This is a genomic window from Dickeya sp. MK7 (genome assembly GCF_000406305.1).
Classification (GTDB): domain Bacteria; phylum Pseudomonadota; class Gammaproteobacteria; order Enterobacterales; family Enterobacteriaceae; genus Dickeya; species Dickeya fangzhongdai.
In genome coordinates this window covers 3443374-3557407 of record NZ_CM001984.1, presented here as the reverse complement: position 1 = coordinate 3557407, position 114034 = coordinate 3443374, and the positions used below count along the sequence as shown (strand labels likewise).

Below are 114034 nucleotides of genomic sequence, written 5' to 3'. Positions count from 1 at the left end.
GGCGGCGGACGACCACCAGCCGCCGTTAGTGCGTGGCCGTCGCGTGAAGCTGAAATACGCCCATGCCGGGGGATACAATCCGCCGATCGTAGTGATCCACGGCAATCAGGTCAAAGATCTGCCTGATTCCTACAAGCGCTACCTGATGAACTACTACCGGCGCTCGCTGGATGTCATGGGAACGCCGATTCGTATTCAGTTCAAGGAAGGGGAAAACCCGTTCGCCGACAAACGCAACACGCTGACGCCGAATCAGCTGCGCAAGCGTAAACGCCTGATGCAGCACCTCAAGAAAGGCAAGTAAGCATAGCGGTGTAAACCCGCTGTTATATCGGGGCAGGAGCGATTCTGCCCCGTTTTTCATGTGTGATCCGGAGAAGGGCGATGGACGCTTATTGTCCCGAGTGTCAGCAGCCGATGGTGTGGCGCGGCAATGAACAGTACCGTTGTGAGGCTTGCCAGCGAGATTTGCTGCGTTTGGCGCTGTGTCCGCAATGCGAACAGCCGTTGCAGGTATTGCGCGCCTGTGGGACGGAAAGTTATCTGTGCGCCGACGGCCACGGGCTGATTTCACGTTCCCGCGTGGTCATTCGTTACCAGCCTAAGAGCCTATTGGGATAGGCTCTAAGTAGCCGTCAGGAGGTTTGATCGTCGTCCAGACCATTGCGCCACAAGGCTTCCAGCTCTGATGGCGCGCTCTGCTCGGGGATCAGCAATACCCAGTCCGTTTGGCGGGTATCCGGCGTATTGCAGTAGTGAATATGGATACGGTAGTAGAACTGATCTCCGCGGCCGGGAGAGTCTGGCTGACCGGGTTGCTGCGCGGCCGGCAGAACGTCACGCAGCATGGCGCAGAGTTTCTCCTTCTTGGCGGCGGGGACTTCGGCCAGCGCGAAGCGGCGCAGGCCGGCCAGTCTGGGGATCCAGGCGAAACCGCCCTCGCGCGCCAGTTCAATAATCACATCATCCGTCAAATCGGGCAGGTTATTCCTGTTCGTGCTCATTAAGAATTCCCGTGTCGACCCCGACCTGATGCCAGGCACGCAGCACAGCGTCGGCTACCGCTTCATTAAAGCGCTTTTTGGCGTGTTCCACGGTAAATCTGGCAAAGATGGAGAAATCCGCATTTTGCGGCAGCGCTTTGTCGCACAGGGCGTCGTACCAGATACGCCCGGTTTTTTCCCAGGAGTAGCCGCCCAGCGCCATAGCCGCCAGATAGAAGGCACGGTTGGGAATTCCGGAGTTCAGGTGTACGCCGCCGTTGTCCTCGCGGGTATTGACGAAATCCCGCATATGGGCAGGTTGTGGGTCGGTGCCCAGCAACAGGTCGTCATAGGCGGTGCCGGGACGCGCCATGGAACGCAGGCCCTTACCATCGATGCCGTCGGCCAGCAGTCCTTCACCAATAATCCAGTCCGCCTGCTGTACCTTCTGATTGCGGTAGTACTGTTTGACCATAGAGCCAAACACGTCCGCGAGTGATTCGTTAAGCGCGCCGGACTGGCGGAAGTACAGCAGGTTGCTTTCACTTTCCACCACGCCATGCGACAGCTCATGGGCGATCACATCCAGCGCGATAGTGAAACGATTGAAGATTTTGCCGTCGCCGTCGCCAAACACCATCTGCTGCCCGTTCCAGAACGCATTCTGGTAATCCTTGCCGTAGTGGACGCTGCCGATCAGCTGCAATCCTTTGTTGTCCAAAGAGTTACGACCGAAGATTTTCCAGAAGAAGTCATAGGTAATGCCCAGATAGGTATAGGCTTCATCAACAGTGATATCGCCATTTCCCGGCTGACCTTCCGTCCGTACTCGTTTGCCGGGCAATGTCTGCTGGTGCTCTGCGTCGTAGATATTGCGCTGTATCTTGCCGGCAGGGTGTTCCTCATGTTCATCGGGGTGGATGACTGGGGCCACCATCAGTGACTGCACGTGCATCAGAGTTTGTTGCGCGCAACGACGTTCCTCATCCGATCCATTGTTGATAATGCGATGCAGAATATAGGGCGGAATGATGTTACGGGCGGATTGCATACTTCATCTCCTTATGCCTTGCAGTATGGTTTGCAACATATTATCAACACTGATCTATCACAGTTATGACACGATAAGTATAGCCTAATCACTAAATATTTTTCGTCTGGCGTCTGACGCGCGGTTTAGTAGATTCTTTTTTGATTTCAGTGATCTGACTCTCTACCCAGCCATCCTGCAGCCGAGTTTTCAAGATATCGCCCCTGATGGCCTGAGCGGTGTGTTTCATGACTTTGCCATCCGGGGCGGTGGTGACGCTGTAGCCGCGGGCCAGCGTTGCCAGTGGGCTGACGGCTTCGAGATGGGAACAGGCTTCGCCAAATCGTTGTTTATGCTGATTAAGTTGCTTTTCCAGCGCGGATTGCATGCGGTAGCGCAACTGTTGTACCTGCTGCTGCGCACGGTGCAGGCGGGGTTGCGGCTGGTGCTGCCGTAGCCGCAGGACAACACGTTCCTGACGGCGAGTCTGTTGACGCAGTTGCAACTGGATGGCTTCGTCCAGACGCTGGCGCAGGCGAAGCAATTGTGTCTGCTGGCGGGCCAGACGCAGTTGCGGATGTTGCTGATGCAGCCGATGCTGCAACCTGACGAATTGCTGCTGACGTTGCGCCAGATAGTAGTCCATCGCCATTTCCAGCCGCTGGCGCTGAGACTGAATCTGCCGCAGCAACTCCAGTTGGTTACGGCTGACCAGTTCCGCTGCCGCAGAAGGCGTCGGCGCGCGCAGATCCGCCACGAAGTCGGCGATGGTCACATCGGTTTCGTGACCGACTGCGCTGACAATCGGGATGCGGCTGGCAAAAATAGCTCGCGCCACCCGCTCATCGTTGAAGCTCCACAGGTCTTCCAGCGATCCGCCGCCGCGGCCGACGATCAGCACATCGCATTCCTGACGCAGGTTGGCTAGCTCAATGGCCCGCACAATTTGAACCGGCGCATCCACGCCCTGCACCGCCGTCGGGTAGACAACCACCGGCAGCGAAGGGTCGCGCCGTTGCAGAATATGCAGGATATCGTGCAGCGCCGCGCCGCTGGCGGAGGTAATGACACCAACCTGACGCGCCGGTTTGGGCAGCAATTGCTTGTACTGTTGATCGAATAGCCCTTCCGCCGACAGGCGCTGTTTCAACTGCTCGAATTGCTGTTGCAGCAGGCCGTCGCCTGCCGGGTGCATGCTTTCAGCCAGCAACTGGTAGTCGCCGCGCGGTTCGTACAGCGTGATGGTGGCGCGAATCAGCACCTGCTGCCCGTTTTGCGGTCGGAAGGTGACTCGCCGATTGCTGGTGCGAAACATGGCGCAACGCACCTGAGCGCGCTCGTCTTTCAGCGTAAAGTACCAGTGACCGGAGGAGGGCTGGGAGAAATTGGATATTTCACCGGAGAGCCAGACCTGGCCCATTTCACCTTCCAGCAACTGTTTTACCGTCTGATTCAGGCGGCTGACGGTAAATATGGCGGATGACGGCAATGAGGACATTGTGACCCGGATCAAATAGTAAAACAGAGAGTTAATCCATCAATACTACCGGTCAGTGGGCGGTTCGCAAGCATTTTTATAAAAAAATACTGGAGGCAATCGATTTCGCCCTGTATAATGCCGCGGCAATATTTTATCTAATTCCCATCCCATTTCCGGTGAGATATTGCCATGTTACGTATCGCTAAAGAAGCTCTGACCTTCGATGATGTTCTCCTCGTTCCAGCCCATTCCACGGTTCTGCCCAACACGGCCGATCTGAGCACGCAACTGACTCAGCGCATCCGTCTGAACATTCCCATGCTGTCCGCCGCAATGGATACCGTGACCGAGTCCGGGCTGGCTATTGCGCTGGCGCAGGAAGGCGGCATCGGTTTTATTCACAAGAACATGCCGATTGAGCGCCAGGCGGAAGAAGTCAGCCGCGTGAAGCGCCATGAAAGCGGCGTGGTGGTCGATCCGCAGACCGTAACCCCGGAAACCACGCTGCGTCAGGTGAAAGAACTCACTGAACGCAATGGTTTCGCCGGTTATCCGGTGGTAACGAAAGGCAATGAGCTGGTCGGTATCATCACCGGTCGTGACGTGCGTTTCGTCACCGATCTGGACCGCCCGGTCAGCGCGGTCATGACCCCGAAAGAACGTCTGGTGACGGTAAAAGAGGGCGAAGCCCGCGAGGTGGTGCTGCAGAAAATGCACGAGCGCCGCATCGAAAAAGCGCTGGTGGTGGATGCGCAATTCCGTCTGGTCGGGATGATCACGGTAAAAGATTTCCAGAAAGCTGAACGTAAGCCGAACGCCTGTAAAGACGAACACGGTCGTCTGCGCGTGGGCGCAGCAGTTGGCGCCGGCGCCGGTAACGAAGAGCGTATCGACGCGCTGGTCGCCGCCGGTGTGGACGTGTTGTTGATCGACTCCTCGCACGGTCACTCCGAAGGCGTGTTGCAGCGTATCCGCGAAACCCGCGCCAAATACCCGGAGCTGCAGATCATCGGCGGTAACGTGGCGACGGGCGCCGGCGCACGCGCGCTGGCCGAAGCCGGCGTGAGCGCGGTGAAAGTGGGTATCGGCCCCGGCTCCATCTGTACGACCCGTATCGTGACCGGCGTGGGCGTACCGCAGATTACCGCGATTGCCGATGCGGTTGACGCGCTGGAAGGCACCGGCATTCCGGTGATTGCCGACGGCGGTATCCGTTTCTCCGGCGACATCGCCAAAGCCATCGCCGCCGGCGCCGCCTGCGTGATGGTCGGTTCCATGCTGGCCGGCACCGAAGAATCGCCGGGCGAGATCGAACTGTATCAGGGCCGCGCGTTTAAATCTTACCGCGGCATGGGCTCTCTGGGCGCGATGTCCAAAGGCTCGTCCGACCGTTACTTCCAGTCTGACAATGCTGCCGACAAACTGGTGCCGGAAGGTATCGAAGGCCGCGTGGCTTATAAAGGCCGCCTGAAAGAGATCGTACATCAGCAGATGGGCGGCCTGCGCTCCTGCATGGGTCTGACCGGTTGCCCGACCATCGACGCGCTGCGCACCAAAGCCGAATTTGTGCGCATCAGCGGCGCCGGTATTCAGGAAAGTCACGTTCATGATGTGACCATCACCAAAGAGTCGCCGAACTATCGCATGGGCTAAGCGCGTTACCGGCTGATTTAATGTTACGAACCCGGTAAACTTGCCGGGTTCAATTTTTCTTTCGCTCCGTAGTGGAATACGCCTCTCATGACAGAAAACATTCATCAACATCGCATTCTTATTCTGGATTTCGGTTCGCAATACACGCAACTGGTGGCACGTCGCGTGCGTGAGCTGGGCGTATACTGCGAACTGTGGGCATGGGATGTCACCGAAGCGCAGATTCGCGAGTTCAACCCGAATGGCATCATCCTTTCCGGCGGCCCGGAAAGCACCACCGAGTTCAATAGCCCGCGCGCGCCGGAATATGTTTTCCAGGCAGGCGTGCCGGTACTGGGCGTATGCTACGGCATGCAGACTATGGCGATGCAACTGGGCGGCAAGGTCGAAGGCTCCAGTGAGCGTGAGTTCGGTTATGCACAGGTGGAAGTCAAGACCAACAGCGCGCTGATCCGCGACATTCAGGATGCCGTCAGCGCCAGCGGCGCGCCGTTGCTGGATGTGTGGATGAGCCACGGCGACAAAGTCACCGCCATCCCGGCTGACTTCGTGACCGTTGCCAGCACCGACACCTGCCCGTATGCCATCATGGCTAACGAAGAAAAACGTTTTTACGGCGTGCAGTTCCACCCGGAAGTGACCCACACCCGTCAGGGCCAGCGTATGCTGGAGCGTTTTGTGCGCGACATCTGCCAGTGTGAGGCGCTGTGGACCCCGGCAAAAATCATCGACGACGCAGTTGAACGCATCCGCGTGCAGGTGGGTAAAGACAAGGTGATTCTCGGCCTGTCCGGCGGTGTCGATTCCTCGGTGACCGCATTGCTGTTGCACCGCGCCATCGGCGATCGCCTGACCTGCGTGTTCGTAGACAACGGTCTGCTGCGCCTGAACGAAGCCGAGCAGGTGATGGAGATGTTCGGCGATCAGTTCGGCCTGAACATTGTCCATGTGCCGGCGGAAGAGCGTTTCCTGTCCGCACTGGCGGGCATTGACGACCCGGAAGCCAAACGCAAAACCATCGGCCGCGTATTTGTGGACGTGTTCGACGAAGAAGCGGGTAAGCTGACCGACGTGAAATGGCTGGCGCAAGGCACCATCTATCCGGACGTGATCGAGTCCGCCGCTTCCGCCACCGGCAAAGCGCACGTCATCAAATCGCACCACAACGTCGGCGGTTTGCCGGACGACATGGCGCTGGGGCTGGTTGAGCCGCTGAAAGAGCTGTTCAAAGACGAAGTGCGCAAGATTGGTCTGGAACTGGGCCTGCCGTACAACATGCTGTACCGTCATCCGTTCCCGGGGCCGGGTTTGGGCGTGCGCGTACTGGGCGAAGTGAAGAAAGAGTACTGCGATCTGCTGCGCCGTGCTGACGCTATCTTCATCGAAGAGCTGCACAAAGCGGACCTGTACGACAAAGTCAGCCAGGCATTCACCGTGTTCCTGCCGGTGCGTTCCGTCGGCGTAATGGGCGACGGCCGCAAATACGACTGGGTCGTTTCACTGCGCGCGGTTGAAACCATCGACTTTATGACCGCGCACTGGGCGCACCTGCCGTACGAATTCCTCGGCCGCGTCTCCAACCGCATCATCAACGAAGTCGACGGGATTTCAAGGGTCGTCTATGACGTGTCCGGCAAGCCGCCAGCTACGATCGAGTGGGAATGATCCAAGTTTCTTCAGAAACTATCGCCAACTATCGAAAAATCACCACAACAGTTTGATTCTTCATTAAATTGATTGCGGTGACTATCGGTGGCTACCGCCAGTCAGCAGAACCGGCTGGCGGTAGAGGCGACGGTAAGCCAAAAGACCCGGATTAACACCCTGCCGTTGATGATTGATTCTGTTTCGGTCGTGACGGTAAACATTCCCTCCCGAAGTTAGGCGTGATGCTCTCCGACGCCGCACTGCGTACTCTCAAGCCCAAAGCCAGGCCGTAAAGGTTTCCGACCGGAACGGCATGTATGTCATGGTATCGACTGCCGGTACCGCCACCCCCTGACAAGCGAGCCGTCCATTTCCTCTTGTGACATAGCATTGCGTTGACCTGGCGGTTTTAGTCTGGGCTTTGCTTTATTCCCCTATGCCATTTGACCGTCTGGCGTCCATCACACGATGCAAGTGAGTTTCTATCCAGTCGGTAAGAACCGACACTTGCTCTGCGGCCTCTGAACCTAGAGGCGTCAGGCTGTACTCGACATGAGGCGGCACGACTGGATAGGAAACACGGTGGATGAATCCATCCATCTCCAGGCATTGCAATGTTTGCGCCAGCATTTTCTCACTCACTTTGGGTGAACGCCGTCGCAGCTCACTAAAGCGCAGTGTGCTACCGCGTAAAGCCAGTAGGATGAGTACCCCCCACAGACTCGTCATGTGCTTCAGTACTTCTCTTGAAGGGCAATCCACGGTCTGCAATTCGCCTCGACGGACTTGCTCTGATAATGAAGGTTGCAGGCCATCGGTCTGAAAAACTGGCAAATCACTCATATACTTACCTTTTTGTATGTACTTTCTAAAAGTTAGTTAGGAATATACACTTGCGCCTCAGTCAAAACAACCACACAGGAACGCATCATGATTCTGGTTACCGGCGCCTCCGGCCATCTTGGTCAACGGGTGCTTCATCATCTTAGTGAAACACTTGCCATTCCGATCTCCGGCATCGTTGCCGCCGGTCGTGTTGCTACGGTCACGGACGATTTCCAGCAAATCACCGGAATCGCACCGCAAACTTTCAGCGACTGGCTGAATGCTAATCAAACCTGGTTGGAGGAGATCTGACATGAAAGCAGTTGTTTCTAATGCAGCACGTGGACTTGATGGCTTGCGTATTGTGGAAATGGACGATCCGGGATTGCCAGGCTCGGGTGAAATCCGGGTCCGTATCCACGCCAGTTCGCTCAATTACCATGACCTCGGTGTCGTCAGTGGTCATATGCCGGTAGCGGATAACCGTATTCCCATGTCTGATGGGGCAGGTATCGTGGAGGCTGTCGGAGACGGCGTGACTGAATTTGCCGTGGGTGACCACGTGGTTTCAACGTTTTTCCCCCAATGGCTGGATGGAGTGCCCACCGTCGCAGGTTTTGCGACAACGCCGGGAGATGGTGTCGATGGCTTTGCGCGTGAATACGTCGTCATGCCAGCCACCGCTTTTACCCGCGCTCCTCTGGGTTACAGTCATGTTGAAGCGGCGACGCTGACCACCGCAGGCCTGACTGCCTGGCGTGCTCTGGTGGTTAATGGTCAGATCAAGGCTGGCGACAGCGTCCTCGTCATGGGTACGGGGGGCGTTTCAATCTTCGCGTTGCAGTTTGCCAAGGCGCTGGGCGCCACGGTCATTGCAACGTCGTCGTCCGATGAAAAGCTGGCCCGTGTGCAGCAGTTGGGAGCTGATCATCTGATCAACTACCGCAAAGACCCCGAGTGGGGGACGAGCGTACAGGCCATCACCAATGGGCGAGGCGTTGATCACGTTATTGAAGTTGGCGGTGCCGGAACCTTAACGCAATCCATCCAGGCTGGGCGCGTCGGTGGGCATATTGCCTTGATTGGCGTGTTGAGCGGCACTAACGGCGTGGTGCCGACTGCCGAGTTGCTGATTCGTCAGCAACGCCTGCAAGGGCTCATCGTTGGCAACCGTCAGCATCAACAGGATCTTGTGCGGGCGATTGACGTGATTGGCGTCAAGCCTGTCATCGATCGTACTTTCCCGCTGGCAAATATTGCCGATGCCTTCCGTTTGCAGCAGGCAGGCGGTCACTTTGGCAAGATTGTCCTTGAAATCTGATGGGCGTTACTACAGTGAAACATTCGTTGATGAAAAAAATGATCATCGCCATGTCGTTTGCCAGCCTGTTCAGTGGGGTAGCGCAAGCCGGTGAACCGCCGGCGTCGACAGTGTCTCCGTCAGTGAAAGCAAGTCAATCCGCTAGCAACAGGCAGCGCGTGATCGATTATATGCATGCCTTGTTTGTCGAGCGGGATCTGGGGAAGATTGAAACGTTCTGGGGTAAGGAAATGATCCAGCATAATCCCACGATGATTTAAGCTTGGTGTAGAGTCAGAGATTGATAAACTCACGCTTTTCCATCAATGAGTCAACTTTATGGCTACCTTGTTTTCAGCAGAATCCTTGCGGGGTATTACCAACTTTGTTATCGCGGCACAGTCCCGTAGTTTTACTGAAGCCGCCGAACACTTGGGCATTACCAAATCTGCGGTAGGAAAAAGCATCGCCCGGCTTGAAGAAAGACTAGGTACCCAGCTCTTTCACCGCTCCACGCGCAAGCTGAGCCTGACGAGTGATGGAGAGGCTTATCTGAAAAGTTGCCTGTCGGCGCTGGATATTCTGGACTCGGCTGAACACGCGCTGTGCAGAAAGCAGGAAGTGCCTGCCGGCTCGGTGCGTATAGACATGCCGGCCTCATTTGGTCGAAATCTGATGATGCCGGTGCTGCTGGATGTTCTGGCCCGCTATCCTGCTCTGCGACTCATTCTTACTTTTAACGATCGGCTGATTGACCCGGTGGAGGAGGGGATTGACCTGATTCTGCGTCTGGGCGAACTGCAAAGTACCGATGAGCTGATTGCTCGGCGTCTCAGCAGACAGCGGCTCATTCTGTGCGCCGCGCCGGCCTACCTTGAACGCTACGGGGAACCTGCCGATGTGGAGTCCCTGAAAAAGCACAGCTGCATTATGGGATATCGGCGGGGCGCGCCGCTTGCCTGGCGTTTCAGGACTGAAGACCAGCGGGAAATTCGTTTCGTGTCAGCCACGGCCCATGAGATCAGCGACGGGGATGCGAAACTTCAGGCTTGCCTGGCTGGCGCAGGAATAGCTCAGTTCCCGGAGGCTATGGTTATCCGGTATCTTGAGCAGAGCCTTCTCGTGCCTCTCCTGGCTGAATACACTCCCGAGCCCGTCGAACTGAACATCGTCTGGCCCAGAACAAAACACCTTTTCCCCAAGATACGGCTTATCGTCGATGAGCTACTTAAAAAAGCCGAAGACGGACACTTCGGACCGTTAAGGTAGAATTCATATCTACACTCAGGCGATTTTTGGGATGTTTATCACCTTTACATAAACTTTTACTCTGTCATTTCCGTTGCTGCCTGCACCGATACGCAGGTTTACCGGTATGTCACCCCGCGTGTCGGTACAGGCAGTTTTTTCTGAACAGGATATTTGTTATGCCATTAGCTCTTCTGGCTCTGGCGATAGGTGCATTCGGTATCGGAACCACTGAATTCATTATTGCCGGCCTTCTCCCCGTTATAGCCAAAGAATTTAGCGTCAGCATTCCCGTTGCCGGCAACCTGGCAACCGCCTATGCGTTGGGCGTGTTTGTTTTCGCCCCGGCACTGATTGTTCTGGGAGCCAAAGTACCGCGAAAAGCCATGCTCGTTTTTCTGATGCTGCTGTTTGTAGCGGGTAACCTCATCACCGCTTTTGCCCCTTCCATGAGCATGGCGATTCTGGGCAGGATCATCACCTCCATGACGCACGGCGCCTTCTTTGGTATTGGCTCAATTATCGCCGCAGACATGGTTGCTCCCTCTAAACGCGTCAGGGCAATCGCATTCATGTTTATGGGACTGACGCTGGCTAACCTGATAGGCGTACCAGCCGGGACGTGGATTGGGCAGCACATTTCGTGGCGCGACTCTTTTATGGTTATCGCTGTTATCGGGGCCATAACGGCTATCAGCGTGGTTACGCTTATTCCGCATCAGCCCCGGCCGGAAAACCAGAATTTTGCCCAGGAGTTTTATGCATTTCGTAACGTCAACGTACTGCTGGCAATGGGGATCACCATTTTCGGACCGGGGGCTTTTTTCACCTCCGTAACCTACATCGCGCCGATGATGACCGAGCTGGCTGGATACCGTGAAAGCAGCCTGGCCTGGCTGATGCTGCTCTTCGGTTTGGGGCTGTTTGTCGGCAACCAACTGGGCGGGCGATATGCCGATCGCGCCTTAATGCCCATGCTTTACGTGACGCTGGCGGCGCAGGCGGTGGTGCTGGCGATTTTTACTTTCAGCGTTCACAGCCAGATAATCTCTGCTGTCTGTATTTTTCTGATGGCGGCTTTTGGGTTCGCGACCGTTTCGCCTATCCAGAAACTGGTCATGGATAAAGCCAGGGCAGCCGGTGCGCCGACTCTCGCATCTGCCGTCAATATTGGGCTTTTCAACCTCGGGAACGCCGTTGGCGCATGGCTTGGCGGAGCCGTCATCGCCGCCGGCTTTGGCTTGCAGTCACCGAACTGGGCCGGTGCCGTACTGTCTGCCATCGCGCTTATCCTTGCCGTTTTATCCGGCCTGACGGATAAAACAGGCCATACTGCCGAGCAGTGCTGAAGACGCCGCCGCAGAGGTTGTGATCACCGGGAAAGCCATTGCGAAAGCAATGGCTTTCCCGCAGAACCCTGACATCGAATCCTCAATGGGATAATGCTGAGGCAGGCGCGATGACGCGGAGCGAAAGTCTCTTCTGAAAACCACCGCCGGAATCGCCACTCTGGCGCGCGCTGAAGAATATTGGCGCACATTGCATATCACCTGGCGCGGACTGCGAGTGTTCTGGCGCGTATTACGAGAGAGAATGTCCTCAGAGTTTGCCGGCTGACACGTGGCCGCCTGGCATGCATCACACTATGAGGAATTCATCATGCTCGACATCGATAAAACCAAACCCGTTATGGTAACCGGCGCAACGGGCTATGTCGCCGGCTGGCTCGTCAAGCGCCTGCTGGAAGAAGGCATCACCGTTCACGCCGCCGTGCGAGACCCGAACGATGTCCGGAAGATCGGGCATCTGAATGATATGGCGGCAGGCAAACCCGGTACGCTTCGCTTCTTCAAGGCGGATTTGCTTGAACCGGGGTCGTATGCGGAAGCCATGAAGGGGTGCGGTATCGTGTTTCATACCGCGTCCCCGTTTAAGCTCGATATTCGCAATCCCCAGAAAGAGCTGGTTGATCCGGCCCGGCTTGGGACGCGAAACGTGCTGGAAACCGTCAACAAGGTCGAGTCAGTCAGACGTGTTGTTCTGACCAGCAGCTGCGCGGCGATTTACGGCGATAATGCCGATATCGAGAATACGCCGAATCACATTCTGACGGAGGAGATCTGGAATACCAGTTCGTCGCTGGAACATGTTCCCTATTCTTATTCCAAGACCGTCGCAGAGCGTGACGCCTGGGATATCACCACAAAACAGTTGCGCTGGGATTTGGTTGTCATCAATCCAAGCCTGGTTATCGGCCCGGGGACCAATCCGTATGGCACCTCGGAGAGTTTCAATGTGGTGCGACAGTTGGGGAACGGGCGAATGAAAGCCGGTATTCCCGATATCGGCTGTGGCGTGGTCGATGTGCGGGACCTGGCCGAAGCCCACCTGCGGGCGGCTTACCTGCCTGGCGCCAGAGGGCGGTTCATCATTTCCGGGCACAATACCTCGCTTCCGGAGATTGCCCGCGCGCTGCTGCCGAAATACCAGGCTTACCCCATTCCGCGCCGCATTCTGCCCAAATGGCTGGTCTGGCTGGTCGCCCCGCTGGCCGACAAGAGCACCACGCGTAAGTTCGTGTCCCGCAACGTTGGATATTCATGGCAGGCGGATACCAATAAGAGCGTTCGCGAGCTTATGATGGTTTACCGGCCGCTGCAAATATCAATTCAGGATATGTTTCAGCAGATGATCGATAGCAACCAGATTCCTGGGTATTAAGTGTCCGTTGTTTGGGGAGAGCAGAGATGAAACGCGCCACGCACTTTTACGTTCAGCCCGGCTGGCGATTGCTGATGTGTGATATGGGATTTAATCCCGATCATGTGCTGCGCTTGGCCGGCCTTCCGGCGGACTTGCTTTCCCGTAAGGAGGCAAGCATCACCGCCGCACAATATTTTCAGTTGTGGCAAGCCCTTGAGGATTCGGCCGGGGCGGTTGCGTTGCCGCTCAAGGTTGGGCAGGCGATTTCCGTCGAAGCCTTCGATCCTCCGATTTTCGCGAGCCTGTGCAGCCCCAATCTCAATGTTGCCATGCAACGCATCTCTTCGTTCAAGAGACTTGTCGGTCCTTTGATCCTGACGGTCGATGTCGGCCCCGTACAGACATCCGTAACACTGGAGTGCTACGGGAACGAGGGGCAGATTCCGAAAAGTCTGGCGCTCGGCGAGCTGGTCTTCATCACGCAATTGGTCAGGCTGGGCACGCGTCATCGGGTGGTTCCGCGAGAGGTGATTCTGCCGGCTATTCCTGAGCGCCTTGATGACTATGTCGATTATTTTGGTGTATTGCCGCGCAAAGGGGCGGCGATCCGCGTCTCTTTTTCGCATCAGGATGGCGTCCGGCCGTTTCTTACCGAGAACGAGCCGATGTGGAAGCATTTCGAACCCGGCTTACGCAAGCGGTTGTCGTCTCTGGACGCGATGGCGACGATGCGCGACCGCGTCAAGGCGATGCTGCTTGAAAGTTTGCCTGCCGGAGAGTACTCGATCGAAGTCGTGGCAAAACGTCTGGCGATGAGTCGGCGCTCGTTGCAGCGGCAACTGAGCGAAGAATCGACCAGCTTCACCGAAGTTCTGAACCTCACCCGCCAGCAACTGGCGCAACACTACCTCGGTCACCTTAGTATTTCGCAAGGCGAAATTGCCTTTCTGCTCGGGTTTCGGGATGCCAACTCGTTTATCCGAGCCTTCAAGGTGTGGACTGGCGTGACCCCAGGGGAGTACCGGTATCGCGTGGCCGCTGATGCGGTAAAGACAACCTGATGCCTGTTCCAATACAGCGGCGGTAGCGAGATAGACTCTTTTTTCACGGCTGGCGTCGGATGGTGATCGTGAACCGGTTCGCCCCTGTAGCCAGATCGTCTTATTTCATTCACAGGAGATTTATCATCAAGTCGGTATGCCATCCTCATGACATGCGTATTCCCCTGACGGCTCTGATTGAGGGATGTACCCGCTGGGTGCCGGACGAAGGGGAGGAGGTTACCGGAATTCCGGGGCTCAGTTTCTACCGGAGCCTGCGGCCGACCGTGCCGCACGCCGGCATGTACGAAGCCAATCTTTCCATTGTGGTTCAGGGCCGCAAGCAAGTCGTGTTGGGTCAGGAGCCTTATGAGTACGATGCGTCCCACTTCCTGATTAACTCGCTTGAGCTTCCGGTGGTAGCTAGAGTGATTGAAGCCAGTCCGGAACAGCCCTATTTATCGTTGCTGCTGAATATTGATTTGGTCGTTGTGCGTCAGTTAATGGTGGATATGAACCTGCCGCTCGCGCTGACCCATTCTCCCGCGAAGGCAATAGGACTCGGCGCGACGTTTTTTGAACTGCTGGATGCGGTTTTACGGTTGGCGCGTCTTATCGATCGTCCAGACGATATTCCTGTGCTTTCCGGGCAGATTCAACGCGAGATCCTGTATCGGCTGTTAATTTCAGAACAAGGCCCGCGCCTTCGTCAGATGGCCTTTGCAGACAGTCATGGTTTCCAGATTGGGCAATCTATAGCCTGGCTCAAACACCATTTTCGGGAACCGTTTCGCATAGAACAACTGGCCTCGGCGGCGGGGATGGCCGTTTCTACATTGCACCACCATTTCCGTGCAACGGTCGGTATGACGCCTCTCCAGTATCAAAAACATCTTCGATTGCAGGAAGCACGGAGACTGATGCTGATTGAGGGAGCGGATGCCGGTACGGCGGCGATCCACGTGGGTTATGAAAGCCAGTCGCAATTTACGAGGGAGTACCGCCGTATGTTCGGCAATTCCCCCATGCAGGATATCAAGTCCCTGCGCCGATGACGCAATACCGATATTTTCCCGCCGCCAGAGGATCAGGCAAAAAACAGGCAGGATCGCGTTAACGGATTTGCGGGCGTTCTTTTAAAAATACAGGACATAGATGCAGCCGGGGATCTTACCGTCCCGCATCGTTCATCGGCGCATGGGCACGCAGGCGCTCGACGAAATCCGGGTTCGCCAGCACCATCTGTCCGTAGGATTCCATATCCTTCAGCAGCGCCTCATTGCCTTGATCCATGATATGCAGGTACGCCAGTCCTAGCTGGTTGAGCTCAGTGACCAGATAGCGATACCCGGCGGGTTGACCTTGTGGCGGAGCCTTTTGACGTCGCCATTCGTATCGGAGAGCAAAAGGATTCGAACCTGATTGCTCGCCAGCTCGCGAGTCTGCCGGCTTACCTGTATGCCTCGCCCCGCTATCTGGCGGCGTCCGGCGAGCCGTCGCATCCGCATGAGCTCGGGCGGCATGAATGTCTGGGGTTTCCGAAAAATGGCCTGTGGAATTTGAATCATCCCGCAACGGCGGAAAATGCCGAAGTGACGGTAAGCGGGAGATTTGTGCTCAATAACGTCGGCATGATCCGGCGTCTTGCCGTATTTGGTCAGGGGATTGTGCTGTTGCCGGAGGAAGTGGTCGCCGAGGATGTGGCTATGGGACAACTGCAACGCATATTGCCGCAATGGCAGGGGGCGCCGGTATCCGTCTATGCGCTGACCGAAACACGGCTGTTGCCGGCGAAAACGCAGCGTTTCATTGAATTCCTGCGGGAACGGCTGGGAACGGGCTCAGCCAAAAAATCCAGATAATGAAGCGAAATACCGCGACCTGATGCTGATTCCTGCCCGGTTGCACATCAACGGCAACCGGGATTACATCGCTTCTGACGGGGTTCGACGGCTTTATCGCGCAGCCGCGTCGCCCCGATTTAAGACTGTCAGAAATAGATTATTTCTCACTCAGGCTGGGGATGAGGACGTTCGGATTGACATCCTCAGTGTAATCCACCCCGTCAATATTAAAACCAAACAGCCGCAGAAATTCCTCTTTATAACCGGCAAAGTCGGTGACCTGATAAAGATTATCGGCAGTCACATTGTGCCAGTGTTGGTTGACGTAAGCCTGAATGTCCGTGGCCAGTTCTTTATAGTCGGTACGCAGGCGGCCTTCGGCGTCAATAATGGGGGAGGCGCTATACAGCGAATCGCTGAAAAGCCCGTAAATCTGTTCGATGCATCCCTCATGCGTTCCCTTTTCTTTCATCACTTTGAAAAGTAACGACAAGTAAAGCGGCATGATGGGGATCGCCGAGCTGGCCTGGGTGACGACGGCCTTCAGTACGGATACGTAGGCATCCCCACTGATATCAGCTAATGTTTCTCGGATATTTAATACTTTTTTATCCAGGTCTTTTTTAGCGGCGCCGATTGAACCATTCCAGTAGATGGCATGCGTGATGTCCGCGCCAAGATAAGTAAACGCCGTTGTTTTGGCGCCATGAGCCAATACGCCGGCTTCGTTGAGCGCGCTTATCCACATTTGCCAGTCTTCGCCCCCCATCACCGCTACCGTATTCTCGATCTCTTCTGCGGTTGCCGCTTCGAGCGCGAATTCTTTCACCAGTTCTTTGTCGGTATCAATGCCCGGTAAACGAACGTCGGCTCCGATCGGTTTTAACACGGATGAATAGACCTGACCGGTTTTGGGGTGGGTACGTCTGGGCGCGGCGAGGCTGTAAATCACCAAATCGACCTGGCCGAGGTCACGTTTAATGGTGTCGATGGTTAACGTTTTTATCTCATCGGAAAACGCATCGCCGTTGATGCTTTTGGCATAAAGCCCTTTCTCGTGGGCAAACTTTTCAAACGCAGCGGTGTTATACCACCCTGCGGTTCCCGGTTTACTCTCGCTTCCCGGGCGTTCAAATGCGATGCCGAGGGTGTCCGCACCGGCGCCAAATGCGGCGGTGATGCGCGCCGCCAGGCCATATCCGGTAGAGGCGCCGATAATCAGCACCTTTTTGGGGCCATTCGCGACGAGATTATTGGCGGTGACATAATCGATTTGCTGTTTGACGTTGGCTTCACATCCAGCTGGATGGGCGGTAATGCAGATGAAACCTTTAATCCGTGGTTTGATAACCATAGATATTCTCCTGAGTAATTTAGATATTGTCTTATCACTAAAAAAGAAACCGACAGTCGCCATGCTTACAGCATGGCGATAAACAGGGGTTCTTTATTTTGGTATGGGCATAACCGGTTGATTTGGAAACAAGCGCCTCGCGCTGAATCATGTCTGTCGTGGCGGCGCTGAAACCATCGGTCAGGAATATTTTGCGCGCGGCTTCCAGAACGTGCCGCGCTTTAGGACGACGCTCGCCGTGATTGGCCCGTGTATCAACGCCATGTAGATTGGCTGCATCGGTTTGCATACTGGGGGTTTCCATTCTGCCCTCTCAGAGCGTTGAACACGGATAATTGACCACGGACAGTTGAACATGACTAGCTGAACACGGAATTTCCGGATCGTACCGTACCGTTTAGTTCGATTCAATGCGTGCAGCGCTATAGCGATACGACTGGGGCGAGGCAATCGTAAAGGAAAGGGGAATTATTTTTTATAAATCAGACTACTGCCGGATATCGCTCCGGTTGCTACAGGAGCAATACCGCTGCGTGAATCGCGGTGGCGGCGGTAAGCCGCTTGGGAAAACTGCCGCTTGTATTTCCTGTCGCCCGTTCTGCTTCGGCTGTTGCGGTTGTGGTTAGACAGCGCGGCGCGATAGGCTTAATCTGCTTTAATTCCCCCGCGTTTCATGGAGAAACCCCATCAATGCACTACCTCAAAGTCGTGGGCTTCGTTTTTATCGGCGTGTTGATCCTGTCGTTTGGACAAAGCCTGGCGCAGGCCACGTGGGGCACAGAACGAGTATCCGGAAAAAACATCTGGGCGTCGCGGCGCGATTCGGCCGGCGTGGCGCCGGATCCGGCGGCTTTACGCGATACCGCGATCGTACAGGTTTATACCGCGCCCACCTACGGCTGGCGCGGGCTGGTGGCGGTTCACCCCTGGATCATCGTCAAACAAGCCGGGGAAACCCGCTACCAGCGTTATGAGGTGATCGGCTGGGGCGGCGATGATGTGATCCGCCGTAACTATACCGTCCCTGACGGATTCTGGTTTGGTTCAACGCCGCGGTTGCTGGTTGAACATCGCGGGGCAAGCGCGGCAGAGATGATCCCGAAGATAGAGGCGGCGATCAAAAGTTACCCCTGGCCGCATACCTATCACGCCTGGCCCGGCCCCAACAGCAATACCTTTATGGCGCATATCGGCCGGGAAGTGCCGGAACTGAAGCTGGATCTGCCAGCCAACGCCATCGGTAAGGATTTTCGGGCGTTAACGCATCCGGTTGGGTTGCCGCCCTCGGGAAGAGGCGTGCAGGTGTCGTTGCTGGGCGTACTGGGCCTGACGCTGGGCGTGGAGGAGGGCGTTGAAGTCAACATTCTGGGGGCCAACCTGGGGGTGGATTTCAACCCGCCGGCGCTGCGTTTGCCGTTTATCGGCCGCCTGGGGTATGACAATACCAAAACGCACGAAGGGTGACCGTCATGCCTGACCCAGAATGTATCCACCGACAATATGTGGATACATTCGCGTTCAGCTCCGATTCGGCATACGTATCAGGACGCTTTTTTAGGGGTACTGAACCAGCGTCCCCCCAACCATTTCAATGATTTTGTTACGGTCATCCTTACCCGACGACGTATAGTAGCGGTCAGCAAACCAGCGCTGCTTACCTGTGCCATGCGCAAACTCCTGTGTGACTTCCGCATCGTTTTTCATGACCCCATTGATGACGATGCCCAAGCTGACGCAAATACCATCGGGCACCTGACTGCCAGCGCGGGGGGGTAATCCATGAGTACGATAAATGATCCGGCAATTTGCGAGGCCGTTGGGGTTAAATTGCGACACGCTGACGCCAGTAGCGGCTCCCCGATTAACCAGTCTTTGTAGCACCGCTTCATACCCTGCGTGCCACATGTTGACGTTATGGGATATTGGGGTCAGATAGGTGGCGTGGTTGCTTTGCCCGCCGCATTCGCCATTGACCAAATGGCCCTGAATCCAAATTGAATTGTCCGGCGCGGGGTTTGCAGGCATCCAGCCATTCAGACCGGAGGGATTGTTCCAGTCCGGGGGGACTAAACTGGCCTGATTGACATAAATCAGTTGCCCCCAGGTTCCATAGTGATTAATGACGGGGCCAAACTGGTAACTATGTACGCCGCCGCCCAGATTGCTACCAAACGCCTGGCCTGATTGATCCGCCCAGCCGTTGATATTGCCATTATCCATCACATTATCAGCATCACCGGTATACCAGCCATTGATTGGCATTGTTTACTCCATAACACCTAAGGTGTGAATTGTGGATTGGAGATGTGACTCTATCGGCGAACGGGGGAAGAAACCTGGGCGGGATGATGGACAATAGCGCGGTATTTATTTTCTGCGCCTTATTATTACCCGATGGCGTCATACCGACTTCACGTGGGTTCTAGCCAATAAAAAATCACTTTTAATGAATAACTAAGCGTTGGCTTATAGATCTGGATCATCTTTTCCCACAGGCAACGCGATTATGTTGGTCATTCCGCCTCGTCGGACGTGATGTAAATCGGGGCGGAAAACCACAGAATTCAATCGCCAAAGGGAGGGAACATGCTGGATCATTTGAGTATTCCGGTGTCGGATCTGCGTCGTAGCCGGCGGTTTTATGAACAGGCGTTAAAGCCATTAGGGTATGAGCAGGTCAAAGACATGAAATTCGCCGTTAGTTTCGGCGTGTTGATGGGGTACGGCCAGTCTTCCGATCCTGGCGGTGAATTCTGGATTTTTCAGGGCGAGGTAGCGTCGCGTCCGCCGGTGCATTTTGCCTTCAGCGCAGAATCAAGAGCGGAGGTGGATGCGTTTTTCGCCGCGGCGGTGGCGGCGGGCGGCGAGGATAACGGCCAGCCCGGCGTGCGGGCCAAATACCATCCTGATTACTACGCCGCCTTTGTGCGCGACCCGGACGGTTACAACATCGAAGCGGTGTATCACCGGGCGCCGTAACGGGTAGATGGCCTGCCGCAGGCAGGCTACCCCACTCAAAACCGTGGCGGGAAAGGGAAGACGTTCTCTTTTCCCAAAAGCGGATTTCCCAAAAACGAATTCCCCAAAAACGAAAGATCAGGCGCGGTCGATGTGGATGCCAAAGCCGCTGCGGTCGGGCTGGATGTCCGGTTTCAGCGTTAATGCCGGGATAGCGTAGTCGCCGGCATTCTGTTGCCGAAACCGTATTGGTTCGTCGCGCCACAGCATATCCAGACGCTGTTTCAACGCATCGCAGGTTTGCGCGTAGCGCGCGTCATCCATCCGGCTGGTGTGGTAGACCACAAACGGCGGCATCACCTCAAAGCCAGGGTAATACAACACGCCGTGCTGGATGGGAAACAGCAAATCGTCGATCGGCCCATTGATGCCGCGCGGACCGTAGTGCGATTCCCAGCCGCCGGTGGTGACCAACAACATGGCGCGCTTGCCTCGCATTGACCCCTCCCCGTAGCGATCCCCCCAGTGTGTTGCCGAATGCTCCCCGACGCCATAGGCAAAACCGTAGGCGTATACCCGGTCGATCCAGCCTTTGAGAATCGCGGGCATGGTGAACCACCACAGCGGGAACTGCAGAATGACGGTATCGGCCCAACGCAGTTTGTCCTGCTCGCGGGCGATATCCGGCGACTGTGTGCCCTGAGTAAATGCCCGCTGTGAATCCAGCGACGGGTGGAACGGGGCCTCCGCCTGCCGGTCGGTGTTGTCGAAGGCATCCAGCGTGGTTTTCCACTGCATGGCGTACAGATCGGATACCTGAACCTGATGACCGGCGCTTTCCAGATGGCTGACGACCACATTTTTCAGCGAGCCGTTGAGCGAGCGAGGTTCGGGGTGGGCATAAACCAGTAAAACTTTCATCACATCGTCTCCTTGTTGACAGGAGCACAGCATAGGAGGCGGTCTGTTATAGTTGAAATGAATGTTCGTTATATCAGGCATAGTCATGAACAATATCAGAAGACTGGATCTGAACCTGCTGCTGACGCTGGACGCATTGCTGGCGGAGCATCACGTTACCCGCGCGGCGCGGCGGCTGAACCTGTCGCAGCCGTCGGTGAGCGTACAACTGGCCCGGCTGCGGGAGATTTTCGACGATCCCCTGCTGTTGCCCGGACCCAGAGGCATGAAGCCGACCGCCAGAGCCGATGAGTTGCGGGAGCCGTTGCGACAGGCGCTGGAATCGCTTGAGCACGCCATTGCGCCTTCCGCGGCTTTCGACCCGGCAACCGGCGATAATACGTGGCGGGTGTCCGCCTTCGATTATGGCGAGTCGACCATTGTGCTGCCGGCGCTGAGCCAGTTACGCCGTGAGGCGCCGCATACCCGGCTGGCGATTCTGGAAACGCCGCCGTCCGCCATGTTGCGGCTAATGGAACAAGGCGACATCGATCTGACGCTGCACACCAGCGACATGGCGCCGTCGGGAATGCGCCGCCGGATACTGTTCCAGGAACACTATGTACTGGCCGGTAGGGTCGGGCACCCGCATTTGGCCCATCCGCTGACGCTGGACCAGTTCAGCCGGCTTGAGCACGTGATGGTATCGCCGGACGGCGGCGGTTTTCACGGCGCAACGGATGGGGCGCTGGCGGCGATGGGGCTGGCGCGTAAGGTGGTGCTGTCGGTGCCGCATTTCCTGTTTATGATGTCGGTGCTGGCGACCACCGATCTGGTGGCGATGCTGCCGTCCCGGCTACTGCGCGACCAGCCCGGCCTGCAGGTTGCCGCGGCGCCGATCGAGATTCCGGGGTTTGAGATGGCGATGTACTGGCATGAGCGCTGGCACCGCGATCGCGCGCATCAATGGCTGCGGGGGCTGATCGCCCAGGCGGTGGCGTGAGCACCCGCTCCGGGGTAGCCCGCCGGCATAAGGCTAAGGGGATGACGGCGCCGATTTTTGCCGGACAAGATGATTAAGCTGGCTGATGCCCGCCGCCGCGAACAGCGCTACGGCGCCGCAAACGATCGCCATCGATACGGCATGGCTGGACGCCTGCAAGGCGCTGGTCAGCAGCGGGCCGATAATTTGCCCGACGCCGTAGGTAAGGGTGACCAGCCCGAGCATATTGATGCTGTGCGGCGCATGCAGCCTGCGCGCCAGCGGCATCACCAGCGATGTGGTGCCCATGAAGGTGGCGCCAAAGCCGAGGCCGCTGATGATCAGCAGCAGCGGGGAGTCGCTAAACAGCGTCAGCAGTACGCATCCGCCCTGAACCAGCAAATTGGCGGACAGACAAGGCAAGGTGCCCCAGCGGCGGGCCGCCCACAGCCAGAAAAAACAGCCGGGAACGACCGACAGCCCGACCAGCGACCATAAATGCGCCGCGAGCAGCGACGCGCCCTGCGTTTTCACCATCAGCGGCAGATAAGTCGCCACAATGATGTAGCCAAACCCCGCCAGTCCGTACAGCGTCGCCAGTTGCCACCAGCTCATCGCCTGGTCGGCAGGCGGCGGCGCGGTGTGCCGGGCGGCGCTGTCCGCCTGACGGGGATAGAGCAGCCACAGCAGCAACAATAGCGCGACGGACAACAGACCGGCGCCCCACCATAACCCGCTGGCGGTCAACCCTTGTTTCAGGCCGATAATCACATATTCGTTGCCGAGCAGAATGCCGACGCCGACCCCGGCATACAGCGAGGCGATCACCCGGCTGTCGTGCGTGTGTTGCAAAACCAGCATCGAGCCGAAGATCATCGCCGCCGCGCTGGCGACGCCGGCCAGAAAGCGAATCACCACCGCCAGCATCACCGGCAGGTCGAGCGCCATGGCGAAAATCAACACGCCGGTGGCCGCCGCGCCGATGAACAGCATCAACGCCGGATGGGATGTCCGCCCCAGACGGCTGAACGAAAACAGCAGACTGCCGAACAGGTAGCCTGCGTAGTTGGCGCTGGCGATATAGGAAAGCTGGCTGAAGGTGAACCGGTTTTCACCGATCATTACCGGCAGCAAAGCGGTAAACAGGAAGCGACCAATGCCCATGCCCAGCGTCAGTATGGTCATGCCGAACAGCGCGGCTTTCAGCCGTTGTCCGGCGCTCATGTGCGGTGTGGTATCCATCAGGTAGCGGCAGTGAAGGGTGGTAAATGAAAGGTAAATGCAATGTTGCCTAAAGGCAAACAAAAGTGCAGAAAGGGCGTACCTGCCCGGGGACTCAAATTTGATTTATTCAGCGATGCCCAGTTTGCGTTCAATTACCCTGGATAGCATGACGATAAAAGTAATGAAAACCAGATAAACCAACGCAGCAAATAAATAGGCATCGAAAAACTCAAAATTCGTCGAGGCCACCTCCTGAATGCGGGAGAAAAATTCAGTGTACTGGATAAGGAAAGCAATAGAGCTGTCTTTAATATTGTTAATTACCTGATTAGTCAGCGCAGGTACAGAGGTAATGAAAACCTGAGGTAGTATAATTAATCGGAAAATCTGCCACCGGCTAAACCCCTGCACGATGGCTGCCTCAGTCTCATATTTTCTCAGTGAATTGTAAGCTGTTGTCATATAGGACGCATTATAGGCTCCGATGTTAAGTGTAAAGCCTGTTACTGCCACAACGAAAGACGACAGGTGGATGCCTGTCTGTGGTAAACCATAATAAATGACAAATAAAATAAGAATTAATGGTGTGCCGATGAAAAAATCCATATATATTTTCGTCATACGTTTAACTGTAGATTGATTACTGATGCTTAGGGAAAAAATGACAATGCCCCAGAGAAGACCCGAGAAGGAAACAATAATAGCAAGTTTACATGTTTCAACGATCCCGTCAAAAACCAGCGGAAGTTGTTCCATCAGTTCAGTATAGAAATTAACCCATCCATCGGACATATTATTGCTCTCCAAAAAAATAATGAATGTCCGGATCGGCATCAAGGGATGAGAGCTCATCAAAAGACCCTTCTGCACGGATCCTACCGTAATTTAGGAAAGTAACTCTGTCACAAAGTTGTTTAGCAAGACGTATGTCATGAGTGACACATAGTATTGTCACTTTTTGCTCATTAAGCTGCTTAATGAGCGAACCCACTTCACGGGTCATCAGCGGGTCAAGGGCTGACGTAGGCTCATCGAACACAATCACTTCAGGGTCCGTTACCAGAGCACGAATAAGTGCGACACGCTGCTGTTGCCCACCAGAGAGCTGTGAAGGATATTTCATGCTGTGTGCAGTCATATCCAGCCTTTCCAGCTCGTATAAAGCTTTATCTCTGGCATCGTTATGGGGAATGTTAAATACCTTACGAAGAGCCAGAGTAATGTTATCCATAACATTCAGATGGCGGTATAATGCGTAATTCTGGAAAACAAAACCAACTTTTTTCCTGAATTCAAGGGTGTTGAATTTTCTATCATTAACATCTTTGCCATGAAAGAATATATTGCCTGTATCTGGGGTTTCAAGTTGAGCCAGACAACGCAGTAGTGTCGTCTTGCCGCAGCCAGACGGGCCCATGACTATTTTTACCTCTCCGTACTTAATCTTTAAGTTGATGTTGTCTAAAACCTTTTTATTGTTGAATTCTTTACTTACTTCACTTAATTCTATCAATGCCATACATTTTCACCTTCACTCTATTTAATTCATCACTTGTCATTTTGAATTTCATTTCAATCAGCCTGGCTGCAACAAGAGATAATTTGTAAATGAGAAAGTAAAATACTCCTGCAATGGTATAAATTACCAGGCCGTTCATGGTGACAGCGGTCAGGGTCATTGCCTGTTTTGTAATTTCAGATATACCCACGGTATAGGCAAAAGGTGTGGCTTTCAATACAGATGAAAATTCGTTTAATATCCCAGGGACAGCAAAACGGAGCATTTGAGGGAACTCTATGTTGCTTAAGATCTGTAGCTTACTTAAACCAGCCGCTTTAGCAGCTGTAATTTCTGATGGCTCTACCAATTGAAGCGCGCCGCGGAACACTTCCGCAAGATAACCGCCGCTGATTAATCCAATACTAAGATTCATTGCGAACAATGGGGAAATGCTCAGGCCTGTTGCCGGAAGACCAAAATAGACGAGAAAAACGGCTATTAAAACTGGAACTCCACGAAAAATGAAAACCAGGAAATCCAGAGTTTTCTTCATTGATGGAAAAGCCAGTCGCCGTAAAACGGCGACTGTCAATCCGGTAATCAATGCTGAGGTAAAACACGTAAATGTAACGATGAGCGTGTTTACGATACCCTCAAGCAAAAAATAACATGCATTTATTATATCTTGCGATGACATGTGCTGTTATTTCATCCATTTATCTACGATGCCAGATATTTTTTCCTCGCCTTGCTCATTAAGCCAGGCGTTAAAATCATCCCGCACCGGCGAACCTTTCTTAAAAGCAAACCCAAGATGATCAACACCTTTAAATACATAGCGGCTTTCAATAGGCATTTTTTGTTTATTCTTATAGTTAAAGTAAACCGGATCCTCTATGAATGCCAGGTCTATATTTCCATTTTTCAAATCGGCAATGGTTTCATTATAAGAGGGGTAAAGCTTTACTTTGCTTAATGAGTAATATCCTTTGGGTTCAAGAGTGGTTTTTATTAGGTCAGCATAAGCCATTCCCCGGGGGAACCCTATTGAATATTTTTTTAACTCATTCAGATCGCTCAGATCTATTTTACGATTCGCCAGACTGACCAGATTAAAGGAGTTAACATAATATGGAGATGAAAAATCCATTACTTTCTTACGTTTGTCCGTTATGGATATTCCTGAAAATGCTACATCTGCCTGACCGCTAGCTACCGCGCCAAGCATCCCATCCCATGAGTACTCTGTTATTTTTAGCTCGCATTTCCTTTCCTGACAGTAAGAAGAGAAAATCTCCAGATCAATCCCTTCCAATTTCCCGTCAGTAGTTTTGGATAGCATCGGTGGCGAGGCAGGGGACACGGCGACATTAAGTGTCTTTCCATTAACGGGATTGGCTGCGACAACAGTAAATGAGGTTATTCCTAAAATCATCACTAAAAGAAATTTTTTTAATAACATACAGGGCTCCTGGATTTAATCGGGGATACATAAATTTTTGAATTAACTGTAATAAGAAAAGTATGACCACTATTGCCGCCGTAAAAGGTTATAAGCAGCATTTCATCCAGAGGAAGGGGCGTCGCCAACATACCGGACTCCAGTATGTGCTCCGTTTAATCTTAATATTATCTTATATGATAAAATGATAAATATCTCAGTGTCGTGAATGTCAGAGATGCGATTATCACCTTACCAAACTACCAAGTGTTCAATATAAACAACGTTCTCTGTTTGTGCAAATTTTGTTCGTGCTTAGACTCAGGTGACAGGCTTTATGATATGCGGTGCGGGCAGGTATTTCAGCGGTCTGTTGTTTTGTACCACGTTTAATCCAGCAACAGTATGATTGAAGGAGCCTGGCTAACCATAGTACTACACATACGCTTATTCTAATTGTGACGAAAATATATTCTGATAATGGTTTTATTGTTTTTAACAAGAAGAAAAATCTTAATTAGATAGATGTATTTTCTTATATTATGTGCGATACAGCAGTAAATAAACTCCCTGAAGCGTTGGCGGTTTTTTATCAACAGCCGCAGTTGTTGTTGCCTTGCCACCGTGCCGATGAACAGCATCAATGCCGGATTAGATGAGGTTTGCCCCAGACGGCTGAATAAAAAACAGCAGACTGTCAGACAGGTAGCCTGCGTGGTTGGCGCTGGCGATGCTGGCAATATAGGAGGCTGGCTGAAGGTGAATTGACGTTCGCTAATCATCACCGGCAACAGGGCGGTAAGCAGAAAACAGCTAATGCTCGTGCCCGGGACAGCCTGTGTCGTCATGACGTGAATTGTCGGGATTTCCCGGTTTTTCCTGGCTTCACGCCGACAGATAACGATGCGATGGAGATATTATGAATTTTATTATCATTATCATTCTGGTGAAAATATCGTGAAGTGAGTCGGTAGTAATATTCCAATTTTTAAATTTGTGCATTATCACTAATAAATGGTCTGAGTGAAAAACATAGTGATGTATTGTGAATACAACGCATTAAATGTAAGTCGATTCGTTAATCATCTTTGGTGGAAATATAGGTTATCACTGCCCATAATCTCTTTTTTAAATTGTGAGCGTTGTAATTAATAGCGTGTTCCCATAAATAACATTCGTTGACATCTATGATTTCGTAAACTACCATCCCCGGCGAATTATAGTTTTTCATGTTTCATTCTTTTATTTCAATAAAAGGAATTATCAGTTGAAAAACTTTTATGATAGTAAGAATATTCAGTTCTGGGATGAGCTGGCCCGAATTCATTCCGGGCAATCCGATTATGATGTTGGCAATTATGACCCGTGGCGATATCAGCTAAAAGATATCGAACTGTCTGAGTTAGGCGATTTACATAATAAAAAAGTACTTCATCTGCAATGTCATATTGGCTTGGATAGCTTTGCCCTTGAAATAATGGGAGCGGACGTTACCGCAATTGATTATTCAGTTGAAGCCATTGAAACCGCCAATGCAATAAAACTTAAATTTGGTCTTAAATCGAATTTTTATTGCGCCAGTGTTTATGATGTTTCTGAGCTGAAGCTGGGCGAATTCGATCTGGTTTTTACCTCTTACGGTGTTCTGGTCTGGCTTCAGCACCTGAATTTGTGGGCGAAAACTATCGCTTCACACCTGAAACCCGGCGGCGAATTACTGCTGATTGACGAGCATCCTGTCGCAAAAATGTTCAGTAATCCTCATCAGGATAATGCACCGCTTGATGGCAATGCCTTATTCTCTCCTGTTCAGTCCGGTGCGCCGGTAAAAGCAAATTATAAATACTCTTATGCCAATGACCATCGCCAGATAGAGAATCAGGAACAATATGTCTGGTTTCATAGCCTGTCTGAAATTATCACCAGTCTGACCAACGAAAGCCTGTGTATAACGGCTTTTCGGGAGTTCGATAAAGGTTTCTATAAAGCATTTTCTCAACTATCGCAGCATGAAGACGGCTGGTGGCGCTTCAATAATGGGCTTTCAGCTATTCCATTGACGTTTTTATTGCGGGCAAAAAAGCATTAGAAAAAAGGGATGGTTATGCAAGAGCTAATTTTAGCAGTAAATCTTCCGGTACTGGCGGATGGAACAGTAACTTACGATGGCAATGTGGTGCTGGCGACCCGCGACAAGGTGATTACCGCCATTGCGGAGGAGCGGGTTTCAAGGAAAAAGTATGATGGTCGGGTAACCTGTGCCGTCCGGGAAATTCTGCAACGTAATAAACTGGCGCTGAGTGATATTTCCGCTATCTCCGTTGTGAGCTTTGGGCAGCCGATGAATGGCGCGCACGAGCTTGACGGCAAACTTAAACAGGAGATCGACGCGTTATTTCCGGGGTTTGATAACATTCACGCCGTGACGTCGCATCATTCGGCTCATGCGTTAAGCGCGGTCAGCCAGACGGATGTCAAACGCGCCTTGATCGTGGTGGCCGACCATACGGGGAATCTTATTGGCGAAAGAGCCGATGCGGTGGTGCTGGAAAATAATGCGGCGGAGCAAGTCAGCTATTATTTGTACGAGAATAATGATTTGACCCTCCTCGCTCAGGATAATGCGCAACCTTGCGATCAGGGATATGGCCGGTTTTATGGCGATATTACCTGTTATCTGGGGTTTGACAGTTATCGTGAATCGGGCAAAACCATGGGACTGGCCTCTTTCGGCAATCCGGCGGTATTTTCAAACTATTCGCCGTTTATTGAAACGCCGGCCGGAGAAATATCCGCGCTGAAAGATGAACGCTATGCCGATGATTGCACCAAGGATCTGAAAGCATGGTTTAAAAAGCAGGGTATGGATATTCCGGAGCGGCGCCGTAAAGGAGAAGTTATTCGTCCGTTTGATATGCATCTGGCGGCCTGGGCGCAGGATCAGCTGCAAAAATCGATTATTCGGCGGGCGAAGGCGCTGATTGAGCAATACCACATCGATACGTTGTGCGTCGCGGGCGGCGTAGCCATGAACTCCGTGATGAACCGTAAACTGGAAGAGGAATTGGGCATTACGGTTTACGTACCGCCTTCTCCGGGCGATGCCGGCCTGGCGCTGGGCGCCGCCGCGGAATATTTCTGGAAGAAAGATCACCGGGTTCCGCAATTTGAGAGTTCCCCTTATCTGGGGCCGGTTTATTCTGAAGAGGATATTGCCGGCAGCCTGCGCGCCTGTGAAGACGAATTTCGCATTCAACGTGTCAGTGAGCCGGAATATCAGGCCGCTCGTCTGATTGCGGAAGGAAAAATTATCGGCTGGTTCCAGGATCGCAGTGAATACGGGCCACGAGCGCTGGGTAACCGCAGTATTCTTGCTTCGCCTTCCAATAGCTGGACGAAGGAAATTCTCAACAGTCAGATAAAATTGCGCGAGTGGTTCCGACCTTATGCGCCCGTGGTGCTGGAAGAAGCCGCCGATAAGTATTTTGATATGCTGTCGCCGGTCCCTTATATGATGAAAGTCGCGCCGGTGAAAACCCAGGCCAAAGTCGATATGCCCGCCTGTATTCATGTCGACGGCACGGCCAGATTGCAGACCGTCTCCGCTGAATCCAATAAAAAGTTCTACCAGCTGATTAAGGCGTTGGGGAACCTGACCGGCGTGCCTGTGGTGCTCAATACCAGTTTTAATCTGGCCGGAATGCCGATCGTTGAATCGCCGGACGATGCTATTGACTGTTTCAGGCATGCCGTTGGTATGGATGCCTTGTTTATCGGCAATTATCTGCTGGAAAAGAAACAGAACCATTAATGCAAGGATTTGAGCGACTATCTTATGTTGACGAATAATAACGTTGTCAATTTGCTGCTAATCGGGTTCGGGCCTCACGCCAAAAGAATATATTATCCGCTGCTGGAGGCATCCTGTGATGACCCTGGATTAAACTTATGCGCCGCGGTGGATTTTATTTCAGCAAAGCGGGGAATAGAGGCGTATCTTGCGGGCAAACGGCTACAGCCGGAAATCCTTTATTTTAATGACAGCGATAACAGCCAGACTGAATTAGGCGCCGATGCCAGAAAACGTCTGGATGACGTGGTGAGAAAATACGCGATTAATGGCGTGATCATCGCCACCGAACCGCTGGCCCATACGCCGTATGCCCGCTGGGCGCTGGAGTCCGGGTTGTCTGTTCTGATGGATAAACCGATTTCATCTTATGAAGGCATTTCCACCTCAATTGAGAAATCGATAAAGATTGCCGAAGATTATCATGCGCTGAATGCCCTGTATCAAAAACAGCGGCGTGATAATTCCTGTCAGGTGTTTTCTCTCATGGCGCAGCGGCGCTATCAGACGTCGTTTAATCTGATCAAGCGTTATATTGCCGAGTGCTTTGCGCAGACCCATTGTCCGGTAACCAATGTGCAGACCTTTCATTCGGACGGTCAGTGGCGTATGCCGACGGAAATGGTGGAACAGCATTATCATCCTTACAATCAGGGTTATGGAAAATGCTCGCACAGCGGTTATCACTATTTCGATATTGTGCCTTTTGTCCTGGAAGCCGGATTTGGCGAAGGCAAACAGTTCGATAATATTGACGTCTTCTCGATGGCGATCCGGCCGGATGATGTGCTCAGTCAACTAGAGCTCGATGATTATCGTGCGCTGTTTGGGCAACGTCGTTTCGACGAATCCAACCATTATGATGAAAAACAGTTGGGGCTGTTGCTGGGAACATTTGGCGAAGTGGATTGCAGCAGCAATATCTGTTTTAAATGCGGCGACAGGACGCTGACCGCGGCGTCCATTAACCTGTGTCATAACGGCTATTCGCAGCGAAACTGGGTAACGGCGGCGGGAAGAGATCTCTATAAAGGTAATGGCCGCGTTTCTCATGAGTCGCATATCTTTCAGCAAGGGCCGTTCCAGTCGATTCACTTTCATTCCTATAAGTCGGATGAGTTGCCCGACGATGCGTCGGACGAGCGGCATCGTGTCGGCACGAAAGAGCATCTGGAAATCTATATTTTCCGCAATGACAAAATGCTTGGCGGAAAACATGTCGAAGTGTTCGATATCGACGACATTATTGCGATGGAAGGCGGACGAAAAGGATTGAAGGGAAAATCCAAAGCCAAGGCGTTTTATGAATTTATTGCCGGCATGCGGGGCGAGATTGCGGCGGGCGATATGGTGTCTGATTTCAGTAAACATGAGGTGGGCGCGATGCTGACGTCGGCGATTTACCAGTCGATCAGCCATCGTTACCATCGGCTGAATCCGTTGATTAATCGTCGTTTCAAAAGCCGGGCCGCGGTTCTGCGGGCAGAAGCGCTCGTACCGTGATGGGGCTGAAAAAAGAGAGTCGTGGGTTGAAAAAAGAGCGTGTTGGGTTGAAGAAAGAGTGTGTTGGTTTGAAGAAAAAGAGTATGGGGCGGGTTGCCGGCCTGTTTCCGTTAGTGATTGCCGCGCCGCTGGGGCTGGATATCTGCCTCCCCGGCGTGCCGCTGATATCCCATGAACTGGGCAGCATGCCGGGGATGACGCAATGGATTATCAGCGGATTTGTGCTGTGTTTGAGCCTCAGTCAGCTTTTCTTCGGGCCGCTGGTCGACCGCCTCGGCGCGCAATGCGTTTTGTTGTGCGGCAGTCTGGTTTACGCGCTGAGCGCGATCGGCGTGTATTTTACCGACACGATCGCCTGGTTCATCGCGCTGCGGCTGGTGCAGGGATGCGGGGCTGGCGCGATGGCGGTTGCCGCGTCGGCCAGCGTGCCGCTGCGCTTTCAGGGTGCGGTCATCGGGAAGGTATTTAGCCTGCTTAACGGCGTGATAAGCCTGGTCCCGGTGCTGGCGCCGGTGATAGGTGGACTGCTGATCGTACACTACGGCTGGCGTTCCAGTTTTTATGCGCTGGGCGCTTTCGCGCTGCTGTGCGGTGTACTGGTGCTGTGGAAACCGCTGCCGGCTGCGTGCGGCAGGGCGCGTGATGGCGCACTGTCCCCGACACCGTCGTTAAGCGTTTTCTCCGGCTATCTGGCTGTTTTTCGGCACCCCGAGTTTCGGTTGGGGTGTTTTGCCGCCAGCTTCGGTTTTGCCACGCAACTGATTTTCTTTTCCAGTTCACCCATCGTACTGATCGACACGCTGCATATCCCGGTGGATCAATTTGGATACTATTTTGCCGTCAACGCTCTGGCTATCACCGGCGGAAGCCTGCTGACCGCCCGGTTGCTGGGGCGAGTGAAAGAGACGGTGATTCTGTATGGCGGCGCAGTGCTGATGTTACTGGCCATGAGCGGCTTTATTCTGACGATCCATGTGCTGACCGTGTCGGTCTGGCCTTATCTTCTTTCAGCCACGCTGGGTAGCCTGGGGTTCGCCGTACTGATTGCGACCGGGGCGGCGGTGGCGCTGTCTCCGTTCACGTCGCTGGCCGGGCAGGCCTCCGCGCTGATGGCGGCGATACAGATGTCGTTCTCTTCGCTGGTTGCCTGGGCCGTGATGAACAGCTGGCGCGACGATTGGTCGCCGATGATTGCCGCCTATTTTCTGTTGGCCGTAGCGCTGCTGCTGCAACTGCAGGCTTACCGGATGACGCGTGTCAGACGGCATCAATCGGAGCCGGCGGCGCTCGAAAAACCGTCCCCGAATTCGAATTGATCCCCGCTGGAGTGATGTCCGGCATGGGGGCGATATCTGGCAGCGGGATGATATAGGGAATTGGAGTGAGGTATGACTTGCCGTTTCGATGAGGTTATCGATTTTTCGCATTCTCATTTATTGAAATGGGAATACCCTTCTCCGTATCTGCCGCACCCCGCCTCACGGCCGCCGCTGCCTTTGTGGATTGCGGATATGGATTTTAGGTGCCCGGATGAAGTGCAACAGGCGCTGCACGACGCCATCAACCAGGGCGTTTTTGGCTATACGCGAGCCAGCGAAACCCTGTTTGACGCCATTATCCAATGGCAGTTGCATCATCATGGCTGGCGAATTCATGAAGACTGGATCGTGCAGAGTCCGGGGGTGGTGAACAGCCTGAGCATGATTGTGCAGACGTTTACCCAGCCGGGTGAGGGGGTGTTGATCCAGCCGCCGGTTTACGGGCCGTTTTATCACAGCGTAACGATGAACGACCGCCAGGTGGTGACGGCTCCGCTCACCGAAACGGCATCAGGGTATACGCTGGATCTTGATGCCTTTGAACAGGCGATCACGCCGACGACGCGGTTGTTTTTTTTATGTAATCCGCACAACCCGACCGGGCATGTCTGGAGCCGGGACGAGCTGCTGGCGATGGGCAACATCTGCCGGCGTCATGGCGTGATGGTCGTTTCCGATGAAATTCATCAGGATTTGATCATTAACCCCGCGAAACGGCATCAGCCGTTTGCCGGCATTAACGACGAATTCGCCGACCACAGCATTACCTGCACATCGCCGAGTAAAACCTTCAATCTGGCGGGATTGCACACCTCCAATCTGTTCATTCCCAATAAGACGATACGCGACGCGCTGAAACGAACCTATGCGCGCTGTTCATTGTATATCCCCAATATGCTGGGGCTGACGGCCTGCGAAGCGGCTTACCGTCATGGCGGGCCGTGGTTATCCGCGTTGCTGGACTATTTGCGCGATAACCGGGCGTTGTTGCAGGCGAACCTTGGCCCGGACTCACCGGTCCGGCTGTTCGACGCCGATGCGCTCTATCTTGGCTGGCTGGATTTTCGGGAAAGCGGCATTGCGCCGGCCGATTTACCGGCGACTTTGCTGAACCAGGCCGGGCTGTGGCTGGATGATGGCGCGAAGTTCGGCGCGGCGTACGCCGGGTTTGCCCGGATTAATTTTGCCTGTCGACGCGCCCTGCTGCATTCCGCACTGGCGAAATTAGCCGATATGTTTACGGCGAGGGGGAAAACAGGAGGGCTGGTGTAGCGCGGCGCGGCATGGCGTCTTTTTTCCGCCATTGACCTTTTTAGCCAATGCTTCCAATAATGGCGTTCGTTGACTCGGGGTGCCGCGTTCCTGTCATGGAAAACGGCTGAGATATACCCGTATTACCTGATCTGGATTATGCCAGCGTAGGGAAGTCACGGTATCCCGCCGGTACCGCCTTCTTTCACGCCGGTTGGGAGGTTTATGAACGCTCGACCTGTACTTTTCCCTGCCGCGTCCGTCGCGGATTCCCTTGATGCTTTCCGTTTGCGCGCGCCGCTGGTGCACTGCCTCACCAATGAGGTGGTGCAGGGGTTTACCGCTAATGTGCTGCTGGCGCTGGGCGCCTCGCCCGCGATGGTGGTGGACGCGGGCGAGGCGGCGCAGTTTGGCGCGCTGGCTGATGGGTTACTCATTAATCTGGGTACGCTTGAAGCCGACCGCGCGCAGGCGATGCGCGCGGCGGTCGCGAGCGCCATCGAGGTCGGCACGCCGTGGGTGCTGGACCCGGTAGCGGTGGGCGGCCTGCGTTTTCGCACCGAGTTTGCTTTTGAACTGTTGGCGATGAAGCCGGCGGCGATCCGCGGCAACGCCTCCGAAGTCATGGCGCTGGCCGGCGAACGTTCGGCCGGGCGCGGGGTGGACAGCGGCAACGATGTGCTGGCGGCGCTGCCTTCAGCCGTTACGCTGGCGCGCCGCTGGGCCACCTGCGTGGCGGTAACCGGCGAAGTGGATTACGTGACCGACGGCGAGCGAGTGCTGGCGGTACCCGGCGGCGATCCGCTGATGACGCGGGTGGTCGGCACCGGGTGCGCGCTGTCGGCGGTGGTGGCCGGTTTCTGCGCGCTGGAGGGCGACCGGCTCAGTCATATCGCCGCCGCCTGTGCGGTGATGTCGCACTGCGGGCAACAGGCCGCGGCACAGGCGCACGGGCCGGGGAGTTTCATCCCCGCGTTTCTGGATGCGCTGTATACCCTGAACCGGGAGGCGCCGGCATGAAACGTATCAACGCGTTGACTATCGCCGGCACCGACCCGAGCGGCGGCGCCGGTATTCAGGCCGACCTGAAAACGTTCTCGGCGCTGGGCGCCTACGGCACCAGCGTGATTACCGCGTTGGTGGCGCAGAATACGCGCGGCGTACAGTCGGTCTATCGCATTGAACCGGCGTTTGTCGCCGCCCAGCTGGATTCGGTACTGAGCGATATCCGTATCGATAGCGCCAAAATCGGCATGCTGGCGCAGACGGATATCGTGGAAGCGGTGGCGGACCGGCTGCAGCGCTACCCGGTGCCGTATGTGGTGCTGGACACGGTGATGCTGGCGAAAAGCGGCGATCCGCTGCTGGCGCCGGAAGCGGTGGCGGCGGTGCGCCAGCTGCTGCTGCCGCGGGTGTCGCTGATTACCCCCAATCTGCCGGAGGCGGCGGCGCTGTTGCAGTGCGCGCCCGCCGACGATGAGCGGGGCATGCGACGGCAGGGGGACGCGCTGCTGGCGATGGGATGTCAGGCGGTGCTGATAAAAGGCGGTCACCTGAGCGACAGCGAAAGCCCGGACTGGCTGTTCATGCCGGATGCGGAGCCGGTGCGGCTGAGCGCGCCGCGCGTCAACACCCGGCATACGCACGGCACCGGCTGCACGCTGTCGGCGGCGCTGGCGGCGTTGCGCCCGCGTTATGACAACTGGCCGGATACCCTGTCCGCCGCGCGGGCGTATCTGCAAGGCGCGCTGGAACAGGCGGATTCGCTGGAGGTCGGCCACGGCATCGGCCCGGTACACCATTTTCATCGCTGGTGGTGACGCATTTATTGATTGTCGGCGGTGGAAAAGGCCGTCGGCAATGGCCGCATCGCATCCAGGATCCACGCCTGACAGCGTGATTGCCGCAACAGCCAATGCGCATCGACTGAAAAGAGCATGTTATTGCAGCCAGATAAAAATGTATGGCCGTAAGCACCGCCTTATTCTGAAAACAGCGGCAGAATATTAAGGGGGGTGGGGGTATTACGATATTCCTGTGTCGCCGTTTTTTTTGATGTAAGCCGTGAATCGCCAACGCCTTGTCGTTGGCGGTTGAGATATTTTTTCTTTCTGATTAACATGAAAAGTAATCGATTACTTTTCGTGGGAAACCTAATGGCGAAGGCCGGGAAATGTGTTTCGGCCGGCAGGAGTAATTGAGACATTGATAACAACAAAACAAGGAACATCTATCTGGAGAGTCTTATGTATCTGAAGCGATTTTTACGTTTATCACTTTTTATCTCGTTGTTTACCCTCAATGCGTTGCCATTACTTGCCAGAGCGAACCTTGAAGCGGGAAAAGGGAATGTGCCCATCGCGCTGCAAATGTACACCCTGCGTAATGTCGGCTCGTTGGAAGAACAGTTCGCAATGGCTAATAAGGCGGGATTTAATGCCGTCGAGTTGGTCGGCGACCATAATGTGTCATCTGACGAGATGAAAACGCTGCTTGAGAAATATAACCTGAAGGCGATATCGGCGCATGTTCAGCTCACGAGTTTGCGGCAGGACAGTCAAGGCGTGGTCGCGTTTAACAATGCTATCGGTAATCGTGTCTTGATTGTTCCCTGGATTGAACCGGCTGACCGGCCGGACAGCGCGCAGGCATGGAAAAATATGGCGCAGGAGCTGGATAATCTGGCGCGCTATCTTAAAAAGCAGGGGATGACGCTGGGCTACCATAACCATGATTTTGAGATGAAAAAGTACAATGGCAAAACGGCGCTGGAAATTCTTTTTGATCATGCCCCCAATCTGGCGATCGAACTGGATATGGCCTGGGTGACGCGAGGCGGTCAGGACCCGGCGCGTCTGCTGAAAAAATATAAAGGGCGGGTGTTTGCCGTTCATGCCAAGGACCACGCACCGATTGGCATTCGTAATGATGAAATGAATTTTGCGCCGGCCGGGGAAGGTATTCTGACCTGGGATGAAATATTCCCGGCGGCAGAAAAAGCGGGCAAAGTCTGGTTTATCGTTGAACACGATGCCCCCAAAGATCCCTATTCGATTATCACCACCGCCAGGAAATTTCTGCTAAAGCATGTCAATCCCTAAGATGACATGATCTTTTTTTGAGTAGCTACAGACAACCTATTATGAGGTTGTCTGTACCACAGTCCGCGTTAATCAAAGAGAGCGTTATTGTTTTTCAGACCATCTGCCGGTCAGCGTGTAACGCATAATATCCTAACCGGATGCCCGGGAAATAAATTGCCAGTCCAGGATTCTTTTTTCAGGAAGGCTGTCAGGCTCATTGATTTTTTGCAGCAGTAATTTTACGGCCTGCCGGCCAATTTCCTGTGAAGGCTGCTGGACGGTGCTTAATTGCGGCGAAGTAATATAGCTTAATTCGGTACCGTCAAAACCGATCACGGCGATATCTTTCGCCACCTGCAATCCCGCGTCTTCAATCGCTTTTAACGCCCCGGCCGCCAGTGTGTCTGATACGGCAAATACCGCATCCGGTCGTATTTCCTCATCAAGCAACGATAGCATGGCTTTTTTTCCCGCTTCGTAACTGAGTTCACTGGCATAAATAACCGAAGCGTAATGAAGGGCGCGCTCGGCAATCATTTCCCGATAGCCCTGTTCCCGCAGTTGGGCATATTTATAATTCAGGTCGTGATTGATCATGGCAATACGCTGGCGGTTATTGTTTAGCAGATGCTCAAGCACAAAACGGGAGGCCAGCCGGTCATCAATTCCGACGCTGGAAACCGCCGCCGCATCGGCGTATTCGGCACACTGCACCCAGGGCGCGTCGCCTATCATCGTGGTCAGTTCCGGCAAACGGGATAACGCGTCCATGGTAATGACTCCATCCACCATTTTCCCGGACAATAATGACAGGCTGGATTTTGCCCGCGCGGTATCCGAGCCGGAATTACATAACAGGATGCGGTATCCGTTTTGCTCCGCTTCGGATTCAATGCCTTTTACCACATCGGCACAGAATGGATTGGCGATATTGGAAACCATGACCAGCAGCATATGACTTTTCGCGGTGCGTAATTGTCTGGCGAGTAAATTGGGCTGGTAATTGCTTTGTTGGATGGCGTTCAGTACACGTTCACGGTTTTGGGGCTTAACGGAGTCCTGATTATTCAGCACCCGCGATACGGTTGCCACGGAAACGCCGGCAAGTCGTGCGATTTTTTGAATCGACATAATGGGAAAACATTCCTGAACATGAGCTCTGCGCACAGGCTATCACAGTTTGTTTTCTCGAAAAAATCGATAGTCCGGCCGATATCCGCCGGACTATCGGGGATTATGCCGGTATGGCGATCCAGCGTTGTTCCTGATGGCTGCGCACTATCGCATCAATGATGAACATAATCGTGGCGCCGTCGTGGAACGTCGCGAAGTCGCAGGGATCGACCTGCGGCTGCTTGCCGTCCCGCAGATAGGTATAAAAGCGCAGCATCATGTTTTTAAACGCATCGGGCCAGCCTTCAATGTGGCCGCCGGGAAAATGGGCCTGGCTGGACACATCCGCATTCATCAATCCCGGATCATCGCACAGTAACTGATTGGGGCGGTCACGCTGCCCGATCCACAGATTTTGCGGCAGTTCCTGATCCCAGGCCAGCGAGGCCCGCCCGCCGTTAACTTCAAAGTGAAGGCGGTTTTTTCTGCCGGCGCTCACCTGAGATACCGTCAGGCTGCCGCGGCTGCCGTCATCAAAACGCAGCAGGATGGCGGCGAAGTCTTCGGTAGTTACGGGCTTGTCTTCATATTCCGCCGCCGCTGCGTCGGGGCCGCCGAAGGTGGCTGCCGCATGGCGGCTGGCCTTGCGCGTAGGGTAGACGGTGGAGAGGTCCGCCATCACTTCGACGATTTTGCGGCCGGTGACGAACTGTATGGTATCGCACCAGTGGGAGCCGATGTCGGCGACGGTGCGGGACAGACCGCCTTTGGCGGCATCGACGCGCCAGTTATAGTCGGTTTCGTAGAGCATCCAGTCCTGCAGGTAGCCGCCGTGTACGGCAAACAGGCGGCCCAGCGTCTCCTGGCGGATCATGCTGGCCGCCTGCTGCACCATCGCGAAGTGGCGGTAAACAAAGCTGACCCCATGAACGATGCCTTTTTCCTGCGCCAGCGCAACCAATTCGCGGGCTTCCTTGCTGGTCATACATAGCGGTTTTTCGGAAAAGATATGTTTACCCGCCAGCATCGCCTGGCGATTGATGGCGGCGTGCAGGTAATTGGGCGTGCAGTTGTGCACCACCTCCAGACCGGGATGATTCAGCAGCGCGTCAACGTCGCCATAGGCGTGGGGGATAGCTAACTGACGGGCCTTTTCCTGCGCCAGTTCAAGGGTGCTGTCGCATAACGCGACCACATTGACAAACCCCAAACGCCGGATAGCTTCGATATGCGCAGGCCCGATGAAACCTGAACCGATAATGCCGACATTGATCATGACGCGTCTTCTCCTTTCAGTCCCAGCATGTTCCTGATGGCCTGGCGATCGCTGGTGGTGGCCGCAAAGTCATCAAACGCTTTTCCGGCCACCGGGATGATGTGGCGACGGATGAATTCAGCGCCTTCCCGCGCGCCGGTTTCCGCCTCTTTCAGGCAACATTCCCATTCCAGAACCGCCCAGCCCGGATAGTCATATTGCGCCAGCTTGCTGAAAATGGACTTGAAATCGATCTGGCCGTCTCCCGGCGAGCGGAAGCGCCCGGCGCGTTCTGTCCAGGGCTGATAGCCGCCATAGACGCCGCTTTTGCCGCTGGGGGTAAACTCGGCGTCTTTCACATGAAAGGCCCGGATTCTGTCGTGGTAAATATCGATAAAGGCGAGGTAATCCATGTGCTGTAACAGCATATGGCTGGGGTCGTACAGCACGTGGCACCGTGGGTGGTTATCGACCGCAGCGAGAAAACGCTCAAAGCTGATGCCGTCGTGCAGGTCTTCCGACGGGTGTAATTCGTAACAGACGTCGATACCGTGGTGATCAAACACATCCAGAATAGGGCGCCAGCGCCGGGCCAGCTCGTCAAACGCTTCCTGGATTAACGCCTCCTGGCGCGGCGGCCACGGGTAGAAATAGGGCCAGGCCAGGGCGCCGGAGAAGGTGGCATGGGCGCGCAATCCCAATTTTTCCGACGCCGCGGCGGCGTTTTTTAATGCGTTGACCGCCCATTGTTGCCGCTCCGTGTGGTGGTGGCGAACCGCCGGCGGGGCAAAGTCGTTAAAAGCGTGGTGGTAAGCCGGGTGTACGGCAATCAGCTGGCCTTCGAGATGGGTGGAGAGCTCGCTAATGACCAGCCCGTGTTCAGCCAGACGTCCGGCGACGTCATCGCAATAGGTCTGGCTGTGCGCGGCCGTTTCCAGATCAAAGATGTGCGGATGGTTACAGGGGATCTGGAGCGCCTTGAAACCGAGGCCGGCCGCCCAGCCGGCCAGCCCTTCCAGTGAGTTAAAGGGCGCCTGTTCCCCAATATACTGCGCGAGAAATAACCCCGGCCCTTTTATTGTTTGCATGCTGCCTCCCGATGTAATGGCTTAACGGTTGTCTTGCTCTTGATATTTAAAGGAAAGAAGGAAAATAAACGCGATGACGGCGGCCATAACGGCCGGGATCCACCAGAAGGTGACCCAGTTGTGTACGTCGGGCGGCGTGGTTTGGCCGAGCAGCCGGTTATACAGCGCGCCGGAGATTTGCGAGCCGAGCAACATGCCAATGCCGTAGGTAAACATGACAATCAGGCTTTGCGCCTGACCTTTGACCTTTTCGCCGGCAACGCGGTCGGTATAGATAAAACCGATGACAAAGAAAAAGTCGTAGCAAACGCCATGCAGCAGGATGCCGAGATACAACAGCCCGCGTCCTGTCTCGCTGACGCCAAGGGCAAACAGCGCATAGCGGAGGAACCACGCCAGCATACCGATCAGCAGCATGTATTTGATGCCCAGGCGGCGGAACAGCAGCGGGATAATCAACATGAAAAAGATTTCCGACATCTGGCCGAACGACATCGCCGTACTGACGTCTTTAATGCCGAGATCCGCGAGGAATGACGCGGTGTAGGCGTAGTAAGTGCCCAGCGGAATGGAAATCAGCGTGGCGCAGACAGCAAAAATCAGAAAATGGCTTTTCTTCAGCAAAGCGAAGGCGTCGGCGCAGAACAGATCGCGCAACGCCAGCGGCTGGCCTTTGGCCGGCGCCGGCGTATGGGGTAAGGTCAGGCTATAAACGGCCAGCATGACAGAGCACGCCGCGGCAAGCTGGAAAATCATCACGCTGGCGGCAATACCGGTAACGCCAATCAGGATCCCGGCGACAATCCAGCCTATCGTGCCGAACACCCGGACCACCGGAAAGGTTTTTTCCGCCTGCGCCAGACTGTGGAAGGCGATGTTGTTGGTCAGCGCCAGCGTCGGCATGTAGCACAACGTGTAGGCGAACAACAATGCAATCAGCTGTGCGCCGTTTTCACTGGTCAGCGCCTGCGGAACACACCACAGGATCGCCGCGCCGGCCAGGTGCATTACCGCCATCACTTTCTGCGAAGGGAAAAAGCGGTCAACCAGCATGCCAAGCACAAAAGGGGACAGGATGGAGGCGATAGGCCCGGCTGAGAAAGCGTCGCCAATCAATGAAGACATGTTGTGCTGTGTCATCACCAGCCCCAGCGTGACCGACCAGCTTCCCCAGATAAAAAATTGCATAAACATCATGAATGACAGCCGGGGAACGAGCAGTTTATGCGGTGATGTTTTTAATTCGGTACTCATCATTGAAGAAGCCATATTCTCCCGCCTTTTAAAAGTAATCGATTACAAAATATCTTCAGGTAGAAAGTAATCGATTACTTTAATGAACTCTCTGAGTACGTTTTGGAAATGCGAGATTTATCACAGGAAACTATGGCTGGCAAACCCGTGACGGCGACGAAGGTGTGCCGGCGATCGAAAATATACGGTATCAGGACGGGCAGGCAGCAGCATTCAGCGTCTATCAAACCGGGCATGGCGCGACCGACGCCGCTTGTCTTCTCCGGGCCGCGCCAGCCGGGTGGGTCAGTCCAGCGTAAAATGCGCCCGAAACTGCGCCAGCGCCTCTGCGTCATCCCCCTGCGCCGATGCTTCCAGCGCTATCGGCCCGCGGTAATCCACCTCATTCAGCGTTCTGGCAATGTGGCGGTAATTGATCTCTCCGGTTCCCGGTTGGTGACGGCCCGGCACATCAGCCACCTGAATTTCCCCGATAAAGGGGTGACAGCGGCGAATCAGCTCGGTGAGATTGCCTTCGCCAATTTGTGCGTGGTAGAGGTCGAGATTCATCTTTAGGTAAGGGCTATTGACGGCGGAAACCAGCGCGAACGTTTCACTGGCTTTGGCAAACGGTGTTCCCGGATGGTCAACCTCCACATTGAGGTTTTCCAGCGTAAAGACGCGGCCGTATTGTTCGCCCAGACGGGCAATTTCATGCAGCGCGGCGGCGGCGTTTAACCACATCGAGCCGGTGAGGTTTTCGACCGGCGTCACCGGCAGCCCACTGGCATCCAGCGCGCTGCCGGTGAGATTAAGGTTCAGGCAATCCAGCTTGTCGGCCGCGATCAGCGACGCCCGCGCGGTCTTTAATAGCATGCGGATCCCCTCGCTATCGGTGAGGTTTCCGGCCAGAAAGCCGGACATGGAGGTAAAGCGGGCGCCGGTTGCGGCCAGTGCGTCGATATCCTTGTGTTCCCAGCTCCACATTTCAACACCGAAGCCCAACGCGTGAATATGCCTGACGCGTTCGATGAACGGGCGTTGCGGAAAAACCATTTCGGCACAGACGGAGAGTTGATTTTTCATGTTGTTGCGTGACCTCACGGTGGCGTTGCGTATGCCATGCGCGCTATAGGGGCGTGTATCCGCGAGCGCTTGCTCCTCGCAGACGCCATTGCGCGGATAAATTGGCGAATGGGTAAAAATATTGCATAGACAGTCCGCCCATGACCCGGTAATTTTGTGATCTACGTCAGATTATTGCCTGCGGCAGGGCTAGCGATCACCGGATTTTGGGGTGATGTTTTTTCTGAACGATCGTTTTTCTCTGAATGGTTACTTTTTTCTGAATGGTCGTTTTTCTCTGAGTGAGATTGTTGAGGAGATACTCATGGCGGGTTCAGCGCGCGCGGTCATGATTGCCAAAGGGCTGCAGACCATACTCAATTGCGGCCTGTTGGTGCTGGCGGTGATTCTGGTTGTCTTTCTGGGCAAGGAAACCTGGCATCTGGCTACGGTACTGCTGGTCAGCAATGAGAAAGAGTCGTCCTACATGCTGATCGAAAGCCTGGTGATTTATTTTCTCTATTTCGAGTTTCTGGCGCTGATCGTGAAGTATTTCCTGTCCGGCTATCACTTCCCGCTGCGCTATTTTATCTACATCGGCATTACCGCCATCGTGCGGCTGATCATCGTCGATCATAAAAACCCGGCGGATACCTTCACCTACGCCGGGGCGATTCTGATACTGGTGATCACGCTCTATCTGGTCAACAGCCCGCGCCTGAAGCGGGAATAACCAGAAAAGAAAAAGCCAGCTCAAGGGAGATTGAGCTGGCCAAGGAGGTGGTTCCTAGTAGCATAACTACGCTTATTTTTCGTTTTGTATTTTCTCAGCGCTGCAATAGTAACCAGTTAGCTAGGCCATTGATGTGATCTGATTCTAAAAAATGTCACAATTGGCACCATACTGTCACTTTTTTGTTATTTTGCGTGCGGATTGCGGGTGCTGGTACCCGGCAGATTTCGCAGCAGCAACGCGTATTCCAGCGCGATGTCGTCCGGCACCGGCAGATACACCGTATGGCCGTCGCCCGGCGCGACATCGATCGGCTGGCCTTTCGTGTTGAACAGGGTTTCGATGGTGAACTGGACGTTGCCGCCCGGCGTCATCATTTCCACGCTGTCGCCGCGGGAGAACTTGTTCTTGACCGCCACTTCCGCCAGCCCGTCGCGCCGCTCGCCGGTAAACTCCCCGACAAACTGCTGCTGGTCCGACACCGAGTAACCGTAGTCGTAATTCTGGTAATCCTCGTGGACGTGACGGCGCAGGAAGCCTTCGGTGTAACCGCGGTGCGCCAGCCCTTCCAGCGTTTGCAGCAGCGTCGGGTCGAACGGCTTGCCCGCTGCGGCATCGTCAATGGCGCGGCGATACACCTGCGCGGTGCGGGCGCAATAGTAGAACGATTTGGTGCGGCCTTCGATTTTCAGCGAGGCGACCTGCATGTTGGTCAGGCGTTCCACGTGCTGAATGGCGCGCAGGTCGCGCGAGTTCATGATGTAGGTGCCGTGTTCGTCTTCAAACGCGCTCATGTATTCGCCCGGACGCTGCTTCTCTTCCAGCATGAATACCTTGTCGGTGGGCGCGCCGATGCCCAGCGTCGGTTCCACCTGGACGGCGTCGAGCTGCGTGACGGCAATCGGCTCGTGGATATGCACGATGTTGCCCACCGTGTCTTCTTTACCTTCCTGCACGTTGTATTCCCAGCGGCAGGCGTTGGTGCAGGTGCCCTGATTCGGGTCACGCTTATTGATATAACCGGACAGCAGGCAGCGGCCGGAATAGGCCATGCACAGTGCGCCGTGGACGAAGATTTCCAGTTCCATTTCCGGCACCTGGGCGCGGATTTCCTCAATTTCTTCCAGCGACAGCTCGCGCGACAGAATCACCCGGCTCAACCCCATCTGCTGCCAGAATTTCACCGTCGCCCAGTTTACCGCGTTGGCTTGTACCGACAGGTGGATCGGCATCTGCGGGAAGTTTTCCCGCACCAGCATGATCAAGCCCGGGTCGGACATGATCAGCGCATCCGGGTTCATTTCGACAACCGGTTGCAGATCGCGCAGGAAGGTTTTCAGCTTGGCGTTATGGGGCGCGATGTTAACCACCACGTAGAATTTTTTGCCCAGCGCATGGGCTTCGCTGATGGCTTGCGCCAGCGTCTGGTGGTTGAATTCGTTGTTGCGCACGCGCAGGCTGTAGCGGGGCTGGCCGGCATAAATCGCATCAGCGCCATAGGCAAAGGCGTAACGCATATTTTTCAGCGTACCGGCCGGAGAGAGTAATTCCGGTTTGAACATGGTGTTTTCTCAAGTCTGATCACAGGTCAGGCTGTTCCCGGGCGGGAACAGTAAAGGCGGCAGATTCTAACGCCAACGGCGGGAAAAATCAGTAGTCAGCTTACAAAAAGTAAGCCTATTGACGTGCCGGGCTGTCGACGGCCGGACAACAGTCCGGCCGTTTACGGCGTCAGGCGGTACGGATACCGGCGGAGGGGCCTGCCAGCTCGCGCTGGTGCGGGCGTTCAAAGTCCACCAGCGGCCCTTTCGCGATGATAGCGGTGGGGTTGAGCCAACGGATACTGTAGTAACCGGCTTTGATGTGATCCAGCTTGACCGTTTCTTTGACCCCCGGCCACTGATACAGCTCGCGCAGGTAACCAGAGAGGTGCGGGTAATCCTCCAGACGGCGGATGTTGCATTTGAACGCGCCGTGGTAAGCGGCGTCGAAACGCACCAGCGTCACGAATAGCCGCCAGTCGGCTTCGGTCAGCGTGTCGCCCGCCAGATAGCGGTGGTGGGCCAGGTGGGCTTCTACCGTATCCAGCGAGGCAAACAGGTTGGTTACCGCCTGGTCGTAATGCGCCTGGGTTTTGGCGAAACCGGTTTTGTACACGCCGTTGTTGATGTTGTCGTAAATCAGGCTGTTCCAGCGGTCGATTTCCGGTTGCAGCGCTGCCGGGTAAAAGTCCAGCCGGTTGCCGGTCAGGTCATTGAAGGCGTGGTTGAGCAGGCGAATGATTTCCGACGATTCATTATTCACGATGCGGCCTTCTTTGCGGTCCCACAGCACCGGCACCGAGACTTTGCCGGTGTAGTGCGCATCGCTGGCGGTGTAGAGCTGGTGCAGATAACGCACCGGCGCCACTGTGTCGCCGGCATCCTGCGGGGTGCTGAATTCCCAACCCTGTTCGCCGATGCAGGGGGCCGCCACCGACAGCTGAATCACGTCCTGCAGGGCTTTCAGGTTACGGTAGATCAGCGTGCGGGATGCCCACGGACAAAGGTACGAGACGAACAGTTGATATCGCCCGGCTTCCGGCGCCAGCGACGTTGCACGAAACATCGTTTCCTGACGGTGAAATGCGCCGCCTTTGATTTCTTCGGCGGCTACCTCGCCATCGACCCACTTGCCATTCACTAATCCCGACATGCTTACCCTCATCATGATTATTATGTTCAATGATTATGCTAGCAGCCAAACGCCAGGAGAAAATTGCAAATTTTTAACCGAGTCGGACAGTTTCTTTGACGGCTTGCCCGTATGTGCGGGCGGGGCCGCCTACATTTCCTGGCTGGCGGCCGCTTCCCAGCGGTAACCGATACCGTATACCGTGTGGATGAACGACGTTTCCTGATCAAACATTTCCAGCTTGCGGCGCAGGTTCTTGATGTGGCTGTCGATGGTGCGGTCGGTCACTACCCGGTAGTCGTCGTACAAATGGTCGAGCAATTGTTCGCGCGAAAAGACCCGTCCCGGCTCGGCGGAGAGGGTTTTCAGCAGCCGAAATTCGGCGGGCGTCAACTCCAGATGGCGGCCGAGGTAGCTGGCCTGATAACGGTTTTGGTCGATCAGCAGTGCGGGCAGCGCATCGCCCGGCAGCGGCTCATGTTGCCAGCGGCAGCGGCGCAGCAGGGTTTTCACCCGGGCGACCACTTCGCGCGGGCTGTAGGGTTTGCAGATGTAATCGTCGGCGCCGATTTCCAGCCCCAGCAGCCGGTCGATTTCATCGGTACGGGCGGTCACCATGATGATCGGCACGTTGGAAAAACCGCGGATGGCGCGGCAGAGCGTCAGGCCGTCGCGGCCCGGCAGCATCAAATCCAGCAGAATGAGCTGGCAGTGATGTTCCCGCACCCAGGGTTCAACCTCTTCGCCCTGCGTCAGCCAGTGGGTACGGTAACCCGCCGACTGCAGGTAATCCACCAGCAACTGGGCCAGTTTGGGCTCATCTTCAACGATCAGCACCGGCAGGTTTTCATCACCAGCCGCTGCAGGAGACGATGCTGTCATGTCGGTTACCTGCCTGTATCAGGATAGGTGCAACGGAAGCTCGACGGTGATTTGCACGCCGCCGAGCGCTGAATGATCAGCATACAGGCGTCCATCGTGCGCCTCAACGATATTGGCGCAAATCGACAACCCCAGACCCGAGCCGCCGCTGGCGCGGTTACGCGAGCTTTCCGCGCGGTAGAAGCGTTCGAAGATCAGCGCCAGCTGTTCATCGCTGATGCCGGGGGCGCTGTCGCGCCAGTGGATAATCAGCCGTTGCTGGCGCAGTTCGGTTTCCACTTCCAACTGGCCCTCGTTGTCAGTATAACGCAGGCTGTTTTCCATCAGGTTGTTGAACAGCTGGTTCAGACGATCTGGGTCGCCAAACACCACGGCTTCGGGGTGAAGGCGGGTGGTCAGCCGGATGCCTTTTTGCTGAAAACGCTCCCTGAACGCTGCCACCGACACCTGCAACAGGGCGCTGGCGTTGACGGCGGCCTTGCGATAAGCCAGCGCGCCCAGATCGGACAGCGACAGCTGATGCAGGTCGTCCACCAGCTTGGTCAGCAACGCGACCTCCGACTGTAGCGAGCCGAACGCCGCGGTGTCCGGCCGGCGCACGCCGTCCTGCAACGCTTCCAGTTCGCCGCGCAACACCGCCAGCGGGGTACGCAGTTCGTGCGAGATATCCGCCATAAACGCGCGGCGCGACTGCTCGTTTTTCTCCAGCGCCGAGGCCAATTGGTTAAAATCCTGCGCCAGACGCCCCAGTTCGTCGCGTCCGTTGGCGGAAACCCGGGTGCCGAAATCCCCGACCGCCAACTGGTGGATGCCGCTGACCAGCCGTTTGACCGGCGCCAGCAGGCCGCGCGACATCATCCAGGTCACCACCGCGGCCAGCAGGGTGGTGAAGGCGACAATCAGCCAACTGGTACGCTGTTGCTGGCGGTCGAAGCTGATATCGGCGCTACGGGTCAGCCCTTCCACCGGCGCGGCCACCAGCCAGCCGACGGTCTGTTTTTTCACGGTCAGCGGCTGCCAACTGCTGCCGGCGGGCATCGGGATCGGCGGGCCGATCAGCCGGCGGCGGTTCTCATCCATGATCCAAAACCGGGTGCGCCAGCCCTGCATCGCTTCGTCGTTGTTCTGTTCCATCGAGCGCAGCATGGGGAAAATGCCGCGCTCGTTGTTGTGCAGAAAATCCCAATTGCCGTACTGCTGGTATTGCTCTTCCAGCCAGCCGCGAATTTGCACCACCCGCTGCTCGTTGCCGTGGCGGATATAGTCGATAAACCCTTTCTCGAAACTGAGCCGGACGCCAAAGTGCATGATCACCAGCACCAGCATGCAGGTGGAGAAAATCGCCAGAAATAGTCTGGCGGTAATGCCGAATCTCATCATTCACCTCATGAAGAACGCGTCAGCGTCGCCTGTTGAACGGTATCGGGCGGCACCCGGTTGAAAATCAGCGCCGGGAACGCCATCACCACCACCATGCAGAGATAGGTGTAAAGGAAAACGGTGTGGGTTTCCGGCGCGCCGCTCACCAGATGCTGGTTGGCGAAAATGCCCAGCAACAGGCCGGCGATGGTCACCCCCATACTGGTGGATAACTGCATCGACATCGACAACAGGCTGTTGCCGCCGCTGGCCAGGGAGTCCGGCAGGTCCTTGAGCGTCAGGGTATTCATGGTGGAAAAGCGAATACCGTTCACCATGCCCACCAACAGCAGCACCACCGGCATCATCCAGTACCAGCTCATCAGCGCCACCAGCGCAAACAGCAGGGTGGCCAGCGCCAGCGTCAGGGTGGAGGCGATCAGTACCGCGCGGTAGCCGAACCGGTTAACGATAATCACCACCAGCCGTTTCATCCCCATGTTACCCAGCACCAGCGGAATCATCATCATGCCGGCGTGAAACGGCGTGTATCCCAGCCCGATTTGCAGAAACACCGGGGTCATGAACGGCAGCATGCCGCTGCCGATGCGCGCCAGCCAGCCGCCGAACAGCCCGATGGTAAAGCTGCGGGTGTCGAACAGACGCAGGTTGAACAGCGACTGCTCATTGTTTCTGGCGTGCAGCCAATACCCCAGCAGCGCCAGCAGGCCGGTCAGCACCAGCGCGCTCAGCGCCGGCGTCGACAAACCGAGGCTTTTCTGGCCATCCAGCGCCAGCGTCAGGGCGCCCATGGCGATGACCAGACAGACAAAGCCGCGCAGGTCGAAACGGCGCGGCGGCATGGTGAAATTGGGCATCAGCCACCAGGTGGCGAGGGCGCCGACCAGTCCCACCGGAATATTGATCAGGAAAATCCAGTGCCAGCTGGCGTACTGCACCAGAAAGCCGCCGAGCGTCGGTCCCATCAGCGGGCCGATCTGCCCCGGCAGCGTGACGAAGGTCATCGCCGCCATGTACTGATCGCGCGGCACCAGCTTCATCACCGTCAGCCGGCCGATCGGCACCATCATCGCGCCGCCGACGCCCTGAAGCACGCGGGAAAACAGCAGTTCGTTCAGGGTGGTGGAGCGAGCGCACAGCAGCGAGCCGAGGCTGAACAGCACGATGGCGGAAAAGAAGACGTTCCGCACGCCTAGCCGGTCCGCCAGCCAGCCGCTGGCAGGCAGCATCATCGCCACCGTCAGCACATAGGCCACGATCACGGCATGCATGCGCAGCGGGCTTTCATTGAGGCTGACAGCCATGGAGGGCAGGGCGGTGTTGACGATGGTGGTGTCCAGCGCTTGCATAAAAAAGCCGAAGGCCACAATCCACAATTGCCAGCGAACGGAGGCGGGCTGATTGGTCATGCTTGGTGTTACTCCCGGGAATATCCTGTCCCTTGCAGGCGCCGGGGCGAACCCCGGCGAATTGTTACAGGTACGGCTAGCGCGGCATCAGGCCGACGGTTCGGTATGCGCGGTCGCGTCAGGGCGTTCGCGGCGACGCCATTGCAGGCGATCAAAGAACAGGTACACCACCGGCGTGGTGTACAGCGTCAGCAACTGGCTCATCACCAGCCCGCCGACGATGGTGATGCCGAGCGGCTGGCGCAGCTCCGAACCGTCGCCGCTGCTCAGTACCAGCGGCAGCGCGCCGAACAGCGCCGCCATCGTGGTCATCATGATCGGGCGGAAACGCAACATGCAGGCGCGGAAAATCGCCTCGCGCGCCGGCAGTTTTCCTTCACGCTGCGCCACCAGCGCAAAGTCCACCATCATGATGGCGTTTTTCTTCACGATGCCGATCAACAGCAGAATGCCAATCAGCGCGATCAGGCTGAACGGTTTGTCAAACAGCTCCAGAGCCAGCAGCGCGCCGACCCCGGCGGACGGCAGCGTCGAGAGAATGGTTAGCGGGTGGGCGACATTCTCGTACAGTATCCCCAGCACGATATACACCGTCAGGATCGCCGCGATGATCAGCACCACCTGCGAATGTTGCGACTGCTGGAACGCCAGCGCGGTACCGGCAAACTGGCCCCGCACGGTGGGCGGCACCCCCAGCGCGGTCATGGTGCGCTCGATGGCGGTGGTGGCGTCCGACAGGCTGGCGCCTTCCGGCAGGTTGAAGGAGAGGGTGGCGGCGGCCGACAGCCCCTGATGGTTGACCGCCAGCGGCGCGTTGGCCGGCTGCCAGCGGGCGAAGAACGACAGCGGTATCGGCTTGCCGTCGTTGTTGATTACAAACATCTTATCCAGCGAACTCGGGTCCTGGGTGTAGGCTGAATCCACCTCCATCACCACCTTGTACTGGTTCATCGGCTGGTAGATGGTGGAGATCTGGCGCTGACCGAAGGCGTTGTTCAGCAGCGTGTTGACGCTGGAGACGTTGATGCCGAGGCGCGCCATGGCGTCGCGATCGTACACCATCATCAGCTCGGCGCCCTTGTCCTGTTGGTCGGAACTGACGTCCGCCAGTTGCGGCAGCTTGCTCAGGGCATCGCGGATTTTCGGCTCCCAGGTTCTCAGCACCGACAGGTCATCCGACAGCAGCGAGAACTGGTAACCGGCGTTGGACTCGCGCCCGCCGATGCGTACGTCCTGCACCGCCATCAGGTACAGGTTGGCGCCCGGCTCTTTCGCCAGGTTGGCGCGCAGCCGGGTTATCACCTGCTGGGCGCTGACGTCACGCTGGGCCAGCGGCTTCAGGCTGATGAACATCGAGCCGCTGTTGGTACGCATGCCGCCGGTGAAACCGGTGACGTTATCCACCGCCGGGTCGGCGCGCACGATGGTCATGAAATCCTGCAGTTTGCGCTTCATCGCCTGGAAGGAGATGCTCTGGTCGGCCTGAATAAACCCCATCAACCGGCCGGTGTCCTGCTCGGGGAAGAAGGTTTTGGGAATGCTGATGTACAACCAGACGCTCAGGCCGATAGTGCCCAGCAGCACCATCATCACCCAGCGCGAGTGGTTCAGCACCCAGCGCAGGCTGCGGCCGTAACCTTGTTGCAGCCCGAGCAGGAGCCGGTTGAAGCCGCGGGTGCGCGGCTGGCTGCGGGGCGCGTGATGGCGCAGCAGCCGGGCGCACATCATCGGCGTCAGGGTGATGGACACCAGCAATGAAATCAGGATCGCCACCGACAGCGTAATCGAGAACTCGCGGAACAATCGCCCCGGCAGGCCATCCATGAACAGCAGCGGAATAAACACCGCGATCAGCGACAGGCTCATCGACACCACGGTGAAGCCGACCTCCCGCACCCCTTGCAATGAGGCTTGCAGCGGTTTCATGCCCGCTTCGATATGGCGGGAAATGTTCTCCAGCACCACGATGGCGTCATCCACCACGAAACCGGTGGCGACGGTCAACGCCATCAGCGACAGGTTGTTAAGGCTGAAACCGCACAGGTACATGGCGGAGAAGGTGCCGATCAGCGACACCGGTACGGCGATGGCCGGAATCAGCGTGGCGCGCCCGGAGCGCAGGAACAGAAACACCACCAGAATCACCAGCGACACGGCGATAGTCAACGAGCGCTCGACATCGCGCAGCGAGGCGCGAATGGTGGGCGAGCGGTCCTGCGCGACATTCAGGGTGATTGACGCGGGCAGCAGGGCTTGCAGTTCCGGCATCGAAGCGCGGATGGCATCGACGGTGGAAATGATATTGGCGTCCGGCGCCCGGCGGATCATCACCAGAATGGCGGGTTTGGCGTTGGTCATCCCGGCGTTGAGCACGTTCTGCACCGAATCTTTCACTGTCGCCACGTCGCTCAGGCGCACCGGCGCGCCATTGTTGTAGTGGACGATCAGCGAGCGATAGGAGTCGGCGGTTTTCAGCTCGTCGTTGGTCTGAATCTGATAGTGAGTGCTGCCGCTGTCGACGCTGCCGAGCGGCTGGCGCACGTTGGACTGGGCGATCGACTGGCGCACGGCGTCCAGCGACACGCCCTGATTGAACAGCGCTTGTGGGTTGAGCGCCACCCGCACCGCCGGCAACGAGCTGCCGCCGATGGTGACGTCGCCGACGCCGTCGATCTGCGAGACGCGCTGGGCAATCTGGGTGGAGGCGTAGTCGTACAACTGGCCGGGACCATAGGTGTCCGATGTCAGCGTCATGATCATGATCGGCGCATCGGACGGGTTCACTTTACGGTAGTAAGGACGGCTCGGCATGCTGCTCGGCAACAGGCTTTGGGCGGCGTTGATCGCCGCCTGCACGTCGCGGGCCGCGCCGTTGATGTCGCGCTCCAGCGCAAACTGCAGGATGATGCGGGTATTGCCCAGCGAACTCATCGACGTCATTTCATTGACGCCGGCGATGCGGCCCAGCGAGCGCTCCAGCGGCGTCGCCACCGACGACGCCATGGTTTCCGGCGATGCGCCGGGCAGGGTGGCGGTGACCGAAATCACCGGATAATCCACCTGCGGCAGCGGCGACACCGGCAGCAACTGATAGCCGAGCAGGCCGCACAGCGCTATCGCCAGCGCCAGCAACGTGGTGGCGACCGGACGATGGATAAACAGCGCGAAGAACTTCACTGTGCTTCCCCTTCCTGCGGCTGGCGGCGACGCAGACGATGCGCCAGGCGGTCAAACAGCAGGTAAATCACCGGCGTGGTAAACAGCGTCAGCACCTGGCTCATCACCAGCCCGCCGACCATACAGATGCCGAGTGGGCGGCGCAGCTCCGCGCCTACGCCGGTACTGAACATCAGCGGTACGGCGCTGAGCAGCGCCGCCATCGTCGTCATCAGGATCGGGCGAAAACGCAGCAGACAAGCCTGATAAATGGCCTGATACGGCGTCATGCCCTGTTCGCGTTCAGCGGCCAGCGCAAAATCGATCATCATGATGGCGTTCTTCTTCACGATGCCGATCAGCAAAATGATGCCGATGATGGCGATGATGTTCAGATCGCTGCCTGCGATCATCAGCGCCAGCAGCGCGCCGACCCCGGCGGTCGGCAGGGTGGAGAGGATGGTGACCGGGTGGATAAAACTTTCATACAGCACGCCCAGCACGATATACATCGCCACGACCGCGGCCACCACCAGCCAGATGGTGCTGGTCAGCGCCGACTGGAACGCCAGCGTGCTGCCCTGAAAGCGGGTAATGATGTCGCTGGGCAACTGCATCTGCTGCTGCGTTTCCTGGATGACTTTCACCGCATCCCCCAGCGCGTAGCCGGGCGCCACGTTGAACGAAATGGTGGTGGAGGGGAACTGATCGATGTGGTTGATCGACAGCGGCCCCTGACGCTCTTCTACCGAGGCGATGCTACTGAGCGGCACCACGCCGCCGCTACTGTTGATCAGCCGGATATCGTCCAGCGCCGCCAGTCCGTTGCTGCTGTCGTGATGCTGTTCCAGCACCACCCGGTACTGATTGGACTGGGTATAAATGGTGGAGATCAGCCGCTGGCCGAAGGCGTTGTACAGCGCGCTGTCCACCTGCGACATGGTGATGCCGAGGCGGCTGGCGCTGTCGCGGTTGACCTTGAGGTAGGCCACCGCGCCGCTGTCCTGCCAGTCGCTGCTGACATCCTGCAACTGCGGCAGTTTCTGTAGCTCGGCGGTCAGCTTCGGCACCCAGGTGCTGAGTTCATCCAGCGACATGGTTTGCAGGGTGAACTGATACTGGGTGCGGCTGACCTGGGTATCGATGGTCAGGTCCTGCACCGGTTGCAGATAAAGCTGAACGCCGGGCAGGGCGGACATTTGTTGTTGCAGTCGTTCAATCACGCCCTGAATACGGTCGCTGCGTTCCTCCAGCGGTTTCAGGTTGATCTGCAATCTGCCGCTGTTGAGCGACGGGTTGGTGCCGTCGACGCCGATAAACGACGAGACGCTTTCCACCGCCGGGTCCTTCATGATCAGCGCGGTGACCTGCTGCTGTTTGTCCACCATGCCGGTGAACGAGATGGTTTGCGACGCCTGGACGGTACCCTGAATGATGCCGTTGTCCTGTATCGGGAAAAAGCCTTTGGGGATCACGATATACAGCAGAATGGTCAGCACCAACGTGCTCAGCGCGACGCCGAGGGTAATCCACGGATGACTGAGCACCCGCGTCAGGCCGCGGCCGTATAGCGCGATCACGCCATCAAAGAAGCGCTCGCTGGCGCGGGTAAAACGGTTCTGCCGGCTCAGCGACTGGTGGCTGAGCAGGCGAGCGCACATCATGGGCGTCAGCGTCAGCGACACCACGGCGGAGATCAGGATCGACACCGCCAGCGTAACGGCGAATTCGCGGAACAGACGGCCGATGATATCGCCCATGAACAGCAGCGGGATCAGCACCGCGATCAGCGAAAAGGTCAGCGAGATAATGGTAAAGCCGATTTCCCCCGCGCCTTTCAGCGCCGCCTGCAGCGGTTTTTCGCCTTTCTCGATATAGCGGGCGATGTTCTCGATCACCACGATGGCGTCATCCACCACAAAGCCGGTGGCGATGGTCAGCGCCATCAGCGTCAGGTTGTTGATCGAGAAGCCGAGAAAATACATGGCGGCGAAGGTACCCACCAGCGACAGCGGCACCGCGATGCTGGGGATCAGCGTCGCCACCGCGTTACGCAGAAACAGGTAAATCACCATCACCACCAGCGCGATAGCCAGAATCAGCTCAAACTGCACATCGTCTACCGACGCGCGGATGGTGGTGGTGCGGTCGGTGAGCAGAGCGACGTCCACCGATTTGGGCAAACTGGCTTTCAGCGTCGGCAACAGGCTGCGGATATGGTCGGCGGTGGCGATCACATTGGCCCCCGGCTGACGCTGAATGTTGAGGACAATCGCCTGATTCTGGTTGGCCCATGCCGCCAGATGGGTGTTTTCCGCCGCCTGTTCTACCGTGGCGACATCCTGTAGCCGCACCGGCGCGTTGTTTTTCCAGGCAATGATCAACTGGCGGTAGTCGTCGAGCGAACGCATCTGGTCGTTGGCGGATAGCGTGACCGCGCGCGCCGGGCCGTCAAAACTGCCTTTGGGGGTGTTGACGTTGGCGGCGGTGATGGCGGTGCGTACCGTTTCGCTGCTCAACCCATAGGCGGCGAGCGCGCCCGGATTGAGTTTGACCCGCACCGACGGCCGTTGTCCGCCGGCCAGAGTAACCAGCCCGACGCCTTCCACCTGAGCAATCTTCTGCGCGATGCGCGTTTCGATCATGTCCTGCACCTGCGTCAGCGGCAGGGCGGTGGAGGTGACCGCCAGCGTCATGATCGGCGGATCCGCCGGGTTGACTTTGCTGTAGGTGGGCGGGAAAGGCAGATCGCTGGGCAGCAGATTGGTGGCGGCGTTAATGGCCGCCTGCACATCCTGTTCCGCTACGTCCAGCGGCAGCGAAAGCTGGAACTGCAGCGTGATCACCGATGAACCGCCGGAGCTTTGGCTCGACATCTGCTTGAGGCCGGACATGCTGCCGAACTGATGTTCCAGCGGCGCTGTGACCGCCGAGGTCATCACGTCCGGACTGGCGCCGGGGTACAACGTCACCACCTGAATCGTCGGGTAGTCCACTTCCGGCAGCGCCGAAACCGGCAATGCGCGATAGCCGACGATCCCGGCCAGCAGGATAGCGATCATCAGCAGCGTGGTGGCGATCGGCCGGAGAATAAACAGGCGCGACGGCCCGCCGCCGTCAAGCGGCGCGGCGTCCTGTAACGGCGTCTCCTGCATCAGGATTTCTCCGCTTTATGCTGACGTTTTTCCGTGCCGGCGGTGGATTTGGCATCCGCCGTCGCGGGCGCCAGCACTTCAACGCGCGCGCCTTCGGTCAGGCGATCGATCCCGTCGGTGACCACCCGTTCGCCGGCGTTCAACCCGGTCGAAACCACGGTTTGCTGGCCGTACTGAATACCGGTGGTGACGAGGTGTTTGCTGACCTGATCCTGGTCGTTCAGTACCCAGACAAAGCGCCCTTCGTTACCCATCTGGATCGCGGATGATGGCGCCACCACCACATTTTGCAGGGTATCCACTTTCATCTTGATGTTGACGAACTGGTTGGGGAACAGCGCATCGTCGGTATTGTCGAAGCGGGCTTTCAGCTTGATGGTGCCGGTGGTGGCGTCGATCTGGTTATCCATGCTCAGCAGTCGGCCCTGAGAGAGAATGTGCTGATTGGCGCGATCCCAGGCTTCCACCTGTACCGGCTGACCGGATTTCTGCGCTTTCAGCACGGTGGCGATATCGCTTTCCGGCACGGTGAAAACGGCGTCGATCGGGTGGGTTTGCGTCAACACCAGCAGATTATCGGTGCTGGTGACGTAGTTGCCGATGTCAATCTGACGCAGGCCGACGCGGCCGCTAAACGGCGCGGTGATGCGGCTGTAATCCAACTGCAACTGCGCGCTGGCGACCGACCCCTGATCCGATTTCACCGTCGCTTCATACTGGCGCACCAGCGATTCCTGGGTGTCCAGTTGCTGGCCGGAAACCAGACTGGTTTTGGACAGTTGCCGGTAGCGGGCCAAATCCTGACGAGCGTTGACCAGCAGCGCCTGATCTTTGGCTAGTTGCCCCTGTGCCTGCGTCAATGCGACGTCGAACGGGCGCGGATCGATTTCCGCCAGCAGGTCACCTTCCTTAACCTGTTGCCCTTCCTGAAAGTGGATCGCCATCAACTGGCCGCTGACCCGGCTGTGCACCGTGACGGTATTGGCGGCGGTAACCGTACCCAGACCCGACAGGTAATAAGGCACGGAGGACGAAGAAGAGAGCGCGGCCTGTACCGGCGGCGGTGCTGAAGAGCCGCCGCGGCGACCGCCGCCGCTCCGGCCTTGTCCCTGATGGGCGGCTTGCTGTGTGGCGGTCCCCCCGTTGGCGGATTCTGATTGTGATGTATGGAAATAACGCCAGGCGAAAAAAATGGCGGCAATAACAACAGCCAGTATCAGGAAGCGAGATAAGCGTGTGGCGTTCATAGCTATGGAAGGAACCTCCAATCAGCACAGGCCAAGATAAGCCCATGAAACACTGAATATTATGATACTAGTTTAAACAGCGAACGGAGGACAAAAATGGAGGAAATATGGAAGATATGTCAGGGTTTGTAGAAAAAGAATCCCCGGCGCGGTAAACGCCGGGGATGGTATGCCTGGTGTGTCAGCGAGATGTCATTCTCAAGACGGCGGGATTACAGCACCAGACCGGCGACGGCGGCGGACAGCAAGCTGACCAGCGTGGAGCCGTACACCAGCTTCAGGCCAAAACGGGAAACGGTGTTGCCCTGCATTTCGTTCAGCCCCTTGATCGCCCCGGCCACGATGCCGATCGACGAGAAGTTGGCGAAAGATACCAGGAAGACCGACAGGATGCCCACGCTACGCGGCGACAGCTGACCGGCCACTTTCTGCAGTTCCATCATGGCGACGAATTCGTTGGATACCAGTTTGGTCGCCATAATACTGCCGACCTGCAGCGCTTCGGCTTTCGGAATGCCCATCACCCAGGCGAGCGGATAGAACGCGTAACCCAGCACTTCCTGGAAGCTCAGACCGAATACGGCGCTGAACAGGGCGTTGATGCCGGCGATCAGCGCGATGAAACCGATCAGCATAGCGGCGACGATCACCGCAACCTTGAAACCCGCCAGAATGTATTCGCCCAGCATTTCAAAGAAGCTCTGACCTTCGTGCAGGTTGCTCAGGTGCAGCTCTTTTTCTTCGTTGGTGTCGTAAGGGTTGATGAGCGACAGCACGATGAAGGTGCTGAACATGTTGAGCACCAGCGCCGCCACGACGTATTTGGCGTCCAGCATCGACATGTAGGCGCCGACGATCGACATCGATACCGTGGACATGGCGGTGGCGGCCATGGTGTACATCCGTTTCTCGGACATCTGCCCCAGAATGTCTTTATACGCGATGAAGTTTTCAGACTGGCCCAGAATCAGCGAGCTGACGGCGTTGAAGGATTCCAGTTTGCCCATGCCGTTGACTTTGGACAGGATGGTACCGATCAGACGGATGATGAACGGCAGGACTTTGATGTGCTGCAAAATACCGATCAGCGCGGAAATGAACACGATCGGGCACAGTACTTTCAGGAAGAACACGAAGCTATTGTTACCGATATTGCCGAAGACGAAGGTGGTGCCTTCTCCAGCGAAACTGAGCAGCTTGTCGAACAGACCCGCAAAGCCTTTTACGAAACCCAAGCCTGCGCTGGAATAGAGGAAGAAATAGGCAAGCAGAATTTCAATGACTAAAAGTTGAACAATATACCTGACGCGAATGCTTTTACGATCGCGGCACACCAGCAGTGACAGGCCGGCGACAACGAGCAGCGCCAGAATAAATTGCAGAATGTTGGACATGTTTGCTCCAAATTATGATAGGGGCCGATTTTTGGTCGTCATTTTATGTAACGATTGCGCTTAAAATGAGAAGTAAGGCGCAAAAGCGAGATTATATCGCGGAAAATAACCTAAACTAAAGCGTGGGTCTCATAGCATTCACTTCTGTCTGGGTGATGTCGGGACGATTTCATCATGTCTGACCAGAAAATGCTGTGATGAAGATTCCCCGCCGGCAACCTCGTCGGGCTGGGAAACAACACAAGGAGATGACAATGCCTGCGTCTGACGCATTACGAGAACTGGGACATTCAGGAATTCGGGTGCCGTTGCTGACTTTTGGCGGCAACGTGTTTGGCTGGACCATTGACGAATCAGCCTCGTTTCGGGTGCTGGACGCCCTGCTTGATCAAGGGCTGCACTTTATTGATACCGCTGATATGTATTCGACCTGGGCGCCGGGCAATAAAGGCGGTGAGTCGGAAAGCATTATTGGCAACTGGCTGAAACAACGTGGAAACCGCGATCGGGTGATTATCGCCACCAAAGTGGGCAAGGACATGGGCGGCGACCGGCACGGGTTGTCGGCCGCTTACATCCGTCGGGCGGTGGAAGATTCGCTGCGTCGCCTGCAGACCGATTATATCGACCTGTATCAATCCCATGATGATGATAAAAGCACCCCGCTGGAAGAGACGCTGTCGGCGTTCGACGCGCTGATCCGCGAAGGCAAGGTACGCGCCATCGGCGCATCCAATTATGACGGCGAACGTCTGGCGCAGGCGTTGCAGGTTAGCAAGGATAACCACCTGGCGCGTTATGAAACCCTGCAGCCGGAATATAATCTGTACGATCGCCAGCACTATGAATCCACGCTGGCGCCAGTGGTGAAGGCCAACGGGCTGGGCGTGATTGGGTATTATTCGCTGGCGAGCGGCTTTTTGTCCGGCAAATATCGCTCGGCTGCCGATGCCGCGAAAAGCGCGCGCGGTCAGGGCGTGGTGGAACGTTATCTCAACCCGCGCGGTCTGGCGATTCTTGAGGCACTTGATCAGGTGGCCGAGGCGCACCGCACCACGCCGGGCCAAGTCGCGCTGGCATGGCTGATTGCCCGGCCCGGCGTGACGTCGCCGATAGTCAGCGCCACGTCGGTCGAGCAGGTGGCGGAGCTGGCCAGCGCTACCCGGCTGACGCTGACGCCTCGGGAGATTGAACAACTGAATACCGCCAGCGCCTGATCGACGGGCGTATGCTGCTGTGGCGGCGTGGTATGACAGGGCGGGGAGCCGGTATCGGTTCCCTGCCCTGTTCGTTTTGGTCTTTATCAGATTTGAATGCGTGCCCAGGCTGCCGTGTCCTGCATGATGGGGGGACAGCTTAGTAAGTCAGCGTGATCGTTACGGTATCGGTTAAGTCCCTGCCGGCACCGGCGCCATCTGCCGCCAGTTGTTGAGAAGATCGTTCGTGCCGCTCAGATTGATGCTGTAAGGGGGGTTTTGGGGGCGCTGTACGGCGATGATGTTGCTGCTGACGGACGTGAATGCCGAAGGGAAGGCGGCCGAACCGAAATCGACATCCGGTGCGCTGATAATTAAACAGTCCTTCATCACCACCATATTTACCGCCAGCGGGGGAATAATCCGGCACTTCATCAATAATAATGCGATAGGCTGTTTGCTGGCCGGCCGGCAGCGTGGTGAGCCTCATCACCGGATTAATTGCCGTTTTGCCGCTGGAATGGGGGTAAAGGACGGGCTGGCGATGACGTCATTTGGGTCATGATAAACATCGTGATTATTTTCCTGATGCCAGGCTACAACCTGTATCTGTAATTTTGTATCCTGGTGCGATTTATTTCCCAGCCAGACGGTGGTGCTGCGTTGGTTGGCTTCAATGGTTTGATAAATCGGCCAGACCGGCATGGGAGATAAACATTAAAACAAGCAGAAAAATTATTGTCGTCCGTTTCACATTTTCTCTAATTCAATATGAAATGGTTACCGTCATCTTATTCGTATCGGTACCTATGACGGGTTGCTGAGCTTGTCTAAATAACCAGTCATAAACGATATGCCACTGTATTTTTTTCCGGAAATGAACTCACGCTATATGTCAACGTGCTGTTTAACCAGATAGCGGAATAATTGGTATCCTGATAAAGCTGGTAGGCAATTTTATCTGCGGTATTCGTGTTTTTCAGATAGCGAGCAGAACTGCCGCCGCTATTTTAGTCGTAATCAAGCGTGATAGTTATGGACGAGTCTGGCGTACAGGTCACCACAATCGATCCGGCTCCTTCACCGCCTGCGGCATGGCGATTATTCGGGATTTCCGTATGCATTCCGAAATCAATCGTTCCCAGATCGCCGGAATAGAAGCCCGTTGTGGTACCGAAGGCACAACCGGCAATGATGGTGGCGAAAACGTTAATGGTGGACGTTCTGGTCTTGCTGACGGCATCAACCATCAGAAATAACTCCGCTGACCTATCCACTCGCAGTTAAAAAATATGGCTACCAGAAAAGCGTGGCGACAACGGTGTTGGTATAGGTTCCTATCGCTGGACTGGCGCTGCTTTGATCTCCCGGCAGTATTCAACCATAAACCGTAATATCCTGTGCGGTACCATTGGCGTTAATCTGTACGCTGCCGCCAATGGTTATTTCATTGGTGCGCGCGCTGTCTGAATATAAGCGATAGGGAATTTTGGTGGTTCTGCCGTCGCTGGAAACGCTGCGTAGTGCGCCGCTGGAATATAATCCACCGTCAGATGCGGAGCCGGACTTAACCCTGCTCTGCATCTGACGGTGGCGCTGCCAGTGGATGCCGAACCGGCTATACTGGCGCCTACGTTATTTTCTTTCATGTTAGCTGTGACCTCATTTGAATAACATCGACATATTACGGTGTGCTTTCATCTGTGCATATTCACAGAGATTTAAAAATTTTAATGTTAAATCTATTTCCTTCTGATGTGTTTACCCTGAAATTTGGATGTCAGAATGATATGGTTTTTATATGCTGTATATTTTCTCCATTGCCTTCACTCTTGATGACGACTCTTCTCATTCGTTCACCGGGACACTTTTAAAATCAGAAGTTAATGAGATTATCCGATGAGTTAATAAAGTCGATGTGTCTATTTTTTCAATCGAAAAACGTTGTCTTTAAAATTCAGTATTAAGACTGACAGCCAGTCTGCAATCCTGAGAAGGGAAAGTGAAAAAAAATCCGTTTTTCGATGACAGGAAACATCATTTTTTTGTGTCATTTTTGTCGCTTACTTAAGTAAGCATGGTATCGCTATATTTATCGGTTTATCTCTGTGAACGAAGACGTTGCATTTGCTGAGTAACATACCACTCGCCTGGTATCGCTATAACATTCATATCATTGATTTATTCTATGAGGGGAAAGCGAAATCCTCGGGGTAGGATAACGTTATTGATGGGAAATATTGATTTGTGGAAATAAAAAACAGTCTCTGTAAAACAGAGACTGTTTTCTGTGGAAGTGACAGCAACCTTATGGAGATTACCGCACTTCTTGTAAGTGCAATCTCAGCGGCAATTAAGCCTGAGGCTGAGTCACTACGTCTTTGATACCTTTTACTTCGATCTCTACGCGACGATCCGGTGCCAGGCAATCGATCAGTGCAGCGCGAGCTTTCACGTTAGTGCAGGTAGAACCGCTAACCGGGTTAGCTTTACCCATACCGCGAGCAGAGATCTTGTTAGCCGGGATACCTTTGTGAACCAGGTAATCAACAACGGTCTGTGCACGTTTGGTGGACAGAGTCTGGTTGTACTGGTCGGAACCCAGACGGTCGGTGAAGCCCAGAACCACTACGGAACCGTCTTTCGGATCCAGAGTGCTCAGCTGAGAGTACAGCTGGTCCAGAGAACGCTGACCTTCCGGTTTCAGAGTTGCTTTGTTGAAGTTGAACAGTACGTCAGACTTCAGAGTGAAGCGTTTGGTCTGAACAACCGGAGCCGGGGCCGGAGTCGGGGCCGGAGCTGGAGCAATAACCGGAGCCGGAGCAGCAGTTTCCTGACCGAAACGGTAAGAAACGCCCACGCTCAGCAGGCCATTGTCCGGACGACCACCAACGGTGGACGCGTCGCCGATGTTGTTCACCCACTGGTAATCCAGACGGGTTGCCCAGTTTTTAGTGATAGCGTATTCAACACCCACAGCTGCCAGCGGAGAAACGCCGGTGTCGTGGTCGTTCAGGCCGGAATTGTCATGGCTGTCTGCACGCCATACAAAACCACCCAGACGGGTGTAGATGTCCAGATCGTCAACGATCGGATAGCTCAGTTTAGCTGCCAGCTGAACGCCTTGAGCTTTGAAGCTGCCCTGGTTGCCGCCGTTATACTTCATACGGCCCAGCCAGTCGTAGCCCATTTCAAAACCCAGGTACGGGTTAGCCTGATAACCGCCGAATGCGCCAGCACCCAGTTGGCTCTGCGCAGCGTTGGTCACGTTGTAACCATTGCCGTTCAGGCCGGTATCGTGGTACTGGGACCAACCCAGTTTACCACCCGCGTACCAGGTGTTATCGTTCGGTGCGGCTTGTGCTACGGTAGCAAAGCCAGCCAGTGCCACTGCAATCGCGATAGCTGTTTTTTTCATTTTACGCCTCATTATCATCCAAATCGGCAATTAACTCTGAAAGCTAATCAGCCTTTGGTTAAAATCCTTTCTCGGAGATATTGCCCTTGGTCTAATTACTTGCTGCCAGTGAACTGACGTTATGAAAGGGCAACTCCAGCGAGCTAAAGTCTACAACGTGGTGAGAAAGTTACAAGTATGATGTGACAGACACCATGAAAAAATCAGTCGTTCATACATAATTACTAACAAATAATGGACGATTTTGTCAGATTAACCAGATGTCTCTTGATATTAACACTTCGCAATAACATCCCGGGCACTGTATTTCCGGGGGCTACGGGTAGCCTGCTACATCCCTGTAAGAAAAGTCCTAATATTCATTTAATGATACAATCTTGAGTGAATTTTTAGTGTGGAAAATGGTCTTGTGATTGTTTTTTCCTCTGGACGCATAATAAATCCATAGGTATTTCCATGCTGTGCCGCTCTTTGCAACCGCATTTTTTGTTCATCATCCAGCTCATTTGGCAGCCAGCACAATACGACGCTGTAATTACCCGTCAGTAATGCTTTCTCCATTGCGTCAACGGTAGATACCGGATTGATGCGATGCAGTTCAATCATTTTCTCTAGCGGCAATCCTGCCTGTTGCAGCCACAAGCGGCTGAGTTTCTGCTGTGGGGAAAGCCAGAGCAACCAGCGCGACTGCGATCCCAGTTGCTGTAATAAAGGAAGCAACAGCGGCGTCAGCATGGGATGATCATCACCATAGACGATTTCGCTGATGAACCCGCTGGAGGCGGTTTTCGGCATCGCGTTATGACCCAGGTGTGACGAGTGGCAGACATGGCGGGAACGGATGGTTTGAGTACGCATGATTTCTTTACCTCACAGCATTACTGTATGTGTGTACAGTATCTTTTGTGTGAGCAAAGATCAACCGGAATTTCTGAAAGCGCTTCGCATAATCGTTATGTCGTTGCCTGCATAACATTTTTTGTATTTGAAGACGCAGTTTTGCTGTGTTTAATTAATTGTTCCAGTTACGGATGTCTCTGGTAAACAGGAAAAAACGTTCAATACAAGGAAAAAGTAATGAAAGGACTATGCGAAAAAAGGATTTTGCAGGCGAAATCAGTGTTTGCTCCGCTGGGAAATATTCTCTCCCGATCTCAGTTCGGCGGTTATAGCATTGCGGCGGACGGCGTGATTTTTGCGCTTGTTTCCAGCGGAGAACTCTATTTGCGTGCGGCACAGCATAACGAGGACTTTTTCCTTGACCGGCAGACGCCCAAACTGATTTATACCAAACGCGGCCTGCCGGTACCGCTTAATTACTATCTGGTGGGTGAGGTGCTCTGGCGGGATGAGCCGGGGCTGCTGGAACTGGCATCGCAGTCTCTTCAGGGCGCCCGGCAGGATAAAGCCGCCAAAAAACGCTGCATCAGGCTGAAAGACCTGCCGAATATCAATCACGATCTGGAACGGCTGCTCTGGAAGGTGGGGATTAGAAACATCGATGAATTGCACCGACTCGGAGCGAAAACCAGCTATCTTAAGCTGCGTTCCGTCAGCCAGAACCTGAGTGTTAATGTGTTGCTGGCGCTGGCCGGCGCCATCTGCGGCGTCCATCAGGCCGCGCTGCCGCAAGGCATGCGCAGCGAACTGATTGAATGGTTCGAGAGCACGAGCCCGCGCGCTTTCAGGCCTCCCCGGCTCAATTAGTGCATCGAGGTCTGTTGTCGATTCTCTTCGGCAATCATCTGGTTTTTTAGCTGCGTCAGTTCCGGCAGCAGGCCAATGATTAGATTAACCTGTTGTAATACCAACTGTTCTTTACTGTCCTGCTCTGGTGACTGGGCATGGATGCGGTTTTTCAGCGCCTCCAGTTCTCTGTCCAGCGCGGCCTGGTCGCCATTGTCCTGGTGCAGGGCGTCGTCGACGTAACAGACGGCATCATTCAGCAATTGCAGGGTTTCGGCCGATCGGATGTGCTCGCGGTGCGCGCCCAGAGTGGAGATATACCCCAACAGGGTGTGATTGAGGCACATCAATCTGAAGGCGTTTTCCAGCGTGTTCGGTCGGGCATGCGGTTCGGCGGACATATTGGACACCACCGAAGCCAGCTCCGCGTCGCTGTTGTGGGCGTCGCGGCGGGCAATCCGATAAGGAAGCCCGTTGTCTTTGCCCTGATGATACTGAACCATGATGGCGTCGAGATAACGGCAATTATTGTTCATGGCCTTGTCGATCACCGCTGGCAAACCGCGAAATTTCCAGTCCGGCCAGATAAAGCTGACCGCCGCCCAGGCAATGCCGCAGCCCAGCAACGTATCGACCACTCTGGGAATGGCGACCTCCAGTCCTTCGCCCAGCAGATTAAAACACATCAACACCAGCAGGGTGATAAACAGCGTGGCCTGCGCATATTGCACGGTACGGAAGGCGAAAAACAGTACGCCGCTGATGACAATCAGCGCCAGTTGCCCTTCCAGCGACGGAACGATATACAGCAGCGGTACGCCGATGAGCACACCGCCCAGCGTGCCGACAATACGCAGCGCCAGACGCCGTCGAGTGGCGTTGTAGTTCGGCTGACAGACAAACAGACTGGTCAGCAGAATCCAGTAGCCGTGGTGCAAACCGGCCAGTTGAATAATGGCGTACCCGATGCACAGCACCAGCGACATGCGTACCGCGTGACGGAACAGCGACGACTGCGGCGTAAGATGGCGGTTGAGACGCAGCCTGATATCGCTCCAGCCGGCGATTTTATCATCCGATAACCGGTTTTCTGCCGGGAGATGGTGATTATGGCGTTCGAGCGTCTGTTCGGACTGAATATTGATTAACTGGGCGTCAATCGCGCGCAGATTATTGAGCAGATGGCGTAATGCCTTGATGGATAAGGTTTCTGCGCCCTGAAAAGCCAGCCTGTCGATAGCTGCGTCCAGATGGGAGAAGGCGCGCTCGATACGGTAGTCATGCAGGTATTTTTGCTGCAGCAAAATGGACTGCGAAACTTGCTGGCAGGCGCGGGACAACATGAACAGCAAGCGCTGGAACCGAAAAGGCACGTCGCTGTAGCGTAGCGTGTGGCGCAGTTGTTCATACTGGATATGCGCCGAGCTGGCTCGTTCGTGGATATCCTGCGCGACAAAATAATAGTGCAGCGTGCGTCGGGTGCCGCGCTGGCCACGATCGCCGCGCAGCCGCGTCAGCAGCGACGCCTTGGCCTGATTGAGCGTATCGACCAACTGACCGTTGGCCATCGCTACGTCGATCAACGGCTGATCGTTGTCGTCGATATCGGGGTCGAACAGGTTGGATTTGGTTTCCAGATAGTGAGCCAGTTGCTGGTAGCAGCGGGCCAGATTGTCCTGCAGCGGCCGGATAGGGAACAGCAGGTGGCCGAGCAGCGTCAGCAGGTTATACCACAACGCGCCCAGCAACAGCAGGAACGGTTGCTGATACCAGTCGCTGTAAAGCGAAATGCCCAGCATGGTATAGATGGCGATCAGCAGCGCACCGAAAGCGATGGTAGCGTAGCGTTGCCCCAGCGAGCCCAGCAGAATAAAGCTCCAGGTCGAGATCGCCAGGCCGACGATAAATAACCAGGGGTACGGGTAGAGCAGTTCGATCGACACCGAAGCGACCAGAAAGCAGGCGAGCGTAATCAACAGGTTAAACAGACGGCCGGACAAGCGGTCATCGAGGTCGGTCAGGGCGGCGGCCACCACGCCCAGCGTCAGGGGAATGGTGCTGGTGGGCACACCCAGCCACCAGGGCAGGATCGCCACGCCGCTGAGTGCGATCAGGATCCGCAGGTTATACAGCCAACTGCTGTTGTAGATGACTCGGCGCAGGTTGGTCGAAACGCTCAGTTGCACGATGATGGTCCGTTGCGGTTACTGATAACGCCGGCGGGCGTTGGCTTCTCTGGCGGCTTGCGCCTCTTCCACCGACACCACGCGACGCCCCACCGGCCAGAGGGCGATGGCGGCAATCTTGAAATTGGCGATCCCAACCGGAATGCCGATGATCGTCAGGCACTGGGCGATGCCGCTGACGATGTGCGACAGGCACAGCCACCAGCCGAAAACGATCAGCCAGAAGACATTCAGCAGGGTGCCGCCGGCATTGAGCAGCGAACTTTTTTGCTCCGGCCGCAGCTCATCGACATGGATGGCCTCGTTGCCGTATGGCAGCAGAGAAAGTTTGGTAATTTCCCAGCATGAGCGGGTCAGCGGCAGGGTAAATACCAGCACAATGCTGACGACGGTGGCCAGCAGCCAGGCGAGCGTCGTGAAAAAACCGCCCAGCACGAAATTCAGGATATTGAGTACGGCTCGCATGATATGACTACCCTCGGTCAAACCCTATGATGGGAAACGAATTATCACATTATTAGCCGGGTTATTCTAACGTGTTTTTCTGGCTAGAGCGCGAAGTCGGATAGCGGTTACACTACAACTTTGAACATTTCTTCTGAAAATGGCGCAGGGCTCATGGAACTGAAATCGACCGCGTTGGGTAAGCATCTGGCGCAGCATCCCTACAACCGTGTGCAATTGCTGAATGCCGGCGTCAATGTCAGCGGTGATCGGCATGAATATCTCATTCCGTTTAATCAGTTACTGGCGATTCGCTGCAAGAAAGGGTTGATTTGGGGCGAGCTGGAATTCGAGTTGCCGGAAAACAAGGTGGTGCGCCTGCACGGTACGGAGTGGCAGGAGACCCAGCAGTTTTTTCGTCATCTGTTCAAGTCCTGGCAGAGCTGGAGCCAGGAGATGAGCGATGTCTGCAAAGACGTATTGCAACAGTTGGTGGACGCAATTGCGGAGCAGGAAACGGCGGATGGCTGGTTCAGCCATCAGACGCTGACGCGCGTGCAGCAGGATATCCGGGCGGGGTTTGCCGCGCTGCCGTTGCCGCTGGCGCGTCTGGACGAATTTGAACATTGCCGGGACAACTATCAGCGTTGTCTGCGCTGGCTGGAGCAGGGGGACGCATTGCGCCAGCAAGCTAACCAGCGCTGGACGGAAACGATTCTGGCGGAGCAGAAAACGTTTTTCGATACGGTGGAAAGTTCGCCGCTGAATCCCAGCCAGTGTCAGGCGGTGGTGAATGGCGAAAACGCCGTGCTGGTGCTGGCCGGCGCCGGCAGCGGCAAAACGTCGGTACTGGTGGCGCGTGCCGCCTGGTTGCTGCATCGGGCCGAGGCGTCGGCGCCGCAGATCCTGCTGCTGGCGTTTGGGCGGCAGGCCGCGGATGAAATGAACAGTCGTATCCGTGAGCGGCTGCATAGCGACGAGGTCCAGGCCAAGACCTTCCATGCGCTGGCGCTGCACATCATTCAGCAGTGCAGCCGTAAGGCGCCGGTGATCAGCCAACTGGAAACCGACGGTGCGCACCGGCGCGCATTTCTGATCCAGCACTGGCAGCAGCAGTGTGACGAAAAGAAAACCCAGGCGAAAGGGTGGCGGCAGTGGCTGACCGAAGAACTGGAGTGGACTCTGCCTGAGGGGAGTTTTTGGCAGGATGCGGCTATTGCGTCGCGGCTGGCCGGCCGGCTGGAGCGGTGGCTGGGGCTGATGCGGATGCAAGGCGGTACCCAGAGCGAAATGCTGGCGCTGGCCGATGACGAAACGCGCCCGCTGTTTCAGCAACGGTTGCGGCTAATGGCGCCATTGCTGAAAGCCTGGAAAAAAGCGTTGAAAGACGAAGGGGCGGTGGACTTTTCCGGCCTGATCCATCAGGCGGTCAACTGCCTGGACAAAGGCCGTTTTGTCAGTCCGTGGCGGCATATTCTGGTGGACGAGTTTCAGGATATTTCTCCCCAGCGCGCCCGTCTGCTGGATGCGCTGCGACGGCAAGCTCCCGATAGCAGCCTGTTTGCGGTTGGCGATGACTGGCAGGCGATCTATCGCTTCAGCGGCGCGGAACTGACGCTCACCACTGCATTTGAACAGCACTTTGGCGAAGGCGCGCAGTGCGTGCTGGATACCACTTACCGCTTTAATCACCGTATCGGGGATATTGCCAGCCGCTTCATTCAACAAAACCCGGCACAACTGAAAAAAGCACTCAATAGCCTGCGGGACGGCAATAAAAAATCGGTGGTGTTGCTGGCGCAGGAACAGCTCGATGCTTTGCTGGACAAGATGAGCGGGTATGTGACAGCGGAAGCGCGCATTCTGGTGCTGGCGCGTTATCACCATTTGCGGCCTGATGTGCTGGAAAAGGCGCAGACCCGCTGGCCGCATTTGCATCTTGATTTCATGACTATTCATGCCAGCAAGGGGCAGCAGGCGGACTATGTGATTGTGCTGGGGCTGCATGAAGGGCGTGACGGTTTCCCCGCGCCGCCGCGTGAATCGGTGCTGGAAGCGGTACTGTTGCCGCGGCCGGAGCCTTTCCCGGATGCGGAAGAGCGCCGATTGTTATATGTGGCGTTGACCCGGGCGAAACATCAGGTGTGGCTGCTGTACGATCGTGATGAGCCCTCGGTGTTTGTGGACGATTTGCATCAGTTGGGCGTACCGATGCACCGCAAACCGGGCTAACGGCAACGTCGTCTGTTTACCTTCGGAAGGGAAAACTGGCCGGGCAGCCGGCCAGTTCTGGCGTAAAAACGGCGGTTACTTCAAACGGCCCTGAAGATAGCGCTGGTAATCCGGAATCGTGACGGAAACCGGCTGGCGGAACAGGGTGGAGTTAATCAGGAAGTCTGCTGTGGAGCGGTTGGTGGCGACCGGAATATTCCACACCGTTGCCAGGCGCAACAGCGCTTTGACATCGGGGTCATGCGGCACGGCGTTCAGCGGATCCCAGAAAAAAATCAGCATGTCGATTTTCTCCTCGGAGATCAGGGCGCCCACCTGCTGATCACCGCCCATCGGCCCACTTAACATGCTTCTGACCGGCAGGCCGGTATGCAGTTGAATCAGGTTGCCTGTGGTGCCGGTCGCATACAAATGGTGTTCCGCCAGTTGGGTTTTGTTGGCGCTAACCCACTCCAGCAGGGATTCTTTACAGTGATCATGCGCAACCAGAGCAATGTGCTTATGCACCTCGATTGTGCGGGTGGTGTACTCCATGGCGACATCCTTCGAACAGTATAGTGTTTACAGATTACGGAAACACGGTTTCAGTGGAAAGCGGCAGACTGAAAAAATGCGAGCATCTTTCCAAAAACAGCGCTTTTTGCCTGTAAAATCAGCATGCTTAGTGGGCTTCTCTTTCCTTCGCCCATTCCAGAAATCGCTGGCGCGTTCCTTTGTCGGCTTGCTGAAACCAGTACTGCATGATGCCGAGCGGATCCAGCGGATTGGCTGGCGTGTTGGTAGTGGCGGAAGTCTTCGCGGGGGATTGCAGCGCGAAGGTGATGACAGCCGCCGGTTGGCTCGAACGGTTGTAGTCAGCCATGCGTTTTTCGATTTCACCGGACAATTCCACTTCGCCGGCGCGCAACACATCGGTGCGGATCGGGATGGGCAGATTTTTGCTGTCCACCAGTTGATAATCGGGTGACTGGCTGAAATCCCGCTGCGCATTCGGGCTTTCCAGGTCCGGAAGGCGGATGGAAACTTCGTTGAGGTTGTGCGCGTCGAATACGGCAATCAGACCGGGCGAGCGATAGGTTTGTTTTGTCCCGGCGGATGATCCAACCGTTCGCAGCGCCTGAAAAACGATTTGATGATACCCCTTTTCCAGTTCGAGGCTGTCTGCGCCGTTGAGCAGCGAACCGGAGACCTTTTTCCCGTCGACCATCATCAGCTCAATATCGGGCCTGAGTTTCAGCGTCGTCGCCATCGCCAGAGAACTGAGCGTGAGCAACCACAGCGTGGCGGCGATAGCGGGAATTGTTTTCATACATGCCTCATTACGGATCTGATCGTCGTATTGTTCAGTAATGGACAGAATGTGTCAAAATTTAAAAAATGAAATATTTGGTTATTAATGCGTAATAAGGTAGCACGACGCGCTTGTGGTGAGCCTGCCGATGGATTTTACCGGCACGACATATCGGCGCTGGTATTCTGCGTTACACTGATAACAGGCAGCGCCTGACGCCTTCGGGTTTTCCGGCATCATGTCTGAGAGCGGGCGTTCATCGGGTCAACGGTCACGGAGTCAACCATGCAAGACAGCGATATTAAAGCGGTACTGAACCAGGTGAAAACCATTGCGCTGGTCGGGGCTAGCGAGAACCCTTCGCGCCCCAGTTACGGAGTGATGGCTTATCTGCTTGGGCAGGGATACCGGGTGATTCCGGTCAGCCCGCGTCTGGCGGGGCAAACCCTGTTGGGGCAAGCCGCCTATGCGTCACTGAGCGATATTCCGGAACCGATTGATATGGTCGATGTCTTTCGCCAGCCGGACGCCGCGTTTGAAGTCGCACAGGACGCGATAGCTATCGGTGCGCGGGTGCTGTGGCTGCAAATCGGCGTCATCAATGAAGCCGCGGCGGTACTGGCGCATGATGCGGGACTGACGGTAGTGATGGATCGTTGTCCGAAAATTGAAATTCCCCGATTGGGGCTGGAAAAATAAGCGGCCTGCCTCGTTTCCCGGTGGGGAGCATTTCCCGGTGGAGGCAATACTGGTGGTAAACGCGCGGCTGGCGGCAAACGAGCGCCGCAATCATTACATGTCAGTGCAGCAGACGCGGGGCGCGGCGTCGGATCGTGGCGGCCAGTTCATCCAGCGATGGGTGCTCAGAAGGATTGGGGTCTTCATTGACCAGTTGCTCTTCCGCCAGATAGGTATGAATCGGGCGGCCCTGCTCATCTTCCATCACCACGTGATACCAGGGCGCCGTTCGCAGGGTATCATTGACCGCAAGCTCCTCCCATTTCGGTTGCTCAAGGGAGTATTCAGGATCAATGTCGATGACGACGCCGGGGTACCCCAGTAGTTTATGACGAATCTGCTGTCCGATGGTGAATTTACAGTTAATCATATGACCTCCCGAGAAACGTATTACGTACCCTAAATGGGGGGATGGCGCGTGGTTTTCAAGTCATCAGGTGCGGTGGCGATCTTCATCAGGACGGCTTAGCCAGTCGGTCTGTTTATTGTACTAATAATAGGCTGAACGATGGCGAAAATGCGTTAACTCTGACGTATTTTTACACTGCATTCAGTGGCGTTTGAGGGGGAAGAGATGTCGACGGTATCCGTGATTGCCTGGGTTTACGGAATGGTGCAAGGGGTGGGATTTCGTTATCACACCCAGTTGCAGGCTCGCCAGTTGGGGGTACGCGGCTACGTCAGAAACTGCGATGACGGCAGCGTGGAGGTGGTCGCCAGCGGCGAGACGCATGCCGTAGAGCAACTGGTGGCCTGGCTAAAGCAAGGAGGGCCGCGCCATGCCCGGGTGGACAAGGTGCTGATGGAGCCGCACCCCGCCACCGATGAGCGCGATTTTACCATTCGCTATTGAACCCGCGCCTGAATATTCAGATGCATTTCACCGGTTTCGGCAGCCCGGCAATTTTGGTCGCCTGTTTGGCTGGGCCCTTGGGAAACAGGCGGTAGAGATAGCGGCTGTTGCCTTTCTCCTCGCCGTATTTCTGGGCCATCGCTTTAACCAGCATACGGATGGCGGGCGAGGTATTGAATTCGATGTAGAATGCCCTGACAAAGCGCACGACTTCCCAGTGCGCATCAGTGAGCGTGATGCCTTCCTGTTCCGCCAGCATGGGGGCCAGGCCTTCCTGCCAGTCGCTGCTGTCTTTCAAATATCCCTGGGCATCGGTATCGATGACCCGGTCTTCAAACACTAACATATTGCCTCGGTATGACGTGAAAACACGCCTAGTCTAGCAAACTTTGCCGCGCACACAGAAGATGGCGCAAGGTGCTGTTTGAAACGTACCCTGCGGTCTTCATGCTCGCAAAAAAACGCAAGGCGCCCGAAGGCGCCTTGTCTGGAGGAGTCCGATGTCGGCGTCCGATTACTCTCGTGACATCCCCAACAGGCTCAGCAGGCTGACAAACAGGTTGTAGATGGAAACATACAGGCTGACTGTCGCACGAATGTAGTTGGTTTCGCCGCCGTGGACGATGTTGCTGGTTTCCCACAGAATCGCACCGGCGGAGAACAGGATAAACATCGCGCTGATAGCCAGATGCAGCCCCGGCAGATTCAGGAACAGGTTGGCAATCGTCGCCACCAGCAGCACCACGAAGCCAGCCATCAGCATGCCGGACAGGAAAGACATGTCCTTGCGGGTGGTCAGCACGTAGGCGGAGCAGCAGAAGAACACCAGTGCCGTGCCGCCCAGCGCCAGCATGATGATGTCGCTGGCGCCGGCAGCGATTAGCGTGCTCAGCAATGGGCCGAGGGTATAGCCCATAAAGCCGGTCAGTGCGAACGCGGCCAGAATACCCGCCGGGCGGTCCGCCAGACGATATGTCAGGAACATCAGGCCGTAAAAGCCGACCAGCGTCAGGATCAGACCCGGCGATGGCAGGTTCAGTACGGTGCTAAGGGTGGCGGTGACGGCGGAAAAACCCAGCGTCAGCGACAGCAGGAAATAGGTATTACGAAGTACCTTGTGGGTACTGAGTAGCGATTGCTCGCGAGTGGTGGAGGCAATAATGCGGTCCATAATAACGACTCTCTCTAGTTAAGGGGGCCATTGTTGTCTTTAAAGAGAGTAAGTAGTTGCATTATGTTATTAAAGCCGTTTTACCCTTCTTTACGCTGTTGACGATAAAAGTACACTGTTGATAATCAACGCTTGAGCCTGATGGCGATTTTGTACGCTTTCAATCGGTTGCTGCCTGTTTTTCAGGCGATTGAGCGATGTGTCGCTTTACAATATCCGGCACACTGTTTATAGTTCGCGTCGTTGCGGAGGAGTGGCCGAGTGGTTGAAGGCACCGGTCTTGAAAACCGGCGACGCGAAAGCGTTCTAGAGTTCGAATCTCTACTCCTCCGCCAAAATTATTAACGGGTCAGCATTATGCTGGCCCGTTTTCGTTTGCGCCGATGTTCCAGTCTTCGAGCCCGCTTCCAAATTTCCGCTCATGTCGTTATAGCCTGCCCGGTGACGCGGTATGATAGTGCCTTGCGCTATGGGTTCTGGAGAAAAACATGCAGGTGTTAATCGTTGTTGATATGCAGAACGGGGTGTTCGCCACGCCGCGTTATCAGCAGGATATCGTGGTTGAGCGTATCAATCGGTTGATTGACGCGGCGGATCAGACCGTTTTCATTCAGCATGCGGACGCAGATATGCCGCCCGGCAGCGAAGCATGGCAGTTGTTGCCCTCGCTGCATCGTCCCGCGAACGCGATATCCGTCACCAAAACCGCCTGTGATGCGTTTTATCGCACTGAGTTGGCAGACACGTTGAACCGTCTTGATGTTCGGCATTTCACCGTATGTGGTTGCGCTACCGACTATTGCGTCGATGCCACCATCAAAAATGCCGCCAGCCGCGGCTACGCCCAGACGGTAGCGGGCGATGCCCATACCACGGCGGACCGTCGGGCGGTTAGCGCGGCACAATTGATTGCCCAGCATAATGATGTCTGGCGCGATTTCATCATTCCCGGCAATACGCTGCGGGTGGAAGACACCGAGGTTATCCTGCGCGCGTGGCAGGCCCCGGCCTGATGCGTGCGCTGCTTAAGGTGAACTGAGCAGATCGTTTTCAAGCCAACGCAGAATCACCTCGACGATATAGCGCTGTTCATCATCGTTCAGTGGGCGGTGCTGTTCGATGTGATGCCATTTCTCCAGACAGCCCCGGCAGCAGGTTGCGGTGGCGTGCTGAGCGATAAACACCGGATGGCCACGCATCGGGGTTTGTTTGCCGTCGTTGGCGGGCTCCGCCGGCGCCAGCCGTTGAGCGATAAAATCGGCGGCGTGAGACGCAATCAGCGTCTTGCCTTTGCTGAAGCAATAGTCGCGCTCTTTGGCGCCCAGATGAAAACGCTGGCGGAAGCGGGAGCGTGACAGCCGGGAAAACAGCTCATCAAGTGTTGTCATGCCCGAAATCTGTGGGTAATGGTCTGAGTGGGCCAAGACTACTCCCGACGCCGGGTGAGGGCAAGGTCCACAGGATAACCGTTTGTATTGTATTGGTAATATTACGGCGCAAATCCGGCGCCGCTTCACAAATACCTCAAAAACGACGTCGTGCGACCGCAAACGGGGCTACGCTTTCAATACAGCGGTGGCTAACTCAAGGGGGCATGATGTACAAGACCATTTTAGTACCCGTGGATATTGACGAAGAAGCGTTGACCCAAAAGGCGTTGTCACATGCCGTGGCTCTGGCCAGGCAGTCCGGCGCTACCGTCCACCTGTTTCATGCACTGCCTGACGCTTCGGCGTTCATGTCGGCGTACTCGTTTGGCATCAAGGAGTTTGAGAATGAAGCGGTGATCAAAGCGGATGAGAAGCTGCATACCTTGATGAAAACCATCGATTTGCCGGCGGACAAGCTGTCTCACAGTATCAGTTTCGGTATTCCGCGCGATGAAGTGTTGGAACTGGCTCAGGAAATTGAAGCCGATCTGATTGTGATTGGTTCGCGTCGCCCGAATGTGAAGACCTATCTGCTGGGGTCGAACGCCGCGGCGATCGTCCGCCATGCCCAGACATCGGTGTTGGTGGTGAGGTAAACCGGCCGGCGAGGCCCGTGTCACGCTGGCATTAGCGGCCTCGTCTTTCAGCGTAACTGGCTGTCTTTGCTGCCGCGTCGGTTATAACCGCTGTTGACGGCCTGTTTCTTATCCAGCTTTTCCTGACACTGCACGCAGAAGCGAACACCCGGTAGCGCCAGACGGCGTGCCTGCGGGATGGCTTCGCCGCATTCCTCGCAATACTCTGCGCTGTCGCCCTGATGCAGCAGGCTGCGGGCGCGGGCGATGGCATCATCCACCGTCGCGTCGATTTGCTCCTGCACTGCACCGTCATTAGACCAGCCACTGGCCATGACGCACCTCTATTGTCAGTATGGGACCCTATTATTTTTGTGAAGCCTATGTCTGTGTGAAACCTATTGCCAGCATAAAACATATGCAGCATGGAAACGCATTCTGAGTATGGCATGAAATGACGGGTGGAACGCGCGGGGGCCTAAAAAAGCATAACGTCATCCGACTACGGCACAGGATGCAATAGCTTTCGGCATTTGTCACGACATCAACAGCATCAACAAGATGCTATTCGCGTTGGGGAGTCACGGTCGTCGAAGCGACAGCAGGTGCAACAGACTGTTCGACACGTGGTTGCTGTGTGTTCTGGTGATGGAGAAAAGCGCCGATGGCGGAATAGGCAAAACGACCAAGCAGAATAATAAAACTAATCATTAGTACAGTACGGGCTATGCGCGTACCGGATCGTCGTCGCTGACGCAGGGCTATGCGCCGTTTGTGGATAATGGTGGACATGGATGCTCTATTTCCTGTTATCGCGGACATTCGCTGTATTTTATTTAGGCACAAGCCTGCGGGATGGTCAATGTGAGTGGGGCAAAAAGCGTGGAGTGGGGTAGCCAGACGTGCTGTTGATGATGATTCTGTGAATGGTGTCACGGAAAAAAGCAAATGCACCGTAATAACAGGCCGGACAGCAAACCCGGAGGCGCTGCCGGCCTGGAAAACAATCAGACCAGTTCTTCTTCGATGTGCAATTTCCAGCCGCTAACGTCTTCCCAGTATTGCTGTTCTCGTTCCAGATCAAGCTGTACCAGCATGTTCTGGTTGAAGAACCCGTGCGGGAAGATCAGCGTCCACGCCGTTTCGCTGGCGATAAGACGTAGCGTTTTCGGCGTGGTGGTCGCCTGACGCTGGTTGTTCAGCAGGGTGGCGAGGCGCAACAGTTGCACCATCGGCAGGTACTGCTTCTTTTTGAACAGGTTGAAACGCGGCAACTCTTCCAGCTTGACGGCCTTGCGATGCAACCGCACCGTCAGGGCCAGCAACTGCTGCTGCTCCTGATTGAAGCCCGGCAGGTTGGTGTTTTGCAGAATATAGGCCGAATGGCGATGCATACCGCTATGGTTGATGCCCAGCCCTACCTCATGCAGCATGGCCGACCATTTCAGCAACGCTTCCAGTTGCGGATGCACCAGCGACGGGTTCTGCTGCGCCCATTGGGCGTAAAGCTGTTCAGCGGTTTCTCGTACGCGTTTAGCCTGCTCCCGGTCGATATTGTAGTGGCTGGCCAGACTTTGCGCGGTACGGATACGGATATCCTGATGGCGGAAGCGGCCTTCCATTTCGTACAGCACCCCCTCGCGCAAAGCGCCGTCCGACAGGCGGAGCTCCTTGATCGCGAGCGCGTCAAACACGCCGCACAGGATGGCGAAGCCCGGCACCAGCACGCTCTGACGATCTTCGGTCAGACCGGGCAGGCTAACCGCACGGAAGTTTTTGAATTGCAGGATGCGCTCGCGCAGCATTTCCAGCCGTTCCGGGGTGATCAGCCCGTCCTTTTCCCCCATCGCCACCAGAATTTCACACGTGGCTTTGATGGTGCCGGAAGCGCCCAATGCATAGTCCCAGCCGTAAATACGGTATTCCCACGCCAGGGTTTCCAGCTTCTGGGCCGCCGCCAGCCGGGCGCGCCGGAAGTTGGCCTCGCTGATTTCGCCGTTGGGGAAAAACTGCTGGGCGAAGCTGACGCAACCCATGCGGCGGCTTTCCACCAGCATGGGTTCAAAGTCCTCGCCGATCACCAGTTCGGTAGAACCGCCGCCGATGTCGATCACCAGCTTGCGGCCTTTTTCCGGCTGGGTGTGTTCCACCCCCATGAAGATCAGACGGGCTTCTTCATGGCCGGAGATGATCTCGATCGGGTAGGGAATAATCTTAGCGGCGCGGCGCAGAAAATCCTGCGCGTTGACCGCCTGCCGCAGGGCATGAGTACCAACAATCGACACGTTAGTAGCGGGAAAACCCTGCAGTCGCTCGGCAAACAGCGCCAGACAGCTCAGCCCGCGCTGGATGGACTCCTCGCTCAGCCGGTTCTGGCTGTCCAGCCCGTCGGCCAGATGCACGCGTTGTTTCAGGCGACTGAGTACCTGCAGTGCGCCATTGACGACGCGGGCGACCACCATGTGGAAACTGTTGGACCCCAGGTCGATAGCCGCGAATTCCTGGGGTTGTTCGGTATTGTGATTCGTTAAAGGCATTGGGTCAGGCCTGTTCTCCGGGTTGCTCAAGCGCCTTGATATAGTCATAGATGGCATTCTGGGCGCGTATCTTGCGCCGGTTGCCGCGGGTGACGTAGCGATTGCTCTGTTCCTTGTCTACCACACGGGTTTTTACCGTATCGCTGAACAAAATATCCAGAATGTCCAGCACCCGGCCCTTAAGCCTGTGATCAAGCACTTCCACCGCGACTTCGATACGGTAATCAATATTGCGTGTCATCCAGTCGGCGGACGACAGGAAGACCTTGTGGTCGCCGCCATTGTGGAACACATAGACGCGATCGTGCTCCAGATAGCGGTCCAGAATACTGATGACACGAATATTATCGCTGATCCCGGGGAGTTCTGGAATCAGCGAACACATGCCGCGAACCAGCAGGTTGATTTTTACCCCGGCGCTGGAAGCGGCGTACAGGCGGTCTACCAGTCCTTTATCCACCAGATTGTTGATTTTTAGGGTGATTTTCGCTTCCTGACCCGATTGTGCGTTAGCGATTTCCTGATCGATCATCTGATAGAGACGTGCGCGGGAATTTTGCGGCGACACCAGCAGATGGTCGAAGCTGACCGGCCGGTACGGGTTTTCAATGAAGTTGAACACCCGGCGCACTTCGTTGGTGATGCGTTCGTCGGCGGTGAGCAGCGAGTAATCGGTGTACAGGCGCGCGGTTTTCTCGTTGAAGTTGCCGGTGCCGATGTGGGCATAGCGCACGATGTTGTCCCCTTCCTTGCGGGAAATCAGGAACAGTTTGGCGTGAATCTTCAACCCCGGCACCGAGAAGATAACGTGAACGCCCGCTTCCGTCAGCCGTTTGGCCCAGTGAATGTTGGCTTCTTCGTCAAAGCGCGCCTGCAGTTCCACCACCACCGTGACCTTTTTGCCGTTGTGGGCGGCGTGGATCATCGAGTTGATGATGCGGGAATCTTTCGCCACGCGGTAGATATTGATCCTGATCGATAACACGCTCGGGTCGAAAGAGGCCTGACGCAGCAGTTCCAGCACATGCTCGAAAGTATGGTACGGATAGTAAAGCAGCACGTCGCGGTGACGGATGGCGTCAAACCCGTTGCGGAACTGGCTGAACCAGCTATGGCGCAAACGCGGCAGCGGCTTGTTGACCAGATTGGCGCGGCCGATATTCGGGAAACCGATGAAGTCTTTGAAATTGTGATAGCGGCCGCCGGGGATCACCGAGTCGTAGGAGGAGATATCCAGCTTGTTCAGCAGGCACTCCACCATCGCGTCCGGCATATCGCGCTGATAGACGAAGCGCACCGGCTTGGCGGTCAGACGCTGCTTCAGGCTGGAGGACATCAGTTCCAGCAGACTCGATTCCATTTCGGTGACCAGATCGTATTCGGCGTCGCGGGTCATTTTCATCGAGTAGGCATTGAGCGCGTCGAAATCGAAAAAGCCGCGGAAAATATCGTCCAGACAATAGCGAAGAATATTGTCGATTAGAATCATGGTCTTGCGGCGGTGCGGCGCTTCCGGCGGCAGGTCGACGAAACGCGGCACTTTGTCGGACGGGATTTCCAGCAGCGCGTAATCGGTCTTCTCGCCCCGGATGATTTCCACCGCCAGATAGGTGTAATCGTCTTTCAGAAATTCCACCAGATTGGTTTCCGGCAGAATCAGAATCGGCGTGATATGCGGGCGCAGATTTTGCCGGAAGTACTCGCGCAACCAGATTTGCTGGTTGGGGGAAACCTGACGCTCGTTCACCAGAAAGATCTGGTTGCGGGCCATTTCCAGCAGCAGTTCGTTGTACAGATTGTCGAACAGTTGGTCGGTTTTCAGTACCCGGGTCTGAATTTTGCCGAGCAAATGGCGCAGTTCGCCGGCGGAGCCTTGTTCTTCGTTGATCAGGATGCGGCGCTTCAGGTCGGCAAAGCGAACTTTGTAGAACTCGTCCAGATTGTTGGAATAGATGCCGAGAAACCGCATCCGTTCGATTAACGGATTGGTTTTGTCCGCCGCTTCCTGCAACACACGCTCATTAAAGGATAACCAACTCAACTCTTTTTCTATGTAGAGTTTGTCCTGACTCATTGTCGCTCCGTTACACTATTTTGACTTAAGTGTAGCTAATATCCACGTTCATTATGGCGCGCAAATGACGATAAAAGCGAATGCGCGTATCGACTTACCATTGTCATATTACAGGCGTAAAGGCAACATATGTTACCCCGTCAGTGACGGGGAATTTAACTTCCTCTTCATTTACGCAAGAGGACGGACAGGTTCACGACACGGCAGGAACAACGGCGACGCATGGCAGACACAGGCAATTTACCTTACCGGGACAGACAGCGGGCGTTTATCGACCGGTTGACGCGCCGGATTGTGGTGGGGAGCGGGTGGCTGGTGTTGCTGGCGCTGCTGCTGATTTTTTTCTATCTGCTGTATGTGGTGATCCCGCTGTTTTCCTCTGCGTCGATTCGGCCGCTGGCGCCGGTGGCGGTCGATACCCGCGAGCCGGCGCTGGCGCTCGGCATCAACGACAACGGGCGCTGGGCTTTCCGGGTGGATACGGCCGGTTACGGCGAATTCATCGCGCTTGAACGCGGTCAGTCCGTAGCGCGCGTGCCATTAGCGCCGTCGGTAGCGCTGGCGGCGATGAGCGTCGGTGAGCGCCCGCTACTGGTCATGGGGCAGGCTGACGGCGCGCTGAGCGTGGTGCGTCCGGAAATGCCGCTGTCCGGCGCTGGCGCGCCGCAGTGGCGATATCCGCTGGGTGAGCGCCCGCTTCTGCTGGCCGGCGCGCTGCCGCCGCTGCGGCAATTGGCGGTCGCCGAGTCAGGCGATGTGCTGCGGGTGGCGATGATTGGCGGCGATAACCTGTTGCAGCTCTATTCGCTGACGGCCGCCGGCGCACAGTCCGTCGGGCAGGCCACGCTGACCGAACCGGCAGAACAACTGCTGCTGACGCCGGACGGGCAACAGCTCTATACCCTGAACGACAATCGTCTGACGGTATGGCAACACGGTGAGCAAGCGCTTACCGCTCGCGAAACGGTGACGTTGCCGGGAACGGCGCCGTTGTCGTTATCACTGCTGGCGGGCGGCCATTCGTTGCTGGTGAAGTCCGCCGATGGGCGGGTCAGCCAGTGGTTCGATACCCCGGCGGCGCAAGGGCCGCGTCTGAGTGAGATTCGTACTTTCCCCACGGTAGGACGGCAGTTGCAACTGGTGATCGAACCGCGTCGCCGCGTTTTCGCCACCCTCGACCCACAGGGGCATTTCTCGCTGTTCGCCAGCAAACAATCCGGCGAGCTGATGAGCGCTTTGCTGGCACCGCAGGCCAGGCTGGCGGCGTTTTCTCCCCGCGGGCGGGCGCTGCTGGTGGAAACGGACGCGGGCTGGCAACCCTATCAGTTGGACAACGCCTACCCGGATATCGGCTGGCGCGGGCTATGGCAGAAACTCTGGTATGAAAACTATCCCGAACCTGATTATGTCTGGCAGCCGACCGCCGCCGACGACAGCTATCAGGCCAAATTCAGTCTGGTCCCGTTGTTGACCGGCACCTTCAAAGCCGCACTCTACGCCATGCTGTTCGCCGCGCCGCTGGCGCTGGCCGCCGCGATTTACACCGCCTGCTTCATGGCGCCGGCGCTGCGGCGCTGGGTTAAACCCGCGATGGAAATCATGGGCGCGTTGCCGACGGTGGTGATCGGGTTGATTGCCGCGCTCTGGCTGGCGCCGCACATGGCCGCCTATCTGGCCGCCATTCTGCTGCTGCCGCCGCTGTGGGTGCTGGCCGTGCTGGGATGCGGTTGGTTGCTGGAGCAATTGCCCGGGCGCTGGCGACGCGGCGTGTCGACGGGCTGGGATGCATTACTGCTGATACCGGCGATGTTGTTGATGTTGGCGCTGGCCTGCTGGCTGGGGCCGTGGCTGGAAATGCGCCTGCTGGGGCAGCCGCTCTGGCAGTGGATGGGCGATCATTTCAGCCAGCGTAATACGCTGGTGGCCGGGGTGGCGCTGGGGTTTGCGCTGATCCCACTGATTTTTTCGCTGGCGGAGGATGCGCTGTTCAGCGTGCCGGCGCGGCTGAGTCAGGGGTCGCTGGCGCTGGGGGCGACGGCGTGGCAAACGCTGTGGCGGGTGGTGCTGCCGTCGGCCAGTTCCGGTATTTTCGCCGCGCTGGTGCTTAGCTTCGGCCGTGCGGTGGGCGAAACCATGATTGTGCTGATGGCGACCGGCAACACGCCGGTTATGAACAACAGCCTGTTTCAGGGGTTACGATCGCTGGCGGCCAATATCGCCATCGAGATGCCGGAAGCGGCGATGTCCAGCGCGCATTATCGGGTGCTGTTTTTGGCCGCGCTGGTGCTGTTTGTGTTTACCTTTGTGGTCAATTCGCTGGCGGAGGTGATTCGCCAGCGTCTGCGTCGCCGCTATCGCGATGAAGGAGAATTGTCATGAAGCGCTGGTTCGGCACCGGAACGCCCTGGGTATGGCTGACGGCGTCCGCCATTACCTTCAGCCTGATTGCCATGATCGCGGTATTTGTGCTGCTGATCGGGCAGAGCGCGCGCTATCTGTGGCCGCAGCCGGTGTGGTTGTTTAGCCTGCAGGATTCGCAGGGCAGTGCGCAGCAACTGATCGGCGAACGCTACGACGCGCAGCGTCTGACCCGGCAACAACTGATGGATGCCGGCGTCGAGAATGCGCCCGCCGAAGGCGCTACCCGCTATCTGCTCAAGACCGGGTGGCGGGAGTTTTACGGCCAGAGCTTTCAGACGGTGCTGTCCACGTCGGTGACGGATGCCCGCCAGCCCGTCGACGTGCTGGCGGTGCGCCGCACCACCAACGGTATGGCCTATGGCTATCTTGACGGCATGACCGAGGACGGACAGCCGCTGGTATCCGACAATCTGTCGTCGACGCTGCAACAACGCATTTTGCAGGTGCGGCAATTGATGGCGCGCGCCCAGACCCTGCGTCTGGGGGAGATGAACCGGGTTAATCAGCAGTTCGACGCGCTGCGGCTACAGGAAGAGAAACTGCGCCGGGAAAACCGCTTGGGCGATCAGGCGCAGGCGCGCCTCAAAGCGGAACGCACCGAGCTGGAGCGTCATTTCAATGCGCTTAACCAGCAACTGATAGCGTTCAATGCCGACATCAACCGTAGCGCCGTTCTGCTGCGGGATGCGCAAGGACAGCGGCATACCATTCCGGTCAGGATGATCGACCGGGCCTGGTACCCGAATGCGATGACAATCCCTGAAAAAGCGCAGCAGACGCTGCAGGTGCTGGGCACTATGCTGACCCGGTTCGAGCCGGACGACAGCAGCCCCGGCCAGCTGTTTCCGGCAATTTTCGGCACCGTGCTGCTGGTTATCTTGATGTCGGTTATCGTGATGCCGCTGGGGGTGGTGGCGGCGGTCTATCTGCACGAGTACGCCGACAACAACAGCCTGACGCGCTGGGTGCGGATTGCCGTGGCGAATCTGGCCGGGGTGCCGTCGATCGTTTACGGCGTGTTCGGGCTGGGATTTTTTGTTTATCTGGTAGGCGGTACGCTGGATAGCCTGTTTTACGCCGAGTCGTTGCCCAACCCGACGTTCGGTACGCCGGGGCTGCTGTGGGCGTCGCTCACGCTGGCGCTGCTGACGCTGCCGGTGGTGATTGTGTCCACCGAAGAGGGGTTGTCGCGTATTCCGGTGTCGGTGCGGCATGGCTCGCTGGCGCTGGGGGCGACCCGGGCGGAAACCCTGTGGCGCGTGGTGTTGCCGATGGCGGTGCCGGCGATGATGACCGGGCTGATTCTGGCGGTGGCGCGAGCGGCGGGGGAAACCGCGCCGCTGATGTTGGTGGGCGTGGTGAAGTCGGTGCCGGCGCTGCCGGTGGATGATATCTTTCCCTACCTGCATCTGGAGCGAAAATTCATGCACCTGGGATTCCAGATTTATGATCTGGCGTTTCAGAGCCCGGATGTGGAAGCCGCCCGCCCGCTGGTGTACACCACCGCGCTGTTGCTGGTGCTGATTGTGGTGGCGTTGAATCTGGCAGCGATCGGCATTCGCCATGTGCTGCGTGAAAAATACCGAGCGATGTCGCTCTGAGTGGCGGGAGAACCGTGGTGGGAGAAATAGTGATGGGCATGCCTAAACAGCTGGAACGACTCCCCGTGATGGACGTCCACCGGTTGACGGATGATCAAACGGCTTTGTCGGTAGACGGGCTGAATCTGTATTACGGCGACAAGCAGGCGCTGAGCGATATCTCCCTGCGTATTCCGAAACACCGCGTGACCGCGTTGATTGGGCCGTCCGGGTGCGGTAAATCCACCTTGTTGCGTTGCTTTAACCGTATGAACGACCTGATGGATACGTGCCGCATTGAAGGCGATATCCGCCTGCAGGGCATGCCCATCAACGATCCGGCGGTGGATGTGTCGACGCTGCGCCGCCGGGTCGGCATGGTATTCCAGCGCCCCAATCCATTCCCCAAATCCATCTATGAAAACGTGATTTACGGCCTGCGTCTGCAGGGCGTGAAAGAGCGGCGTACGCTGGATGAAGCGGTGGAAAATGCGCTGCGGGCCGCGGCCTTGTGGCATGAGGTGAAAGACCGGCTTGGCGACAATGCGCTGACGCTCTCCAGCGGCCAGCAGCAGCGGCTGGTGATCGCCCGCGCCATCGCCATCGAACCGGAGGTGCTGTTGCTGGATGAACCCACCTCGGCGCTCGATCCGATCTCGACGCTGGTGATCGAAGAGCTGATCGGCGCGCTGAAACGCCGCTTCACGCTGGTGCTGGTGACGCACAACATGCAGCAGGCGGCGCGGGTGTCCGATTATACGGCGTTTATTCATCATGGCCGGCTGATTGAATATAACGAAACCGACGCGCTGTTTACCGCTCCGGCCGAACGCCGTACCGAAGACTATATTACCGGTCGTTTCGGTTAAGCTGCGCCTCACGATAACGGCATGTTTTCGTGAGGCGGTTTGTTCACTACGTTATGCTGCGATAAGTTCATTTGTTCATAACTTTATCTTTTAATTAAATAAAAATAACGATAAATAAACATGTTCTTCTGTGGCGACAATGACGCCAATTTTACTTATTTCCTTTATTTGATCTGGGTCAGCTTTATTTTATTTATTGCATAACCAAAATTGTTTATGCCTGTTTTTGGCTAGATGGAATTGATTAGGTGAATTACTATTTCTTTCGCAGCAATTGGCTGTACATTTAAATGGAATTGCTAGGGATGAAAAAGTCTATAAAAATGGGGTTGGCTCTGGGATTGCTTCTGGCTACAACGTCTTCTGCGTTCAGTGCGCCTGCGCCTGCTCTGAGTGGATTACGTATTAAAGTATTATCAGGGGTATATGGCGGCACCTGGCAATATGCTCCCGTTAACGCGGTTTCGATCGGGCCGGGTTACGCGGGCGGCACACTGCAGATTGCCGTGGTGGAAACCGGATATGGTGGTAATCGTATTGGTTGGATCAACGGCGAACAAAAGAAACCCGATTCGGTGAAACTGGCGTGTCTGGTGAAAGGCGAGATGACGGACAATTGCCCCAGAGGTGCTACGGGCGCGGGATGGATTGCCTATTTTAGCGCGAACTATCAGACATCAGTGACTTTCCGCTATCAATCGACATCGGCTAATTTCCCCTATAAAACCTTGAGCACGTCACTCACGATCAAGTAATTTTTTTTAAAATACCGTCTCGATAAGACTACACCTTACAGGCAGCACATACGCTGCCTGTTGTACCAACAGTTATGCTAACAGTTGTACTGACAGGTTTACATCCAGATAGGTTTACATCCTGACAGCCCGCCTCATTTACTATTTTGTCGCAGACAGTATTCGAAATCCTTACGTGTTCCATGTCAGACGTGCGTTATTATTCCATTTTATCCTGAGATTAAAGGTAGTAAATCCAAGAAAAATAAACACGCGGTAATATTTCTTGTCTAATTTGTTTTGATTTATATTTCCCGACTGGTTTTTATTTTTGTTTTATTTATATTTTCTTTTATTTTTATTTGTTTCTTAAATGATGTTGCTTATCTTATTTTTTTACTGGAGGCAATTTTTTGTGCTGATTAGTATTTCATTGCAGCAATGGGCTGCATATTTTAATGGAACCACTCAGGATGAGAATGTCTATAAAAATAGGTTTTACGCTGGGTATGGTCGTGGCGGCGCTATCGCCAGTTTATGCTCAAACCTCTGATGAGCCGGTACAAACCGTCATTACCGCGCTCGATTCTCCGTTTATCGATCATCCGCTGTCAGCCGGTTCAGAACAGGACGTGTCCTCTTCCGAACATAAAGCGCTGCGCGCGCCGGCGCCGGCGTTGAGTTCAGTGCAGGTGTACGCGGTGTATTCCTCGCTGAAAGGCGGCTGGCAGGCGGTGCCGACCAATACCTTTACACTGTCAGGTTATGCGGGTGGCACCACGTTGCGCATCGCCGTGCTGGAAGTGGGGTATGGCGGTAACCGCATTGGCTGGCTGAACGGCGGGCAAACCAGCCCGTATCAGGTTAACCCCGTTTGTATTGTTAATGGTCGTTATACCGAAAGCTGCCCGGCTGGCTACACCGTTGCGGGTTGGATGGCGTATTTCAATGCAGACAATATGTCGTCGGTGGTATTCCGTTATCAATCCACATCGACCAATTTCCCGAATCGCACGCTGAGCACGTCGCTCAATATTCAGTAAGTGCCAGACAACATTCAGTAAGTGCCATACAACAGGCGGCGTATGCGCTGCCTGTTGTTTTAAACAGTTTGTTTTAAACAGTTTGTTTTAAGGCGTGATTCATCAGACGGAAATAACGTACCTGAGTCGGATAAATGGGCGTATTGAGCCGCATTTTATGTGTTGGATCAAAATAATTGATACGCGTCATTAATTATCCGTGTGATTGAACCCGGCGGTGATAAAATAGCGTCGGTTTTCATTCACGCGTATTAAACGGTAGGCATTATGAGATTCAGCACCATGAGCGAAGGTGACATCATCACCGAGCTTTGTCGGCGGATAAAAGACGCGCGCATTCAGCAACGCTTGTCGCAGGTGGATTTGGCCGAGCGGGCTGGGCTTGGCATCGCCACCATCAAGCGGGCGGAAATGGGCGAGTCGATTACCCTGAGCAGCCTGCTGGCGATTCTGCGCGGGTTGAATCGCTTACATCAGCTGGAAGGCGTGCTGTTTGATACCGAAGTCGAGAATTTTAATGCGCGCCTGAATGGCGGGCAGCCGCGCGCGCCGTTGCGTATTCGTAAGAAAAACGCCGATGTCGCCGCGCCTGTGGCTGCACCGGAGTCGATGCCCAAACCGGTCGCCAGCGCGCTTGACTGGTATGTTTCCGCCGCCGAAAACAACCTGATCTGGTCCTGGCCGGATAGCGAGAAAAAACCTTCCTGAAAAAACGCCGGGCATTAACCCGGCGCGTGATTCTGTTTTAACTGCCTGTGATGAACGCTTACTCGCACTGCACCACTTTGATCGCCAGGCCGCCGCGGGAGGTTTCGCGGTATTTGGCGTTCATGTCTTTACCGGTTTCGTACATGGTTTCAATCACTTTATCCAGCGAGACGCGGGGTTCGCTGGCGCGGCGGATCGCCATGCGCGCGGCGTTGATGGCCTTGACGGAGGCGATGGCGTTGCGTTCGATGCACGGCACCTGAACCTGACCGGCTACCGGGTCGCAGGTCAGCCCCAGATTGTGTTCCATACCGATCTCCGCGGCGATGCATACCTGTTCCGGGTTAGCGCCCAGCAGTTCCGCCAGACCGGCCGCCGCCATTGAGCAGGCTACGCCCACTTCGCCCTGACAACCCACTTCCGCTCCGGAAATAGAGGCGTTCATCTTGAACAGAATGCCGATGGCGCCGGCCGCCAGAAAATAGCGCAGACAGGTGTCCGGCGTTACCGGCTGGATGAAACGGTCATAATACGCCAGTACCGCCGGAATGATGCCGCACGCGCCGTTGGTCGGCGCCGTCACCACCCGGCCGCCGGCGGCATTTTCTTCCGACACCGCCATGGCGAACATGTTTACCCAATCCATCGCGTCCATCGGGTCGTTGGAGAAACGGCCGTTGGTGAACAGCAGGCGGTGCAACGCCGAAGCGCGACGCGGCACCCGCAGCGGGCCGGGCAGGACGCCTTCGGTGTTCATGCCGCGATGAATGGCATTCTGCATGGTTTGCCAGACGCTGGCGAAATAGGCTTCCAGCGCGTCGCGGCCGTGCATGGCGATTTCGTTTTTCATCACCACCGCCGACAGCGACAGGCAGTTGTCGTGGCAGTGCTGTAACAATTGCCGGGCGGAATAGAACGGCCAGGGTGCGCGCTCTTCCTGCGCCATCGGCTGGCCGAAGTGCTCCTGATCGACCACGAAACCGCCGCCGATGGAGTAGTAGGTTTTGCTGTACAGCACCTTCTGGCTGGCGTCGAGCGCGCGGATCGTCATGCCGTTTTCATGCAGCGGCAGGTTCTCCGGCTGAAAGCGCAGCGCGCTGTCCAGCGGGAAGCTGACGTCATACCGCCCGTTGAGCAGCGGCAGACGGCGGGTATGCTGCACCTGTTGAATAAACGCCGGGATGGCGTCGATATCCACGCTGTCCGGCAGGTTGCCCGCCAGTCCCATAATGATGGCGATGTCGGTATGGTGGCCCTTGCCGGTCAGGGCCAGCGAGCCGTAAACATCAACGATAATGGCGTCAACCGATGAAATCAGAGACAGGCTGACCAGATCGTCCGTGAACATGTTGCCAGCTTTCATCGGGCCAACGGTATGCGAACTGGAAGGGCCGATACCAATTTTGAAAATATCAAATACGCTGACCATAGGGGGTTCCTTTCAGCTGACGCAGGCAGCCGGGCCGCCTGCGTCGGGAGGGTACGGAGGTATTACTCGAACAGGGTGTAGACGATGGCGGTGATGGCGATCAGACCCAGCAGGGTGACGAACACATTGCTCAGCGTGCCGCTGTACTGGCGCATGGCCGGCACTTTACGGATGGCGTACATCGGCATCAGGAACAGCAGACAGGCGATAACCGGGCCGCCCATCGTTTCAATCATACCCAGAATGCTTGGGTTAAGGGTGGCGACCAGCCAGGTGGTGACCAGCATGAACAATGCGGTGATGCGGTTCAGTTTGGTGGTCGAGACGGTCTTGCCGCGGCTGCGCAGCATTTTCACCATCATGCCGTTAAGGCCTTCGCCGGCGCCCAGATAGTGGCCGAGGAACGACTTGGAGATAGCGATGGTGGCGATAACCGGCGCCATATACCCCATGACCGGGTTGTTAAAATGGTTAGCCAGGTAGGACAGAATCGAAATGTTCTGCGTCTTGGCTTCCATCAGCTCCGCCGGAGAGAGCGCCAGTACGCAGCTGAACACGAAGAACATCACGGTCAGCACCATCATGGTGTGGCTGCAGGCCAGAATGCGGGAGCATTTTCTCTCGGCGTTGTCGCCATACTCGCGGCGTTTGGCGACCGCGAAAGATGAAATGATCGGCGAATGGTTGAAGGAGAACACCATTACCGGAATCGCCAGCCACAGCGTCGCCAGCATGCCGTTGCCGGTGGTGCTGTTGGTCAGGGAAATATTGTGGAAGACCGTGGTATTCCAGTGAGGAATTAAATACAGCGCCAGCATCATTAATACCGCTACGAACGGATAAACCAGCACGCTCATGGCTTTTACAATCATGGCTTCGCCGAAACGGACAATAAACATCAGCCCCAGAATCAATATCAGCGACAGAATCGCCCGCGGCGGCGACGGTAAATGCAGCTGGTGAGTAATAAAGCTGTCAACGGTATTGGTAATGGCTACGCTGTAAACCAGAAGAATCGGATAAATGGCGAAAAAATAGAGCAGGGTGATTAATTTTCCCGCACCGGTGCCGAAATGTTCTTCTACCACTTCGGTAATATCTTCACCGCTTTTTTTGCCGGATAAGACAAAACGGCATAATGCGCGATGAGAATAATAGGTCATTGGAAAAGCAATAATTGCCATGATAATCAACGGAATCAGACCGCCAATACCGGCATTGATGGGCAAAAACAGCACGCCCGCCCCAATTGCCGTGCCGTACAGGCCCAGCATCCAGACGGTATCGCTTTTACGCCAGCCTGAAGCTTGCTCCAGTACCTGACTGCTGTCTTGAATTGTGCTCATGCGTGTTTCTCCTTGGTGAACACAGAGTATAAAAAATACCGTACCGGCGGCAGGCCAATACAGAGATAATTCGCAGGTGTCACACGAGACATCATGTGAATCGGGGTAATCTTTTTTGTGGCTGCATTCTATATCCTGACCGTTGAGGAATAATAGTGAGGCGATCACACAAATGAATTAAGGTCAATTATTTTAACCTCAATTAATTAAAAATAAAATATCAGGATTGATGCGTTAAATTTTTTATTTTCGACGGTATCTTTTTTGATGCGTTAATGCGGTTAATTGAGGGGGTAATAAAGTGTAAATATATTTCATGAGAAATAGCGACAGGTGAAATAAATAACCAATGAAACATATTTAATTTGGAGACGGTGAAAATAATAAACCCAATCATCATAATGTCACGTAAAAATCTTGCTTCAGGTACCGGCGAGCCGACGCCGGCCCGCCAGTATCATTAAATGACTCAGCAGCTCAGTTGCTGCTGGGCCCATACCAGCCCGGACTGATAGGCGTCCGGCAACAACGGCGCCAGTGCGCGCAGCGTCTGATTCAGCAGCGCGGCATCCGGGTGATTGAGGTTCAGGTGACCCACCTTGCGGCCCGGGCGCACCTCTTTCTCATACCAGTGCAGGTGCACCAACGGCAGCGCCAGCCAATCGATATTCATGTCGGTGCCGATCAGGTTGACCATCACCGACGGGCTGGCGACGACCGGGGCCGGTAACGGCAGGTCGAGAATCGCGCGCAGGTGCAGTTCGAACTGACTGATGGAGGCGCCGTTTTGCGTCCAGTGGCCGCTATTGTGCACGCGCGGCGCCAGCTCGTTGATCAGCAGGCGATCGCCCACCACGAAGCATTCCATCGCCATCACGCCCACGTAGCCGAGACGATGCATAATTGCCGACAGCATCTGTTCCGCCTGCTGTTGCAGGTGCGGCTGCGGTTGCGGCAATGCCACGCTGGCGCGCAGGATGCCGTCTTCATGCAGGTTGCGGGTCAGCGGGTAGAATACGCAGTCGCCTTTTACGTTGCGCGCGCCGACCAGCGATACCTCGCCGGAAAACGCGATGCCCTGTTCAACGATGCACTCGCCGTAGCAGTCGGCAGGCAGGCTATGCTCTTCGCCGGGACGAATACGCCACTGACCGCGGCCGTCATAACCGCCGACGCGGCGTTTAACGATCGCCAGTTCGCCCAGCGCAGCGAATACCGCCGGCCACTCCTGCGCCGAGGCCAGCAACTGCCAGGGCGCGGTGGCCAGATTCAGTTCGTCCAGCAACTGTTTTTGGGTGTAGCGATCGGCCAGACGCGGAAAAATATCACGGTTGACGAACGCCGGGTGCTGCGCCAACTGGCGGGTCAGCGCCGTTTCCGGCCAGCGTTCGATTTCAGCGGTGATGACGCTGTGTTGCACCGGCACCGATTCCGGCTCCGCATCCAGCCCGACCGGATAAACGGCGATGCCCAGCGGCTCGCCGGCCTGGCGCAACATACGGCCCAGTTGGCCGTTACCCAGTACGCAAACCGGTTTCATGCATCCTCCCGCGGATCCGGGTGGTTCAGCACCTCGTCGGTCTGCGCCTGACGCCAGGCGGCCAGACGAGAAGCCAGCTCGCGGTCGTGACGCGCCAGAATCTGCGCGGCCAGCAGGGCGGCGTTAGCGGCGCCGGCTTTGCCGATGGCCAGGGTGCCGACCGGAATGCCGCGCGGCATCTGCACAATCGAATAGAGACTGTCGACACCGCTTAACGCGGCGCTCTGCACCGGCACGCCCAGCACCGGCACCAGGGTTTTAGCCGCCAGCATACCCGGCAGGTGAGCGGCGCCGCCCGCGCCGGCGATAATAACGTCAAAGCCATTCTGGTCCGCCTGTTCGGCGAAGCTGAACAGTTTATCCGGCGTGCGGTGCGCGGAGACGACTTCAACGTGATAGGGCAGATTCAGCGTGGTGAGGATCTCTGCAGCAAACTGCATGGTGGCCCAGTCACTCTTTGAACCCATGACAATAGCGATTTTCGCCGGGGCAGCGTTGGATGACATGCCTGTAATGCTCCTGTGGTTTGCATGACGGTGGTGATTCATGTCGATGATCGTGCATGACAGTAGATGATCGAGCATGACAGTAATCGTGCATGATGCGGTCATTGCGCGGTACAACGGCGACCTGAAACCGGAGCCGCAGGTCGCGAGGGCGTAGAGCATACCATGAGCCAGAGGGGAGGAAAACGGTTGCGTGGCGATGAAATGGGCCGTTAAGGGGGGAAATCAGTGTAAACGTCGCGTTACAACGGAAATGAAATCAGACGGACGTCGTCCGCGGTCACCCGCAGCAGAGAACCTTCCTGATGCCAGGCGCCCAACACGGCGCGCTCGGCGCACACGCCGGCCTGATCGATCGGATGAATCGCCGGGCGGTGGGTATGACCGTGGATCATCAGCGTGGCCTGATGGTGCCGCAGGCGGGCCATCACTTCATCGGCGTTGACGTCCATAATGGTCATGGATTTGTGCTGGTTGGCCTGCTGGCTGGCGGCGCGCATACGGGCGGCGATGCGCAGACGAAGGGACAACGGCAGCCACAGGAAAAGCCGCTGGATGAACGGGTTATGCACCTTGCGGCGGAAGTTCTGGTAGGCGTGATCGTCGGTACACAGAGTATCGCCGTGCAGCAGCAACGTGCGGCGGCCATAGAGGTCAAGCACCGTTTCCGTGGCGAGCAACTGCAGGCCGCTCTGGCGGGCGAAGCGCGCGCCAAGCAGAAAGTCGCGGTTGCCGTGGGCGAAATAGCAGGGTACGCCGGTGTCGGCCAGCGTCTTCAACGCCTGCGCCACCGTGGCGTGCAGCGGGGCCGGGTCATCGTCGCCAATCCAGGCGTCGAACAGATCGCCGAGGATGTAGAGCGCGTCGGCGCCGGGCGCGTCTTCACGCAGAAAACGCAGGAAACCGGCGGTGATCGCCGGTTCCTGTTCGCTCAGATGCAGATCGCTAATAAACAGCGTGGTCATGCAGCCGGCGTTACTCGCTGATGGTTACGCTGGTAACGACTACGTCTTCTTTCGGTACATCCTGATGCATACCGCTGCGGCCGGTGGAGACGGCTTTGATCTTGTCGACCACGTCCATGCCTTCCGCCACTTCGGCGAACACGCAGTAACCCCAGCCGTTTACGCTTTCAGATTTGAAATTCAGGAAGTCGTTGTCCACCACGTTGATGAAGAACTGGGCGGTCGCTGAATGCGGATCATTGGTGCGGGCCATAGCCAGCGTGCCGCGGTTGTTGCCCAGACCGTTGTTGGCTTCGTTCTTGATCGGCGCGTTGGTGTCTTTCTGGTTCATGCCGGGTTCGAAGCCGCCGCCCTGGATCATGAAGCCGTTGATCACACGGTGAAAGATGGTGTTATCGTAAAAACCGCTGCGGCAGTAGTTCAGGAAGTTTTCCACGGTAACCGGTGCTTTTTCCGGGAAGGTATTGATGACGATGTCGCCGTGGTTGGTATGAAACGTAATCATAGATGAACCTTACTTAGCCATAGTACACAGAATGATGAGAGATATTCACCGAGGCGCCAAGTCGCCAAGAGCGCTCTTATAACATAAGTGAATGGCTGAGTCAGCACAGGGGCGAAGCTGGCGGAGAAATGTAGAGACAGGCATGGAAAATCTTTCAAATAAACTCATTGATTCTCGGTATTTAGTTGAGTTTATTTGAAATATATTTTTGTTGCGCTAAATCAATAACTGGTTTCATTTTGATATGTTTTTTTACTTTCTAAACTTATCCTTGTTGTAGTTGATAGTCACTCTCGTTAACACGTTGCTCACTCAATAATCATACAGGTAGGTAAATTATGTTGGACCGGATTAATCAGCTGTTAGACAAACCGGATTGCGGCAAGCTGGTTTTGCGACTGTCATTCAGTATTTTGATGCTGTTCCACGGTGTTCATAAGCTAATCGCCGGCGTCGGTGGTATTCAGGGGATGCTGGCGGCTCACGGCCTGCCTGGGTTTATCGCCTATGGCGTGTTCATGGGGGAAGTGTTGATGCCGGTACTGATGATTCTCGGCATCCTGACCCGTCCGGCCGCGCTGATCTTCTCGTCCACCATGGTGGTGGCGCTGCTGCTGGCTGAGCCGCAGGCGTTGTTCATGCTGGAAAAAACCGGCGCATGGGGCGCGGAAGGCGTTGCGGTCTATTTCTTTGCCGGTATCGTGATTGCGTTGCTGGGCAGCGGCAAATATTCCGTAATGAGTGACCCGCGCTGGCGCTAAGCTGGATATACGGTAACGGATTTATCCGGCTGCGACTGGCAGCCAAGCAAACCCGGCGATATCGCCGGGTTTGTGCGTTTAGGGGCCGCTCAGGACGCGAAACCGCAGGGGATGCCTAATATTAGGCGCACCCGCTTGCAATAGGGCAGGGTTCAGGTTTCAATACGCAGCTAAAAGCCTATCCCAATTAGGCTATTTTACTTGCCATTTTGGCCCTGGGCAGTGCTCGAAATCCTCACGTACTACGTGTACGCTCCGGTTTCTCCGCGCTGTCCGAGTCCAAACTGGCTGCGCCAATGACGCCTATTGAGATAGGCTCTACGTCCGAAAACCGGATAAAAACCGACTTTATTACGCGTACCGCAGACAACGATGCACATCTCCTGCGAACACCATGGAATGCCCTGATGCTAAAGATCTTTAATACCCTGAGTCGTCAAAAAGAGGAATTCAAACCCATCCACGCTGGCAAGGTTGGCATGTATGTGTGCGGGATAACCGTTTACGACCTGTGTCATATCGGTCATGGGCGGACGTTTGTGGCATTTGACGTGGTGGCGCGCTACCTGCGCTATCTGGGTTACGACGTAAAATATGTGCGCAATATCACCGATATTGACGACAAGATCATCAAACGTGCGACGGAAAACGGCGAAACCATCACGCAACTGACCGATCGCATGATCGGTGAAATGCATACCGACTTCGATGCGCTGAATATCCAGCGCCCGGATGAAGAGCCCCGTGCGACGCATTACATGGCGGAAATCATTGAGCTGGTGGAAAAATTGATCGCCCGTCGTCACGCTTACGTGGCGGATAACGGCGACGTGATGTTTTCGGTGGATACCGCGCCGGGTTACGGCGCGCTGTCTCGCCAGGACCTGGAGCAACTGAAAGCCGGGGCGCGGGTGGAAATCACCGAGGTGAAACGCAACCCGATGGACTTCGTGCTGTGGAAAATGTCCAAAGCGGGCGAACCGAGCTGGCCGTCGCCGTGGGGCAATGGCCGTCCGGGCTGGCACATTGAGTGCTCGGCGATGAACTGCAAGCAGTTGGGCGAGCATTTCGACATTCATGGCGGCGGGTCCGACCTGATGTTTCCGCACCACGAAAACGAAATTGCCCAGTCTACCTGCGCGCACGGCGGCGATTATGTGAATTACTGGATGCATACCGGCATGGTGATGGTCGATCGGGAGAAGATGTCCAAATCGCTGAACAACTTCTTCACCATGCGCGATGTGCTGACGCACTACGATGCCGAAACCATCCGCTATTTCCTGATTTCCGGCCACTATCGTAGCCAACTGAATTACACGGAAGAAAACCTCAAACAGGCGCGCGCCTCGCTGGAACGCCTGTACACCGCGCTGCGCGGTACCGATGCCGCCGCACCGGCGGCGGGGGGCGATGACTTCGAAAGCCGTTTCCGCGACGCGATGAACGATGACTTTAATACGCCGGAAGCCTACTCGGTGCTGTTCGACATGGCCCGCGAGGTTAACCGCCTGAAAGCGGAAGATGCGGCGGCGGCCAACGGTCTGGCGGCGGCGTTGCGTAAGCTGGCTGGCGTACTGGGGCTGCTGGAGCGGGATCCGGAGCTGTTTTTGCAAAGCGGCGCGCAGGCCGATGACGGCGAAGTGCAGGAAATCGAAGCCCTGATCAAACAGCGCAACGATGCCCGTCAGTCCAAAGACTGGGCGCTGGCCGATGCGGCGCGCAACCGGTTGACGGAAATGGGCATCGTGCTGGAAGACGGCCCGCAGGGCACTATTTGGCGTCGCAAATAATCCTGGCGTCGCAAATAATCCTGGCGTCGCAAATAATCCCGGCGTCGCAAATAATCCTGGCGTCGTAAATAATCACGGTTCGCCAGACGGCGTTCCTCCAATAGAAAAGGCCCGGTTTTTCCGGGCCTTTTTTCATCGTTGGACTGCTACGACATTGGGTTGCGACGATATGAAGTCGTTACGAAAACCGGCGCGTCACGCCTGCACGGTAACGGACTCTCCGTTAAAACTCACAACCTGACCCGCGACGATCTTGCAGCGCTTGCGGGTTTCGGTCTGGGCATCGACGGTCACTTCACCGGCGGCAATCGCCTGTTTGGCGGCGGCGCCGCTTTCGCTCCAGCCTTGCAGTTTCAGCAGGTCGCACAGTTCCACGTGCGGGTGTTTGTCCAGATGGAATACGTTCATGGGGGATTACGCCTGTGCCGTTGTGTCGTGGTATTCCTCGCAGGCCTGCAAGGTGTTTTGAATTAGCGTCGCGACCGTCATCGGCCCTACGCCGCCCGGCACCGGCGTGATGTACGCGGCGCGCTCTGCGGCTTCGTCAAACTTCACATCGCCTACCACTTTGCCGTTTTCCAGCCGGTTGATGCCGACGTCAATCACGATGGCGCCCGGTTTGATCCACTCGCCCGGAATGAACCCCGGCTTGCCGACGGCCACGACCAGCAGGTCGGCGTGTTCGACGTGATGACGCAGGTCTTTGGTGAAGCGATGGGTGACGGTAGTGGTGCAGCCCGCTAGCAACAGTTCCATGCTCATCGGGCGGCCGACGATGTTGGATGCGCCTACCACCACGGCGTTGAGGCCGAACATGTTGACGTCATAGCGCTCCAGCAGCGTGACGATGCCGCGCGGGGTGCAGGGGCGCAGCAGCGGCGCGCGCTGGCACAGCCGACCGACGTTATACGGGTGGAAACCGTCCACATCTTTGTCCGGCGCGATGCGCTCGATGACCTTGGTATTATCGATTCCCGCCGGCAACGGCAACTGAACCAGAATACCGTCGATGGCGGCATCGGCGTTCAGTTCGTCGATCAGCGCCAGCAGTTCCGGCTCGGTGGTGGTGGCCGGCAGGTCGTAGGAGCGGGAAACGAAACCGACTTCCTCACAGACTTTGCGTTTGCTGGCGACATAAATCTGCGAGGCGGGATTGTCGCCCACCAGCACGACCGCCAGCCCCGGCGCGCGTTTACCTTCGGCCAGTCGTTGTTTTACGCGCACGGCCACTTCGTCTTTTACCTGCTGCGCAATCGTTTTACCATCAATAATTTTTGCAACCATGTACAGAAAATCCATCATTTTCAATGCGGGGGAATGCGCCTATTTTGGCAGAAGCGGCGCGGGCTGTCAGGCGTTGTATGGTGATTAATTGTGATGTCTGGCTTGTCAATGACGTAGCGCTTCAGGAATGGGCGCGGTTTAACGGTTTTCTGGCGTAAATCGGGGGTATATCAATCTATAAGAACAAATTATTGCGGTGTATTTCTCCCAGGCCGATGTACCACTTTAGGAGGGGTAAAGTTTCAGTGTCGAAGGACGATGAAAATTGAATTATTAATTTTCGTGTTGACTATTTCTGGCGTGATGACATCAACGCATATCTGGGATCAAACTACTACCCGGGATAAAGCGATCACCCGGGATCAAACAAGGGGCGGTACATGCTTCGATTATCCTCTCTTTCTATTCGTTACAAGTTTGCTCTGGCGTTAATGCCGCTACTGGTCGCTCTGCTGTGGTTCTCCGCCAGCGGCGTGCTGGAGCGCCGTCAGACGGAGCAGGACATGGCGCAGTTTTCCCAGTTGCTGTCACTGGCGCAGCGGGCCGGTAATGCCGCCTACGCCCTGCAACGCGAACGCGGCATGAGTTCCGGCTTCATCGGCAGCAAGGGGCAGAAATTCGCCGATCCGCTGCGAACCCAGCGTGTTGAAACCGATAAAGCATTAGCCGCGTTGTGGGAAAGTCAGTCCGCGCTGGCCTTATCCAGCTCCGCTGGGGGTATCGCGCAGCGTCTGAACCGTTTGCAGGAGCGCCTGCAAACACTCTCCTCGCTGCGCGCTCAGGTAGACGGTTTCTCGCTGCCCACGTCGCAAGTGGTGGGGTGGTACACCGCCAACGTCAGCGACCTTATCGCACTGGTGGGCGATATGAGTCACCTGGTAACGAATGGCGGGCTGGTAACCCGCGTGGCGGCCTATTACAACGTGCTGAATATCAAGGAACAGGCGGGCATCATGCGCGCATTGTTGTCCGAAGTGTTCGCCGTGGATCGTTTTGCGCCGGGTCAGTACGAGCGTTTCAGCCAACTGGTCGGCATGGAAAGCGCGTACACCAATGCTTTCAATCAGTTCGCCCAACCGGCGCTCAGTCAGCGTATGCAGGACTCACTGAGCAGTGCGACGGCGCAACCGGCGCTGAAAATGCGCGATACCGCGTTTGCCAAAGCCGCGACCGGAGGATTTGGGGTTGACGCCAACGAGTGGTTCACACAGCAGACACAGCGCATCGACCAGTTGAAAGCCATTGAGGATGCGGCATCGACGGATTTGCTGAGCTGGGCGGACACGCTGGAAAAACAGGCCCGGCTGAGCGGGTACGGTTATCTGGGCGGCGCGGTGGCGGCGTTGTTGCTGGCGCTGCTGCTGGCGGTGCTGGTGGCGCGCAATGTCTATCAGCAATTGACCTCGACGCTGAAAACCATTGATGAAATGGGCAATGACCTGACGTGTCGGCTGGATGTTCAGGGTAAAGATGAACTGTCGCAGTTGAATCGGGCTTATAACCGGTCGCTGGAAAATATCGAACATGTGGTGTGTACCATTAAGCAGAGCGCCGGGTTGGTGGAGCGCGCCAGCAATGAAATCGCACAGGGTAATCAGGATCTGGCGCAGCGGACCGACGAACAGGCGGCGTCGCTGGTGGAAACCGCCAGCAGCATGGAACAGATTACCGTGGCGGTGAAACAGACTGCCGATTACGCCGCTCAGGCGTCGGAACTGATGAAAATCATGGAAGAGCAGATTGGCGTGGCCGATCAGGTCACATTGCAGGCCAGCGAAACGATGGCGCTGATTCGCCAGTCCAGCGAGCAGATGTCGCAAATCACCGCGGCGATTGACGCCATCGCGTTTCAGACCAACCTGCTGGCGCTCAATGCGTCGGTGGAAGCGGCCCGGGCAGGCGAGCAAGGGCGTGGGTTTGCCGTGGTGGCGACAGAGGTGCGCAATCTGGCCCAGCGCAGCGCCGGCGAATCGCAGCGTATCAGGGAGCTGATTTCCGGCAGCATCGACCAGGTGCATGCAGGCGTGACGCTGGTTACGCGCAGCAGCGAAACCATGAAGCAGATCATGACCAGTACGTCGCAGGTGCGGGATTTTGTCAGCGATATCGCCACCGCGGCGCGGGAGCAGTCGCTTGGCGTGGATCAGGTGCATCTGGCGCTGAATCAACTGGAACAGGTGACGCAGCAGAATGCGGCGCTGGTGTCGCAGGCGGCCAGCGCCAGCCAATTGCTCGACAGGCAGGCCGGCGACATGAAAGAAACCGTCGATCGCTTTGTGGTGGCCGATAGCGGTAATGCCCGGGTGGGCCTGCCTCTGTGATAAACCGGCGGTCAGCCGTGATGCAGCCTGGCCGCCGTGTCCATAAAGGTACGCACGATGCGTTCCAGCATCGGTTGCAGTTCCCGCGCTTTGGCCGGTTGCCAGGCGAACGGCGCCTGTTCGCTCATATAGTTGCACTGCGCCAGTTCCAACTGCAGCGCATACTGATGCTGTTCCGGCTGGCCGTAGGCTCGGGTGATATAGCCGCCGCGGAATCGGCCGTTCAGTACCCAGCTCCAGCGGTACTGTGACTGACACGCCTCCAGCAGCGCGGCTTCGATTTCGGGCGCGCTGCTGAGGCCGCCATTGGTGCCGAGGTTCAAATCCGGCAGTTGGCCGTCAAACAAACGTGGAATACGTGAAGCGATGGAGTGGGCGTCGAACAGCAGCGCATAGCCGTGGCGCTGCTTGATACGCGCCAGTTGCTGCTGGATTTGCTGATGATAAGGCTGCCAGATCTCGCGCAGATAACCGGCACGCACTGTTTCCGACGGCGCGCGGTCGGCCAGGAATGCCGGGGTACCGTCGAACAGTACGTCCGGAAACAGGCCGGTGGTGGCGGTGGTATACAGCGGCTGATCGTCGGCCGGACGGTTCAGGTCGATGACAAAACGCGAATAGTTGGCCGCCAGCACGCTGGCACCCAGCCCGCGGGCGAAATCGTACAGTTGCGGGATATGCCAGTCGGTATCCGACAGCGGCCGCGCGGCCGGGCTGAGCCCGTCGGCCACCTCCGGCGTCAGGTCGGTGCCGGCGTGGGGAATGCTGAGCAGCAGCGGGCTGTCGCCCTCGATAAAGGTAAACGGGGTCATGGGCGTTGTTCTCCGCGAAAAATCGTAGTGCAGGGCAGTTGACCGCCCAGCCAGTAAACCAGTTCCGCCGGGCGCGCCAGCGGCCAGTGTACGAAATCCGCCACCTTGCCGGTTTCCAGCGAGCCGTGGCTCTGCTCCAGCCCCAGCGCGCGGGCGGCGTGCAACGTTACTCCGGCCAGCGCTTCTTCCGGCGTCAGTCGAAACAGGGTGCAGGCCATGTTCAGCATCAGCCGCAGCGACAGCGCGGGCGAGGTGCCGGGGTTGCAGTCGCTGGCGATCGCCATCGGCACGCCGTAGCGGCGAAATAGCTCGACCGGCGGGCATTGCGTTTCCCGCAGCAGATAATAGGCGCCGGGCAACAGCACCGCGACGGTACCTGCCGCCGCCATTGCCGCCACATCCTGCTCGGTGGCGTATTCCAGATGGTCGGCAGACAGCGCCTGAAAGCGTGCGGCAAGCGCGCTGCCATGCAACGACGATAACTGCTCGGCATGCAGTTTGACCGGCAGTTTATGCGTTTGCGCTGCCTGAAACAGCCGCTCTACCTGCGCCGGGCTGAACGCCAGATGCTCGCAGAAGGCATCGACGGCGTCGGCCAGCCCTTCGCTGACCACCGCTGGCAGCAGTTCGCGGCAGACCAAATCGATCCACGCCTCCGGTTGCTGCCGGAACTCCGGCGGGATGGCGTGGGCGGCCAGACAGGTCGAGACGATCTGCACCGGGTGTTGCCTGCCCAGCGCGCGGATCACCCGCAGCATTTTCAGTTCGCTGTCCACATCCAGCCCGTAGCCGGATTTGATCTCCAGCGTGGTGACGCCTTCGGCCAGTAACGGCCGCAAACGTGCGAGCGCCGAGGCGAACAGGCTGTCGTGGTCCGCCAGCCGGGTAGCGTTGACGGTGGCGAGAATGCCGCCGCCCGCCGCGGCGATATCGGCATAGCTGACGCCGTTGAGGCGCTGCTCGAATTCGCCGCTGCGATCGCCGCCAAACACCAGATGGGTATGACAGTCGATAAAACCGGGCGTAATGATGCCGCCGCCAAAATCGGTGACGCGCGCCGGCGCGATAGCGGGCAAGGCTTGCCGCGCACCCAGCCAGACGATGCGGCCGTCGGTAACGGCCAGTGCGCCATCCTCAATCACCTGATAGCGGCCGCCGCGCAGGGTAACCAGATCGGCGCCCAGCCACAGACTGTCACAGACTATCGTCATCCTGTTCCCTCTTGCTGTTATAGTCTTGTATAGACAAGTTATACGCCCCACCGCAGGATTTCAGCAAGCTGTGACGGAATAGGAATTTCTTATTCACTTTCTCCGTCACAGTATCGGCTGTTAACCGGTTTCTGCGGCGAAATAAAAAAGCCTTATGTCATGCGCTGCCGACTTTAGTGTATAGATATGTCTATACATTCGTTATCAATGAACAATGTTATCAACGATAATCACCGACAGGATTTCGCTATGTCCGTTTATTTTGCCGCGCGCGCGTTGCTGCCGCAGGGAATGGCGCGCAATGTGCGTCTGGAAGTGGATGAACTGGGTTGCCTGCAGTCCGTGACGCCGGATGCGACGCCGGAAGGCGCACAACGTCTGCCGGGCATTGTGTTGCCGACGATGGTTAACCTGCATTCGCACGCTTTCCAGCGCGCGATGGCCGGGCTGGCGGAGGTCGCGGGCAACGCGCAGGACAGCTTCTGGACCTGGCGCGACCTGATGTACCGCATGGTCGCGAACCTGACGCCGGAGCAGGTGGGGGTGATCGCCACCCGGTTGTATATCGATATGCTCAAGGGCGGTTACAGTCAGGTGGCTGAATTTCACTACCTGCACCATGACCTGCACGGCAAGCCGTACCGCCAGCACGACATGCTGCGTCATCTGCTGGCGGCGGCGCAGCGGGTCGGCATCGGCCAGACTCTGCTGCCGGTGCTTTACAGCTACAGCGGATTCGGCGCGCAGCCGCCGCATCCGGGGCAAGCGCGTTTTATTCAGGATGTGGATCACTACCTGAGTCAGCAGGAAACGCTGGCGGCGCTGATTCAGCCTTATCCGCTGCTCAATCACGGGCTGTGTTTCCATTCGCTGCGCGCGGTCAGCCACAACCAGATGGAGGATGTGCTGGAAGCCAGCGACAGCAGCCTGCCGGTGCATATCCATATCGCCGAACAGCAAAAAGAGGTGGACGATTGCCTGAGCTGGAGCGGTGAACGCCCGGTGCAGTGGTTGTTCAACCGCTTCGCGGTGGATGCCCGCTGGTGTCTGGTGCATGCCACCCATCTGGATGAGCAGGAACTAAGCCGGTTGGCCGGCAGCCTGGCGGTGGCGGGATTGTGCCCGACCACCGAAGCCAATCTCGGCGACGGTATTTTCCCGCTCGACCGTTACGTGGCGCAGGGCGGGCGCTGGGGCATCGGCTCCGACAGCCATGTGTCGCTGAATGTGCTGGAGGAACTGCGCTGGCTGGAATACGGTCAGCGCCTGCGCGATCGCCGTCGCAACCGGGTGGTGACGCCGCAGCAACCGGCAGTGGGCAGCCTGTTGTACGCGCAGGCGTTGCAGGGCGGCGCCCAGGCCTGCCGGGTGCCGGTCGGCGAACTGAGCGTCGGCTGGCGTGCCGACTGGCTGGTGCTGCGCGAAGATGCGCTGTTGAGCGCGGTGGCTGACGACAGCCTGCTCAACCGCTGGCTATTTGCCGGCGATCGCCAGCAGATCCGTGATGTGTGGGTGGCGGGTAAACCGGTGATTGAAGACGGACGGCACGCGCTGGACGAGGAGGTTGACGCCCGGTTTGTCGAGGTGATGCAGTCGTTGCAGGCGGTGCTGTGATGCAAACGTTCAGTCTTAATACCCTGCCGGTCAGCCGCTGGAAAAACGGCGGCGGCGAAACCCGGGAAATCTGCCGGATACCGTCGGACGAACCCGGCGACGATTTTGCCTGGCGCGCCAGTATCGCCACCATCGAGCGCGACGGCGATTTTTCCAGTTTTCCCGGCGTAGACCGGGTGATTACCCTGTTGTCCGGCGACGGCGTGGAGCTGTGCAGTGAAGACTGGCGACACCGGCTGACGCTGCATCAGCCGTTCGCCTTCGCCGGCGAGCAGGCGATCACGGCGCGGCTGTGCGGCGGCGTCAGTCTGGACTTCAATATCATGGTCGATCGCCGTCGCTACCGGGCGGAGATCGCGGTCGTCAACGGTACGGCGGCGCAAACGCCGGCGGCGGACGGTGTGGCGTACGTACTGGCGGGGCACTGGCGATCCGGCGCACATCGGCTGGCTGCCGGAGACGGCGTCTGGTGGCGGTCTTCAGGCGTGGACTGGACGCCGGATGACGACAACGCCGTTTTGCTCCTGACCACGATCCACGCACGATAATCTGCTCTGTGCATCACCCTGATGCACAACAATTGGGCACCGCCGTTGTGCGGTGCCGCCCCGAATCGGTCTTCCCACTGTCGAATGTGTTTTCCCCATGCGCCGTTATTCCCTGACGGCCGCTGCCGGGCGGGATTGGCCGGACTTACCGGCTGAGATTGGCCTGCTAATCGCAATCATGGCCCGAATCTTGCTGCTTAATTGATGTTGTATATACATGTAATTACTTTGACGGTTAAACACCAGGGGGAAGACATGAAAAAGAGCGGATTGGTTCTACCTGTGATTGCCTTATGTGTAGTGAGCGCGTCGGCCGCCTTCAGCGCGGGCGTGCAGGCCAAAGAGTGGAAGTCGGTGACTATCGCGACGGAAGGCAGTTACGAACCCTGGAACCTGACCTTGCCGGGCGGCAAGCTGGGCGGGTTTGAGCCGGAACTGATGACGATCCTGTGCCAGCGGATGAACCTCCAGTGCAAGCTGGTGGTGCAAAACTGGGACGGCATGATCGCCGGTCTGCAGGCCGGCAAGTTCGATGTGATGATGGACGCCATCGTGATTACCCCGGAGCGCAAACAGGTGGTGGATTTCTCCCTGCCGTATGCGTCCACGCCGGCCAGCTTTATTACCGTCAAAGGCAAGCTGGCGCTGCCTGTCGAGGCGGATAAAGCGATGATTAAACTGGCGAATGATCCTGACCAGATTAAGCCGGCGGTCGCCGGCCTGCGCGGCGCGTTGCAGGGCAAAACCATCGGTATCGCCTCCGGCACCGTCTACACGCCGTTCATCGACGCCTACTTCCGGGACGTCGCCACCGTGCGCGAATACACCGCATCCGCCGACGCCATTCTCGATTTGCAGGCCGGGCGCATCGACGCGGTGTTTGACGATGTCACCTTCGCCAACTCCATCCTCAGCAAGCCGGAAAACAGCAACCTGACGCTGGGCGGTCCGCAACTGACCGGGCCTATCTGGGGAGAAGGGGAAGCACTGGGCTTTCGTAAAAGCGATCCGGAACTGAAGGCCAAATTCGATGCGGCCATCAAGACCGCGCTGGCGGACGGAACGGTGAAAACGCTCAGCGAGAAGTGGTTCAAAACGAACGTCACCCCCTGAGACTGAGGAAACGCTATGCTGGCCCTGTTAGATTTCAGCGATCAGGGGTGGGGCGGCCTGTTGGCGATGGCCGCGCTGACCACTTTGTGCCTGACGATGGCGGCGTTGCTGATCGGCGCTTTGGTCGGCGCCGCGGTCGCCGCGGCCAAACTGTCCACGCGCCGGCTCTGGCGCGTGGCGGGTGAGACCTATTCCATCGTGTTTCGCGGCATTCCGGAACTGCTGATCATCTATCTGTTCTATTTTGGCGGTTCCGGCGTGCTGACGCAGGTTGGGCGCTGGTTCGGGGCCGAGGGATTTATCGAACTGCCGCCTTTCCTGATCGGCGCGCTGGCGATTGGCCTGATTTCCGCGTCGTATCAGGGCGAGGTGTACCGCGCGGCGCGTCTGGCCGTGAATAGCGGCGAACTTGAGGCCGCCAGCGCGATGGGTATGCCGCGCTGGCGCATCGGGTGGCGGATTCTGCTGCCGCAGGTGATCCGCTTTGCCCTGCCGGGGTTGTCCAATGTCTGGCAGATGAGCCTGAAGGATTCGGCGCTGGTTTCGGTAACCGGCATTGTCGAACTGATGCGCGCCAGCCAGATGGCGGCCGGCTCGACCCGCGACTATTTTCTGTTCTACCTCACCGGGGCGGCGATCTATCTGATCCTGACGGTGTTCTCCAATACCGCGTTTGCCCGTCTGGAGCGGATCTTGTCCCAGCCTTATCGCCGTAAGGCGATTCAGGAGCCGTCATGATCGATATTGCCTTTCTGACGCAGACGTTCCTGCGATTACTGTCGGCGCTGCCGGTGACGCTGGGGCTGTTTTTTTCCTCGTTCGCGGTCGGGGCGGTGCTCTCGGTGCTGCTGGTGGCGATGCGGGTTAGCGCGGTCTGGCCGCTGAGCGGGTTTGCCCGTTTGTATATGCTGATCTTTCGTGGTACGCCGTTGCTGATTCAGCTGTTTCTGGTCTATTACGGGCTGGGGCAGTTCAGCGCGGTGCGCGACAGCCTGTTCTGGCCGGTGCTGCGCGACCCTTTCAGCTGCGCCGTGCTGGCGCTGGCGCTGTGCACCGCCGGTTATACCGCGGAAATTCTGCGCGGCGCGCTGCTGTCCATTCCCGCCGGGCAGATTGAAGCCGGTCTGGCGTGCGGTATGTCGCGCTGGCTGCTGCTGCGCCGCATCATCGCGCCGGTCGCGTTGCGTCACGCGCTGCCCGCCTGGTCGACCGAGGCAATTTTGCTGATCAAATCCACCGCGCTGGCCAGTCTGGTCACGGTGTGGGATGTCACCGGCGTGGCGCAACAGATTATCCAGCGCACCTACCGCACGCTGGAGGTGTTTGTCTGCGCCGCGCTGATTTACCTGTTGCTGAACTTCATTATTGTCAGGGTGTTTGCCTGGCTGGAACGCGCCTTGTCGCCGAATCTGGCCGCCGTGCCGACGTCTCCCGGGAGAGAGCATGAATAAAACCGCCCCCATAACCTTATCGATGATCGATATCCGCAAATCATTCGGCGCGCTTGAGGTGCTCAAGGGCATCTCGCTGGATGCGCGCAAAGGCGAGGTGATTTCGCTGCTGGGCGCCAGCGGGTCGGGCAAGAGCACCTTTTTGCGTTGCATCAACCTGCTGGAAACGCCGGACGACGGCACGGTCGCCGTCAGCGGCGAAATGATCCTGATGAAGCGCCATAAACTCGGCCATCAGGTCGCGGCCGACCGGCGTCAGGTGGAACGGCTGCGCACCCGGCTGGGGATGGTGTTCCAGAATTTCAATCTGTGGAGCCACATGACGGTGCTGCAAAACGTCATCGAAGGACCGTTGCATATCCTCAGACGTTCGCGCGCCGAGTGCGTCGGGCAGGCCGAGGCGCTGCTGGCGAAAGTCGGGTTGTATGAACGGCGGCATTTTTATCCGACGCAGCTGTCCGGCGGTCAACAGCAACGGGTGGCGATTGCCCGCGCGCTGTCGATGGAGCCGGACGTCATGCTGTTCGATGAGCCGACCTCGGCGCTGGACCCGGAACTGGTCGGCGACGTGCTGAAAGTGATGCGCGGGCTGGCCGAAGAGGGGCGCACGATGCTGGTGGTCACCCATGAAATGGGATTCGCCCGCCACGTGTCCAGCCGGGTGGTGTTCATGCATCAGGGGCGGATTGACTGCGAGGGCGCGCCCGATGCCATGTTCGGCGGCGACAGCTCGCCGCGTTTTCAGCAATTTATCGCCAGTCACCAGACAGTATAGGAGGACGGCATGGACATTGAGATTTGCTGGGGCGACGCCCCGCTGGTCTGGTATGAACTGGTGCAGGTGGCGCGCCACGGCGCGCATCTGAGCCTGAGCGATGCGGCCTGGCGGCGTATGCGCCAGTCGCGGCGTATCGTCGAACAGATTGTGGACAGCGACACGCTGGCCTATGGCGTGAATACCGGGCTGGGCGCGTTATGCAATGTGACCTTGCCGACGGCGGATCTGGCGCGGCTGTCGCGTAATACCTTGCTGAGCCACGCCTGCGGCGTGGGGCCGCGGCTGTCCGTCGAACAGACCCGCGCCATCATGTGCGCGGCGATCGCTAATTACAGCCACGGCAAGTCGGGGATTCAACCGGATATCGTGCAGGCGCTGCTGACGCTGCTGAATCAGGGCGCCACGCCGTGCGTGCCGTCGCAGGGCTCGGTCGGCTATCTCACCCATATGGCGCACATCGGGCTGGCGCTGATCGGCGTCGGCGAGGTGGAACTACAAGGGCAGGTGCTGCCCGCGCCGGAAGCGTTGCAGCGCATTGGCGTCACGCCGGTGACGCTGGGGGCGAAAGACGGGCTGTCGCTGGTCAACGGCACGCCGTGCATGACCGGGCTCGCCTGTCTGGCGCTGGATGACGCCGCGCGGCAACTGGACTGGGCCGATGTGACCGGCGCGATGAGCTTTGAGGCGCTGCGCGGGCAGATCGTGGCGTTTGACCCTGAAGTACTGGCGTTAAAACCGAGCGCAGGCATTCAGCAGGTCGGGCAGCGCGTGCGCGCTCTGCTGGCCGGGAGCCGGATCATCGCCGAGAGCGAAGGCATTCGCACGCAGGATGCGCTGAGTTTACGCTCCATCCCCCAAATTCACGGCGCCTGCCGCGATCAATTTGCGTCGGCGGCGCAGCGCATCGAGATGGAGCTGAATGCCGCCACCGATAACCCGCTGGTGCTGGGCACGCCGGAACAATGGCGGGTGGTGTCGCAGGCGAACCCGCATGGCGAAGCGGTGGCGCTGGCGGCGGACAGCCTGGCGCTGGCGTTATGCGAGCTGGCGGGCGTGGCGGAGCGCCGGCTGGACCGGCTGATCAATCCGCTGGTGAGCGGGCTGCCGCCGTTTCTGGTCGCCCAGCCGGGGGTGAATTCCGGCATGATGATCGCCCAGTATGTGGCTGCCTCGCTTTGCGGCGAGAACCGTCTGTTGGCGCAGCCCGCGGTGGTGGATAACTTTGTCACCTCCGGCCTGCAGGAAGATCACCTCAGCATGGGCACCCCGGCGGTGCTCAAGTTATTGAAACTGGCGGAAAACGTCTGGCACGTGCTGGCGATAGAGTATCTGCTGGCGGCGCAGGCGCTGGATTTTCTCGGCCCGGATAATGCCGGCGTCGGCACCCGCCGGGCGTGGCGGTTGTTGCGTCAGCAGGTTGCCGTCTGGCAGGAAGATCGCTGGCTGGCGCCGGATATCGCCAGCGCGGTGCAGGTGCTGCGGCAGCAGGATCTCTGTTGGGGCGACTAGCCCTGCCGAATGGGCAAGCAGAGCGATACAGACATGCCCGCATAACCGATAGCGGGACCGGGGGAGGGCAGGCAACCGGCGCGTTGCCGGTTAATTGAATGTCAGACGGTAAAAGCGCTGGGGGCGCCCGACGGTGCCGTGCTGAATGTGCGCTTCCAGCAGTTTGATGTTTTTGCAGTATTCAAGGTAGCGTCGGGCGGTGGATTTGCTGATGCCGATCGTGTCGCTCAGGCTGTCGGCGGTGTGCTGCACGTTTTCGCCGGAAAATGCCGCTCGCACCTGATTGAGCGTCAGTTCATCAATGCCTTTCGGGTAGATGAATCCCGCCGGCGCGCTATAGGGGATTGACTGACGTATCACGCGGTCGATCTCTTCCTGCGGCAGATGCGATTTCTGGCGTACCTTTCTGTTGAACATCAGATAGTTTTTTAACGCTTCTTCCAGCCTTTCCAGCATGAACGGTTTGACCAGATAGTCACAGGCGCCGTGGCGTATCGCCGTTTTAATCGTGTCGATGTCGTTGGCGGCGGTGATAAAAATGACGTCGATATCCGGCTGCGTGGTTCGCAGATGTTTCATGATGTCGATCCCCGTGCCATCGGGCAGATAGTTATCCAGCATCACGAGATCGGGTTTTTGGGCGGCGATGGCTATCCGGGCATCGGCAAGGGTATCGGCGCTTCCTAACAGCAGAAATTCTGGGTGTTTTTTGATGAAGCTGGCAATGAAGAAAGCCATGTCGTGATTATCTTCAACCAAAAATACGCTGATCTTGTTTTCCATAGCGTCAATCTTCTAACTCTTTGTTAAATCTTGGGGATGTAAACTGAAAAAACCGCACCGCCGTTATCGTCGGCCGCATCGACCAGACACTCGCCCCGCGCTTTCTGCACCAGTGACTGCACCAGATACAACCCTACGCCGTGATGACGGCCCGGTTTGCTGGTCGCGCCCTTCACAAACAGCGTTTCCGCCGCTATCTGGCTGAGGCCAGGGCCATTATCCTGCACCGATAGCACGATTTCATCGCTGCTGTCATTGAGATACAGCTCGATCGACTGGGGATGGGCGGGCGTTTTCACCGTCGCTTCCAGCGCGTTGTCCAGCAGATTACCGATGATGCAGGCCATCTCCTCGGCGCTCAGCGGCGCGTCCGCTCCGGTGTAATAGGATAGCGGGTCAATACGCAGATCGATGCCCAGTTCGCCCGCGCGCCCCACTTTGCCGAGGATCAACCCGGCAACGCACGGGCAGTGAAAGGATTTGATAATCGCATCATAAAACTGCTGCAGCTGGGCATTCTCCTGCGCGACGTACTGGCTGACCCGCTCATATTCTCCCAACTGGATCAGACCGTAGATAACGGCCAGCCGGTTTTTGAATTCGTGACTGATTACCCGCAGTTCTTCGCTTTCATGTTTAATGTGGTTGACCTGCTGGGTCATCAGGGTTTCGTTGGTCTTTTCCCTTAGACTGATCACAAAACCGGCAAACTCATCCTGCTGATTGAGGATGATGGTCCGGTTGGCGATAAACGTCGAACCGTTAAAGGCGACGTCCACATCGTGGCACTCCTGACGCTCGGCGGATAAGAAGAAATCGGCCGGTACCACATAATCAGTAATCTTGTGTCCGGTCAGCGGGCCGTGGGGATGGTCGATGGAGAGCATCTTTTTGGCGGCGTTGTTGATGGCGATGATGCGCCCTTCCGGGCTGACGGCGATCACGCCGTCGTAAATGGCGTGCAGAATAGCCCTGCGCACCTGATATTTATAGTTAATCATTTCCGGCGTCAGGCCGGACATCTGTTTTTTCAGCAGGCGGTAGGAAAACACGCCGCCCAGCAGGATCAGGATAAATACGGAAATCAGCAGGCCGAAGAATGGGGAGAAATAGTCCGCCAGTAGACCCCGGCGGTGCGCTTCCGTATACCCGACCGACACGTAGCCGATATATTTTCCATCCAGAATAAACGGCGCGCGCGTTTTTACCGAGGCGCCGGAATAGCCGGTATTGTTGACGGTATAGCTTTTCCCATCGCGCAGCAGGGTGATGTTGCCGATATCCTTGATGGCCAGGTTCACCTGAGCGGGGTCGGGATGGTAGAGGCGGATGTTATCCGTGTCGCTGATGACAATAAAATCCGCATCGCTGCGGGCGTAGCGCTGATCGATCAGGCTACGCAGCGCCGCCTGATCCCGGTTGTTGACCGCCTGTTTAAGCGCGGAATCCTGCGAGAGGATCAGTGCCAGATTTTTGGATTTATCCGCCACGTCGTTATAGAGCAGGTTGCTGATAACGAGAAAGACAGCGCAGCCGGTCACCACCACCACGGCCAGCGAGGTGATGAAATAGTAAAGTATTATCTGATATTTATAAGAACTGCTCGGCTCGCTGCCGGCGGTTATGGCCTCGGACATGGTGGGTTCCGTCAGTCATGGTTGCACAGGATAAATACCGCATCACCCTGTGGGGGGCTGTCGGGGGCAAAGATACCATCGCCAGATGGAAAGGTTGCCGATTGCTCGCGAGCCGCAGGAAAACGGTGTTACGCGCTGCGGGTGCTGCGCGATGCTATTGAAACAGATAGGTGGCCTGATTGCGCCAGGCCACGTCAATGTTTTTAGTGATTCAACGACAATGTTTTTAGTGATAACAACAATGTTTTTAGTGACAACAACGATGCTTTTAGCGATTCAACAACGATAACGCGCTGTGCAGCGAAAGACCCAGCAACGTAAAATCGGTCGTCGAGTAGGTGGTCGGGGCATCGACGCCGGCGTCGTGGATCGGCTGGAAAATGAATGCGGAGCCGGCAATGGAGATGATGCCGCAGGCCACGGCGCCGATTATCGCGCCGCGGATACCGCCGGTGGCGTTACCGATAATGCCCGCGCCGCCGCCGCTGGCAAACGTGAACAGCAGGCTGGGAACCATCGCCGGATAACCAAATACCGGCAACAAAATCATGGTCAGGAAGCCGCTGACGGTACAACAGATAAAACCGATGAAAACGGCGTTGTTGGAATAAGGAAACAGCGAATAGATTTCAATCGCCGGAATCGATTTCTTGATGACTTTATCGCTGATGCCTTTAAACGCCGGAATCAGCTCTTCAATAAACATATGTACGCCGCGGGTCAGCATGTAGACACCCGCTGCAAACAGCCCGGCTTGTTTCAGCAGGAACAGAAATATATTGGTATGGCTGTGATCTTTATTGCCTGCGTCCGCGATCGCCTGCACATGATCGGCGCCGGCGACCAGCGCGGAGACAACAAAGAACAACAGCATCACAAAGAAAGTCGAAACCTGTTTGTCTTTTAAAAAACCAATGCTGGTCGGAATGGCCAGTTTTTCCGCATCATTTTCTTTATTACCCAGTTTTTCCCCTAACCAGCCGGCCAGCATATAGCTGGTGGAACCGAACTGGCCGATAGAGAAATCGCCGGATTGTCTCAATGCGTCGCAGTTGTCAATTTGTCGGCAATAGCGCACCAGCAGCGCCGGAGAAATAACACACCATACTCCGGTAATCAGTGTCGCCAGGATAGCGGAATTAGAAACGGAGATGCCGTGCAGCATGGCAATGATCGTCAGGCAGCTCACCATGAAGAAAACATGATGCCCGGACAGGACGATATATTTCAGCGGAGTGATTTTAGCCAGCACAATATTGAAAAACATGGCGCCGATAAGGCCGGCGGCGATGGCCGAAGAATAGAGCTGGCCCAGTTTTTCCATGGCGACAACGATAACGACTTCGTTGTTAGGCACAATGCCCTGAACGTGAAAGGCGGTGAGGAATATTTTTGAGAAATTATTCAGTGCCGGAGAAATAAGCAAGTTTGCACTGGCAAAAAGAATGACAAAGCCCAGATAGGTTTTGATTGTAGAAGTAATAATATCGTTAATATTCTTCTTTTGAATGATATTTCCCAGCATGGTAAAAAGACTCACCAATATGGCGGCGTCTTTTAGTAGCTCGATAAGAAATTGAAACACAGGATTCCCCTTTATTCATAATCTTTTGACCGGGGTAAAGTAACTGCGATCCTGTCAGTGAAAGTTGATCGGCGATCACATTGATGGATAAATAAAAAGAATTAAATGAATTTTATGCTTTTAATTATTATTCCATTGATTTGTTATTTTTCTTTATTTACCGTCATCCGGCATTCGAATTTAGCGGCTTTTATCTATTTCATGTTAAATGACATAATTGAAAATGTTAAGTGAAATGGTTATTTAATTTATTTCAGCAATGCTGAATCGCCAGTCAATGCAATTCTTTGATTTATTGTGAACGGCCTGAGTCTTTTCTATTTTAAAAACGTGAGTAACCGCCAGCAGGAATAGTGCTGATTAACTCGATTACGAATGAATTATCTGAGCTTATGAGGAACGTGCTGTGTTGAAAGAATATCGTGAGCATGTCGCCGAACGTACCCGGCAGGGTA

At 56.3% G+C, this 114034-nt stretch carries 106 protein-coding genes, 1 tRNA gene, 1 pseudogene and 1 riboswitch (1 of these 109 cut by a window edge); of the genes and pseudogenes, 49 read left to right on the top strand and 59 right to left on the bottom strand.

From position 1 onward, the window contains the following. Positions 1–304 carry the final stretch of a ribosome biogenesis GTPase Der gene (der, locus tag DXXMK7_RS15315; protein ID WP_038919850.1) on the top strand. Its footprint begins 1187 nt before the window's first position, so the window shows 304 of its 1491 coding nt (coding positions 1188–1491); the start codon falls outside the window, past its left edge; its stop codon occupies positions 302–304. 80 nt (positions 305–384) lie between these two features. After that, positions 385–621, top strand: a complete 237-nt coding sequence (locus tag DXXMK7_RS15310; protein WP_038919849.1) for a zinc ribbon domain-containing protein — start codon at positions 385–387, stop codon at positions 619–621. A 14-nt stretch (positions 622–635) separates the two neighbouring features. Here DXXMK7_RS15310 and DXXMK7_RS15305 read toward each other — a convergent pair whose 3' ends face one another. The 3 genes from DXXMK7_RS15305 to xseA form a co-directional block, all read right to left on the bottom strand. Continuing rightward, complete coding sequence (locus DXXMK7_RS15305) at positions 636–1004, bottom strand: protealysin inhibitor emfourin (protein ID WP_038919848.1); 369 nt, start codon at positions 1002–1004, stop codon at positions 636–638. Next, a complete protein-coding gene (locus DXXMK7_RS15300; protein WP_038919847.1) occupies positions 985–2034 on the bottom strand; it encodes a M4 family metallopeptidase in 1050 nt (349 codons plus the stop codon). The genes DXXMK7_RS15305 and DXXMK7_RS15300 overlap by 20 nt, the downstream gene beginning before the upstream one ends. A 91-nt stretch (positions 2035–2125) precedes the next feature. Continuing rightward, a complete protein-coding gene (gene xseA / locus DXXMK7_RS15295) occupies positions 2126–3511 on the bottom strand; it encodes an exodeoxyribonuclease VII large subunit (RefSeq protein WP_038919845.1) in 1386 nt (461 codons plus the stop codon). A 171-nt stretch (positions 3512–3682) separates the two neighbouring features. On the opposite strand from xseA, the gene guaB reads away from it, so the two are divergent. Together guaB and guaA are read left to right on the top strand one after the other, a co-directional pair. Then, positions 3683–5146 (top strand): IMP dehydrogenase, encoded by a 1464-nt coding sequence (gene guaB / locus DXXMK7_RS15290; RefSeq protein ID WP_038919844.1) that lies wholly within the window; start codon positions 3683–3685, stop codon positions 5144–5146. Positions 5147–5233: 87 nt separating this feature from the next. Next, positions 5234–6811 carry a glutamine-hydrolyzing GMP synthase gene (gene guaA, locus DXXMK7_RS15285; RefSeq protein WP_038666867.1) on the top strand — a complete coding sequence of 526 codons (1578 nt, stop codon included), beginning with the start codon at positions 5234–5236 and terminating at the stop codon, positions 6809–6811. A gap of 408 nt (positions 6812–7219) precedes the next feature. Here guaA and DXXMK7_RS15280 read toward each other — a convergent pair whose 3' ends face one another. Continuing rightward, positions 7220–7636 carry a helix-turn-helix domain-containing protein gene (locus tag DXXMK7_RS15280; protein ID WP_049842601.1) on the bottom strand — a complete coding sequence of 139 codons (417 nt, stop codon included), beginning with the start codon at positions 7634–7636 and terminating at the stop codon, positions 7220–7222. Positions 7637–7723: 87 nt separating this feature from the next. Between DXXMK7_RS15280 and DXXMK7_RS15275 the strand changes: the two genes are divergently transcribed. From DXXMK7_RS15275 to DXXMK7_RS15240, 8 genes are all read left to right on the top strand, one after another. Next, positions 7724–7930, top strand: a complete 207-nt coding sequence (locus DXXMK7_RS15275; RefSeq protein ID WP_038919843.1) for a hypothetical protein — start codon at positions 7724–7726, stop codon at positions 7928–7930. Between the two features lies 1 nt (position 7931). Further along, positions 7932–8939 (top strand): NAD(P)-dependent alcohol dehydrogenase, encoded by a 1008-nt coding sequence (locus DXXMK7_RS15270; RefSeq protein ID WP_038919842.1) that lies wholly within the window; start codon positions 7932–7934, stop codon positions 8937–8939. A gap of 29 nt (positions 8940–8968) precedes the next feature. After that, the gene (locus DXXMK7_RS15265; protein WP_127353468.1) at positions 8969–9199 is read left to right on the top strand and encodes a hypothetical protein; all 231 of its coding nucleotides are present in this window, start codon (positions 8969–8971) and stop codon (positions 9197–9199) included. 58 nt (positions 9200–9257) lie between these two features. After that, complete coding sequence (locus DXXMK7_RS15260; RefSeq protein ID WP_038919840.1) at positions 9258–10187, top strand: LysR family transcriptional regulator; 930 nt, start codon at positions 9258–9260, stop codon at positions 10185–10187. A gap of 158 nt (positions 10188–10345) precedes the next feature. Further along, the gene (locus DXXMK7_RS15255; RefSeq protein ID WP_038919839.1) at positions 10346–11515 is read left to right on the top strand and encodes an MFS transporter; all 1170 of its coding nucleotides are present in this window, start codon (positions 10346–10348) and stop codon (positions 11513–11515) included. 310 nt (positions 11516–11825) lie between these two features. Next, a complete protein-coding gene (locus DXXMK7_RS15250; RefSeq protein WP_038919838.1) occupies positions 11826–12887 on the top strand; it encodes an NAD-dependent epimerase/dehydratase family protein in 1062 nt (353 codons plus the stop codon). Positions 12888–12913: 26 nt separating this feature from the next. Next, positions 12914–13930, top strand: coding sequence for an AraC family transcriptional regulator (locus tag DXXMK7_RS15245; RefSeq protein WP_038919837.1), 1017 nt, complete (start codon positions 12914–12916; stop codon positions 13928–13930). A gap of 59 nt (positions 13931–13989) precedes the next feature. Continuing rightward, positions 13990–14964: an AraC family transcriptional regulator gene (locus tag DXXMK7_RS15240; RefSeq protein WP_197724564.1), complete on the top strand. Its 975-nt coding sequence runs from the start codon at positions 13990–13992 to the stop codon at positions 14962–14964. Positions 14965–15079: 115 nt separating this feature from the next. Here the strand turns inward: DXXMK7_RS15240 and DXXMK7_RS23185 are convergent, their stop codons facing one another. Then, a complete protein-coding gene (locus DXXMK7_RS23185) occupies positions 15080–15202 on the bottom strand; it encodes a hypothetical protein (protein ID WP_256379660.1) in 123 nt (40 codons plus the stop codon). Positions 15203–15273: 71 nt separating this feature from the next. On the opposite strand from DXXMK7_RS23185, the gene DXXMK7_RS15235 reads away from it, so the two are divergent. Continuing rightward, on the top strand, positions 15274–15771 hold the full coding sequence (locus tag DXXMK7_RS15235; RefSeq protein ID WP_049842599.1) for a substrate binding domain-containing protein: 498 nt from the start codon (positions 15274–15276) through the stop codon (positions 15769–15771). A 139-nt stretch (positions 15772–15910) separates the two neighbouring features. Here the strand turns inward: DXXMK7_RS15235 and fabV are convergent, their stop codons facing one another. Both fabV and DXXMK7_RS22365 read right to left on the bottom strand, forming a co-directional pair. Beyond that, a complete protein-coding gene (gene fabV / locus DXXMK7_RS15230) occupies positions 15911–17107 on the bottom strand; it encodes an enoyl-ACP reductase FabV (RefSeq protein ID WP_038919834.1) in 1197 nt (398 codons plus the stop codon). Between the two features lie 37 nt (positions 17108–17144). Then, the gene (locus DXXMK7_RS22365) at positions 17145–17396 is read right to left on the bottom strand and encodes a TetR/AcrR family transcriptional regulator (RefSeq protein ID WP_038919833.1); all 252 of its coding nucleotides are present in this window, start codon (positions 17394–17396) and stop codon (positions 17145–17147) included. Between the two features lie 401 nt (positions 17397–17797). On the opposite strand from DXXMK7_RS22365, the gene DXXMK7_RS15220 reads away from it, so the two are divergent. After that, a complete protein-coding gene (locus DXXMK7_RS15220) occupies positions 17798–18571 on the top strand; it encodes a DUF3750 domain-containing protein (RefSeq protein ID WP_038919832.1) in 774 nt (257 codons plus the stop codon). 90 nt (positions 18572–18661) lie between these two features. Here DXXMK7_RS15220 and DXXMK7_RS15215 read toward each other — a convergent pair whose 3' ends face one another. Continuing rightward, positions 18662–19369, bottom strand: coding sequence for a hypothetical protein (locus tag DXXMK7_RS15215; protein WP_038919830.1), 708 nt, complete (start codon positions 19367–19369; stop codon positions 18662–18664). Positions 19370–19693: 324 nt separating this feature from the next. Here DXXMK7_RS15215 and DXXMK7_RS15210 point away from each other — a divergent pair, with 324 nt between their 5' ends. After that, complete coding sequence (locus tag DXXMK7_RS15210) at positions 19694–20086, top strand: VOC family protein (RefSeq protein ID WP_038919829.1); 393 nt, start codon at positions 19694–19696, stop codon at positions 20084–20086. A gap of 117 nt (positions 20087–20203) precedes the next feature. On the opposite strand, the gene DXXMK7_RS15205 is transcribed toward DXXMK7_RS15210, so the two are convergent. After that, on the bottom strand, positions 20204–20986 hold the full coding sequence (locus DXXMK7_RS15205) for an NAD(P)H-dependent oxidoreductase (RefSeq protein WP_038919828.1): 783 nt from the start codon (positions 20984–20986) through the stop codon (positions 20204–20206). An 85-nt stretch (positions 20987–21071) separates the two neighbouring features. Here DXXMK7_RS15205 and DXXMK7_RS15200 point away from each other — a divergent pair, with 85 nt between their 5' ends. Continuing rightward, the gene (locus DXXMK7_RS15200; RefSeq protein ID WP_038919827.1) at positions 21072–21968 is read left to right on the top strand and encodes a LysR family transcriptional regulator; all 897 of its coding nucleotides are present in this window, start codon (positions 21072–21074) and stop codon (positions 21966–21968) included. Between the two features lie 33 nt (positions 21969–22001). Here the strand turns inward: DXXMK7_RS15200 and DXXMK7_RS15195 are convergent, their stop codons facing one another. The 6 genes from DXXMK7_RS15195 to DXXMK7_RS15170 all read right to left on the bottom strand — a co-directional run bounded on the left by DXXMK7_RS15195 (position 22002) and on the right by DXXMK7_RS15170 (position 26961). Continuing rightward, on the bottom strand, positions 22002–23189 hold the full coding sequence (locus tag DXXMK7_RS15195) for an MFS transporter (RefSeq protein WP_049842598.1): 1188 nt from the start codon (positions 23187–23189) through the stop codon (positions 22002–22004). A 105-nt stretch (positions 23190–23294) separates the two neighbouring features. Further along, positions 23295–23963, bottom strand: a complete 669-nt coding sequence (locus tag DXXMK7_RS15190) for an amino acid ABC transporter permease (protein ID WP_038919825.1) — start codon at positions 23961–23963, stop codon at positions 23295–23297. Between the two features lies 1 nt (position 23964). Continuing rightward, positions 23965–24690: an amino acid ABC transporter ATP-binding protein gene (locus DXXMK7_RS15185; protein ID WP_038919824.1), complete on the bottom strand. Its 726-nt coding sequence runs from the start codon at positions 24688–24690 to the stop codon at positions 23965–23967. Further along, positions 24668–25369: an amino acid ABC transporter permease gene (locus DXXMK7_RS15180; protein WP_038919823.1), complete on the bottom strand. Its 702-nt coding sequence runs from the start codon at positions 25367–25369 to the stop codon at positions 24668–24670. The genes DXXMK7_RS15185 and DXXMK7_RS15180 overlap by 23 nt, the downstream gene beginning before the upstream one ends. Before the next feature lie 6 nt (positions 25370–25375). After that, a complete protein-coding gene (locus DXXMK7_RS15175; RefSeq protein ID WP_038919822.1) occupies positions 25376–26134 on the bottom strand; it encodes a transporter substrate-binding domain-containing protein in 759 nt (252 codons plus the stop codon). A 431-nt stretch (positions 26135–26565) separates the two neighbouring features. After that, positions 26566–26961, bottom strand: coding sequence for a hypothetical protein (locus tag DXXMK7_RS15170; RefSeq protein ID WP_038919821.1), 396 nt, complete (start codon positions 26959–26961; stop codon positions 26566–26568). A gap of 419 nt (positions 26962–27380) precedes the next feature. On the opposite strand from DXXMK7_RS15170, the gene DXXMK7_RS15165 reads away from it, so the two are divergent. The 8 genes from DXXMK7_RS15165 (at position 27381) to DXXMK7_RS15130 (ending at position 37137) form a co-directional block, all read left to right on the top strand. Continuing rightward, entirely contained in the window at positions 27381–28202 is an 822-nt protein-coding gene (locus DXXMK7_RS15165; RefSeq protein WP_038919819.1) for a bifunctional 2-polyprenyl-6-hydroxyphenol methylase/3-demethylubiquinol 3-O-methyltransferase UbiG, read from the top strand. A gap of 15 nt (positions 28203–28217) precedes the next feature. Beyond that, entirely contained in the window at positions 28218–29924 is a 1707-nt protein-coding gene (locus DXXMK7_RS21420; RefSeq protein WP_049854879.1) for a carbamoyltransferase C-terminal domain-containing protein, read from the top strand. A gap of 147 nt (positions 29925–30071) precedes the next feature. Next, on the top strand, positions 30072–31466 hold the full coding sequence (locus DXXMK7_RS15155) for a Gfo/Idh/MocA family oxidoreductase (protein ID WP_225622600.1): 1395 nt from the start codon (positions 30072–30074) through the stop codon (positions 31464–31466). Then, positions 31466–32782, top strand: a complete 1317-nt coding sequence (locus DXXMK7_RS21415; protein ID WP_082202658.1) for a multidrug effflux MFS transporter — start codon at positions 31466–31468, stop codon at positions 32780–32782. Before DXXMK7_RS15155 ends, DXXMK7_RS21415 begins: the two co-directional genes overlap by 1 nt. A 72-nt stretch (positions 32783–32854) precedes the next feature. Further along, complete coding sequence (locus DXXMK7_RS15145) at positions 32855–34057, top strand: MalY/PatB family protein (protein ID WP_038919817.1); 1203 nt, start codon at positions 32855–32857, stop codon at positions 34055–34057. Between the two features lie 65 nt (positions 34058–34122). Further along, a riboswitch (TPP riboswitch) is annotated at positions 34123–34227 on the top strand. 34 nt (positions 34228–34261) lie between these two features. Next, positions 34262–35056 carry a hydroxyethylthiazole kinase gene (thiM, locus tag DXXMK7_RS15140; protein WP_038919816.1) on the top strand — a complete coding sequence of 265 codons (795 nt, stop codon included), beginning with the start codon at positions 34262–34264 and terminating at the stop codon, positions 35054–35056. Continuing rightward, positions 35053–35856 carry a bifunctional hydroxymethylpyrimidine kinase/phosphomethylpyrimidine kinase gene (thiD, locus tag DXXMK7_RS15135; RefSeq protein WP_038919815.1) on the top strand — a complete coding sequence of 268 codons (804 nt, stop codon included), beginning with the start codon at positions 35053–35055 and terminating at the stop codon, positions 35854–35856. Before thiM ends, thiD begins: the two co-directional genes overlap by 4 nt. 426 nt (positions 35857–36282) lie before the next feature. Next, positions 36283–37137 (top strand): sugar phosphate isomerase/epimerase, encoded by an 855-nt coding sequence (locus DXXMK7_RS15130; RefSeq protein ID WP_038919814.1) that lies wholly within the window; start codon positions 36283–36285, stop codon positions 37135–37137. Positions 37138–37269: 132 nt separating this feature from the next. Here DXXMK7_RS15130 and DXXMK7_RS15125 read toward each other — a convergent pair whose 3' ends face one another. The 5 genes from DXXMK7_RS15125 to DXXMK7_RS15105 form a co-directional block, all read right to left on the bottom strand. After that, positions 37270–38250 carry a LacI family DNA-binding transcriptional regulator gene (locus DXXMK7_RS15125; protein WP_038919813.1) on the bottom strand — a complete coding sequence of 327 codons (981 nt, stop codon included), beginning with the start codon at positions 38248–38250 and terminating at the stop codon, positions 37270–37272. 103 nt (positions 38251–38353) lie between these two features. Beyond that, complete coding sequence (locus DXXMK7_RS15120; RefSeq protein WP_038919812.1) at positions 38354–39508, bottom strand: Gfo/Idh/MocA family protein; 1155 nt, start codon at positions 39506–39508, stop codon at positions 38354–38356. After that, complete coding sequence (locus tag DXXMK7_RS15115) at positions 39505–40575, bottom strand: sugar phosphate isomerase/epimerase (protein WP_038919811.1); 1071 nt, start codon at positions 40573–40575, stop codon at positions 39505–39507. Before DXXMK7_RS15115 ends, DXXMK7_RS15120 begins: the two co-directional genes overlap by 4 nt. Before the next feature lie 21 nt (positions 40576–40596). Continuing rightward, on the bottom strand, positions 40597–41844 hold the full coding sequence (locus DXXMK7_RS15110; protein ID WP_038919810.1) for an MFS transporter: 1248 nt from the start codon (positions 41842–41844) through the stop codon (positions 40597–40599). A 270-nt stretch (positions 41845–42114) separates the two neighbouring features. Continuing rightward, positions 42115–42894, bottom strand: coding sequence for a TIM barrel protein (locus DXXMK7_RS15105; protein ID WP_038919809.1), 780 nt, complete (start codon positions 42892–42894; stop codon positions 42115–42117). A 304-nt stretch (positions 42895–43198) separates the two neighbouring features. Between DXXMK7_RS15105 and psiE the strand changes: the two genes are divergently transcribed. After that, positions 43199–43606 carry a phosphate-starvation-inducible protein PsiE gene (gene psiE / locus DXXMK7_RS15100; protein ID WP_038669395.1) on the top strand — a complete coding sequence of 136 codons (408 nt, stop codon included), beginning with the start codon at positions 43199–43201 and terminating at the stop codon, positions 43604–43606. A 185-nt stretch (positions 43607–43791) separates the two neighbouring features. Here the strand turns inward: psiE and yegQ are convergent, their stop codons facing one another. The 9 genes from yegQ to DXXMK7_RS15055 all read right to left on the bottom strand — a co-directional run bounded on the left by yegQ (position 43792) and on the right by DXXMK7_RS15055 (position 58902). Continuing rightward, complete coding sequence (yegQ, locus tag DXXMK7_RS15095) at positions 43792–45168, bottom strand: tRNA 5-hydroxyuridine modification protein YegQ (RefSeq protein ID WP_038919808.1); 1377 nt, start codon at positions 45166–45168, stop codon at positions 43792–43794. A gap of 169 nt (positions 45169–45337) precedes the next feature. Beyond that, positions 45338–46300, bottom strand: coding sequence for a glutathione S-transferase family protein (locus DXXMK7_RS15090; RefSeq protein ID WP_038919807.1), 963 nt, complete (start codon positions 46298–46300; stop codon positions 45338–45340). Between the two features lie 129 nt (positions 46301–46429). Next, complete coding sequence (gene baeR / locus DXXMK7_RS15085; protein WP_038919806.1) at positions 46430–47161, bottom strand: two-component system response regulator BaeR; 732 nt, start codon at positions 47159–47161, stop codon at positions 46430–46432. 18 nt (positions 47162–47179) lie between these two features. Further along, positions 47180–48538: a two-component system sensor histidine kinase BaeS gene (baeS, locus tag DXXMK7_RS15080; RefSeq protein ID WP_038919805.1), complete on the bottom strand. Its 1359-nt coding sequence runs from the start codon at positions 48536–48538 to the stop codon at positions 47180–47182. An 8-nt stretch (positions 48539–48546) separates the two neighbouring features. Further along, on the bottom strand, positions 48547–49950 hold the full coding sequence (gene mdtD / locus DXXMK7_RS15075) for a multidrug transporter subunit MdtD (protein WP_038919804.1): 1404 nt from the start codon (positions 49948–49950) through the stop codon (positions 48547–48549). Between the two features lie 87 nt (positions 49951–50037). After that, complete coding sequence (gene mdtC, locus DXXMK7_RS15070) at positions 50038–53127, bottom strand: multidrug efflux RND transporter permease subunit MdtC (RefSeq protein WP_038919803.1); 3090 nt, start codon at positions 53125–53127, stop codon at positions 50038–50040. Further along, positions 53124–56261 (bottom strand): MdtB/MuxB family multidrug efflux RND transporter permease subunit, encoded by a 3138-nt coding sequence (locus tag DXXMK7_RS15065; protein ID WP_038919802.1) that lies wholly within the window; start codon positions 56259–56261, stop codon positions 53124–53126. The genes mdtC and DXXMK7_RS15065 overlap by 4 nt, the downstream gene beginning before the upstream one ends. Beyond that, positions 56261–57508: an MdtA/MuxA family multidrug efflux RND transporter periplasmic adaptor subunit gene (locus DXXMK7_RS15060; protein ID WP_038919800.1), complete on the bottom strand. Its 1248-nt coding sequence runs from the start codon at positions 57506–57508 to the stop codon at positions 56261–56263. Before DXXMK7_RS15060 ends, DXXMK7_RS15065 begins: the two co-directional genes overlap by 1 nt. Before the next feature lie 212 nt (positions 57509–57720). Beyond that, a complete protein-coding gene (locus DXXMK7_RS15055; RefSeq protein WP_038911659.1) occupies positions 57721–58902 on the bottom strand; it encodes a NupC/NupG family nucleoside CNT transporter in 1182 nt (393 codons plus the stop codon). Between the two features lie 254 nt (positions 58903–59156). On the opposite strand from DXXMK7_RS15055, the gene DXXMK7_RS15050 reads away from it, so the two are divergent. After that, positions 59157–60119: an aldo/keto reductase gene (locus DXXMK7_RS15050; protein WP_038919799.1), complete on the top strand. Its 963-nt coding sequence runs from the start codon at positions 59157–59159 to the stop codon at positions 60117–60119. 171 nt (positions 60120–60290) lie between these two features. On the opposite strand, the gene DXXMK7_RS23295 is transcribed toward DXXMK7_RS15050, so the two are convergent. The 6 genes and pseudogenes from DXXMK7_RS23295 to sulA form a co-directional block, all read right to left on the bottom strand. Continuing rightward, positions 60291–60488 (bottom strand): spore coat protein U domain-containing protein, encoded by a 198-nt coding sequence (locus tag DXXMK7_RS23295; RefSeq protein ID WP_371206767.1) that lies wholly within the window; start codon positions 60486–60488, stop codon positions 60291–60293. A gap of 99 nt (positions 60489–60587) precedes the next feature. Next, positions 60588–60803: a hypothetical protein gene (locus DXXMK7_RS15045; protein WP_049842594.1), complete on the bottom strand. Its 216-nt coding sequence runs from the start codon at positions 60801–60803 to the stop codon at positions 60588–60590. 137 nt (positions 60804–60940) lie between these two features. Next, positions 60941–61348: pseudogene (locus DXXMK7_RS23140) on the bottom strand (spore coat U domain-containing protein). Between the two features lie 127 nt (positions 61349–61475). After that, positions 61476–61682: a spore coat protein U domain-containing protein gene (locus tag DXXMK7_RS23290; protein ID WP_049842592.1), complete on the bottom strand. Its 207-nt coding sequence runs from the start codon at positions 61680–61682 to the stop codon at positions 61476–61478. A gap of 769 nt (positions 61683–62451) precedes the next feature. Continuing rightward, positions 62452–63516: a porin OmpA gene (ompA, locus tag DXXMK7_RS15030; protein WP_038919798.1), complete on the bottom strand. Its 1065-nt coding sequence runs from the start codon at positions 63514–63516 to the stop codon at positions 62452–62454. A 363-nt stretch (positions 63517–63879) separates the two neighbouring features. Next, positions 63880–64374, bottom strand: coding sequence for an SOS-induced cell division inhibitor SulA (gene sulA, locus DXXMK7_RS15025; protein ID WP_038919797.1), 495 nt, complete (start codon positions 64372–64374; stop codon positions 63880–63882). A gap of 219 nt (positions 64375–64593) precedes the next feature. Here sulA and DXXMK7_RS15020 point away from each other — a divergent pair, with 219 nt between their 5' ends. Next, positions 64594–65223, top strand: a complete 630-nt coding sequence (locus tag DXXMK7_RS15020; RefSeq protein ID WP_038919796.1) for a TfoX/Sxy family DNA transformation protein — start codon at positions 64594–64596, stop codon at positions 65221–65223. Here the strand turns inward: DXXMK7_RS15020 and yccS are convergent. Beyond that, positions 65220–67388 carry a YccS family putative transporter gene (gene yccS, locus DXXMK7_RS15015; RefSeq protein WP_038919795.1) on the bottom strand — a complete coding sequence of 723 codons (2169 nt, stop codon included), beginning with the start codon at positions 67386–67388 and terminating at the stop codon, positions 65220–65222. The genes DXXMK7_RS15020 and yccS overlap by 4 nt on opposite strands. An 18-nt stretch (positions 67389–67406) precedes the next feature. Next, positions 67407–67853: a YccF domain-containing protein gene (locus DXXMK7_RS15010; RefSeq protein ID WP_038919793.1), complete on the bottom strand. Its 447-nt coding sequence runs from the start codon at positions 67851–67853 to the stop codon at positions 67407–67409. A gap of 153 nt (positions 67854–68006) precedes the next feature. On the opposite strand from DXXMK7_RS15010, the gene helD reads away from it, so the two are divergent. Next, complete coding sequence (gene helD / locus DXXMK7_RS15005; protein WP_038919792.1) at positions 68007–70064, top strand: DNA helicase IV; 2058 nt, start codon at positions 68007–68009, stop codon at positions 70062–70064. A gap of 75 nt (positions 70065–70139) precedes the next feature. Here the strand turns inward: helD and DXXMK7_RS15000 are convergent, their stop codons facing one another. Continuing rightward, a complete protein-coding gene (locus DXXMK7_RS15000; RefSeq protein ID WP_038901741.1) occupies positions 70140–70598 on the bottom strand; it encodes a methylglyoxal synthase in 459 nt (152 codons plus the stop codon). 127 nt (positions 70599–70725) lie between these two features. Next, the gene (locus DXXMK7_RS14995; protein ID WP_038919791.1) at positions 70726–71373 is read right to left on the bottom strand and encodes a DUF2057 family protein; all 648 of its coding nucleotides are present in this window, start codon (positions 71371–71373) and stop codon (positions 70726–70728) included. A gap of 267 nt (positions 71374–71640) precedes the next feature. Between DXXMK7_RS14995 and DXXMK7_RS14990 the strand changes: the two genes are divergently transcribed. After that, the gene (locus tag DXXMK7_RS14990; protein WP_038919790.1) at positions 71641–72054 is read left to right on the top strand and encodes a CoA-binding protein; all 414 of its coding nucleotides are present in this window, start codon (positions 71641–71643) and stop codon (positions 72052–72054) included. Between the two features lie 100 nt (positions 72055–72154). On the opposite strand, the gene hspQ is transcribed toward DXXMK7_RS14990, so the two are convergent. Next, the gene (gene hspQ, locus DXXMK7_RS14985; RefSeq protein WP_013318896.1) at positions 72155–72463 is read right to left on the bottom strand and encodes a heat shock protein HspQ; all 309 of its coding nucleotides are present in this window, start codon (positions 72461–72463) and stop codon (positions 72155–72157) included. 204 nt (positions 72464–72667) lie between these two features. Here hspQ and yccX point away from each other — a divergent pair, with 204 nt between their 5' ends. Then, positions 72668–72946: an acylphosphatase gene (gene yccX, locus DXXMK7_RS14980; protein ID WP_038919789.1), complete on the top strand. Its 279-nt coding sequence runs from the start codon at positions 72668–72670 to the stop codon at positions 72944–72946. A gap of 16 nt (positions 72947–72962) precedes the next feature. Here yccX and tusE read toward each other — a convergent pair whose 3' ends face one another. After that, entirely contained in the window at positions 72963–73292 is a 330-nt protein-coding gene (tusE, locus tag DXXMK7_RS14975; protein ID WP_038919788.1) for a sulfurtransferase TusE, read from the bottom strand. Positions 73293–73460: 168 nt separating this feature from the next. After that, the gene (yccA, locus tag DXXMK7_RS14970) at positions 73461–74117 is read right to left on the bottom strand and encodes an FtsH protease modulator YccA (RefSeq protein ID WP_038667004.1); all 657 of its coding nucleotides are present in this window, start codon (positions 74115–74117) and stop codon (positions 73461–73463) included. Positions 74118–74364: 247 nt separating this feature from the next. Here yccA and DXXMK7_RS14965 point away from each other — a divergent pair. Further along, positions 74365–74452, top strand: a tRNA-Ser gene (locus DXXMK7_RS14965). Positions 74453–74605: 153 nt separating this feature from the next. Then, entirely contained in the window at positions 74606–75130 is a 525-nt protein-coding gene (locus DXXMK7_RS14960) for an isochorismatase family protein (RefSeq protein ID WP_038919787.1), read from the top strand. A gap of 12 nt (positions 75131–75142) precedes the next feature. On the opposite strand, the gene DXXMK7_RS14955 is transcribed toward DXXMK7_RS14960, so the two are convergent. Beyond that, the gene (locus DXXMK7_RS14955; protein ID WP_038919786.1) at positions 75143–75505 is read right to left on the bottom strand and encodes a DUF4186 domain-containing protein; all 363 of its coding nucleotides are present in this window, start codon (positions 75503–75505) and stop codon (positions 75143–75145) included. Positions 75506–75714: 209 nt separating this feature from the next. Here DXXMK7_RS14955 and DXXMK7_RS14950 point away from each other — a divergent pair, with 209 nt between their 5' ends. Continuing rightward, a complete protein-coding gene (locus DXXMK7_RS14950) occupies positions 75715–76143 on the top strand; it encodes a universal stress protein (RefSeq protein ID WP_038919785.1) in 429 nt (142 codons plus the stop codon). Between the two features lie 47 nt (positions 76144–76190). On the opposite strand, the gene DXXMK7_RS14945 is transcribed toward DXXMK7_RS14950, so the two are convergent. The 3 genes from DXXMK7_RS14945 to ppk1 form a co-directional block, all read right to left on the bottom strand. After that, the gene (locus DXXMK7_RS14945) at positions 76191–76457 is read right to left on the bottom strand and encodes a DksA/TraR family C4-type zinc finger protein (protein WP_013318889.1); all 267 of its coding nucleotides are present in this window, start codon (positions 76455–76457) and stop codon (positions 76191–76193) included. A 672-nt stretch (positions 76458–77129) separates the two neighbouring features. Continuing rightward, entirely contained in the window at positions 77130–78659 is a 1530-nt protein-coding gene (gene ppx, locus DXXMK7_RS14940; RefSeq protein ID WP_038919784.1) for an exopolyphosphatase, read from the bottom strand. A 4-nt stretch (positions 78660–78663) separates the two neighbouring features. Next, entirely contained in the window at positions 78664–80733 is a 2070-nt protein-coding gene (gene ppk1, locus DXXMK7_RS14935) for a polyphosphate kinase 1 (RefSeq protein ID WP_038919783.1), read from the bottom strand. A gap of 222 nt (positions 80734–80955) precedes the next feature. On the opposite strand from ppk1, the gene DXXMK7_RS14930 reads away from it, so the two are divergent. From DXXMK7_RS14930 to DXXMK7_RS14905, 6 genes are all read left to right on the top strand, one after another. Next, complete coding sequence (locus DXXMK7_RS14930; RefSeq protein WP_038919782.1) at positions 80956–83112, top strand: ABC transporter permease subunit; 2157 nt, start codon at positions 80956–80958, stop codon at positions 83110–83112. Continuing rightward, positions 83109–84755: a phosphate ABC transporter permease PstA gene (pstA, locus tag DXXMK7_RS14925; RefSeq protein WP_038919781.1), complete on the top strand. Its 1647-nt coding sequence runs from the start codon at positions 83109–83111 to the stop codon at positions 84753–84755. Before DXXMK7_RS14930 ends, pstA begins: the two co-directional genes overlap by 4 nt. Before the next feature lie 32 nt (positions 84756–84787). Next, positions 84788–85603 carry a phosphate ABC transporter ATP-binding protein PstB gene (gene pstB, locus DXXMK7_RS14920; RefSeq protein ID WP_038919780.1) on the top strand — a complete coding sequence of 272 codons (816 nt, stop codon included), beginning with the start codon at positions 84788–84790 and terminating at the stop codon, positions 85601–85603. Positions 85604–85908: 305 nt separating this feature from the next. Further along, entirely contained in the window at positions 85909–86358 is a 450-nt protein-coding gene (locus DXXMK7_RS14915; RefSeq protein ID WP_049842591.1) for a DUF4879 domain-containing protein, read from the top strand. A gap of 458 nt (positions 86359–86816) precedes the next feature. After that, the gene (locus tag DXXMK7_RS14910) at positions 86817–87380 is read left to right on the top strand and encodes a YolA family protein (RefSeq protein ID WP_174213750.1); all 564 of its coding nucleotides are present in this window, start codon (positions 86817–86819) and stop codon (positions 87378–87380) included. A gap of 267 nt (positions 87381–87647) precedes the next feature. Next, entirely contained in the window at positions 87648–88088 is a 441-nt protein-coding gene (locus DXXMK7_RS14905) for a helix-turn-helix domain-containing protein (protein WP_038919778.1), read from the top strand. Between the two features lie 58 nt (positions 88089–88146). On the opposite strand, the gene DXXMK7_RS14900 is transcribed toward DXXMK7_RS14905, so the two are convergent. The 6 genes from DXXMK7_RS14900 to ppiB form a co-directional block, all read right to left on the bottom strand. Beyond that, positions 88147–89517 (bottom strand): L-serine ammonia-lyase, encoded by a 1371-nt coding sequence (locus DXXMK7_RS14900; RefSeq protein WP_038667039.1) that lies wholly within the window; start codon positions 89515–89517, stop codon positions 88147–88149. 62 nt (positions 89518–89579) lie between these two features. Beyond that, a complete protein-coding gene (locus DXXMK7_RS14895; protein ID WP_038919777.1) occupies positions 89580–90863 on the bottom strand; it encodes an HAAAP family serine/threonine permease in 1284 nt (427 codons plus the stop codon). Positions 90864–91332: 469 nt separating this feature from the next. Beyond that, positions 91333–92403, bottom strand: coding sequence for a 5-(carboxyamino)imidazole ribonucleotide synthase (gene purK, locus DXXMK7_RS14890; RefSeq protein ID WP_038919776.1), 1071 nt, complete (start codon positions 92401–92403; stop codon positions 91333–91335). Next, entirely contained in the window at positions 92400–92909 is a 510-nt protein-coding gene (gene purE / locus DXXMK7_RS14885) for a 5-(carboxyamino)imidazole ribonucleotide mutase (protein ID WP_038919775.1), read from the bottom strand. Before purE ends, purK begins: the two co-directional genes overlap by 4 nt. 242 nt (positions 92910–93151) lie before the next feature. Continuing rightward, positions 93152–93874 carry a UDP-2,3-diacylglucosamine diphosphatase gene (gene lpxH, locus DXXMK7_RS14880; protein ID WP_038919774.1) on the bottom strand — a complete coding sequence of 241 codons (723 nt, stop codon included), beginning with the start codon at positions 93872–93874 and terminating at the stop codon, positions 93152–93154. Between the two features lie 10 nt (positions 93875–93884). Continuing rightward, positions 93885–94379, bottom strand: coding sequence for a peptidylprolyl isomerase B (gene ppiB, locus DXXMK7_RS14875; RefSeq protein WP_038919772.1), 495 nt, complete (start codon positions 94377–94379; stop codon positions 93885–93887). Between the two features lie 338 nt (positions 94380–94717). On the opposite strand from ppiB, the gene DXXMK7_RS14870 reads away from it, so the two are divergent. Together DXXMK7_RS14870 and cysS are read left to right on the top strand one after the other, a co-directional pair. Further along, positions 94718–95140 carry a DoxX family protein gene (locus DXXMK7_RS14870; RefSeq protein ID WP_038919771.1) on the top strand — a complete coding sequence of 141 codons (423 nt, stop codon included), beginning with the start codon at positions 94718–94720 and terminating at the stop codon, positions 95138–95140. Positions 95141–95547: 407 nt separating this feature from the next. Beyond that, positions 95548–96933: a cysteine--tRNA ligase gene (cysS, locus tag DXXMK7_RS14865; protein ID WP_038919770.1), complete on the top strand. Its 1386-nt coding sequence runs from the start codon at positions 95548–95550 to the stop codon at positions 96931–96933. 195 nt (positions 96934–97128) lie between these two features. Here the strand turns inward: cysS and ybcJ are convergent, their stop codons facing one another. Beyond that, positions 97129–97341 (bottom strand): ribosome-associated protein YbcJ, encoded by a 213-nt coding sequence (gene ybcJ / locus DXXMK7_RS14860; RefSeq protein WP_038919769.1) that lies wholly within the window; start codon positions 97339–97341, stop codon positions 97129–97131. Between the two features lie 6 nt (positions 97342–97347). Continuing rightward, entirely contained in the window at positions 97348–98217 is an 870-nt protein-coding gene (folD, locus tag DXXMK7_RS14855; RefSeq protein WP_038921072.1) for a bifunctional methylenetetrahydrofolate dehydrogenase/methenyltetrahydrofolate cyclohydrolase FolD, read from the bottom strand. A 380-nt stretch (positions 98218–98597) separates the two neighbouring features. Between folD and DXXMK7_RS14850 the strand changes: the two genes are divergently transcribed. Then, positions 98598–100538 (top strand): methyl-accepting chemotaxis protein, encoded by a 1941-nt coding sequence (locus DXXMK7_RS14850; RefSeq protein WP_038919768.1) that lies wholly within the window; start codon positions 98598–98600, stop codon positions 100536–100538. A gap of 11 nt (positions 100539–100549) precedes the next feature. Here the strand turns inward: DXXMK7_RS14850 and hutG are convergent, their stop codons facing one another. Together hutG and hutI are read right to left on the bottom strand one after the other, a co-directional pair. Then, on the bottom strand, positions 100550–101350 hold the full coding sequence (gene hutG, locus DXXMK7_RS14845; RefSeq protein WP_038919767.1) for an N-formylglutamate deformylase: 801 nt from the start codon (positions 101348–101350) through the stop codon (positions 100550–100552). Beyond that, positions 101347–102561, bottom strand: a complete 1215-nt coding sequence (gene hutI / locus DXXMK7_RS14840; RefSeq protein ID WP_049842590.1) for an imidazolonepropionase — start codon at positions 102559–102561, stop codon at positions 101347–101349. The genes hutG and hutI overlap by 4 nt, the downstream gene beginning before the upstream one ends. Positions 102562–102810: 249 nt before the next feature. On the opposite strand from hutI, the gene DXXMK7_RS14835 reads away from it, so the two are divergent. From DXXMK7_RS14835 to hutH, 7 genes are all read left to right on the top strand, one after another. After that, positions 102811–104175 (top strand): formimidoylglutamate deiminase, encoded by a 1365-nt coding sequence (locus DXXMK7_RS14835; protein ID WP_038919766.1) that lies wholly within the window; start codon positions 102811–102813, stop codon positions 104173–104175. Beyond that, positions 104175–104723 carry a HutD family protein gene (locus DXXMK7_RS14830; protein ID WP_038919765.1) on the top strand — a complete coding sequence of 183 codons (549 nt, stop codon included), beginning with the start codon at positions 104175–104177 and terminating at the stop codon, positions 104721–104723. Before DXXMK7_RS14835 ends, DXXMK7_RS14830 begins: the two co-directional genes overlap by 1 nt. A 255-nt stretch (positions 104724–104978) precedes the next feature. Beyond that, positions 104979–105836, top strand: coding sequence for a transporter substrate-binding domain-containing protein (locus DXXMK7_RS14825; protein ID WP_038919764.1), 858 nt, complete (start codon positions 104979–104981; stop codon positions 105834–105836). Positions 105837–105851: 15 nt separating this feature from the next. Next, on the top strand, positions 105852–106574 hold the full coding sequence (locus DXXMK7_RS14820) for an ABC transporter permease (RefSeq protein ID WP_038919763.1): 723 nt from the start codon (positions 105852–105854) through the stop codon (positions 106572–106574). Continuing rightward, positions 106571–107287 carry an ABC transporter permease gene (locus DXXMK7_RS14815; RefSeq protein WP_038667085.1) on the top strand — a complete coding sequence of 239 codons (717 nt, stop codon included), beginning with the start codon at positions 106571–106573 and terminating at the stop codon, positions 107285–107287. Before DXXMK7_RS14820 ends, DXXMK7_RS14815 begins: the two co-directional genes overlap by 4 nt. Continuing rightward, a complete protein-coding gene (locus DXXMK7_RS14810; RefSeq protein WP_038919762.1) occupies positions 107280–108062 on the top strand; it encodes an ABC transporter ATP-binding protein in 783 nt (260 codons plus the stop codon). The genes DXXMK7_RS14815 and DXXMK7_RS14810 overlap by 8 nt, the downstream gene beginning before the upstream one ends. Positions 108063–108071: 9 nt before the next feature. After that, entirely contained in the window at positions 108072–109574 is a 1503-nt protein-coding gene (gene hutH, locus DXXMK7_RS14805) for a histidine ammonia-lyase (RefSeq protein ID WP_038919761.1), read from the top strand. Between the two features lie 90 nt (positions 109575–109664). Here the strand turns inward: hutH and DXXMK7_RS14800 are convergent, their stop codons facing one another. The 3 genes from DXXMK7_RS14800 to DXXMK7_RS14790 all read right to left on the bottom strand — a co-directional run bounded on the left by DXXMK7_RS14800 (position 109665) and on the right by DXXMK7_RS14790 (position 113579). Next, on the bottom strand, positions 109665–110357 hold the full coding sequence (locus DXXMK7_RS14800; protein WP_038919760.1) for a response regulator: 693 nt from the start codon (positions 110355–110357) through the stop codon (positions 109665–109667). Positions 110358–110380: 23 nt separating this feature from the next. Next, on the bottom strand, positions 110381–111994 hold the full coding sequence (locus DXXMK7_RS14795; RefSeq protein ID WP_038919759.1) for a sensor histidine kinase: 1614 nt from the start codon (positions 111992–111994) through the stop codon (positions 110381–110383). 268 nt (positions 111995–112262) lie between these two features. Continuing rightward, on the bottom strand, positions 112263–113579 hold the full coding sequence (locus DXXMK7_RS14790) for a PTS transporter subunit IIC (RefSeq protein WP_038919758.1): 1317 nt from the start codon (positions 113577–113579) through the stop codon (positions 112263–112265). Between the last annotated feature and the right edge of the window lie 455 nt (positions 113580–114034).

Excerpts from the sequence above, each read along its gene's own strand:
- DXXMK7_RS15310 (WP_038919849.1), top strand. The coding sequence starts at position 385 with ATGGACGCTTATTGTCCCGAGTGTCAGCAGCCGATGGTGTGGCGCGGC.
- DXXMK7_RS15305 (WP_038919848.1), bottom strand. The coding sequence starts at position 1,004 with ATGAGCACGAACAGGAATAACCTGCCCGATTTGACGGATGATGTGATT.
- DXXMK7_RS15300 (WP_038919847.1), bottom strand. The coding sequence starts at position 2,034 with ATGCAATCCGCCCGTAACATCATTCCGCCCTATATTCTGCATCGCATT.
- xseA (WP_038919845.1), bottom strand. The coding sequence starts at position 3,511 with ATGTCCTCATTGCCGTCATCCGCCATATTTACCGTCAGCCGCCTGAAT.
- guaB (WP_038919844.1), top strand. The coding sequence starts at position 3,683 with ATGTTACGTATCGCTAAAGAAGCTCTGACCTTCGATGATGTTCTCCTC.
- guaA (WP_038666867.1), top strand. The coding sequence starts at position 5,234 with ATGACAGAAAACATTCATCAACATCGCATTCTTATTCTGGATTTCGGT.
- DXXMK7_RS15280 (WP_049842601.1), bottom strand. The coding sequence starts at position 7,636 with ATGAGTGATTTGCCAGTTTTTCAGACCGATGGCCTGCAACCTTCATTA.
- DXXMK7_RS15275 (WP_038919843.1), top strand. The coding sequence starts at position 7,724 with ATGATTCTGGTTACCGGCGCCTCCGGCCATCTTGGTCAACGGGTGCTT.
- DXXMK7_RS15270 (WP_038919842.1), top strand. The coding sequence starts at position 7,932 with ATGAAAGCAGTTGTTTCTAATGCAGCACGTGGACTTGATGGCTTGCGT.
- DXXMK7_RS15265 (WP_127353468.1), top strand. The coding sequence starts at position 8,969 with ATGAAAAAAATGATCATCGCCATGTCGTTTGCCAGCCTGTTCAGTGGG.
- DXXMK7_RS15260 (WP_038919840.1), top strand. The coding sequence starts at position 9,258 with ATGGCTACCTTGTTTTCAGCAGAATCCTTGCGGGGTATTACCAACTTT.
- DXXMK7_RS15255 (WP_038919839.1), top strand. The coding sequence starts at position 10,346 with ATGCCATTAGCTCTTCTGGCTCTGGCGATAGGTGCATTCGGTATCGGA.
- DXXMK7_RS15250 (WP_038919838.1), top strand. The coding sequence starts at position 11,826 with ATGCTCGACATCGATAAAACCAAACCCGTTATGGTAACCGGCGCAACG.
- DXXMK7_RS15245 (WP_038919837.1), top strand. The coding sequence starts at position 12,914 with ATGAAACGCGCCACGCACTTTTACGTTCAGCCCGGCTGGCGATTGCTG.
- DXXMK7_RS15240 (WP_197724564.1), top strand. The coding sequence starts at position 13,990 with ATGGTGATCGTGAACCGGTTCGCCCCTGTAGCCAGATCGTCTTATTTC.
- DXXMK7_RS23185 (WP_256379660.1), bottom strand. The coding sequence starts at position 15,202 with ATGGATCAAGGCAATGAGGCGCTGCTGAAGGATATGGAATCCTACGGA.
- fabV (WP_038919834.1), bottom strand. The coding sequence starts at position 17,107 with ATGGTTATCAAACCACGGATTAAAGGTTTCATCTGCATTACCGCCCAT.
- DXXMK7_RS22365 (WP_038919833.1), bottom strand. The coding sequence starts at position 17,396 with ATGCAAACCGATGCAGCCAATCTACATGGCGTTGATACACGGGCCAAT.
- DXXMK7_RS15220 (WP_038919832.1), top strand. The coding sequence starts at position 17,798 with ATGCACTACCTCAAAGTCGTGGGCTTCGTTTTTATCGGCGTGTTGATC.
- DXXMK7_RS15215 (WP_038919830.1), bottom strand. The coding sequence starts at position 19,369 with ATGCCAATCAATGGCTGGTATACCGGTGATGCTGATAATGTGATGGAT.
- DXXMK7_RS15210 (WP_038919829.1), top strand. The coding sequence starts at position 19,694 with ATGCTGGATCATTTGAGTATTCCGGTGTCGGATCTGCGTCGTAGCCGG.
- DXXMK7_RS15205 (WP_038919828.1), bottom strand. The coding sequence starts at position 20,986 with ATGAAAGTTTTACTGGTTTATGCCCACCCCGAACCTCGCTCGCTCAAC.
- DXXMK7_RS15200 (WP_038919827.1), top strand. The coding sequence starts at position 21,072 with ATGAACAATATCAGAAGACTGGATCTGAACCTGCTGCTGACGCTGGAC.
- DXXMK7_RS15195 (WP_049842598.1), bottom strand. The coding sequence starts at position 23,189 with ATGGATACCACACCGCACATGAGCGCCGGACAACGGCTGAAAGCCGCG.
- DXXMK7_RS15190 (WP_038919825.1), bottom strand. The coding sequence starts at position 23,963 with ATGTCCGATGGATGGGTTAATTTCTATACTGAACTGATGGAACAACTT.
- DXXMK7_RS15185 (WP_038919824.1), bottom strand. The coding sequence starts at position 24,690 with ATGGCATTGATAGAATTAAGTGAAGTAAGTAAAGAATTCAACAATAAA.
- DXXMK7_RS15180 (WP_038919823.1), bottom strand. The coding sequence starts at position 25,369 with ATGTCATCGCAAGATATAATAAATGCATGTTATTTTTTGCTTGAGGGT.
- DXXMK7_RS15175 (WP_038919822.1), bottom strand. The coding sequence starts at position 26,134 with ATGTTATTAAAAAAATTTCTTTTAGTGATGATTTTAGGAATAACCTCA.
- DXXMK7_RS15170 (WP_038919821.1), bottom strand. The coding sequence starts at position 26,961 with ATGACGACACAGGCTGTCCCGGGCACGAGCATTAGCTGTTTTCTGCTT.
- DXXMK7_RS21420 (WP_049854879.1), top strand. The coding sequence starts at position 28,218 with ATGCAAGAGCTAATTTTAGCAGTAAATCTTCCGGTACTGGCGGATGGA.
- DXXMK7_RS21415 (WP_082202658.1), top strand. The coding sequence starts at position 31,466 with ATGGGGCTGAAAAAAGAGAGTCGTGGGTTGAAAAAAGAGCGTGTTGGG.
- DXXMK7_RS15145 (WP_038919817.1), top strand. The coding sequence starts at position 32,855 with ATGACTTGCCGTTTCGATGAGGTTATCGATTTTTCGCATTCTCATTTA.
- thiM (WP_038919816.1), top strand. The coding sequence starts at position 34,262 with ATGAACGCTCGACCTGTACTTTTCCCTGCCGCGTCCGTCGCGGATTCC.
- thiD (WP_038919815.1), top strand. The coding sequence starts at position 35,053 with ATGAAACGTATCAACGCGTTGACTATCGCCGGCACCGACCCGAGCGGC.
- DXXMK7_RS15130 (WP_038919814.1), top strand. The coding sequence starts at position 36,283 with ATGTATCTGAAGCGATTTTTACGTTTATCACTTTTTATCTCGTTGTTT.
- DXXMK7_RS15125 (WP_038919813.1), bottom strand. The coding sequence starts at position 38,250 with ATGTCGATTCAAAAAATCGCACGACTTGCCGGCGTTTCCGTGGCAACC.
- DXXMK7_RS15120 (WP_038919812.1), bottom strand. The coding sequence starts at position 39,508 with ATGATCAATGTCGGCATTATCGGTTCAGGTTTCATCGGGCCTGCGCAT.
- DXXMK7_RS15115 (WP_038919811.1), bottom strand. The coding sequence starts at position 40,575 with ATGCAAACAATAAAAGGGCCGGGGTTATTTCTCGCGCAGTATATTGGG.
- DXXMK7_RS15110 (WP_038919810.1), bottom strand. The coding sequence starts at position 41,844 with ATGGCTTCTTCAATGATGAGTACCGAATTAAAAACATCACCGCATAAA.
- DXXMK7_RS15105 (WP_038919809.1), bottom strand. The coding sequence starts at position 42,894 with ATGAAAAATCAACTCTCCGTCTGTGCCGAAATGGTTTTTCCGCAACGC.
- psiE (WP_038669395.1), top strand. The coding sequence starts at position 43,199 with ATGGCGGGTTCAGCGCGCGCGGTCATGATTGCCAAAGGGCTGCAGACC.
- yegQ (WP_038919808.1), bottom strand. The coding sequence starts at position 45,168 with ATGTTCAAACCGGAATTACTCTCTCCGGCCGGTACGCTGAAAAATATG.
- DXXMK7_RS15090 (WP_038919807.1), bottom strand. The coding sequence starts at position 46,300 with ATGTCGGGATTAGTGAATGGCAAGTGGGTCGATGGCGAGGTAGCCGCC.
- baeR (WP_038919806.1), bottom strand. The coding sequence starts at position 47,161 with ATGACAGCATCGTCTCCTGCAGCGGCTGGTGATGAAAACCTGCCGGTG.
- baeS (WP_038919805.1), bottom strand. The coding sequence starts at position 48,538 with ATGAGATTCGGCATTACCGCCAGACTATTTCTGGCGATTTTCTCCACC.
- mdtD (WP_038919804.1), bottom strand. The coding sequence starts at position 49,950 with ATGACCAATCAGCCCGCCTCCGTTCGCTGGCAATTGTGGATTGTGGCC.
- DXXMK7_RS15065 (WP_038919802.1), bottom strand. The coding sequence starts at position 56,261 with ATGCAGGAGACGCCGTTACAGGACGCCGCGCCGCTTGACGGCGGCGGG.
- DXXMK7_RS15060 (WP_038919800.1), bottom strand. The coding sequence starts at position 57,508 with ATGAACGCCACACGCTTATCTCGCTTCCTGATACTGGCTGTTGTTATT.
- DXXMK7_RS15055 (WP_038911659.1), bottom strand. The coding sequence starts at position 58,902 with ATGTCCAACATTCTGCAATTTATTCTGGCGCTGCTCGTTGTCGCCGGC.
- DXXMK7_RS15050 (WP_038919799.1), top strand. The coding sequence starts at position 59,157 with ATGCCTGCGTCTGACGCATTACGAGAACTGGGACATTCAGGAATTCGG.
- DXXMK7_RS23295 (WP_371206767.1), bottom strand. The coding sequence starts at position 60,488 with ATGAAGGACTGTTTAATTATCAGCGCACCGGATGTCGATTTCGGTTCG.
- DXXMK7_RS15045 (WP_049842594.1), bottom strand. The coding sequence starts at position 60,803 with ATGCCGGTCTGGCCGATTTATCAAACCATTGAAGCCAACCAACGCAGC.
- DXXMK7_RS23290 (WP_049842592.1), bottom strand. The coding sequence starts at position 61,682 with ATGCAGAGCAGGGTTAAGTCCGGCTCCGCATCTGACGGTGGATTATAT.
- ompA (WP_038919798.1), bottom strand. The coding sequence starts at position 63,516 with ATGAAAAAAACAGCTATCGCGATTGCAGTGGCACTGGCTGGCTTTGCT.
- sulA (WP_038919797.1), bottom strand. The coding sequence starts at position 64,374 with ATGCGTACTCAAACCATCCGTTCCCGCCATGTCTGCCACTCGTCACAC.
- DXXMK7_RS15020 (WP_038919796.1), top strand. The coding sequence starts at position 64,594 with ATGAAAGGACTATGCGAAAAAAGGATTTTGCAGGCGAAATCAGTGTTT.
- DXXMK7_RS15010 (WP_038919793.1), bottom strand. The coding sequence starts at position 67,853 with ATGCGAGCCGTACTCAATATCCTGAATTTCGTGCTGGGCGGTTTTTTC.
- helD (WP_038919792.1), top strand. The coding sequence starts at position 68,007 with ATGGAACTGAAATCGACCGCGTTGGGTAAGCATCTGGCGCAGCATCCC.
- DXXMK7_RS15000 (WP_038901741.1), bottom strand. The coding sequence starts at position 70,598 with ATGGAGTACACCACCCGCACAATCGAGGTGCATAAGCACATTGCTCTG.
- DXXMK7_RS14995 (WP_038919791.1), bottom strand. The coding sequence starts at position 71,373 with ATGAAAACAATTCCCGCTATCGCCGCCACGCTGTGGTTGCTCACGCTC.
- DXXMK7_RS14990 (WP_038919790.1), top strand. The coding sequence starts at position 71,641 with ATGCAAGACAGCGATATTAAAGCGGTACTGAACCAGGTGAAAACCATT.
- hspQ (WP_013318896.1), bottom strand. The coding sequence starts at position 72,463 with ATGATTAACTGTAAATTCACCATCGGACAGCAGATTCGTCATAAACTA.
- yccX (WP_038919789.1), top strand. The coding sequence starts at position 72,668 with ATGTCGACGGTATCCGTGATTGCCTGGGTTTACGGAATGGTGCAAGGG.
- tusE (WP_038919788.1), bottom strand. The coding sequence starts at position 73,292 with ATGTTAGTGTTTGAAGACCGGGTCATCGATACCGATGCCCAGGGATAT.
- yccA (WP_038667004.1), bottom strand. The coding sequence starts at position 74,117 with ATGGACCGCATTATTGCCTCCACCACTCGCGAGCAATCGCTACTCAGT.
- DXXMK7_RS14960 (WP_038919787.1), top strand. The coding sequence starts at position 74,606 with ATGCAGGTGTTAATCGTTGTTGATATGCAGAACGGGGTGTTCGCCACG.
- DXXMK7_RS14955 (WP_038919786.1), bottom strand. The coding sequence starts at position 75,505 with ATGACAACACTTGATGAGCTGTTTTCCCGGCTGTCACGCTCCCGCTTC.
- DXXMK7_RS14950 (WP_038919785.1), top strand. The coding sequence starts at position 75,715 with ATGTACAAGACCATTTTAGTACCCGTGGATATTGACGAAGAAGCGTTG.
- DXXMK7_RS14945 (WP_013318889.1), bottom strand. The coding sequence starts at position 76,457 with ATGGCCAGTGGCTGGTCTAATGACGGTGCAGTGCAGGAGCAAATCGAC.
- ppx (WP_038919784.1), bottom strand. The coding sequence starts at position 78,659 with ATGCCTTTAACGAATCACAATACCGAACAACCCCAGGAATTCGCGGCT.
- ppk1 (WP_038919783.1), bottom strand. The coding sequence starts at position 80,733 with ATGAGTCAGGACAAACTCTACATAGAAAAAGAGTTGAGTTGGTTATCC.
- DXXMK7_RS14930 (WP_038919782.1), top strand. The coding sequence starts at position 80,956 with ATGGCAGACACAGGCAATTTACCTTACCGGGACAGACAGCGGGCGTTT.
- pstA (WP_038919781.1), top strand. The coding sequence starts at position 83,109 with ATGAAGCGCTGGTTCGGCACCGGAACGCCCTGGGTATGGCTGACGGCG.
- pstB (WP_038919780.1), top strand. The coding sequence starts at position 84,788 with ATGGGCATGCCTAAACAGCTGGAACGACTCCCCGTGATGGACGTCCAC.
- DXXMK7_RS14915 (WP_049842591.1), top strand. The coding sequence starts at position 85,909 with ATGAAAAAGTCTATAAAAATGGGGTTGGCTCTGGGATTGCTTCTGGCT.
- DXXMK7_RS14910 (WP_174213750.1), top strand. The coding sequence starts at position 86,817 with ATGTCTATAAAAATAGGTTTTACGCTGGGTATGGTCGTGGCGGCGCTA.
- DXXMK7_RS14905 (WP_038919778.1), top strand. The coding sequence starts at position 87,648 with ATGAGATTCAGCACCATGAGCGAAGGTGACATCATCACCGAGCTTTGT.
- DXXMK7_RS14900 (WP_038667039.1), bottom strand. The coding sequence starts at position 89,517 with ATGGTCAGCGTATTTGATATTTTCAAAATTGGTATCGGCCCTTCCAGT.
- DXXMK7_RS14895 (WP_038919777.1), bottom strand. The coding sequence starts at position 90,863 with ATGAGCACAATTCAAGACAGCAGTCAGGTACTGGAGCAAGCTTCAGGC.
- purK (WP_038919776.1), bottom strand. The coding sequence starts at position 92,403 with ATGAAACCGGTTTGCGTACTGGGTAACGGCCAACTGGGCCGTATGTTG.
- purE (WP_038919775.1), bottom strand. The coding sequence starts at position 92,909 with ATGTCATCCAACGCTGCCCCGGCGAAAATCGCTATTGTCATGGGTTCA.
- lpxH (WP_038919774.1), bottom strand. The coding sequence starts at position 93,874 with ATGACCACGCTGTTTATTAGCGATCTGCATCTGAGCGAACAGGAACCG.
- ppiB (WP_038919772.1), bottom strand. The coding sequence starts at position 94,379 with ATGATTACGTTTCATACCAACCACGGCGACATCGTCATCAATACCTTC.
- DXXMK7_RS14870 (WP_038919771.1), top strand. The coding sequence starts at position 94,718 with ATGTTGGACCGGATTAATCAGCTGTTAGACAAACCGGATTGCGGCAAG.
- cysS (WP_038919770.1), top strand. The coding sequence starts at position 95,548 with ATGCTAAAGATCTTTAATACCCTGAGTCGTCAAAAAGAGGAATTCAAA.
- ybcJ (WP_038919769.1), bottom strand. The coding sequence starts at position 97,341 with ATGAACGTATTCCATCTGGACAAACACCCGCACGTGGAACTGTGCGAC.
- folD (WP_038921072.1), bottom strand. The coding sequence starts at position 98,217 with ATGGTTGCAAAAATTATTGATGGTAAAACGATTGCGCAGCAGGTAAAA.
- DXXMK7_RS14850 (WP_038919768.1), top strand. The coding sequence starts at position 98,598 with ATGCTTCGATTATCCTCTCTTTCTATTCGTTACAAGTTTGCTCTGGCG.
- hutG (WP_038919767.1), bottom strand. The coding sequence starts at position 101,350 with ATGACCCCGTTTACCTTTATCGAGGGCGACAGCCCGCTGCTGCTCAGC.
- hutI (WP_049842590.1), bottom strand. The coding sequence starts at position 102,561 with ATGACGATAGTCTGTGACAGTCTGTGGCTGGGCGCCGATCTGGTTACC.
- DXXMK7_RS14835 (WP_038919766.1), top strand. The coding sequence starts at position 102,811 with ATGTCCGTTTATTTTGCCGCGCGCGCGTTGCTGCCGCAGGGAATGGCG.
- DXXMK7_RS14830 (WP_038919765.1), top strand. The coding sequence starts at position 104,175 with ATGCAAACGTTCAGTCTTAATACCCTGCCGGTCAGCCGCTGGAAAAAC.
- DXXMK7_RS14825 (WP_038919764.1), top strand. The coding sequence starts at position 104,979 with ATGAAAAAGAGCGGATTGGTTCTACCTGTGATTGCCTTATGTGTAGTG.
- DXXMK7_RS14820 (WP_038919763.1), top strand. The coding sequence starts at position 105,852 with ATGCTGGCCCTGTTAGATTTCAGCGATCAGGGGTGGGGCGGCCTGTTG.
- DXXMK7_RS14815 (WP_038667085.1), top strand. The coding sequence starts at position 106,571 with ATGATCGATATTGCCTTTCTGACGCAGACGTTCCTGCGATTACTGTCG.
- DXXMK7_RS14810 (WP_038919762.1), top strand. The coding sequence starts at position 107,280 with ATGAATAAAACCGCCCCCATAACCTTATCGATGATCGATATCCGCAAA.
- hutH (WP_038919761.1), top strand. The coding sequence starts at position 108,072 with ATGGACATTGAGATTTGCTGGGGCGACGCCCCGCTGGTCTGGTATGAA.
- DXXMK7_RS14800 (WP_038919760.1), bottom strand. The coding sequence starts at position 110,357 with ATGGAAAACAAGATCAGCGTATTTTTGGTTGAAGATAATCACGACATG.
- DXXMK7_RS14795 (WP_038919759.1), bottom strand. The coding sequence starts at position 111,994 with ATGTCCGAGGCCATAACCGCCGGCAGCGAGCCGAGCAGTTCTTATAAA.